Raw genomic sequence first — 114,442 nt, 5'->3', positions numbered from 1 at the left:
TTGCGCGGCAAGGAGCAGCAACAGCATCGGAGCAAAGCTGCGCTGCAATCGTGGCGAATTTCAGGCGATCGGCGCGATCCCAAGGCGCGCGAGTTCAATCGCGGGGCAACGGTCCATGACGACCTTCAATCCCGCCGCCTCTGCCCGTGCGGCGGCGACGTCGTTGACCACGCCCAATTGCATCCAGACCGCTTTAGCGCCCGCTGCGATGGCGTCATCCACCGCCTCGCCCGCTGCCGCAGAATTGCGGAAGATGTCGACCAGATCGATCGGATCGCCAATTTGCGACAGGTCGCGAAACACGAATTCGCCGTGGAGATGCTCGCCGGTGATCTGCGGATTGATCGGGATCACGCGATAGCCATGCTCCTGCAACGTCCGCATCACCCGGTAGGATGGGCGATCGGGGCGATCCGATGCGCCCACCAGCGCAATCACGCGGGTTTCCTCCAGCAAGGTGCGAAGCTCGGCATCCTGGGTGAGTTGCATCAGCCTTGTCCTTTGATCCAATCGCCAACCTTGTCGGCCACGCCCATGAACGCAACGCCTTCGGGACCGTTCCCGGCCGCCGGGGGCTCGCCCGCATCCGAGGCGACGCGCACGCGGATATCGAGCGGGATGCGCCCCAGAAACGGCAGGCCCAGTTCCGCCGCAGCGGCCTCCGCCCCGCCTGTCCCAAACGGATCCGATACCTCGCCACATGACGGGCAGACATAGCCCGCCATATTCTCGATCAGCCCGATGATCGGCACGCCCGCCTTGACGAACAGGTCGATCGCGCGGCGCGCATCGATCAGCGCCAGATCCTGCGGGGTGGAGACGATCACCGCGCCGCTCGGGCGATATTTCTGGATCATCGTCAATTGCACGTCGCCCGTGCCCGGCGGCAAATCGAGCACCAGCGTGTCGGCCGGTCCCCAATTGGCGTCCATCATCTGCGTCAGCGCGCCTGCCGCCATCGGCCCCCGCCACGCGATCGCCTGGTCGGCGGCGACGAGCATCCCCATCGACAGCATCGGCACGCCATAAGGCGTCGGCACCGGCTGCAACACCTTGTCGCGCGCGGTTGGCTTGGCGTCGGCAACGCCCATCAGGCGCGGCTGCGAGGGGCCGTAGATATCGGCATCGACCAACCCGACGCGCCGCCCGGAGCGCGCCAGCGCGATCGCGAGATTGGCCGAGACGGTGGATTTGCCCACCCCGCCCTTGCCGCTCGCCACCGCCAGCACGATTCGGCGCGAACGCTGGCTGGTCAGCGCAACGCGCACGCTGGTAATGCCGGGAACATCGGTAGCGGCGGCGCGGACATCGGCCTCCAGCGCGTCGCGCGCGGCGTCATCAAGGCCACTGACATCGACGATGATGCTGGCGCGTCCCTCCTCGATCCTGGCGGTGGCGCGCCCCTGGGCAACGCGGAGAAGGGCGGCATCTAGCAAACTACTATCGGTCATCGTGCGCAGATAGGCGACGCGGATGCGCTTGCCACTGTTTTTCGCAAGAACGCACCCCTATAAAGGTTTCATGACGATCTTATCGGGCTGGTTTCAGCGCCTCTCCATCCTCGCCGCCGACAATAAGGGACCGTGGGGCAGCGGCTCCGGGTCCGACAATGGCGGGGGCGACAGTGGCGGCCCGCGCAACCCATGGGCACAGCCGCCCGGCGGCAAGCCGCGTGGCACTACGCCGGGGCCCAGCGCACTCGATGAATTCCTCAAGCGCGCGCGCGGCGGCGGAGGCGGCTCTGGTGGTGGCGGTGGACGCCCCCGTATTCCGGGCGCGCCTAGCGCAGGCCAATTGTGGGTGATCGCGGTCGGCATCCTGCTGGTCGCATGGATTGCCCTCACCAGTTTCCATTCGATCGGCCCGCAGGAGCGCGGTGTCGTCACCGTGCTCGGCCGCTATTCGGAGACGCTCGAGCCCGGCATCCGCTTCACCTTGCCTGCGCCCTTTGTCGAGGTCGCCAAGGTCGATGTCGCGGCGATCAACACCGATACCTTCCCCGATGACAGCAGCACCGTCACCACCGGCAATGACACCGACAAGCTGATGCTGACGAGCGACCAGAACATCGTTGATCTGGATTATTCGGTGCGCTGGCAGATCGCCAACCCACAGGACTTCGCCTTCCAGATCGCGCGCCCGCGCGAAACGCTGCGCGCCACTGCGCAAAGCGCGATGCGCGCTGTCGTCGCCACCGCCACGCTCGACGAAGCGATCGGTGCCGGCCGCACGGCGATGGAGGTGAAAGTCCAGCAGGCAATGCAGGAAATCCTCGATCGCTATAATTCGGGCATCCGCATCCAGGGCGTCGCCATCAAGGGCGCTCAGGCTCCCGCGCAGGTGGCGGACGCCTTCAAGGAAGTCTCCGCCGCGCAGCAACAGGCGCAAAGCGACATCAGCCGCGCGCGCGGCTATGCGCAGCAGGTGCTGGCCAAGGCGCAGGGTGAAGCCGCCGCATTCGACGTGATCTATGCGCAGTACAAGCTCGCCCCCGAGGTGACGCGCCGCCGCATGTATTACGACACGATGGAACAGGTCCTGTCCAAATCGGACAAGACGATCATCGAATCGCCCGGCGTCGTTCCCTATCTGCCACTGCCCGGCATGCGCCGCTTGCCGCCCGTCGCCCCCTCCGCCTCTGCCGCTCCTCAGACTCCGGGAGTCGCCCAGTGAACCGCGCCTTGTTCCGCAATCCGATCTTCATTGGCGTCGTCGCGCTGGTGCTGCTGATCCTCGCCGCGAGCACCTTCGCGATCGTGCCGGAAACGCGCCAAGCAGTGGTGCTGCGCTTTCAGCAGCCCGTGCGCACGATCAACGAATATCGCCCCAATGAAGTGTTCGGTCAGACCGGCGCCGGCCTGACGGCGCGCGTGCCGTTCATCGATCGGCTGGTATGGGTCGACAAACGCGTGCTCGATGTCGAACTCGACAACCAGCCCGTGCTCTCGACCGACCAGACCCGGCTGGAAGTCGATGCCTATGCCCGCTTCCGCATCGTCGATCCGTTGAAGGCGGTGATCTCGACCGGCAGCACGTCTGTCACCGAACAGCGCGTGCAGGATCAGTTGAAGCCGCTGTTCAGCTCGTCGCTGCGCAACGAGCTCGGCAAGCGCCCGTTCGCGGCCTTGCTCAGCCCCGAACGCACCCAGGTGATGGGCAATATCCGCGCCGGGCTGCAAAAGCTTGCGTCGCAATACGGCGTGCAGATCGTCGACGTGCGCATCAAACATGCCGATCTGCCGAGCGGCACGCCGTTCGACAGCGCGCTCAACCGCATGCGCACCGCGCGCCAGCAACAGGCGCTGACGATCAAAGCACAGGGCCAGCAGACCGCGCAGATCATCCAGGCGCAAGCCGATGCCAAGGCCGCGCAAATCTATGCAGACGCCTTCAACAAGGATCCTGACTTCTACGATTTCTATCGGGCGATGCAGTCCTATCGCTATACCTTCGCGCAGGATGCCAAGGGCCAGACCTCGTTGGTACTGTCGCCCGACAATGCCTATTTGAAGGAATTCCAGGGACGGCGCTGACGGATGGCCCCATAACCATCCACCAGCCGTTCATATTCAATCGCCGTTCAGCATCGCTTAGTATCTACAAAGGCGATGCTGCCAATTGGTAGACGAGAGGAAACGACCAAAGTGCGCTACGCCTACGCCATTACCGCCGCCCTGTTGCTGAGCGGCACCGCGACCGCCATTGCCTTGCCGTCCGCCGGGGGCGCGCAGACCGCGCAGAACGAACCCGCCGTGATGGCCGCCACCGCCCCCAAGCCGGGTGCGCCGATGAGCTTCGCCGATCTGGTCGCGAAGCTGCAGCCGGCCGTGGTCAATATTTCGACCAGCCAGCACATCACGCAACAGCAGCCCGCCAACCCGTTCGCCGGCACCCCGTTCGAGGGGCTGTTCGGTCAGCAGGGCCAAGGCGGGAATGGCGGCCCCGCGATCACCCGGGAGGCGACCTCGCTCGGTTCGGGCTTCATCATTTCGCCCGATGGCTATGTCGTCACCAACAATCACGTCGTGGCACCCGGTGCAAAGGGTGCAACCGTGGATTCGATCACGGTAACGCTGGTCGACCGCAAGGAATATGTCGCCAAGCTGATCGGACGCGATCCCACCTCGGATCTGGCGCTGCTCAAGATCGATGCGAAGAACTTGCCCTTCGTGAAGTTCGGCGATTCGGATGCTGCGCGCGTTGGCGACTGGGTCGTCGCGATCGGCAATCCGTTCGGCCTGGGCGGCACGGTGACGGCGGGCATCGTCTCGTCGCTGCACCGCGTGACCGGCGGCGGAGCCTATGATCGCTTCATCCAGACCGACGCGGCGATCAACCAGGGCAATTCCGGCGGCCCGATGTTCGACCTCAACGGCAACGTGATCGGCATCAATTCGCAGATTCTGGGCAGCACCGGCGGCGGCAATATCGGCATCGGCTTTGCCATTCCGGCCACCGACGCCAAGCCCGTCATCGAGAAGCTGATGAAAGGCACCAAGATCGCGCGCGGCTATCTCGGCGTTGGGCCGCAGCCGATCGACGACGATCTCGCCTCGTCCTTCGGGCTGGTTAAAAACCGTGGCGAACTGCTCCGCAGCATCGAGCCGGGCCAGCCTGCCGAAAAGGCTGGGCTGAAGGTCGGCGACGTCGTGCTGCGCGTCGGCGGCAAGGATGTCACGCCCGATCAGTCGCTCAGCTATCTCGTCGCGAACGTGACGCCGGGCAGCCGCGTGCCGCTCGACATCGTTCGTCAGGGCAAGCCGATGACGATCGTCGCCACCATCGGCACGCGTCCGCCCGAAGATCAGCTTGCGGCGAAGGCTGCGGGCGAAGAAGGCGATGACGGGGATGACAGCGACAACCCCACCGTCGGCCAGGCGGCAGCCAATGCGCTTGGCGTAACGGTGCAGACGCTGACCCCGCAAATCGCGCGCACCTTCAACATCGATTCGTCGGTGCAGGGCGTGGTCGTCGCAACCGTCGATCCGTCGAGCGATGCCGGGTCGAAGGGCCTGAAGCGCGGCGACGTGATCGTCTCGGCCAATGGCGTTCCGGTTACCACGCCCGCGTCGCTCGGTGCAGTGGTCGCCCAGGCCAAGGCTGCCGGTCGCACGCAAGTCGCGTTGTATCTGGTGCGCGGCCGTCAGCCCGCTTTGTTCATCGCGGTGAAGCTGAAGAAGTAAGCCGACACATCCCTCCCCCGCCGTTCGTGCGGGGGAGGGATTTTCCTTCCGCCGCCCCGGTTTTCGCGCGATAGCTTTTCGCCGAAATGGCGGGAGGCTTCATGAACGACACGACCAGCATCTTCATTGGCGCAGGCCCCGGCGGCGCAAACCCGCAAGCCCTCGAACTGAAGCGCGCCAACCGCCACGGCCTGATCGCGGGCGCGACCGGCACCGGCAAGACCGTCACCGTCCAGGGCATCATCGAAGGCTTTTCGCGCAACGGAGTCCCGTGCTTCGTCGCCGATGTGAAGGGCGATCTGTCGGGCCTCGCCATGGCCGGCTCCCCCACCGCCAAGAATCACGACATTTTCGCCGCGCGCGCCAAGGAAATTGGCGACGACGCCTGGGCTTATGCCGATACGCCCGTGCAATTTTGGGATCTCTATGGCGAACAGGGTCACCCGATCCGCACCACCATCACCGAAATGGGCCCGCTGCTGCTCTCGCGGCTGATGGACTTGAACGAGGTGCAGGAAGGCGTGCTGACGATCGCCTTCCACGTCGCCGACAAAGACGGGCTGCTGCTGCTCGATCTCGACGATCTGCAGGCGATGCTGGTCAGCTGCGGCGAACGCGCCGACGAGCTCACCACCACCTACGGCAATGTCTCGAAGCAATCGATCGGCACGATCCAGCGCGCCCTGCTCCAGCTTCGGTCGCAGGGTGGCGAGCATTTCTTCGGCGAGCCCGCGCTTGATCTCGACGATTTCATCGGCGTGGACGACAAGGGCCGCGGCATCGTCAACGTGCTCGCCGCCGACAAGTTGATGGCGAGCCCTAAGCTCTATTCGACCTTCCTGCTGTGGCTGATGAGCGAATTGTTCGAGCATCTCCCCGAGGTCGGCGATCCCGACAAGCCCAAGCTCTGCTTCTTCTTCGACGAAGCGCATTTGCTGTTCGATGCCGCGCCCAAGGCGTTGCTCGAAAAGATCGAACAGGTCGTGCGTCTGATCCGCTCAAAGGGCGTCGGCATCTATTTCATCACCCAGAACCCGATCGACATTCCCGATACGGTGGCGGGGCAGCTCGGCAATCGCGTACAGCACGCACTGCGCGCCTTCACCCCGCGCGATCAGGCCGCCGTAAAGTCCGCCGCGACCACCTTCCGCGCCAATCCCGGTGTCGATGTCGAAACCGCGATCACCGAATTGAAGGTCGGCGAGGCTTTGGTCTCGCTGCTGTTGCCCGACGGATCGCCCTCCCCGGTCCAGCGCACGCTGATCGCCCCGCCTGCCTCGCGCGTCGGCCCGGTGACCCCGGTGGAGCGCGGCGTGATGATCCAGACCGATCCGGTCGGCACCAAATACGACACCGCGATCGACCGCCAATCCGCCGAGGAAATCCTCGCCGGCAAGGCACAGGAAGCGAGCGCAGCCGCCGCCGAAGCCAAGGCGAAGACCGAGGCCGACAAAGCGGCGGCGGCACAGGCCAAGGCCGACGCCGTTGCCGCGCGCGAAGCCGAACGCCAGCGGGTCGCGGCGCAACGCGAGGCCGACCGCCAGGCCCGCCTCGCGGCGCAACAGGAAGCGGCGGCGGCAAAGGCGGCGGCCAACTCGCCGTGGAACCGGGCGATCACCTCGGCGACGCGATCGGCTTCGTCTGCGGTCGGGCGTCAGGTCGCCAATGAAGTATCGAAGGCCGTGTTCGGCTCCAGCCGCGGTGCCGGGGCCGGGATTATCGGCGGGCTGGTGCGCGGCGTCCTCGGCGGCCTGTTCAAAGGCCGCTAAGCCCGCTGCCGCCGCTCTTTGCGAGCGGCGGCAGGCCAGGCCGTATCAGAAGCTGATGCTTACCGTCCCGAACACCTGACGCGGGGCCAGCGGGAACACGCTGTAGGTGTTGGTCGCCGATCCGATGCTGAGCGACGATGCCGCCTTGCGATCGGTGATGTTGGTGACGTTCACGCTGACGTGCAGCGCCTTCGCTACCAACCGTTGGTCGAGCGGGATCGTCGCCCCGATCTGCCCTGCCAACGTGAAATAGCCCGCCACCGAGAGGTCGTTGGTGTAGGTTGCGTAGCGGCGACCGATATAATCGCCGATCAACTGCGCGTCGAAGATCCCGTGCCCAACCGACAGCACGGTCTTGTTGAGCCAGTCGGGCGAACCGGGCACGTTCTTGCCCTGCGTCGGCACCGTCGTCGTTCCGCTGATATAGTCGGCCTTATATTTCGAGGTGTTGTACGAAAGCGCATTGTACAACGACACTCGCGGCCCGGCGTGCAGCGTGAACGCGAAATCCACGCCATTGGTCTTCACGCCACCGACGTTCTGAATGATCGCAGCGCCGCTGGTGATCGAGTTGACGATCGGGTTGGGCGAAATGCCGAGCAGCCGGTTCGAGAAATCGACGTGATAGACGCTGAGCTGCCCCTCAATCGACAGGCCGCCCCCCAGTTGGTGATGCGAGCGCACGCCTCCTTCATAGGTCCAGCTCGTTTCGGGCTGGACGGTCGAGGAAAACAGGTCGAACGCCCCTTGGCTGCCCAGTGCAAAGGGCGACAGGCCAGCCGCAGCGCTCGTCTGGAACTGGCGGATGTTCTTCTGCGCGTTGACGAACAACTGATCGTTGGGGGTCACCTCCCACACCGCACCCACTTCGGGCAAAAACACCTTGGTCGTCTCAAGCGCGCCATTGGGAAGCGCGACGGTTCCAGCGAACGAACCCAGCAGCGGCTGGACTTTGATGCGCTGCGTGGCGAATTGATAGGTGGACTTGAAGCCGCCGAGGATCGTCAGCGTCGGCAGCACGTGCCACGCATCCTGCACATGGCTCTGCAACTGGTCGACGCGCACTTCGCTATAGTATTGGGTTATCAGCGGGTTGAGCGTGTCGCGCGGACGCTGGTACGGCGTCGACGGATTGTTGACGTCCAGCGCATACCAGCGGCGGAAGGCCGACGAGCTCTGCCGCTCAAACCAGCCGCCAAATTCGATGTCATGGTTGCCCAGCGACAGCTTCAGCGTCTGGACGATGCCGCCGCGATCGATGCGATATTCGGTCGTGCGCGTCGCAAAGCCCGATCCGCCAAACACGGTCGAAAGGTTCTGCCCCGGATAATAGACCGAAAAGAGCTGCGGCAGGCCAGCAACCGTGATCGGCCCGGCAACCACGCCGACGCCATCATCGTGGTGATAATAGACCTTGGCGTCGTAGGTCACCGCGCTGCTCAGTTTTGCCGTCATCGCGACATAGCCGAGATAATCGGTGCGTTGCGCGTCGCTGTAATAGTTACGGTAATTGTCCTTGGCCGCAGCATACTCTGCCGAGGTCAGATAGGCGACTGCGGTCTTGAAGTCGGGGTAGAGGAACGGGCGCGTGTACGGCACGCTGCCGGGCACCTCGCCCTTTGAAATATTGACGACGGTCGCGTCCTCATTGGGTTCGGTCTTGTCCGAATAGGCGAAATAGCCGGTCAGCTTGATCGATCCGCTATCGTGGACGAACTTGCCATTGGCTTGATAGCCGCCTTGATGGCCATTGAAATCCCACGCGCGCGCATCCTGTCGCACGCCCGAGACATAGAAAGCGTTGCCGCCGCCAAGATCGCCGCTGTCGAGCCGCACGTAGGTGCGAAACGCGCTGTAGCTGCCAACCGTCTGCGCGACCGTGCCGCCGAAGCTATGCTTGGGATCGCTCGAAAAGGTATCGATCGTGCCGCCGAGGTTGCTGGTGGAGGCGGTGCCGAGATCGCCCGCACCGCTCGCCAGCGTCACCTTGCCGACGTTTTCCGAAATGATCGCACGTTGTGGCGACAAGCCATTGTAATTACCGTAATTCTGGTCGCCGAGCGGAATGCCATCGAGGGTATAGCCGAGCTGCTGCTGGTTGAAGCCGTGGATGAACAGCGAGATGTTCTGCTCGTTATTGCCCCACGGATCGGCGGTCAGATAGGTCACGCCAGGCAATGTCTGGATCGCCTTGAGCGGGTTGATGCCGGGCAGGATCTTCTGGATCTCGGTGCTGTCGAGTTGGGTCACCGATCGCGTGCTGCGGCGCGCAGTGACCAGAATGTCGGTCTGTGCCGCGTCGTCGGGCTGTGCAGCAGGGGCTGCCACAGGTTCGCCGGGCGCGGGCGCGGGTGCGGCGTCCGGGGTCGCAGCATTGGCGACGTTGGACAGGCCAGCGATCAGCCCAAGCGCCAATGCGACGCGCGAAACAGTGTGAAACGACATCTAAACCGACCCCTTGTGCAATGCAACAATCGGGGGTTACGAGCCTTGTGCGACGCATCCGCTACGCGGCCACGTCGTTTCGATGACGCTTTGATTTCAGTTTTGCGGCGATGCGCAAAAGGCTCAGCGCGGGATCACGCCGGTCGTGGCGAGGCGATCGATCGCGTCGTCGGAAAGCCCCAGCGCCTCGCCCAGCACCGCGCGCGTATCCGCCCCGGCGCAGGGGGGCGCGCGGTCATAACGGGCGGGCGTCGCTGACAATTTCGCGGGGAAGGCGACGACCTTCAGCGGCGTGCCATCCTGCCGCGCCATCGGCTGCACCGTGGCCCGGTGTGCCACATGCACGTCGGCGAGGATTTCGGGCAGACCGTTGACCTTGCCCGCGGGAAGCTTGGCCGCCTCCATCGCCGCGATCAGATCGTCCGAGCGCCACCGCGCGACGGCAGGCGCGAGAGACGCGTGCAGCGCCACACGGTTCGCACTGCGCAGCGCGACGCTGGCGAAGCGCGGGTCCTCGCCCAGCGCCTTCAGCCCCAGCACGCGCAGGAAATCGCGAAACTGCCGGTCATTGCCGAGCGCGACGACGATCTCGCCATCCGCCGTCGCATAGTCGCGATAGGGCACGATGTTGGGATGATCATTGCCCATCCGCACCGGCACCGCGCCGCCATTGAGATAGTTGGACGCCTGGTTGGACATCATCGCCAATTGCGTGTCGAGCAAGGCACAGTCGATATGCTGCCCCTGCCCCGTCGCATCCCGGTGGCGCAAAGCGGCGAGAATCGCGACGGTGGCATAGGTGCCGGTGAACAGATCAACGATCGGCACGCCGACCTTCATCGGCCCGCCGCCGGGTTCATCATCGGGGTGGCCGGTTACGCTCATCAGCCCGCCCATCGCCTGGATCAGGAAGTCATAGCCGCCTTTGTCCTTATACGGCCCGTCCTGGCCGAAGCCGGTGATCGAGCAATAGACCAGCCGCGGATTGATCGCCGACAGCGCGGCATAATCTAGCCCATATTTGGCGAGCCCGCTCACGCGGAAATTCTCGACCACGACATCGCTCTCAGCGGCGAGGCGGCGGATCAGATCGGCGCCCTCCGGTTGGGCGAGATCGATCGCGAGCGAGCGCTTGTTGCGATTGGCGCAGAGATAATATGCCGAATCGCCCGAATCATCGGCAAGCGCAGGCGGACCCCAGCGGCGCGTATCGTCGCCCTGCCCCGGCTGCTCGATCTTGAGCACCTCCGCGCCCAGATCCCCCAGCATCTGCGTCGCCCACGGCCCGGCAAGCACGCGCGACAGATCGAGCACCTTGATCCCGGCCAGCGCGCCGGGTGTGGGCGCCTCGGTCATGCGCCGGTGTCGAGCCGCACGAGCACGACGCCCTCCTGCACTTGCCCGCCAATTTCCGCATTCACTTCGGCAATCGTGCCGTCGAACGGCGCGGTCAGGCTGTGCTCCATTTTCATCGCCTCAAGCGTGACGAGCTTCTGGCCCTTGGTGACGGTGTCGCCTGCGGCCACCTCAACCGCGATGATGCGGCCAGGCATCGGCGAGAGGATCGCGCCGTCGGCCGCGCTGGCACCAGTCGCAACGCGACGTTCTAACCGGTAATCGAACGGTGCGCCGCCCTCGACATACAGCACCTCTCGTGCGTCGATCTCATCGAAACTCCCACCTTTGCTGGGTTCCCAGTTCGTGCCCCCATCATAAAGTGCAATGTCGAAATCGACCGAAATTGGCTTGCCGTTTTCCAGCAGATTGACACGAAAGTTATGGTCTGCATTCAACCGGAAGCCGCTAAGCCCACGATCAGTTCGCAGCGATCGATGGTGGTATTCGGTTGGATTAGCCCACCGCGACTGGATGAATTGTTGAGCAGCTTCCTGCCTCAGCAAACTGCTGGCGACCGGCGTTGCAGTCAGTACTCGCGCATTTTGATCGATGAACGCTGTCGTGACTCTGCCCGCTGCGAAGTCTTCATCGTCGCAGATACGAACGATAAACCAAGCGTTCGTCTTGACAGGGTAGCAACTCACCCACTCGCAAGCATCCGCGAGCAATTCGAGTGCAGATATACGATCAGGCCCGCGGGTGATCAGTTTCGCGATCATCGGGTCGTAGAAGGACGAAATCTCGTCCTTCTCTTGAACCCCGGTCTCGACTCTGACCGAGCAACCACTGACATGATCTGGAAGGTTTAGCAGGTCTAACCGCCCCACGCTCGGTAAGAAACCATTAGCCGGATCCTCCGCATATAACCGCGCTTCCATCGCCCAACCATTGATCGACAGCTCATCCTGCCGCTTGGGAAGCGCCTCGCCGCTCGCCACGCGCAATTGCCATTCGACCAGATCGACCCCGGTAATCTCCTCGGTCACGGGATGCTCGACCTGCAACCGCGTGTTCATTTCCATGAACCAGATGCGGTCGGCGCGCAGGCCTTCGCTGGCATCGGCGATGAACTCGATCGTGCCCGCGCCAACATAGTCGACCGCGCGCGCCGCGCGCACCGCCGCCGCGCAGATCGCCTCGCGAGTCTCAGGGTCCATGCCGGGCGCGGGGGCTTCCTCGATCACCTTCTGGTGGCGGCGCTGGAGCGAGCAATCGCGCTCGAACAGATGGACGACAGTGCCGTGCGTGTCGCCAAACACCTGCACTTCGATATGGCGTGGGCTCAGGATGTATTTCTCGATCAACACCTGCGCGTTACCGAAGGACGACGCCGCCTCGCGCTGGCACGACAACAAGGCATCGGCGAAATCCGCAGGGTTATCGACCCGGCGCATGCCCTTGCCACCGCCGCCCGCCACCGCCTTGATCAGCACCGGATAGCCGACCTTGGCGGCTTCCTCTGCCAGCCGATCGGGCGATTGGTCCGCGCCGAGATAGCCCGGCGTCACCGGCACGCCCGCCGCGATCATGCGTTCCTTGGCGGCATCCTTCAGCCCCATCGCGCGGATGCTGTCGGGCTTGGGGCCGACCCACACCAACCCGGCGTCGATCACCGCCTGCGCAAAATCGGCATTTTCGGAGAGGAAGCCATAGCCGGGGTGGATCGCCGCCGCACCCGTCGCCTTGGCTGCGGCGATGATCTTCTCGCCCACCAGATAGCTTTCGCGCGCCGGGCTCGGGCCGATATGCACGGCTTCATCGGCCTGGCGGACATGCAGCGCGTGCGCATCGGCATCGGAATAGACCGCGACCGTGCGGATTCCCATCGCGCGCGCGGTGCGGATGATGCGGCAGGCGATCTCGCCGCGATTGGCGATGAGCAGCGACTGGATCACCTTAGCCCTCGCAACCGGTGGTGCGCGACGACCAGGTCAAATTCTGAATTTTCCAGCGGCCGCTTTCGCGCACCAAATCGAAATGGTCGTATCCGCAATGGTGCACCTTGCCGTCGATCAGGAAGGTGTAGGGCCCCCACACCATCGCGATGTCCCCGTCGATTTCGATCGCGGGGTCGCTAAGCCGCTCCTGAAAACGCTCGGGCCCTGGCGTGAAGCGCGCCAGCAACTCTGCGCGAGTCTTGTGCGTGATTGTCGAAGCGCCCGCTTGTTCGGTCGCGATCGTCGCCGTCGCATCGGGTCGCAGCGCTTCGCCGATCGCCGTCGCATCGCGCGCGGCGATGCCGTTGAGGAGCGCCGTGACTGGGGCCATCACTTGCGCTTCCTCGGTTGCGGGCGGCGGCAGGCCGGTGCCCTTGGGCAGCGGCTGCACCGGCGTCGTCATTGGCGACATTTGCGCGGCGAGGGCGAGGGCAAAGATCAGGGGCATGAAGAGTCCTTACATCCGGAACACGCCGAACGCCGGGCGCTCGGGGATGGGGGCGTTGAGCGTGGCGGCAAAGGCAAGGCCAAGTACGTCGCGCGTCTGCGCCGGGTCGATGATGCCATCGTCCCACAACCGCGCGGTCGCGTACCAGGGGTTGCCTTCGTCCTCATATTTCTGGCGGATCGGAGCCTTGAAAAACTCGGCCTCTTCCTCGCTCCAGCCGTCGGCGTCGCGGTGGACGGTGGCGAGGACGCTCGCGGCCTGCTCCCCGCCCATCACCGAGATCCGGCTGTTGGGCCAGGAGAACAGGAAGCGCGGGCTATAGGCGCGCCCGCACATGCCGTAATTGCCAGCCCCAAAGCTGCCGCCGATCAGCACGGTGATCTTGGGCACGGTGGCGGTGGCGACGGCGGTGACGAGCTTTGCGCCATGTTTGGCGATGCCCTCGGCCTCATATTTGCCGCCGACCATGAAGCCCGAAATGTTCTGCAGAAACAGCAACGGAATGCGCCGCTGGCAGGCGAGTTCGATGAAATGCGCGCCCTTCTGCGCGCTCTCGGAGAACAGCACGCCGTTATTGGCGAGGATCGCCACGGGGATGCCCCAGATATGCGCGAAACCGCAGACGAGCGACGTACCGTAGAGCGCCTTGAACTCGTGGAACTCGCTGCCATCGACCAGCCGCGCGATGATCTCATGCACGTCATAGGGCGCGCGGACGTCGGCGGGCACGATGCCGTACAGCTCCTCCGCGTCGAATTTCGGCGGGCGCGGGTCCTTGAGGTTCACCGCCGCCTGGACTTGCGGCTGAAGCGTGGAGACGATGTCGCGCACGATCGTCAGCGCATGCTCATCATTCTCGGCGACATGATCGACCACGCCCGAGCGGCGACCGTGGGTGTCGGCACCGCCCAGTTCCTCGGCCGAGATCACCTCGCCGGTGGCGGCCTTGACCAGCGGGGGGCCAGCGAGAAAGATCGTGCCCTGCCCGCGCACGATGATCGTCTCGTCGGACATGGCGGGCACATAGGCACCCCCGGCGGTGCAAGACCCCATCACGCAGGCGATCTGCGGGATGCCCTTGGCGCTCATGTTCGCCTGGTTGAAGAAGATCCGCCCGAAATGGTCGCGATCGGGAAAGACCTCGGCCTGATGCGGCAAGTTCGCGCCGCCCGAGTCGACGAGGTAGATGCACGGCAGATGGTTCGCCTCGGCGATTTCCTGTGCGCGCAGATGCTTCTTGACCGTCAGCGGGTAATAAGTGCCGCCCTTCACCGTGGCATCGTTGCAGACGATCATGCACTGGCGGCCCGAAACGCGCCCGATTCCGGCGATCATGCCCGCGCCGGGGACTTCATCGTCATACAGGCCATTGGCGGCGAGCTGGCCGATTTCGAGGAAGGGCGAGCCGGGGTCGAGCAAGCGCTCGACGCGGTCGCGAGGGAGGAGTTTGCCGCGCGCGGTGTGGCGCTCGCGGCTCTTCTCATTCCCGCCCAGCGCGGCCCGCGCAACGTCAGCGCGGAGGCGTTCGACCAGTGCGCGGTTATGCGCGGCGTTGGCGCGGAAGGTCTCGCTTTCCGGCGAGAGCGCGGAGGTGAGGACGGGCGCGGTCACAGACCCTCTCCCATCGGGAGAGGGAGGGAGCCGCGAAGCGGCGGAAGGGTGAGGGTGACCGACGCCATGTTCCGATCGCCCTCACCCTTCCCCCTCGGCTGTGCCGAGCGGGCCCCTTCCCTCTCCCAAAGAGAGAGGGAGTGTACGTCCGTGCGCATCGCACTCCCCATCACGCCGCCCCGATCAGTTCGCGGCCGATGAGCATCCGCCGGATCTCGTTGGTTCCCGCACCGATGTCGAGCAGCTTCGCATCACGATAATAGCGTTCGACCGGCCAATCCTTGGTATAGCCCGCGCCACCCAATGCCTGCACCGCCTCGTTCGCCACGCGCACGGCATTCTCGCTCGCCAGCAGGATCGCGCCTGCGGCATCGAAGCGCGTGGTCTTGCCCGCATCGCAGGCACGCGCAACGGCATAGACATAGGCGCGCGCCGAATTGAGCGCGACGTACATGTCGGCGATCTTGCCCTGCATCAGCTGGAACGCGCCGATCGGTTTGCCGAATTGCTGGCGCTCGCGGACATAGGGCACCACCACGTCGAGGCACGCCTGCATGATGCCGAGCTGGATCCCGGCGAGCACGGTGCGCTCATAATCGAGCCCGCTCATCAACACGCCGACCCCGCCATTGACCGGGCCCATCACATTTTCTTCGGGCACCTCGCAATCGGTGAAGACGAGCTCGGCGGTGGGGCTGCCGCGCATCCCCATCTTGTCGATCTTCTGGCCGATCGCGAAACCGGGCATGTCCTTTTCGATCAGGAAGGTGGTGATGCCGCGGCTGCCCTCGCCGGTCTTGGCATAGACGACCAGCGTGTCGGCATAAGCGGCATTGGTGATCCAGAATTTGGTGCCGTTCAGGACATAGCCGCCCTGCACCTTGTCCGCCTTCAGCTTCATGCCGACCACGTCCGACCCCGCGCCGCTTTCGGACATGGCGAGGCTGCCGACATGCTCGCCTGAGATCAGCTTGGGGAGATATTTCGCCTTCTGTTCGGCGCTTGCCCAGCGCGCGATCTGGTTGACGCACAAATTGGAATGCGCGCCATAGCTGAGGCCGACCGAGGCCGAGGCCCGGCTGACTTCCTCACACGCCACGACATGGTCGAGATAGCCGAGCCCCAGCCCGCCATCCGCTTCCGCCACAGTGATGCCGTGCAGGCCGAGCGCGCCCATTTCGGGCCACAGGCTTTGCGGGAACCAGTCCTCGGCATCGACCCTGGCCGCGATCGGCGCGATCCGGTCAGTCGCGAAGCGCTGGGTCGTGTCGCGGATCATGTCCGCAGTTTCGCCCAGCGCGAAATCCATCTGGCCTATCATGTGCCTCTCCTCATCCTCGCTTTGCGCCTCCGATAGCGCGTGTCGATTCAAATCGTAAGGCCTTGTGCCGACAGCGATTGAACGCGGGGAGCGATGGAGAAAATAACGCCTGCCCAGCAGGGCTCGGCGACTCGCACGACGATGTTTCAGCGAAGCGATGGAGCGGGTGAAGGGAATCGAACCCTCGTCGTAAGCTTGGGAAGCTTCTGCTCTACCATTGAGCTACACCCGCAAAGCCGACGCCTTGCGTGCAAATCGAAGGGGTTATCTCCCTCGCTGCCCGCCGCGTCGTCGATCCGGCGTCACTGGCACATTCGTGGGCGACAGGTCAACGCATTCTCGGTAATTTGCCGCCACTGCCGCTCGCCATTTCGGCACCGAATCCGGCGCAACCTCGCCCGGTATTATCCTCCACACCGCAAAACTGTATCGGCGTTCATCCCGGTCGCGATCCGCGCCACGCTGATCTCCAGCGGCAATGCGGTCCGCAGAACGAAGGGCGCAGCAACCCGGGTCATCTCGGAGGCTTTGCCGAAACATTTGAACGGAACGGCGATCGAGCGCCAGCTCCCCACCGGGAGCGCGGCGGCCGGAATGGCAACGGTGCCGCGACACGCCCCGGCGCACGCAACCCCCAATGTCACATCCGATCCGACCGGTCGATCGACCCGCAGCGTCGTGACGAGCATCACGTCCCCATTGTTTTGCCGCCCGAGATCAAGCGGCTCCGTCGCCTGCACTGCAATCGTCTGCGGCCCGCCGCCAGCGAGGGAGACGTGCCGCGCGCCCTCTTGCACGCCATAGTCGACTGCCGTCACCTTTACGCGCCCGCCAAGCGCCTGCGCGGGCACGGTGGCGATGCGGGTGCCGGAACCGCTACCATCGCCAATTTCCAGGAAAAAGCCCGGCGTTGCCCGCCCGGCTGTAAAATAGACGCCATCGGTCCCGGCGTCGGCGACACCGGGGTCCTCCGGCAAAGCCCTCCAAGGCATCGCGGCCTCTCGTCCGGTCAGGCCGTAACCGAAGGGAAACAACGGGGCATCGCCAGACTTTGCGGTCATCGGCCAGGCGGCGGGCAATTTGCCGGTGAACGGCGCGGCGGCGGTTTTGGCGGCAAACAACCGGTCGGCCACCCCCGCCCCTTCGGTGCCGGGCAACCATGCGACGACGAACGCGTCGGCGACGTTCAGTTCTGGGTTTACGAACAGCGGTCGCCCGGTCAGCATCACCGCCACGACCGGGATCCCCTGCGCCTTCAAACGGCGCATGGTCTCCAGTGGCCCGCGCAGGTCGGCGCGCAACTGCAGCGATTTGATGTCGCCCTGGAACTCGGCATAGGGCGTTTCGCCAAACACGACGATCGCGGCATCGGGCCGCGTCTTGAACGTGCCGTCGGGCGCGAATTCGGCATGGCCACCGCCTGCCTTGACCGCGTTTTCGATGCCGGCCCAAAGACTGGTCGCACCGGGGAATTTGCTATTGTCGAGCCCGGTGCCCTGCCAGGTGATGGTCCAGCCGCCCGATTGCCGCGCGATATCGTCGGCACCATCGCCTGCGACCAGGACGTTGGCCTGTGGCTTCAACGGCAGGACACCGTTGTTCTTGAGCAGCACCAGCGACTTGCCCACCGCCTCGCGCGCAATCGCGCGGTGCGCCGCCGCGCCAAGCACGCTCCAGTCGCCCGCAAGCGGACGCGTCGAGGGCTTGCCGACCTCGAACAGGCCGAGCCGGAACTTCACGCGCAGAATGCGCGCGACCGCATCGTCGAGCCGCGCCATCGGCACGGTGCCGTCCTTCACTTGCGCGAGCAACGAGGCGTAAAGCGGACGCCAGCTATCGGGGGCCATGTACATGTCGACGCCCGCGTTGATCGCCTGCGGGCAGCTTTCGTTGCTGCACCCGGCAATCTGGCCATGCGCGTTCCAGTCGGTGACGACGAACCCGCCGAAATGCATCCGGCCCTTCAACACGTCGGTGACCAGCCCCTTGCTGCCCGCGATCTTTTGTCCCTGCCAGCTTGAAAAGCTGGTCATCACGGTGGCGACCCCGGCCCCAATGGCGGGGAGATACGGCTTGCCGTGAATGTCGCGCAGATCGGTTTCACTGATCTTGGCATCGCCCTGGTCGCGTCCCTCGAAGGTGCCGCCATCGGCGAGGAAATGCTTGGTGCTCGCCAGAACGTGCGGGCCCGCCAGAATGCGGCTGCCGTCGGGCTTGCCCTGCAGGCCGACGATCATTCGTCCGACATAGCTGGCGACCAGATCGGGATTGGAGGAATAGCCCTCATAAGCCCGCCCCCAACGATAATCCTGCGGCACGGTGATGGTCGGCGCGAAGGTCCATTCCTGGCCGGTGGTGCGGATTTCGGCGGCGGTCGCGGCACCGATCCGCTCGATCAACGCAGGGTCGCGCGTCGCACCAAGCCCGATATTCTGTGGAAACAACGTCGCACCGATGATGTTGCTATGCCCGTGGACGGCATCGATGCCCCACAGGATCGGGATACCCGATCCTCCGGCAGACCGATCGACCGAGGCATCATAAAAGGCGTCGGCCAAGGCCAGCCATTTCGGCGCGAGCGCGAAATCGTCACCGCCAGGCCCGGAATTGCCGCCATTGAGGACCGAGCCCAGATGATAGCGACGCACGTCGTCAGGCGTGACGCTGGCAATGTCGGCCTGGATCACCTGACCGACCTTTTCCTCTACCGTCATATGCTCAAGCAGGGCCGCGATTCGCGCTTCGTCATCGCGCTTTGCCGCCACCGGCCACACGGCTTCGGGCCAGAGGGCGGGGTGCACGACGGGGGTCGCCACCTGCGCAGCGGCGGGCAGCGCAGCTGCACCGGCGACAACGGAAAATGCAGCGCAAACCGCAAGCTTCGGGATCATGCCCCCTCCTCCAGAAAACCGGTCATCACCTGAACGGCGGATCCGTGGCGCGTTGTTGACAACGTTGACAACGCGCTGTCAAGGCCCGGCCGTGATCGCACGCTCTTCGACAGGCGGGAAAAAGGTAACCACCAGAACCGTGAGAAAGGCGACTGCCGCAAGGATCATGAGGATCGACCCATGCGGCGCGAAGAGCGCGATCGCGATCAATTGCGGCGCGAGCGCCTGAGCCAGTTTGCGCGTGATCGTCGCCACCGCATAGACTCGCACCGCATATCCCGCAGCATGCGCCTCCTGTTCACACGCCGCTACCGCCCCGGGAACCAACGACCAGAACATGACCGACATCCCCTGGACCGCGATGATCGACAGCGTGATGCAAACGAGCATCGACGCCAGGCCCTGGCTGACAAAAGCCAACAAGATTGCCAGAAACAGCAGCACCGCGCCCAGTCGCAAGGTGCGCGCCTGCCCGATGCGCTCAGCCAGTCGACTCCAGAGCGGTGCCGTCAACAACAGCGACAATGAAGGGCTCAATGCAACGTAATAGCCGATATCAGCGGCCCCGACCTGGTCGAACAAGAACAGCAACGACTTGTTGAGCAGGGTAACAGCCAACCCGACCATCAAAATCGTGGCCATCAGCCGCCGCAACGCGGAGGATCGCAGCACCAGCGTGAACATTTCGGCGATGGTGCGACCAAGATGCAGGCGAGCGGTCGCAGGGGGGGCCACGCGCTCCCGCGTGCCCCAGCTCGTCGCCAGAAAAGCCGGCATCGCCAATCCCGCGAGAATCAGCGCGCCCAACCGAAAATCCGCGCCCCCAACCCGCCCGGTCGGAAGCAACGCGTAGGTCAGGGCCGCGATCAAGCCTCCAAGCGCTGCCCCCTGCATGCGCGCGCTGGTCAATATCATATGATCGTTCGCGTCGGGCGATATCCGTGCGGTCAGCGCGCCATAAGGAATATTTCCGACGCCATAAAAGAAGCGCAACCCCAAATAGGTCAACAGCGCATAACCCGGCACCCATGCCGCAGGCACCGGCGGCGGTGCGAAAGCCAGGCACAATAGCAGCACCGAAAGCGGGCCTCCAACCGATACCCACGCGCGCAGCGGAACGCGCGGTGCCAACCGATCGGCCACCGCCCCGACCAGGGGATCGGTCACCCAATCGACCGCAGCGCCAGCAAGAAAAATCCCCGCAGCAACTCCCGGTGCCATGCCCAGGTCGCGAATATAGTAAAACAGAAGATACAGTTCGATCGACTGCCACACGAAATTGAAGCCAAGGTCGCCGGCAGCATAATACCAAGATTCCCAACGATTTAGCATTTGGCTAGGCGTGCGGCGGAGCAGCGGATTCGCGCACCAGGAGGGTATGGGAATGCAACACGCGGGCCAGCGGCTCGCGATCCTCGAGCTGCGCGATCACCATTTCCGTCGCCGCCACCGCCATTTCGAACACCGGCTGGCGCACCGTGGTCAGGCGCGGCCAGGTGATTCGCGACACCTCCGAATCATCGAAACCAACGACGGACAATCGCTCGGGAATCGACAGTCCAATCTCCCGTGCAGCCATCATCGCGCCCACCGCCATATCGTCGTTCTGCGCCAGGATCGCAGTCGGACGGTCAGCGCGTGCGAGGATGTTGCGCCCGGCGGCAAGCCCGCTGTCGAAGGTGAACATGCCGGGCTCGATCCGGTCGAAGCGCAATTCGAGACCCGCCTGATGGAAGGCCTGCATATAGCCAAGCATGCGCGCCTCGGTCGACGGATGTGTCGGGTCGCCGCGGATGATCGCGATTTCGCGATGCCCAAGCCCGATCACATAGGCCGCCATCTCGCGCGCAGCAGCGACGTCGTCGACCAGATTGCTGGGCGCAGCCTCAATCATGCGCGTCGGCGCGATCCGCGCGCAGCGAATACGGGCTTCCTTCAACTGACTGAGAATTAAGGGATGATCCGACGCAGGCGGAGCCAGCACCACCCCATCCAGCGCAGCCGAGCGCAACAGGCCGACCACCTCGGCAGCATTTTCCTGCACCGATCGGATCGGGATCACCACCAGCCGATAGCGTTCGTTGGTGAGCCGCTCCAACACGCCCTTCTGCAGTTCGACGACATAACTCGGGCTCGGATTTTCATAGACCAGCCCGATCATATGCGATTTGCGGCGGACCAGCGCCTGCGCAAACACATTGGGATGATAATCCAACGCATCGGCTGCGGCCCGAACCCGCTGCTTTACCGCTGCGCTGACATGCGGCTCGTCATTCAGAACCCGCGATACGGTCTTGGCCGAAACCCCTGCCAGCCGCCCCACATCAACAATCGTCGTTCGTTTCATGCCACTCAAACCCAGATCCGCCGACAATAGACCAGAACAAACCCCCGCGCGCTAGATGCCTCTGATAACGTTGACACCATCACAGCCGCACCGAGGAATGCCGAACCGGACTCCCACGGGCGGGCGGCACCTCCTCCCCTGCGCCCTGCCTTCGCCTCAGCACGCCGGGAAGTTGGCGAATTTCCTGTGATTTTGTGCGCCGCACCATATGATTTTCGTTTGCGAGGCTGCGCCGAGGCGATCGCCCGCAGGCCCGCAACGCGACAAAGCGCTGTTGACAACGTAAGACAATCTGGTAGCGCTCATCATGTCGAACTCGTTGGGGGCTCGGCATGGGGTTTCAGTGGCCAGATAAGGCCACGTCATTTTGGGAGGGGGGCTCAATGAAGGGCTTTGGTCAAGCGTCGGCTTATGTCTGGTCGGCTTCGGTAGTAGCGCTCGCCGCGGGGCTCGCGCTCCCGCAATCCGCCCATGCGCAGAGCGCGCCGGCTCCGCAGGACGCCAGCAAGCCCGCCGACTCGACGACGGGCGACGATATCGTCGTCACCGGTGTCCGCGCCAGCCTTGAGCGCTCGATCGCGATCAAGCGCAATTCGACCGGTATCGTCGACGCCATTTCGGCCGAAGATATTGGCAAGTTCCCCGACACCAACCTCGCGGAATCGCTGCAGCGCATCACCGGCGTGTCGATCGACCGCGTCAACGGCCAGGGCGCGCAGGTTACCGTGCGCGGCTTCGGGCCGAGCTTCAATCTCGTCACCCTTAACGGTCGCACCCTCGCCTCGTCTTACGTGCAGACGGTCGGCGGCGACGAAAGCGCCGACGGCACCGTCGGTGTGACGCGCTCGTTCGATTTCTCCAACCTTGCGTCGGAAGGCGTGAAGACGCTTGAAGTCTACAAGACCGGGCGCGCCGCCGTCCCCTCGGGCGGTATCGGTGCGACGATCAACGTGGTCACGCGGCGTCCACTCGATTCGCGCCAGTCGGGCTTTAACGGCACGCTTGGCGGCAAGCTCAACTACGACACCAGCGCGAATGACTGTGTCGATTGCGGCTCGAAAGTCACCCCGGAAATCACCGGGTTGGCGAGCTGGTCCAACCCCGACCAGACCTTCGGCGTGTCGCTGTTCGGCAGCTATCAGGAACGCCACTTTTCGACCGTGTCGGCGACGTCCAATGCCTGGAATATCCGCACGCTCGCCGATTTCCTCAACCCCAGCAACGGCTTCGTCAACGCAGCAACCAAGATCAACAACAAACCGAGCGACCCGAACCAGTTGGTCTCGGTCCCCAATGACAGCCGCTACCACTTTTCGGACGACAAATATCAGCGTCTGAACGGCCAGGCGATCGTCCAGTTCAAGCCGACCGACGCGCTGACCATCACCGCCGACGCGCTGTTTGCACGCACCCTGCAGGACGAGCAGCGCTCGGATGAATCGAACTGGTTCAACCGCCCATTCGATGTCGTCACCTTCGACAGCAACAAGGCGGTCGCCACCACCACCTACCTGCACGAGACCATTGCCGGCGTGAAGGACACCGGCTTCGAGCAGCAAGCGCGCGCGCAGAAGAACCAGCTTGAGGATTACGGCCTCAACGCCAAGTGGGACATCGCGCACAATTTCACGCTGACGATCGACGGCCATTACGGCAAATCGTCGGTGCTGCCGAACAACAGCAACGGCACCAGCTCGACGCTGGTCGGCCTGGGTGCGAACGTCATCACGGCGCACTCGGTCGATTATAGCGGGCAGATCCCGGTGCAGGACATCTCGATCAGCGACGCGTCAATCCCTGGCGGCAACCATAATGGCGTGCTCGACGTGAACGATGTCGGCTCCTCAATCGGGCGCACCTACACCACCAGCCAACGCCAGAAGGTGAAGGAAATCCGCGCCGATTTCGGCTGGGATCTGGGTGGCGGCAGCCGCTTCGATTTCGGCGGCCTCTATCGCGATACCGACACCAACCAGCAATTGACCTCGACCCAGCAGACGCTGGGCAATTGGAGCGTCGATTTCCCCGGCGACGTCCAAAAGATCGCGCCTGGCGTGCTGAAGGACTTCTGTCTGTTGTGCAAATTCAACAGCTACGATCCCAAGGGCACCGGCCCCAATCTGATCGCCTTCCGCGGCGACGCGCTGGCGCTCTACAATGCGCTGTCGTCATCTTATGCCGCGAAGGGCAACGCGGTATCGATCACCGCGAGCCAGAACAACACCGTCAAGGAAACGATCTACGCAGGCTATGGCCAGGTCACCTGGAAGGGTGAGATCGCAGGCCACAATGCGACGCTCGTCGCCGGTGCCCGCTATGAACACACCAAGGACGAAGCGATTTCGCTGCAGGCGGTGCCGAACCAGATTGCCTGGGTTGCCGATAACGACTTCACGATCAGCGTCGGGGCGACCCCGCAAACGCTGCGCGGCTATGGGTCGTACGACAATATCCTGCCGTCGTTCGATTTCCAGGTCGAACTCAAGCGCAATTTGATCGGCCGCTTCTCGGCCAGCCGGACGATCGCACGGCCGAATTACGACAATCTGTTCGCCTCGACGAGCGTGTTCGCCCCGTCGCGTCCAACCGCGATCGGCGGTGTCGCCACCGCGAACACCGGCAACACCAATCTCGCACCGCTGATCTCGGACAATTTCGATCTGTCGTTCGAATATTATTTCAAGCCCGACAGCTATTTCTCGGCGGGCTTCTTCGACAAGCGCGTGCACAATTTCATCGGCACGGGGCTTTCGAACGGCTCGCTGTTCGGCCTGCGCGATCCGAGCTCGGGGGCTGCGGGAACGCTGTCGGGAACGGCCAAGGCGGCGCTGAGTGCGCTGGGTGCCGATATCAGCGACGTCAACCTGTTCACCTATTCCGCGCTGATCCAGCGGGATGGCGCAGCGGCAGCAGCGACGCAGTTCAACGCGCATTACAGCTCGGTCACCAAGACGGTCGACCAGGCCTTCGTCAACCAGATCCTGTCAGCGGTCGACATCAACGGTTCGTCGTCCGATCCCCTGTACAACTTCACCATCTCGCGCCCGATCAACAACAAGGATGCGGAGATTTACGGCTTCGAAATCGCCGGCCAATATTTCTTCGGCCAGACCGGCATCGGTGTTTCGGGCAGCTTCACGTATGTGAAGGGTGACGTTGGCTTCAACAATGGCGGCGACCCCAATGTCGATCAGTTCGCGCTGACTGGCCTCAGCAACACCGCCAACGCCACGCTGATCTATGACAAGCACGGCATTTCGGCACGGCTCAGCTACAATTGGCGTGACAAGTTCCTGTCGCAGCTCAACCGCGACAGCTACAAGAACCCGGTCTACACCAAGGCGTTCGGCCAGCTCGACATGAACATCAGCTACGATCTCAACAAGAAGATCGCGCTGTCGGTCGAAGGCATCAACCTGACCAATGCGAGCCTGCGGACCTATGGCCGCTCGGAAAGCAACGTCTGGTTCGCCCAGGAATTGCAACGCCGCTTCCTGTTCGGCGCACGCTACCGCTTCTGATTTCCTCCACCTTGCCGGGTGCTTCGGAAGCGGAGCACCCGGTAATTTTTTGGAGGCTTTCGGTCGCACGCATCGCGTGCCGCTTGGCGCAATCCCGATCGGCGATTACCACAGCGTATGACCAACACGGTTCTTCTCGACACCATCGCCCATGCCGATTTGCGCGTCGCCATCGGCTATTCCGCTCTCTTTGGCGATGCGGTGAACGAATGCGTCCTCTTTCCCGGCGAAATCGATGAGGCGCAGCGCGATTATCCCATTCTGTTCCGCCGCGACGACGCGGGAACGTTTTACGCAGTCGCGCTGCTCGGGCTCGACCGCGACGAAAATCTGTTTCTCGATATCACCGGTTGGCAGGCGCGGCACATCCCGGTGATCCACCAGCGCGGGCCGTTCCTGATTGGCCTGGTCGATCGCACGGTCGACGGCCAGGCGCGGCGCGAGCCGATGCTGCATGTCGATCTCGACCATCCGCGCATCGCCGCTGCACCGCAAAGCCCCAATGCACAGGCCGTGTTCCTGCCTCATGGCGGTTCGTCGCCCTATCTCGACCATATCGTGCGCGTGTTGCAGGTCATCCATGATGGGCATCAGCAGCGCGACGCGATGTTCGCCGCCTTCGAACAGGCCGATCTGATCGAACCCGTCACGCTGGAAATCGCACTCGACGCGCATACCCGGTACGATGTGCCGGGTTGCTTCACGATCGGCACCGATCGTCTGGCTCGGCTCGACGCCACGGCGCTGCACGCGCTCAACCAGAGCGGCTATTTGCGGCACGCCTTTCAGATTGCCTCATCGCTCGGCAATGTCGCGCGATTGATCGAGCTCAAGAACCGCAAGCGCCGCGCCGAATTGGGTGAGCCGCAAGCGGGCGCACCGGTCCCGGTATGAGCACCCCCGCGCCGGAGCCGCTGCTCGACCCGGCGCGCTTGATCGCGCGGCAGCAGCCTGTTGTCCTGCGCGGCTTGGTGCGGGATTGGCCGCTGGTCGCCAAGGGCCTTGAGGGGCCCGAGACGGCGGTGGCCTATCTCAAGTCCTTCTACACCGGCACCGCGGTGGTCGGGTATAGCGGCCCGCCCGAGATTGCCGGTCGGTTCTTCTACAATGCCGACATGACCGCGATGAACTTCACCGCCACGCGCGTGAAGCTCGATGCCTTTCTCGACCGGATGCTCGCCACCCGCGACGATCCTCATGCAGAGGCCCTGTATGTCGGCTCGACCGACCTCGACACCTATCTCCCCGGCTTTCGTGCCGAAAACGATCTGGCCCTTCCACCCGAGGCGTTTGGCGGTGCCACCCCGCTGGCGAGCATCTGGATCGGCAACCGCACCACGGCGGCCACGCATTACGACATGTCGAACAACATCGCCTGTTGCCTGGTCGGGCGGCGGCGCTTCACGCTGTTTCCGCCCGATCAGGTCACCAACCTCTATCCGGGTCCGCTCGAGCCCACCCCGGGCGGACAGGTGGTCAGCATGGTCGATCTCCGTGCGCCCGATCTCGATCGCTACCCGCGCTTCGCCGCCGCGCTCGAGACCGCGCAGGTGTTCGATCTCGAACCCGGCGACGTGCTCGTCTATCCGGCCTTGTGGTGGCACAATGTCGAGGCGCTGGATGCCTTCAACGTGCTGGTCAATTACTGGTGGAATGCGGCCCCCCGCTTCCTCGACACGCCGATGACCACGCTGCTGCACGGCCTGCTCAGCTTGCGCGACCGCCCCTTGACCGAAAAACAGGCCTGGCGCGCGCTGTTCGACCATTATGTATTCGGTCCGGCCGATGCGGCGGCCGACCATCTTCCCGAAGCGGCGCGCGGGCCGCTCGCGCCGCTCGATGACCTCACCGCCCGCCGCTTGCGCGCGCATTTGCTGCAAAGGTTGAACCGATGACCGCCGCCCCTCCCCGCGCCGATACGCAGACGATCAAGCGTGTGGTCATCGCTGGCGGCGGCACGGCGGGCTGGGTTGCCGCCGCGGCCTTGTCCAAGCATCTGGGGCCATTGCTCGACATCGTGCTGATCGAATCCGACGAGATCGGCACCGTCGGCGTCGGCGAGGCGACGATCCCGACGATCCGCACCTTCCACCGCTTCCTCGAGATCGACGAGCGCGATTTTATGCGCGCGACGCAAGCGACCTTCAAACTCGGCATTGCCTTTGAAAACTGGGCGCGGCGGGGGGATCGCTACATCCACTCCTTCGGTCGCGTCGGCCAGTCGATCTGGATGGGCGATTTCCAGCATATGTGGCTGCGCGCGCGCGCCGAGGGCACCGGCGGCGCGCTGGGCGACTATTGTTTCGAGCTGACCGCAGCCGAAGCGGGCAAGTTCGCCACCGGCCCCGACGCCAAGATCAACTATGCCTATCATCTCGACGCATCGCGCTACGCCGTCTTCCTGCGCCAGTTCAGCGAGGCGCGCGGCGTAACCCGCGTCGAGGGCAAGATCGGCCAGGTTCATCAGCATCCCGAAACGGGATTTATCGAAGCGCTCGATCTGGCCGATGGCCGCCGGATCGAAGGCGATCTGTTCATTGATTGCACCGGCTTTCGCGGGCTGCTGATCGAACAGACGCTGAAGGCGGGCTATGAGGATTGGAGCCACTGGCTGCCCACCAACCGCGCGCTTGCGGTGCAGACCAAGGCCGTCCAGCCCGCTCTGCCCTATACCCGCGCGATCGCACATGAGGCTGGCTGGCAATGGCAGATCCCGCTGCAGCACCGCGTCGGCAATGGCCTGGTCTATTGCAGCGATTATCTGTCGGACGACGCCGCCCACGCCAAGCTGCTCGCGAACATCGACGGCGAGACGATCACCGATCCGCGCCTGATCCGCTATGTCACCGGTCGCCGCAAACGGGTGTGGGACAAGAATTGCGTGGCGCTGGGGCTCGCCAGCGGGTTCGTCGAGCCGCTGGAATCGACCAGCATTCACCTCATCATGATCGGCATCACCCGCCTGATCCAGTCCTTCCCGTTCAACGGCATCAAGCCCGCGCTTGTGCAGCACTACAATGCGCTGGCCGAAACCGAGCTGGAGCGCGTGCGCGACTTCATCATCCTGCATTATCATTTGACCGAGCGCAGCGACGATCCGTTCTGGGACCGCTGCCGCACGATGGACATCCCGGCGACGCTCGCGCAGCGCATCGCGCTGTTCCGCGAAGCCGCGCTCACCCCGCAAACCGCCGACGATCTGTTCCAGGCCGATTCCTGGTTGCAGGTGATGCTCGGGCAACGGCTGGAGCCCGCCAGCTATCACCATATGGGGCATATGCTCAGCATCGAGCATATGCAGCGCGCGCTCGGTGACCTGAAGGGCAACATCGCAAGCGCGGTTGCGCGGATGCCCACGCATCAGGCCTTTCTCGACCACTATTGCACGCCCTGACCTGCTCCACCGCTGCTTGGATCCCGACGCTGAAATGAGGAGGATCGTGCTGTAAAAGCAGCACAAGACCGACCGCCGCTACCAATCTCTATATCCTGCTATATATAGCGAGTCGCCAATGCGGAGCACCGCAGGTCAAAGCTGGGGATTTGTATGCGACCGTCGACCTTTGTTATCGCCACCGTCTCGGTGGCTGCCGTGATGGCGCTTATGCCCGGTGTCGCCAACGCCCGGCCAGACGCCGACGCACCCAAAGCCGACGCCGCCCTCGATACCAATAGCGACATCGTCGTCACCGCGCGCCAGCGGGCCGAGGATCTGGAAAAGGTGCCGCTCGCCGTGTCGGTGGTCGGCGGCGCGCTGCTCGACCGGTCCTACACCGTCAACACCAGCCAGTTGAGCTTGCTGGTCCCCGCGCTCAACTACAGTTCCGCCAACCCGCGCAACACCGCCTTCACCATCCGCGGCCTCGGCAGCAGCGTGGTCGCGGTCAGCCAGGCCAATGACGGGCTGGAACCCGGCGTCGGCTTCTATGTCGACCAAGTCTATCACGCCCGCCCCGCCACCGCCGCGTTCGATTTCTCGGATATTCAGCAGATCGAGGTACTACGCGGGCCGCAAGGGACGCTGTTCGGCAAGAACACCACCGCCGGTGCCATCACCATCACCACCGGCGCCCCAACCTTCACCCCGGAAGCGAGCGAGGAACTGTCGGTTGGCAGCTACAACTTCGTCCAGGCCAAGGCCTCTGCCTCGGGTCCGCTGATCGGCGATACCGTCGCCTTCCGCCTGTCGGGGCTGGTCACGCGGCGCGACGGCGTGATCGACAATGTCCGCACCGGTGCCAAGGAAAACGGCATCGGCAATCAGGCGGTGCGCGCGCAAATTCTGTTCAAGCCGACCGCCGATTTCCAGCTTCGCCTGACCGGCGATTTCACCAATTTCGAAAGCGAATGTTGCACCCAGGTCTATCTGCGCGTCGGCCAAAGCCTGCGGGCCCCTTCCCGGCAATATCCGGCGCTGGCGGGGCTGTTCAATTACACCCCGCCCAGCACCAACCCGTATGACCGCGTCACCGATATCGACGCAGCCTTGGGCGTCAACACCAATGAAGGCGGCGTCTCGGCGATTGCCGACTGGAATGTCGGTTTCGCAACCCTCACCTCGGTCAGCGCGTGGCGCTTCTGGAACTGGGATGCCGCCAATGACCGCGATTATACCGGCATCCCGGTCCAGCTCAGCCAGCACATCCCCTCGCGCCAGGATCAATATAGCCAGGAACTGCGGCTCGCCTCGAATGGCGAGCATCGGCTCGGCTATGTCGCTGGCCTGTATTTCTTCGACCAGAAAATCACGGGAGAGCCGATCAGCATCTACGGCCCGGCGGCGGCCTATTATCTGATCGGCCAGACCACCGGCACCCCCGCCGTCGCGGTGCCCGCCAATTTGCTCGACGGCTATGGCACGGACGGCCACACCCGGCTGAAGGAAGACAGCTATGCCGCCTTTGCCGAGCTCAACTACAAGATCCTGCCGCGCCTTACCCTGACCGGCGGCCTGCGCTACACCTATGAAGTGAAGGACGGTACGTACGACACCACCGTGTTCGGCGGCCCCGCCACGACCAATACGACGCTCCTCAACGCGCGGCTCGGCGTGCTGCGCCCGCAAAGCTATGTCGCGCACGACCGCGAGAGCAACGTGTCGGGCCGTGCCAATCTCGCCTGGCAGGCGACCGATACGGTGATGCTCTATGGCGGATATGCGCGTGGCTTCAAATCGGGCGGGATCAACCTGTCGGGCCTGCCGCTCAACACCGCCAACCAGCCGGTGCTCACCACCGCCGTAATCCGGCCCGAACTCAACACTACTTATGAAGGCGGGATCAAAGCGGCGCTGTTCGACCGTCGGCTGGTGGCGAATATCGCGGGCTATTACACCGATGTCCGGGATTTCCAGGCGACGATCGTCGACAGCTCGCAAACCGTGGCGCTGCGCGGTTACCTTTCCAACATTCCCAAGGTGACGGTGAAGGGCTTCGAGGCCGACGTCACCGCCAACGTCACCCGCGCGTTTCAACTGCGCGGCAACGTCGCTTATGCCCATGGCACCTATGCGAACTATCCGGCCGGCCCCTGCCCGCTTGAGGTGCAGACCGCCGCAACCACCGCGTGCAACCTGACCGGACGTCCGCTCGCCGGGCTGCCGAAATGGTCGACCACGATCGGCGGCGATTACACACTGCCGGTCGGCAGCGCCGCGCTGATCCTGCACGCCGATTCAAGCTGGCGCACCAGCTATTATGGCGACCCGAGCCTGTCGAAATATACGCTGATCGACGGCTACACCGTCACCAACGCCAGCCTTGGCCTGCGCAGCAAAAGCGGGCTCGAGGTCGCGCTGTTCGTGCGCAACCTGTTCAACGCCAACTATATTCAGAACCTGACGATCCAGGCGGGCAATTCCGGCCTGATCCTCGGCACTCCCAGCGACCCGCGCGTCATCGGTGTTACCCTGCGGGCGCGGCAATAACCGCTGCGCCTCCCCAACGGGGGAGGCGCAAGGCGCTCAATACACCACCACGCTGCGGATACTTTCGCCTGCGTGCATCAGATCGAAGCCCTTGTTGATCTCCTCAAGCGAGAGAACATGCGTGATCATCGGGTCGATCTCGATCTTGCCGTTCATGTACCAGTCGACGATCTTGGGCACATCGGTGCGCCCCTTCGCGCCCCCAAACGCCGTCCCGCGCCAGTTGCGCCCGGTGACAAGCTGGAACGGCCGCGTGCTGATTTCCTTGCCCGCCTCGGCCACGCCGATGATGATCGAGGTGCCCCACCCGCGATGGCACGCTTCCAGCGCCTGGCGCATCACGGTGGTGTTGCCGGTGCAATCGAAGGTATAGTCCGCGCCACCATCGGTCAGCGCGACGAGATGCGCGACCAGGTCGCCCACGTCCTTCGGGTTGACGAAATGCGTCATGCCGAACTTGCGGCCCCATTCCTCGCGGTCGGGGTTGATGTCGACGCCGACGATCATGTTCGCGCCCGCCATCCGCGCGCCCTGCAGCACGTTGAGCCCGATCCCGCCCAGACCGAACACGATGACAGTGTCGCCGACCTGCACCTTGGCGGTGTTGACCACCGCGCCAACACCCGTCGTCACGCCGCAGCCAACATAGCAACTGGTCTTGAACGGCGCGTCCTCGCGAATTTTGGCGACAGCAATCTCGGGCAGCACGGTGAAGTTCGAAAAGGTCGAGCAGCCCATATAATGGAAGATCGCCTGGCCCTTATAGCTGAAGCGCGTCGTGCCGTCGGGCATCAGCCCCTTGCCTTGCGTCGCGCGGATCGCGGTGCACAGGTTGGTCTTGCCGCTGAGGCACGATTTACACTGGCGGCATTCGGGGGTGTAGAGCGGGATGACATGGTCGCCAGGCTTGACCGAGGTGACCCCCGCACCGACTTCGCGCACGATGCCCGCACCTTCATGGCCCAGTACGCTGGGGAACAGCCCCTCGCTGTCGAGCCCGTCGAGCGTATAGGCATCGGTATGGCAAATGCCGGTCGCCATGATCTCGACCAGCACTTCGCCCGCCTTCGGCCCCTCCAGATCCAGTTCGACGATTTCGAGCGGCTTCTTGGCTTCAAAGGCGACGGCGGCGCGGGTCTTCATGGCGGACACTCCTGGAAACGTGCGTCCTCCCTTACGACCGCCGCCCCCCGCGTCAACCGCTCGCGCCGTTCAGCCGCCATGCCGCAAAAGCATGGTCGGTATCGCCCGTTAGAAGAACAGCTTGCGGATCGACACGCGCACCGTCCGGCCCAGCGGGTTGAGATAATCGGGCTGATACGCGACCGGCGTCGTGCCGTTCGAATCCGTCACGCGCTGGCGCGAATCGAAGATGTTGTCGAAGGCGACCGCGACGCGCATTCCCCGCATCCAGGGGTGCTTCTTGACCAGCTCAAGCCGCTGCCCGAGATCGCCGAACAGACGCAGGCTGACGGTCGCCAGATCCGAAAAATGCAAGTCCTGCGGATTGGCGGCGGTGCCGCCATTGACGTTGGTGGCACTCTGCCAATTCGCCGACAGACGCACGCCGATGCCGTTATTGCTGTAACCGGCCTGCCCTTCCAGTTCGTGGCGAGGCTGACCGCCGCTGCCGCCGATCGCATCGCCGCGCAACAAATCGAGCGACGGGCCACCCTGCTGCGCCAGCACGCGATCGGTGAAATGCCACGTATGGTAGAGCGCGAATTGCAGACGGCCGCCCGGCGCACCACGGCCACCCCCGCCCCCGCCAAAGCCGCCGCGTCCCCCACCACCGCCACCGGGGCCACCGGGACCGCCGGGGCCACCCGCACCTGGACCGCCCGCGCCACCGCCGCGCTCCGCCCGTGCCTGCGCGATCTGCCGCGCGACGCTGTCGGGGACCTTGATCCCAGCAAACGGATTGGGCCCCTTGCCCGCGCGCCATGCCTCGATTTGCTTTTGCAGTTTCGATTTCAGCGGCACCGAGAAATTGATGCCCCAGCGCAGTTCCGACCGGCTGGTCTCGGCGAAATTGATCGGCCGCGTGTCGATCCGCTGCAGGTTGCCATCGGCATCGCGGGTGAAGCGCGATGGAAATGCCGTCTCGATCGCCGAACTCGCGCTCGGAAAGCTGGCGACCGGGTTCTCGGTACGCACATCGACATAATTGGCCGACAGCGACAGGTCCTTGGTGCTCCATGGCTTTAGCGTGACACCCAGCTTGCGCGTATGGCTGTTGCTCGCGATCAGATTGGGGTTGCCACCCGAAACCGTCGTCACGACGGCATTCACGCCGCGCACATAATCGAAGACCGGCACGTTGGGCGTCACCACTTGCGGGTTGCCGAGTTGCTGCGCGGTTGGTGCGGTGTCGCGATCGGTGACCGACGCGATGATCCGCAGCGGCACCACCGGCGACCAATTGAGCCCATAACCAAGTGTCGTCAGCGTGCCGAAGTCCGACAGTTGATCGACCGCGACATTGCCGTTGACCGACAGGCTGCCAATCACCGGCAGCACATTCTTGGCGCGGCTGGTCAGTGGCACGTCGATATTGAGCTGGCCGTTGGCGGTATTGCGCGACACACTTCCGGGCGAAATCAGTCCTGCTCGATACGACGTGCTGCTGAAATCGCTGATATCGCCGCCGAGGTGCACGCTGGTCGAGACTTCGCCCGCCGGCAGCTTGAACAAAGCGCCGTTGACCAGAAGGTCCACTTGTCCCTCGTCCGAGGTCGAATAGCCGCGATTGACCGGTGCCAAAGCGGCGGCGGACCCGAGCCCGGTATCGGTAAAGGTCTTCGATTCATTGTGATCATAGGCACCGGTAACCGACCATTGCCACCCGCCCAGCGCCCCGTTGAACGCCGTGCCGAGATGCGCTCCAACGGTCGAGTTGCGCTGCTTGAGCGGGGTGACATTGCCGCTCGGCACGCCGTTGACGACCACCGCGTCGGCCGGAAGCCCAAGCAATCCCGTGGTATCGGTTGCCGACAGCGTCGCGTTCAGGGTGCCCGAAACGGCACCGAAGGTCCGCGCATAGGTAGTGTTGGCGTTGAACGTGCGGCCCGAGGGCAGCAACGTGCGAAACGGGCGTTGATCGACCGTACTGGTGGAGCTGCCGCCAGTGCCCGACGCTTTGGTGGTGGGCAGGATGTCGCGCTCGCTCTCGGTCAGCGCGTCGGATGCCAGATATTCCAGGTGCAGGTTGACCCGCCCCTTATTGGCAATGGCCAGCAGATCGAGTTCGGCTTGTGGTGTGTCGCGACCGCCCTCAGTCGCGCTTTTGTCCGACAGCTCGACCGTCGCCGCGCGGAAGCGCCGTCGCAGCACGAAATTGACCACCTTCTGATCGGCGCGATAGCCATATTTCAGCGCGACTTCCTCCGGAAGGATGTCGACGCGGGCGATTGCCTCGGTCGGCAAATCGCGAATCTCTGCGAATCCGGAAATGCGCTTGCCGTCGATAAGGACGACAGGCGCGCCGCCGCTGCCGCGATCGCTGCGGATCTGCGGTGCCAGTTCCGTCAGCAATTCGGAGACCGAGCTTACGCCGTAGGAACGAATATCGGCGGGGCCCAACTGTTGCTCGGGCGGGATGTCGCCAATCACCGCGCCCGGCTGCTTGGCCCCTTGGACGACGATGTCGGGGCCGTCCTCATTATCGTCCGACGCCGGAGGCTGGGTGGATTTGGCCGGTGCCTGCGGTGCCTGGCCCGGCTGCGGTGCCGCCTGCGCGCTGGCCAGCGCGGGGGTCGCCGCGAGTGCGAGCGTCAGCAAGGTCGTGGTGGCAGCCATAACAAATCCGTCGATGGAGGTTAGAGACAATATTGGCCGCCTAGCCGCCAAGTGTCGCAAGAGTGTGTCACGCATGCGATACGCTGGCGCAGGCCGCGCGATTGGGGTAGCGCGCCGCTATGAGCGAAGATCGATTCGAACGCCACCGGCAACCATGGACCACCGACGAGATCCAGAAGCTCCACACCCTCGCAAAGAAGGGGATGGCGCTCAAGGCCATTGCAAAGGCGCTCAAGCGCAGCGAGGAATCTACCAAGGACCGCGCGAAGGCCGATGGGTTGACCATCGCCAAGCTGCGGTGACATGTTGCGCCGCAATAGAGTCGGTTAGGGCCGAACCGAGACAGTTGATCCGGGCCCGGAACAATCCCTAACAGACAACGTTTGGCGACGATTGCGCAGGGTATCCACCGTGCGCCGACTTGGCCCGGAGCGGTGGACAGCAATGACGGTTCGGTTTTTCCCCCTGCAAACAATTGCGCTCCTTGGCGGTTCTGCCCTGCTGCTTTGCAGCTGCGGCGCTGCGTCGCAGAACAAGAAAAACACCGCCAAGGGGTCGCCCGAAGTCGGCTTCGTCGTCGTGCAGCCAACCAGTGTGCCGATCGTCACCGAACTTGCCGGGCGGACCGCCGCCTATCAAAGCTCGGAGGTGCGGCCGCAGGTCAGCGGCCTGATCCTGCATCGTTTTTTCACTGAAGGGGCTTTGGTACGCCAGGGCCAGCCGCTCTACCAGATCGACCCGAGCCTGTACCGCGCATCGGCAAATCAGGCGCAGGCCAACCTCGCCAGCGCTGCCGCCAATGCCGAGGCAACCAAGGCGAAGGCCGATCGGTATAAGCCGCTTGTCGAGATGGAAGCGGTCGCCAAACAGGATTATACCGACGCCACCGCAGTCGCGCGCCAAGCGGCGGCTGCCGTCCAACAAAATCGCGCCGCGCTCGATACGGCGAAGATCAACCTGCGCTTCACCACTGTCCCTGCCCCGATCACCGGGCGGATCGGCCGCTCGCTCTTCACCGAAGGGGCGTTGGTGACGGCAAGCCAGACGAGCCCGCTGACCACGATCCAGCGGCTCGATCCCATCTATGTCGACATCCAGCAAGCGAGCGCGGATCTGCTGCGCCTGCGCCGTGCGCTCGCGTCGGGCGGGGCTATTCCGACCCGCGCCGATGTGCAGCTGAAGCTTGAGGATGGCAGCAATTACGGCCCGACCGGCGATGTCGAATTTTCGGAAGTCGTGGTCGATCCCGCAACCGGCACCGTTACGCTGCGCGCGCGCTTCCCGAACCCCAAGGGGTTGTTGCTTCCCGGCATGTTCGTCCGCGCCAGCTTTGCGCAGTCGATCGATACCAAGGCCTTCCTCGTGCCGCAGCAAGCGGTGTCGCGCGACCCCAAGGGCAATGCGACGGTGTTCGTGGTCGGGCCCGGCAACAAGGCGATCCAGAAGACGGTCGTCGCGCCACGCACGCAGGGTACGTTTTGGGTCGTTACCGACGGCCTGAACGCAGGCGACAAAGTGATTACGCAGGGCGTCGGCAAGGTGAAACCCAATCAGCCGATCAAACCCGTCAATGCCGATACGCCGCAGACGATCAAGGCACCGACCTCTGACAAGTCGAAGGGCTGACCGCCCGTGATCTCGCGCATTTTCATCGACCGACCGATCTTCGCCTGGGTCATCGCCATCATCATCATGCTTGGCGGGATCGGCGCGATCTATACGCTTCCCGTCGAGCAATTCCCCGATATCGCCCCGCCCAACGTCAACATCCGCGCGACCTATCCCGGCGCATCGGCCGAGACGCTGGAAACGTCGGTCGCACAGGTGATCGAGCAACAGCTCACCGGCATCGATGGCTTGCTGTATTTCAGCACCAGTTCCTCCTCGCGCGGCCAGGTCAACATTTCCGCGACCTTCGCCAAGGGCACCGATCCCGACATCGCACAGGTGCAGGTGCAGAATAAGGTCCAGCAAGCCCTGCCGCGCCTGCCGCAGCAAGTGCAGCAGCAGGGCATTACCGTCACCAAGTCGAACCCCGACTTCCTGCTGATCGCCGCGATTTACGACACCAGCGATCGCACCACCAACCAGGACGTGTCGGACTATCTGGTTTCCAACCTGCAGGATTCGATCGGCCGGCTGAAGGGTGTCGGCGATATCAACGTGTTCGGCGCGCAATATGCGATGCGCGTGTGGCTCGATCCCAACAAGCTCGCCAGCTACAGCCTCATCCCGGGCGATGTCGTCAACGCGATTACCGCGCAAAACACCGAAGTCGCGGCCGGCGAAATCGGCGGCACGCCCAACGGACCCGAACAGGTGCTCAACGCCACGGTCACGGCGCAGTCGCGCCTGTCGACCCCCGACCAGTTCCGCGCGATCGTGCTCAAGACCCAGCCCGACGGATCGACGGTGCGGCTGTCCGACGTCGGCCGGATCGAGCTCGGCTCAGAGAATTACGGCATCACCAGCCGTGTCAACGGCCATCCCGGCGCAGGTCTCGCGGTCAGCCTGGCACCGGGCGCGGATGCGCTCAGCACCGCCGAACTGGTGAAGAGCGAGATCGAGCGCGCCTCGAAAAACTTCCCCAATGGCTATGCCTACAGCTTTCCGCAGGATTCGACCGCGTTCATCAAATTGTCGGTCGAGGAAGTCGAAAAGTCGCTGATGGAAGCGATCGCGCTGGTCGTCGTCGTCATGTTCGTGTTCCTGCAAAGCTGGCGCGCGACCTTGATTCCAACGATTGCGGTGCCCGTCGTGCTGCTCGGCACCTTCGGTATTTTCTCGCTGGCTGGGTTTTCGATCAACACGCTGACCCTGTTCGGGCTGGTGCTGGCGATCGGTTTGCTGGTCGATGACGCGATCGTCGTCGTCGAGAATGTCGAACGCCTGATGGACGAACATCCCGATATGTCGCCGCGCGACGCGACGATCAAGTCGATGGACGAAATCACCGTCGCGCTGATCGCGATCGCACTGGTGCTGTCGGCGGTGTTCCTGCCGATGGCGTTCTTCGGCGGTTCGACCGGTGTGATCTACCGGCAATTTTCGATCACCATCGTATCGGCGATGGGGCTGTCCGTGCTGGTCGCGCTCGTGCTGACCCCGGCGCTGACCGCCACGTTGCTGAAGCGTAAGGACAAAACGAAGCAAGAGAGCTGGCTCGACCGCAAGACGCGCGGCGCCTCGGAATGGTTCAACACCGGGTTTGACCGCATGGTGACGCGCTATGGCAATGCCGTGTCGCGCGTGGTCGACCGCAAATGGCTGTTCCTGCTGATCTACGCCGGGGTCGTTGCGATCCTCGCGATCATGTTCGTGCGCTTGCCGACCGGCTTTCTGCCGACCGAGGACCAGGGCATCGCGCAGATCCAGTTCAACCTCGCCCCCGGTGCGACGATCAACCAGACGCGCGCGGCGCAGATGCAGATCGAGAAATACTTCTCCGGCCCAGAGGCCAAGAATGTGGACGGATTTCTGACGGTTGCCGGCTCGGGCGGCGGCGGCGTGGCCGGCGGGCAGAATGCCGGCCGCGGCTTCATCGCGCTCAAGGATTGGGCCGATCGCAAGGGCGCGGTCAACGGGGCCGACGCGATCACCCAACGCGCGACCAAGGCCCTGAGCGGGCTGCGCGACGTCGAATTTTACGCGACCGTCCCGCCGATCGTGCGCGGACTTGGGCAATCCAACGGCTTTACGATGGAGTTGCAGAATACCGGCGGGCTGAGCCGCACCGATTTCAAGGCCGCGCGCGACAGCTTGCTTGCGGCGGCGCGCGCCGATCCGACATTGGCCGCCGTGCGCCCAACCGACCTTGACGATCAGCCGACGCTCAAGGTCGATCTCGACGCGCAGAAACTCAGCGCGCTCGGGCTCACCCAGTCGGACGTCAACACTACCTTGGCGACCGCCTGGGGCGGCCGCTACGTCAACGATTTCAACGATCGCGGTCGGGTGAAACGCGTCTATGTCCAGGGCGACGCGCAGTACCGCGCGGCCCCCGAGAATCTTGCGCAATGGTATGTCCGCGGATCGAGCGGGGAAATGGCCCCCTTCTCCGCTTTCTCCACCATTTCATGGAGCAAGACCCCGCCGACGCTCGCCCGTTTCTCGGGCATCTCGTCCTATGAGCTGTCCGGCCAGGCCGCCCCGGGCACCAGCTCGGGTACGGCGATGAACCGCATGAGCGAACTGGCCGCGCACTATCCCGGCATCAGCGTGGCGTGGAGCGGTCTGTCCTATCAGGAACGACTGTCCTCGGGACAGGCACCGTTCCTCTACGGCATTTCGCTGCTGGTCGTGTTCCTGTGCCTTGCCGCTTTGTATGAAAGCTGGTCGATCCCGATCGCGGTGCTGCTGGTCATCCCGCTCGGGCTGGTCGGTGCGATCTTCGCGGTCACGCTGCGCGGGCTGCAGAACGACGTCTATTTGCAAATCGGGCTGCTGACGACGATGGGCCTTGCCGCGAAGAACGCGATCCTGATGATCGAATTTGCGGAACAGGCCGAAAAATCGGGCAAGCGCGTGATCGAGGCTGCGCTGGAGGCCGCGCGCATTCGCTTGCGGCCGATTTTGATGACCAGCTTCGCCTTCATCTTCGGCGTGCTGCCGCTCGCCATTTCGACCGGCGCGGGCGCAAACAGCCGCATCGCCATCGGTACCGCGGTGATCGGCGGAATGCTGACCGCGACGATCCTCGCCATCTTCTACATTCCGCTGTTCTTCGTGCTGGTCCGCCGGGGCACACGCGACGTGTTGAAGCATCTGCACCACGAACACCCCACCCCGCCCGCTGCGGCCCCAGGCCAGCCGGAGACGACGGCATGATCCGCAAAACCATCCCGCTGATCGCGCTGACGTCACTCGCAGCGTGTTCGATGGCCCCCAAATATGTGCGGCCAGATCTGCCCGTGCCGCCGAGTTGGCCCGTCGGCGATGCGTATCTGAAACAGAGCGAAGCGGCGCTGCCGAGCGTCAGTTATCGCGACATTTTCCGCGATCCGCGCCTGCAAAAGATCGTCGAGCAGGCGCTGGTCAACAATCGCGATCTACGGATCGCGGCCGCCAATATCGCGACGGCGCGCGCGCAATATCGCATTCAGCGCGCGGCATTGTTGCCCGAAGTCGATGGCGGGCTCAGCTTCAGCCATCGCGACAACGGGACCAGTGGCGTCTCCTCGGGCAGCACCGGCGGATCGACGAGCGGCGGCACAACGACCGGCGGATCGGGGGTTCGCGACACATATTCGGCCAGCCTGGGCATTACGGCGTTCGAAATCGATCTGTTCGGTCGCGTTCGCTCGCTGACCACCGCCGCGCAGAACAGCTATTTCGCGACCGAATCCGCCGCGCGCGCAACCCGACTGACCTTGGTCGGTGACATCGCTTCCGCCTGGCTCAATTATGCCTCGGACCAGAGCCTGTTGAAGATCGCGCGCGATACCGCGGACAACGCGCAGCGCAGCGTCACGCTCACCAAGGCGCGGCTCGACGGCGGCGTCGCGCCGCGCACCGACCTCGACCAGGCGCAGATCGTTCAGCAAACCGCGCTGTCCGACCTCGCAACCCAAACCACCGCCGTCGCGCAGGACATCAACGCCCTGCAGTTGCTGGTTGGCGCGCCGGTCGACCCGACCTTGCTGCCGGCTTCTATCGACGAAGCCGCCCCGACGATCGCAGAGCTGCCTGCGGGGCTCGATTCGGGCATCTTGCTGCGCCGCCCCGACGTGGTGCAGGCCGAATATACGCTGCGCGCCGCCAATGCCCAGATCGGTGCCGCGCGGGCGGCGCTGTTCCCGCGCATCTCGCTGACCGCCCTCGCCGGGCTCGCCAGCACCTCGCTCAGCAGCCTGTTCACTGGCGGTGCCTTCAATTATTCGGTTGCGCCCAGCGCGAGCTATCCGATTTTCCGCGCGGGGGCTGGCCGTGCCGGTGTCGCGCAATCGCAGGCACAACGCGACGCGGCGCTCGCCAGCTATGAAAAATCGATACAGACCGCCTTTTCCGAAGTGGCCAATGCGCTTGCCCGCCGCGGCACGATCGGAAACCAACTGGCGGCGCAAGAGGCACTGACCAAATCCGCGGGTGACAATTACCGCCTGTCGGAGGCGCGCTATCGCGGTGGGATCGACACCTTCCTGCAGAGCCTGGTCGCGCAACGATCGCTCTATTCGGCGCAGCGGACGCTCGTAACGACGCAATTGACCGGGGCCACCAATCTGGTGACGCTGTACCGGGCACTTGGCGGGGATGCGGCGTTGGACGTTACTCCGGCAGGTCCGCAACCGGTCACACCGCGCCCGTGATCGCCGGACTGGACGCGGGACTGGGGATTGAGAAACATTTTACCCGCGCGAGAGGTGACAATCGCAGACGGGCATGCCAGCCTCGGTGCCGGAGCGGTCGATCGGATGGCATAGGCCAGGCTTGATCGCGGGGGCTTTGGGGAAACGATCAGCATGGGTCATCACATTCGCCGGTTCGCGGCAAAAGACGAAACGGCGATGCAAGCTTTTGCCGAACGCTTGCCCGAGCATGACCTGTTGTTCCTCGGACGGGATTTGCGGCATCCGCGCGTGATCGCCGCCTGGGTTGAGGCGATCGGCGAAGGTGCGATCGACAGCCTCATCGCCGAGGACGATCAGGGGAGGCTGGTCGGCGCGGCGGCGTTGGTGCGCGACCCGCTGGGCTGGAGCGGCCATGTCGGCGAAGTCCGTTTGCTCGTCTCGCCGGAGAAGCGGGGGGCCGGGCTGGGCCGCGATTTGCTGGAGGGCATTTACGCGATCGCGATGGACCGTGGCCTCACCAAATTGACCGCACAGATGACCCCGGATCAGATAGGATCGGTGATGCTGTTCGAGAGCCTGGGCTTCCGCGCCGAGGCGCTGCTCAAAGGCCAAGTCCGCGATCGCGCCGGGACGGCCTATGACCTCACCATTCTCAGCCATGATATGCCCGTTGCCGGGAAATCCCGGACTGCCGAGGACCCAGCCTGACCCTCCCCTTATTGTCCGCAGACAAGGGCACCCGGAGCGAGCGCCCTTGTCCGGTCACGCGTCCCCGCGCACTGCCCCCACTGCGTCGCGACCGAATTGCAGGATCACTTCACCGATTTCGCGCGCCTGGGTCATGCTGCGGCTGCCCTGTTCGCGCAGAAATTCGCCTTGAATCTTCATCACTTCCGAAAGATCCTTGGCTGAGGCGGCAGCGCGCATCGCGGCAAACGCCTCTCGCGTGTTGGTTTCGGCCTGGTCCAGCAACTTAAGCCCCACACTGGCGCTGTTCTCGGCGATCTTCGTGCCGGCGTCGCGAATCGATTCCGCCGCCTTTTTGGCCGGATCGGCGATTGTCTCCTTGAAAGCGTCGCTTGCTGTATCCGTCATGCGCTCGTTTCCTTCTGCTGATACGCCGTCTTCAAACGGTCAGTCGCGTCAACGCACGAGCAGACGAAGGGTGGCGGTCTCTCGCCGCTTGGCTGCAGCATCGTCACTCTCCGGCCGACGTCTTATGCGTCGCGGCACCGATGGTGAACCTCGCCGCGTCCCGGAGCAAGAGGCGTTGGCTTCTCTGCAAAGAACGGCTGCGACCTTAACGCGGCCTTAGCCCGACATTGGCAAGACAAACGGGTGAACGCCGCCTTCATCACGATGCCTGCGCGCCCGGAACGGCAGCGCTTGCCGCCAGTAGCCGTGTCGCTGCCGATTGCCGGGGCGTTCGTCATTGCCGCCACGCTTTGGGCGACGCCCTTTGCCGCATTTTGCGCTCTGCTTGGCATCGTTGTCGTGGCACTTGCCGGGCTGGCGGTACTGCGGCGGCTCGATACGGCCGAGCCCGGCCGACGTGCAGCGCTTTTCGCGCTTGGGCCGTGCGTCCTGTTCGGTGCGGGCCTGGCCGACCTGAACGATGCACTGTGGATGGCAGCCTGTCTGATGGCGCTCGCCGCAGCGCTCGATCGCCGCCATATCCTGATGCTGCTGTGCTGGGGGAGCGCTCTGGGCATCGATCCGCAGGCGATGTTCGTCGCGCCCTTTTTTCTGGCATTGCTCATCGATCGGCGCGTCCCGGTATACCGTTGGGCAGTCGCCCCGCTGGTCGCCGCAGCGACGCTGGCGGCGCGTTTCGCGGCAGGCTGGCCAATAGGCGGCTGGGCCTGCGCCTTTTTCGTGAAGGCCGACGGCGTTCAGCAGCTTTCGGTCAATGCCCCCAATATCTGGACGATCGTACAGGTGCTCCCCCTCGGGGGAGTTCCGCTGTCCGGACTCGCCTTAGCGGCGACTATCGGGGTCAGCGGTGCCTATGTCGCGCGTATTTCAACGCTGCGACTGAGCGGGCATTCGCTTGTGGCGGCGGCCTTGCTCGCTTCGCTGATCATGGCGGGGCTACTGCCGCACCTCCACCCAAGCGGCGTCTTTCTCGCCGACATGCTCGTGCTGATCCTCGCGCTGAGCAAGCGCGACCCTGCGAGCTGGCGCATCGCATTACTGGTACAAGCCGGATCGGCGCTTGGCGTTTTGGCGGACCTATCGGGGCTTGGCGGCCTCGCCATCCTTGGCGCGGGAGCGCTGGTGACGGCAACGCTGTGGCTCGCGCGCAGCGTCCTGAAGCCCGCAGCCAACGACAATCCCCTTATGGCACGCCAGCCCGCGAGAACTTAGTTCTGTAATTTCTGCAGGCTATGGTAGCAAAACTCCAGATTCGGGGTGTGTGGGGACAGGTAGATGGCGATTTTCACGAGCAATTCGCGCGGCGACCGGGATGCGGGTTCGGGGCTTCCCCCAGCGCCGCCGACGCTGTCGCAAAACGCCAATGGCAAGCGTGGCATGTTCTCGGTCCTTGGCCCAGACGTGGTGATCACCGGAAATGTCGCGGCCACCGCAGATTTGCACATCGACGGTCGGGTCGACGGGGACGTCCATTGCGCGACGCTCGTCCAGGGCAATGACAGCCGCATCAACGGTGCGGTAACCGCCGAAATCGCACGCCTTGCCGGTGCGATCGAGGGCTCGGTCTCGGTCCGTCAGCTTACGATCGAACGGGCTGCCCGCATCGTCGGCGATGTCGAATATGAATCGATCGCGATCGAAACCGGTGCCTCGATTGATGGGCGTCTGAAGCACATCGCGGCCGACTCCGGCACGCGCGCCTTCGACCGCACCCCACCCGTCACCGCGAAACGCGACGACGATGTGGTGCAATTTACGACGGCACCGACCGCCGCCTGATCGACTCCCCCCCGGCCCAAGCATTGCGATCCAAAGGGTTGGCGTGCTTGGCCGGGCGCGGTCATCAACCGCCGCGTTTCCTACCGCAGCAAATCGCGATAGCTGGTCGGCGGAGTCGGCAGGGTCAGCCGTGCCACGGTTCCAGCAACCAGCACCACGGCAAGGGCCAGTCCGCCGATCCGCCCAGCGCGCTTGCTTTGCCGCCAGTCCCCCCACAACAGCACCGTCGCCAGTGCCGTCGCAACCATCGGCCACAAATGGTAGCGCAGGTCCGAGGCAATGCTCAGCACGCCGAAACTCAGCTCCAGCGTGATCGCCGAAACCAACAGCGCCAGCGCCAGGTCACGCGGCGGTCCGCTCGCACGGGGAGCGGCCACCGCCAGCCCGACGATCGCAACCGTCAGCCACGCAAAGGGCCACCCGAGCGGCGTTTCCGCCATCCACCGCGCGGCCACCTGCCACCCGCGCGCCACCACGCCGGGATTGCCAAGGGCAAAATCGTTGGGCTCGCTCCGCGCGGGCGGAGCCGCCCCTGCCCAGCCAGCCGGCACCAGCCAGCGCTCGGTAGAATTGAAATGCGCCAGACGGTGCGCCGCATAGGCGACGGGATTGCGAAAGATCGCGGCGACCAGCATTCGATAGAGGGCTCCGGCAGGCAATCGCTGCAGGCGCGCCACGATGGGTGCGCAACGCGTTTCCTCGCCCAGCGGATCCCAGAAATAGGGTTTTACGCAATGCCCGGCCTGCAATGCCCGCGCTTCGAGCGGAGTAAAGCCAATCGCCGTATCGGGCGCGCGCACCGCAATTCCGGCCAGATCATAGAGCGCTTCGGTTCGCTCGACCCCGCTCGACGTCGCTCCCAACGGTCCGTGATTGAGGATCGGTGATACCATCAACACCGCCGCCACGCCCGCCAGACCGAGCGCGAGCCGCGTCCACCAGCGCCCCGTCCCGAACAGCATCACCGCCAGCGGCACGGTTGCGAACACCGCATTTGCGCGCACCAGCGTGGCATAAGCCAGCAACGCCGCCACCGCGATCAGCGCCCATACCGGGACGCGCGCACCCCGGAGCCGCCACCACGCGACCGCACCACACGCCGCCAGCACGGCACCCAGCATTTGCGTGTCCTTGAGCACCACCGCTTGCCAACCGAGGAACAGCGGCAGCGCGCCAATCGCCAGCACGGCCGCAGCCGCCCCGCCCCGCCCCAGCCGCGCCAACGCCGCTGCGATCAGGCCGAACCCGGCCCAATACAACACCATCTGTGCAACGAACATCGGCTCGCTTGTGCCACCGAAGGCGGCGTGGAGCAGGCTCCACATCCGTGCCATCGCGGGCGGGTGCCAGTCTTCATAGGCCCCGCTCAGCACCTGGGCGAACTGGCCGACGCTATCGTACATCGCGATGCCCGGCCAGAACAGCGCCAGCGCGCCCGCCAGCAATAGCAGCGTCACCCCGGCAACCGTCCAGATGCGGGGCGGCGACGGTATCATATAGGTCGCGGACGTCCCGCTACGGGCGCACGAGCATCCATCAGATGTGCAACGCGCGACCGTACGCGCCGAGCACGCTTTCGTGCATCATTTCGCTGAGCGTCGGGTGCGCGAACACCGTTTCCATCAGCTCGGCCTCGGTCGTCTCGAGCTGGCGCGCGATGACATAGCCCTGGATCAGTTCGGTCACTTCGGCACCGACCATGTGTGCGCCGAGCAATTCGCCGGTCTTGGCGTCGAACACCGTCTTCACGAAACCCTCGGCCTCGCCGAGCGCAATCGCCTTGCCATTGCCGATGAAGGGGAATTTGCCGACCTTCAGCTCGTAACCCGCTTCCTTGGCCTTGGCCTCGGTCAGCCCCACGCTCGCGACTTGCGGGCGCGAATAGGTGCAGCCGGGGATGTTCCACTTGTCGAACGGATGCGGCTTGAGGCCCGCCAGTGCCTCGACGCAGACGATGCCCTCATGGCTGGCCTTGTGCGCCAGCCACGGTGCGCCGGTCACGTCGCCGATCGCATAGATCCCCTCGACATTGGTGCGGGCATAGCCATCGACCTTGATGTGGCCGCGATCGGTTTCGATCCCCAGCGCTTCCAGCCCGATATTCTCGGTATTGGGCACGATGCCGATGGCGACGATGACATGGCTGAACTCCTCGGAGGTCACCTTGCCGTCCTTGCCCTTGATCTTTGCGGTAACGCCCTTGGCCGAGGTGGTCAGGCCCTCCAGACCGGTGCCGGTCAACAGCTTGATTCCCTGCTTGGTCAGCGCCTTGTCCATGAAAGCGGAGACTTCTTCGTCTTCCACCGGCAGAATGCGCGGAAGCATCTCGACGATCGTAACATCCGCGCCCATGTCATTGTAGAAGCTCGCAAACTCCACGCCGATCGCGCCCGAGCCGATGACCAGCAGCTTGGTCGGCATTTCGGTCGGCACCATCGCGTGGCGATAGGTCCAGATGCGCTCGCCATCGGCCTTGGCGAAAGGCAAATCGCGCGCGCGCGCGCCAGTGGCGATGATGATGTGCTTGGCTTCCAGCTCGGAGGTCTTGTCGCCCTGCTTGACGCTGAGTTTACCCTTGCCGGTCAGCGTGCCGACACCTTCATACACCGTGACCTTGTTCTTCTTCATCAGGCCTTTCACGCCTGCGTTCAGCTGGCCCGCGACCTTGCGGCTGCGCTCGACGATCTTGGGCAAGTCGAAACCGACCTTCTCGGCCTTCAGGCCATAGGATTCGGCGTGCTGCATGTAATGATAGATTTCCGAGGTACGCAGCAGCGCCTTGGTCGGGATGCAGCCCCAGTTGAGGCAAATGCCCCCCAGCCGCTCGCGCTCGACAATGGCCGTCTTGAGCCCGAGCTGCGCCGCGCGAATGGCGGCGACATAGCCGCCGGGGCCGGAGCCGAGGATGACGAGATCGAACGTATCAGCCAAGGGAGGATCCTTCTTGTAGCGGGAGCGGACGACCGTCCTCCCCCATCGAAACCAATGTAAAGCGCCCGGCCGCGGCGCGCGAGGTGCCCTCGCCGTGCCGGTCGCGTCGCCAGACCTGTACGGCGACATTCATCGAGGTCCGCCCGGTGCCAACGATCTCGGCATGAAAGCTCACCTCATCGCCAATCTCGACCGGAGCGGTGAAACTGAACCCATCGGCCGCCACCACCGGCGCGCGTGCGCCGCAAAAGCGCGAGGCGACCGATCCGGCGGCCAGCGCCATTTGCCCCATCAGCCAGCCGACGAAGATCTTGCCATAGGGATTGGCGTCGCACGCCATCGCGGTGGCGCGAATGGCAGGCGCGCTATCAGGCTGCAGGTCACTCATCGAGGGACCGACCGCCATGATCGCTGCGCCATGCATCCCGCAGCGGCCGAATGCCCATGGCGACCACCACGACCATCACGCCATAAGCAACCGCCCAGATCGTGTCGGACGCGTGCGGGAGCGCCCAAACCGCCCCCGCCGCCAGAACTGCGGTGGCGAGCACGCCAACCGCGATGTGAAACACCTCGATCAGAGTGCGCCGCATGACAGGCTTATGCCAGCATCGACAGCGGCGCTTCGACCAGCGTCTTGAACGCCTGCATCAGTTGCGCGCCGTCCGCGCCATCGATCGCACGATGATCGAAGCTGCCCGTCGCCGACATCACCGTCGCCACGCCGAGCGCGTCGTCGAGGATATAGGGGCGCTTCTCGCCCGCGCCGATCGCCATGATCATGCCCTGCGGCGGGTTGATCACCGCCTCGAACTGCTTGATCCCGTACATGCCCATGTTGCTGAGCGAGGCGGTACCGCCCTGATATTCCTCGGGCTTCAGCTTGCCATCGCGGGCGCGCGCGGCGAGATCCTTCATCTCGGTCGAGATCGCGGCCACACCCTTGGTGTCGGCCCCGGCGACGATCGGAGTGATCAGCCCGGTCGGCGTCGACACCGCGACCGAAATGTCGGCGCGGCTGAAGCTGATCAGCTGGTCCGGCGTGAACATCACGTTGCACTTGGGCACCTGGATCAGGCTGGCGGCGAGCGCCTTGATCAGCAGATCGTTGACCGACAGCTTCACGCCGCGGCCCTCGAGCCCCTTGTTGAGATCGCCGCGCAGCTTGAGCAGCGCGTCGAGCCGGATGTCGACCGTCAGGTAAATGTGCGGAACCGTCTGCTTCGATTCGGTCAAGCGACGCGCAATCGTCTTGCGCACGTTGCTGAGCTTTTCGGCGGTGTGCGGAATGTCGGGGATTGCGGCGGGCTTGGCCGGGGCGACCGCGACGGGAGCGGCAGAGGGAGCTGCGGCTTCAACGGCCTTGGGGGCCGGTGCGGCACCGGCCTTCGCGCCGTCGACGTCCGCCTTCACGATGCGCCCATTGGGGCCCGAACCCGTCAGGCTCGCCAGATCAATGCTCTTTTCCGTCGCGATCCGGCGCGCGAGCGGGCTCGCCTTCACGCGATCGCCGCTCTCGGCCTTCGGCGCAGGGGCGGCAGGGGTTGGTGCGGGGGCCGCCTTGGCCGCCACCGGCGCAGGTGCCGCGACCGGAGCCGCACCAACCGGCGCAGCCTTCGGCGCGGGGGCCGCATCGGCGCTCTCGCCCTCGGCGATCAGCGTGGCGATGACGGTGCCGACCTTCACATTGTCAGTCCCTTCCGCGACCAGGATCTTGCCGATCACCCCTTCATCGACCGCCTCGAATTCCATCGTGGCCTTGTCGGTTTCGATCTCGGCCATCAGGTCGCCGGATTTGACCGTATCGCCCTCTTTCACCAGCCATTTCGCCAGCGTGCCTTCCTCCATCGTGGGGGAGAGAGCTGGCATTTTGATTTCGACCGGCATCAACGCGTCCTCATCTAACCGAATCCGTAGCGCCCGTCTCTCGCGCCCGATGCGCGAACGGTCAAGACCACTGCTTGTCAGACGCATCGGTTCGCCCCACTTAAGCGCGACAATCGCTTCAGGGGGCGGGCGACAATGCGCATTTATCTGGTGGTGATCGACGAGACGCCCGAAAGCAGCATCGCCTTGCGCTTTGCCGCGCGGCGCGCGGTAAAGACCGGCGGCGGGGTGGAAATCCTGGCGCTCGTACCCCCCACCGAATTTACCGCCTTTGCCGGAGTGCAGGCGACGATCGAGGAAGAAGCGCGGCACCATGCCGAGGGACTGGTGGCGGCAGCGGCGGGGGCCCTGATCGAAGAATCGGGCCTGAAGCCGCAGATCACGGTGCGTCAGGGCGAAGGCCCCAAGGTCATTCGCGAGATGATCGCCGCCAACCCCGACATCGCCGCGCTGGTGCTGGCGGCAGCGGCGAGCGGCGCGCCCGGCCCGCTGGTCGCGCATTTCGCCGGAGCCGACACCGGTGCCCTGACCATCCCGCTGATGATCATCCCCGGCTCGCTCGACCGCGAGGCGATCGACCGGCTGAGCTGATCCGGCGCACCCGAAATCGCTAAACGGACGCGAACGAGCACGGTACAGGGATTTCGGAACGGTATAGGGATGTCGGAGATGACCCGTCGCGAGCATATCACCAAAGCGTTCCTGTGGCTGGCGGTGCTGGTCGGTGGCCCCTTGCTCGGCGCGAAGCTCTTCGATCTGATCGTGCTTGCCGGGGCGTGGAGTGCCCATCCGCCGCATTCGCTGGCGATGATGCCCTATGGCAAAGCGTGGCCAGTCGATACCGGTGTGTTCTTCATCCCCTTTTCGGCAGCGATGCTGATTGCCGCGTTCGGCGCGCTGGCGGCGGGCTGGACGACGCCGTGGCGCTATCGCTGGCTGCTATGCGTCCCGTCGCTCGGTATTCTGGCGCTGCTCGTGCTGACCGTCATCGCCTTTTGGCCGATGAATGCCGCGCTGTGGTATCACGGCATCGCCTCCCCGCGGGACACGATATCAGACGCCGAATCGGTCGCCATGGCCCGGCAATGGGTGGAACTGGACTGGGTGCGCGTCGCAGGTGCGGCGGCCGCGTTCGTTGCGGCGCTGCGCGCGCTCACCTTGCCGTGGCCAACCGAGGTGGCTCCACGCGATTCGCTGGTCGTCCGGTTGCTGCTTTGGGCTTTCCTGGCTGGCGTGGCCGCGTTCGTCATCTGGTTCGTCTCGAACATCTAGCCCGCCAATCCCGCCTTCTGGGGACGGCGGACAGCAACTTGCGTCGGTTCCGATATCCCGCCACCATATGCCCATGCGTTCCCTCCCCACCGCAGCCGCGCTCGCCATCGCGACGCTCACCACCCCCGCTTTCGCGCAGGATACCGCCCCGGACCCGGCACGGCTGAAGGCCACCGTCGAAAAACTCGTCAGCTTCGGCACGCGCCACACGCTCTCTTCCGCCGATGATCCGGTGCGCGGCATCGGTGCCGCGCGGGCGTGGGTTGCTGGCGAAATGACGCGGATTGCCGATGCGTGCGACGGCTGCATTACGGCCGCCAATATCGCGCGCACCTTCACCAACGCGCGCGCGCCGAACGGCGTCAACGTGGTCGACGTACTCGGCTTCCAGCAAGGGCTCGACCCCAAGCGCGTGATCATCGTCGGCGCGCATATCGACAGCCGCGTCAGCGACGCGATGGACGCCACGCACGACGCCCCCGGTGCGAATGACGATGGCTCGGGCGTCGCCCTGGTGCTGGAAGCGGCGCGGATCCTGTCCAAGGAAAAATTCCGCGCGACGATCGTCTATGCCGTGTTCTCGGGTGAGGAACAGGGGCTGTTCGGCGGCACGCTGCTGGCCGAAACCGCCAAGCAGCGCGGCTGGACCGTCTCCGCGATGCTCAACAACGATATCGTCGGCAACACGATGGGCCAGAATGGCGTGCGCGTCGCCGACCGCGTCCGCGTCTTTTCCGAAGGGATCCGCGCGGCCGAGGACGTGCCCGCGCAAATGGCACGGCGCGGCAATGGCGGCGAGGATGACGGCCCGTCGCGCGCCCTCGCCAAGGCGATCGATGGAGTGGCCGGCACGCTACCCGGCGGGCTCGGCGTGTTCGTCGATCGCCGCCCCGATCGCTTCGGGCGCGGCGGCGACCATGAGCCGTTCCTGAAACTCGGCTATCCTGCGGTCCGCTTCTCGGTCGGGGCCGAAAACTGGACGCAGCAGCACCAGGACGTCCGTGTGGAAAACGGCATCGCTTACGGCGACACCGTCGACAAGATGGATTTCCCCTATCTCGCCAAGGTCACCGCGATCAACGTCGCCACCATCCGCCGCCTCGCCGCCGCCCCCGCCGCGCCGGAGGGCGTGACGGTCGCGGGCGCGCTGAGCTTCGACACCACAGTGAAGTGGAAACCGGTCGCGGGTGCCGCCGCCTATCGTATCCACTGGCGTCGCAATGACGCGCAGGACTGGCAGAAATCCACCGATGTCCCCGCCTCCGCCACCAGCACGGTGCTGAAGGACATCAGCATCGACGACCATTTCGTCGGGGTCGGCGCGGTCGCGGCGAACGGGGCGGAAAGCCTGGTGACCTTTGCCGGCCCCGAACCGCGCGGCTAAGCGGCCGCGTTAGCTCCCCTGGACCGGCTGTTCGACCTTGCGGCAGCCACAGCTCGGCCGCCGCACGGGACGATAATGCCGCTTTGGCGCGGCGCGATAGACCCGGCGCGCCGCGACATAGCGCGTCCGAGATTCCTCGATATATTCGGTCGTGGTGGTGGTCGTCGTCACGATCGGCGGGCCCTGGATCACCACGGTCGTCGTCGGACCAGCATAAGCATAGCCGCTCGCTGCATAGCCGCCCTGGACATAACCACCGGTCGAATAGGTGGTCACGGTGCCGTTTTGCACGACCGGAGGCAGCGAAATGTAAGGCTGCGAACCGTAAGACGGGCCATAGGATTGGCTGTAGCCGCTGGCATAGCCGTCATATCCGCCCTGACCATAGCCCGCGCCGTCCCAATCGAGCCCGTTCACCGAATCCCACACGCGCCCGCGCCCATCGACCAGCACGGCGTCGTCATAATAGCGATGCCAGCTATAGCCCGCAGGCGGCGGGGCGAGGCCGTAGTTGCCGTAATCGGCGATATAGAAGCTCGGCGAGAACCAATATTGCGGCAACGCATAGCCGCGATGCGGGCGGCGATAGGCCTTCCAGCCTCCGGGTGCGTTGTTCCCACCCGACCAGTGCCCGCCATTGTTGCCACCCCAGCGCCGTGGCACGCTCGGCTGCGGCGGGCGACCCGGGTAAGAAGGTGCGGGATAGGACTGCGGCGGCGCGGCTTGGCCGGGATAGGCCACCGGCGGCATCTGCTGTGGCGGTGCCGGCATCGACGGTGCGGGATAGGATGGCACCGGATAAGGGGCCCCGGCGGCACCGCCACCCTGCCCGATTCGCTGCGCTTCCGCCCCGCCCGCGCCGAACGCGGTAACCATTGTGAGGGCAGCAAGAGCTAGGGTTCGCATGGTAAACTCTCCGGTTGCGGTGCCGCCCCCCAAAGGCACGTCACCAACTCATTAACGTCCGGATTACCATTTTCCGCAGTTTTCCGCCACATTCGGGTGTGTCCCGAAACGGATCACCCCGCGATACGTGGTCCCAGCACCGCCATCAGCGCTTCGCACCCCGCCGCATCCGCAGCGTCGAAGCGCGCGGGCGTGGGGCTGTCGAGATCGAGCACGCCGATCAAACGCCCGTCATGAACGATTGGCACGACCAGTTCCGACCGGCTCGCCGCATCGCAGGCGATGTGGCCGGGAAAGGCGTGGACATCCTCCACCAATTGCGTCTGGAGCGTCGCCGCCGCCGTGCCGCACACCCCGTCGCCGATGGCGATGCGAATGCAGGCGGGCTTGCCCAGAAACGGCCCCACCACGAGTTCCCCGCCAACCAGACGATAGAAACCCGCCCAGTTGAGATCGGGCAGATATTGCCAGATCAGCGCCGCGACATTGGCCATATTGGCAATCGCGTCCGGCTCCCCCGCGGTCAGCGCGTCGAGCGCGGCGAGCAGGTCCCGGTAAAGCTCGGCCTTGGACTCCGCCGAAATCGTAAAATCGTACATTGCTATCTCCGTCGCGCTCCATTTGGCGAAGCATGGGGGACGGAACAAGCCCGCAACCAATCGACCAAAGCGCGCGCATGTTTTAGGAGGACGCACATGGTCGCCATTCCCGTCACCCGATCGATCAGCATCGACAGCGACGAGCTGCAGGAATCCTTCACCCGCGCCGGGGGCCCCGGCGGACAGCACGTCAACACCACCGACAGCGCCGTGCTGTTGCGCTTCGATGTCGGCGCATCGCCATCGCTGCCCGATGCGGTGAAGAACCGGCTGGCGGTGCTGGCGGGCTCGCGCCTCACGCGCGACGGCGTGCTGGTGCTGCGCAGCGAAGGCGCACGTTCGCAATTGCTCAACCGCCAGGAGGTGCGCGAACGCCTGATCGAGCTGATACGCGAAGCGACCATCGTCCCCAAGCGCCGCCGCCCGACCAAGCCCTCCAAAGCCGCCAAGGCCAAGCGGATGGAGGGCAAAACCAAACGTTCGACGGTAAAGTCGCTGCGCGGCCGCGTTACCGACTAGGGGGCGCAAAGGCTCTGTCGCGCGCCTCGGACAATCACGACACTGGACCTTTGGCGACAGCGGCCTATATACCGCTCGGTATGAATAGCGTTTGTTCCCTCCCAGCCACGAAAGGCCGCCCGCGCGAATTCGACGTCGACGAAGCGTTGGCGGCGGCGTTGCTGGTGTTCTGGCGCAATGGCTATGAAGCCGCGTCGATGACCGAATTGACCAGCGCGATGGGCATCACCAAGCCCAGCCTCTATGCGGCGTTCGGCAATAAGGAAGCGTTGTTTCACAAGGCACTCGACCTCTACGAGCGCGAAAAGCTGGCCTATATGAAGTCGGCACTCGAAGCGCCGACCGCACGCGGCGTGGCCGAGCGCTTGCTGCGCGGGGCGCTCGAAATTCAGATGAGTACGTGCGACCCCAAGGGCTGCCTTGGAGTCATCAGTTCGGCCACCTGCGGTGCCGAAGCCGAACCGATCAAGGCCGAGGTCGTCAAGCGCCGTGCCTCTTCGGAAGCCGCCTTGATCGCGCGCTTCGAACAGGCCCAGGCGGCGGGCGAACTGCCCGACGGGATGACCCCGGCCGCGCTGACCCGCTATCTGTTCGCCATCCTCCAGGGTCTGGCGATTCAGGGCGGCTCTGGTGCCACCTGCGAAGAACTGTCGCAACTGGTCGAAACCAGCATGGCGGTCTGGCCGACACAGTAAGGACCGGAATAAATATTCCGACCGGTACAGAAAGCGGTTGACGCACTGCACAACCGCTTTATATACCAAATGGTATTCAAACCGGGGCCTGATGTGGAGCCGGTGTCGGAAAAAGGGTCTCCGCCAATGTCCGTCGCACTCATCTGATTGATCCGTCAGCGGTTCGACCGACTGGCGTTCCACTTTTCATAGCTGGTCGACAGGAGCGCCGCGCGCTTGCTGCCCAGGATTTGCACGCTTGAAGACAGTTTTGCCGGGACGACCGCTCGTTCCCGCTCGGGGCTGTTCGCCCACAGGATTGCCAAAGACCCAAAAGGGGGATTTTTCATGGCTTATCTGGATATCGATTCAATGTTCGCTGGCCCCGTCACGACGTCGACCGACGATGCCGCGACGACCCCGCAGGAGGGCTTCTCCGCACTCGAATGGAGCGTCATCGCGCTCGCCCAGCGCGACACGCTCGCCAGCCTGACCGAACCAGGCCGCATGTCGCGTGCGCTGGGTAGCCTGTTCGGGCGCGGCCCGTCCTCACGGCTGGCCGACCCCAAGCTGGAAGCGTTGCGCCGCGCGGCGGTGCTGGCCCGTCATCGCGGGTTCGCGCTGCCCATGTCTGAAATTCACCACTTCCATTCAGTCGGCTTCAGCGAAGCGCAGATGGAGACGCTCGTCACCAGCGTGACGGGCATGCGCGTCGGCCGGACCGACCAGAGGATCGCCGCATGAATATGATTGCCCCCATCGACACCACCCAAAATGTCGTTCCCGACGCGTCGCATCCGCCTGTAAAGCGGTGGACTCGCTGGCAGAAACGCACCGCCATCATCGTGCCGATCGCCATTGCCGGTGTGATCGGCGTGAAGCTGTTCGATCATTCCGATGCGGTCGCCGCCGCGCCGCCGCCCGCGCCCGTCACCATCGCCACCCCGCTGGTGCGCGAGATCAGCGAATGGGACGATTATGTCGGCCGCTTTGCCCCAAGCCGGACCGTCGAAGTGCGACCGCGCGTGGCGGGCGAAGTAACCGGCGTCCACTTCCGCGATGGCGAAGTCGTGAAGCAGGGCCAGTTGCTGTTCACGATCGACTCCCGCCCCTTTGCCGCCGCGTTGGCTGAGGCACGCGCCAATGAGGCTAGTGCACAGAGCGCGCTGGTGCTGGCGCGCAACGATCTTGGGCGTGCAACGCGGCTGATTGCCGATGATGCGGTTTCCGCCGGGGAAATCGATGCGCTGCGCGGCAAACTCCAGGCGGCGCAAGCGGCGCTGGCGGCGGCACAAGCCCGCGTCCGCGCCCGCGCGCTCGACATGTCCTTTACCCAGATCCGCGCGCCGATCGGCGGGCGCATCTCCGATCGCCGGGTTGACCCGGGCAACCAGGTCGCGGGCGGCGAAGGCACCGGAGGCACGGTGCTGACGACGATCAACGCGCTCGACCCGATCTACTTCACCTTCGACGGGTCGGAGGCGTTGTTCCTCAAGACGCAGCGCAACCGCCAACCAGGTGCCGCCGCGCCCGCAGTGGAAATCCAGTTGCAGGATGAGACCAGCCACCGCTGGAAGGGCAAGCTCGACTTTACCGATAACGGCCTCGACACGCATTCGGGCACGATCCGCGGCCGCGCGGTGCTGCCCAATCCGGGGTTGTTCCTGACGCCGGGCATGTTCGGCAACATGCGGCTCGCCAGTGCCGGGACCAAGCCTGCTTTGCTCGTCCCCGATGATGCGGTGCAGACCGACCAGGCGCGGAAAATCCTGCTGACGGTGGATGCCAACAATGTCGTCACGCCCAAGCCGGTGACGCTCGGCGCGGTGGTCGATGGGATGCGGGTGATCCGCTCCGGGGTTGGCCCGAACGACCGCATCATCATCAAGGGCACGCAGATGGCGATGCCCGGTGCCAAGGTCGCGCCCACCGTCGGCAAGATCGCGGCGTCTGCGAGTGCCGATGCGCCAGCCGCGCAGCCGATCGCGGGCGAGGCGACTTTGTCGAAATAAACTCCACCCCGGCGCACGCCGGGGCCCAGTCGGGATCGCCTCTCGGCTCCAATCACTGCCGTTCCACTCCTGGGCCCCGGCCTCCGCCGGGGAAGGATGGGGTGTGGCCGCCGTTTAGGAACATGCACCATGCGCTTCTCGCGCTTCTTCATCACCCGGCCGATCTTCGCCGGGGTCATCGCGGTGGTCATCACCATCGTCGGGCTGATCGCCTATCTCGGCCTGCCGGTGTCGCAATATCCCGACATCGTGCCGCCGACCGTCACCGTCAGCGCGGTCTATCCCGGTGCCTCGGCCGAGACGGTCGCGGAAACCGTCGCCGCGCCGATCGAGCAGGAAATCAACGGCGTCGACAACATGTTGTACCAGTCGTCGCAATCGACCGGTGATGGCAAATTGACGATCACCGTCACCTTCAAGATCGGCACCAACCTCGATGCCGCGCAGGTGCTGGTGCAGAACCGCGTCGCGGTTGCCGTGCCGCGTCTGCCCGAGGATGTGCAGCGCCTGGGCGTCGTCACGCGCAAGACCAGCCCGGACTTCCTGATGGTGGTCAACCTCGTCTCGCCCGACGGCTCGCTCGATCGCGGATACATTTCCAATTACGCACTGACGCAGGTGCGCGATCGCCTCAGCCGCATCGATGGCGTCGGCGACGTGCAATTGTTCGGCGCGCGCGATTATTCGATGCGCATCTGGATCGACCCCGGTCGCGCCGCCGCGCTCGATCTGACCGCAGGCGAAATCGTCGCCGCCTTGCGCGCGCAGAACGTCCAGGTCGCCGCCGGCACGCTCGGCCAGCCGCCTTATGCCACCGGCAACGCCTTCCAGCTCAACGTCGAGACGCAGGGCCGCCTGACCGACCCCAAGCAATTCGCCGATGTGGTGATCCGCACCGACAAGGACGGCCGCCAGGTCAAGGTATCGGACGTCGCCCGCGTCGAACTCGGCGCGCAGGATTATGGGGCCAACACCTATATCAGCGGCAAGCCAACCGTCATCGCCGCCGTGTTCCAGCGTCCCGGCTCCAACGCGCTCGCCGCCGCGCAAGCGGTGTCGGCCGAGATGGAAGCGATGTCGAAGAAATTCCCCAAGGGCCTCGCCTACCGCGTCATCTACAACCCGACCGAGTTCATCGCGCAGTCGATCGACGCGGTGAAGCACACGCTGATCGAGGCGATGGTGCTGGTCGTCCTCGTCATCCTCGTCTTCCTGCAGAAATGGCGCGCGGCGATCATCCCGATCGTGGCGATCCCGGTCTCGCTGATCGGCACCTTCGCGGTGCTGGCGGCGGTGGGATACTCGCTCAACAACCTCTCGCTGTTCGGGCTGGTGCTGGCGATCGGCATCGTCGTCGATGACGCGATCGTCGTGGTCGAGAATGTCGAGCGCAACCTCGAACACGGGCTTTCTCCATTGGAGGCAGCGCGCAAGTCGATGGACGAAGTGTCGGGCGCGCTCGTCGCGATCGTGCTGGTGCTGTGCGCGGTGTTCATCCCGACCGTGTTCCTCACCGGCCTGTCGGGCGCCTTCTACCGCCAGTTCGCGGTGACGATCTCGACCGCGACGATCATCTCGCTGCTGCTCTCGCTCACACTGTCGCCAGCACTCGCGGCGATGCTGCTCAAGCCGCACGCCCCGGCGGATTCGGGTGGCCGCCTAGCGCGCTTCGTGCGCAACGCGGGGGACCGCTTCAACCGCGGCTTCGAGCGGATGAGCGTCGCTTATGGCACCCTCACCCATCGTCTCGTCACCGCGCCGCGCAAGATGATGCTGGCATACGGCGCGCTGATCGCGCTCACCGCCTTTGTCTTCACCGTCACACCCTCGGGCTTCGTGCCCGCGCAGGATCAGGGCTACTTCCTCACCGTCATCCAGCTACCCCCCGGCTCCTCGGTCGAGCGCACCGATGCGGTGATGCAGAAGGTCGCCAAGCGCATCCTGCCGCTTGCAGGCGTCAAAGGCGCGGTCATGCTCGCCGGGTTTGACGGCCCGTCGCAAACGCTCGCCCCCAACAGCGCCGCCGCCTATATCCCGCTGAAAAGCTTCGAGGAGCGCCAGAAGCTCGGCGTCACCTTCGCCGGGATCATGGCCGAGGCGCAGAAAGCCACTGCCGACATCAACGAAGCGCGGCTGCTGATCGTCCCGCCCCCGCTGATCCAGGGGATCGGCTCGGCCGGTGGCTATCGCATGATGGTGCAGGACCTGCAGGGGCATGGCTATCCCGAAATGGGCAAGACCGCTTATGGCCTGATCGGACAGGCCAACCAGACCAAGGGCCTCGCCCAAGTCTATACCTTCTTCGATACCGCCACCCCGCGCATCTTCGCCGATGTCGATCGTACCAAGGCCAATCTGCTGGGCGTACCGCCCGAACGCGTGTTCGAGGCGTTGCAGGTCTATCTCGGCTCGGCCTTCGTCAATGATTTCAACCTGCTCGGGCGCACTTATCGCGTCACTGCGCAGGCCGATGCACCGTTCCGCAACACCACCGCCGACATTGCCAATCTGAAGACGCGCTCGAACACCGGGCAGATGGTGCCGATCGGATCGGTCTCGACCTTCCGTGACAAGACCGGGCCGTATCGCGTCGTGCGCTACAATCTGTTCCCGGCAGTCGAGGTCGATGGCGACACCGCCAGGGGCTATTCCTCGGGCCAGTCGCTGGTTGCGATGGAGAAGCTGGCCGATAGCACCTTGCCGACCGGCTATGCGCATGAATGGACCGGCATCGCTTTCCAGCAGAAATCGGCGGGCAGCACGGCTGGCCTCGTCTTCGGCATGGCGGTGCTGTTCGTCTTCCTGGTGCTCGCCGCGCAATATGAGAGCCTGACGCTGCCGCTTGCGATCATCCTGATCGTGCCGATGTGCCTGTTGGCGGCGATGACCGGGGTGAACCTGCGCGGCATGGACAATAACGTCCTCACGCAGATCGGGCTCGTCGTGCTGATCGCGCTTGCCGCCAAGAATGCGATCCTCGTGGTCGAATTCGCCAAGCAGGCCGAGGAGCAGGATGGCCTGTCGCCAGTTGAGGCGGCGGTGCGGGCGGCGCGGGACCGGTTGCGCCCGATCCTGATGACCAGCTTCGCCTTCATCCTCGGCGCCGTGCCGCTGGTGATTGCCGAAGGTGCCGGTGCCGAACTCCGTCAGGCGCTCGGCACGGCGGTGTTCTTCGGGATGATCGGCGTCACCGGCTTCGGCTTGCTCTTCACCCCTACCTTCTACGTCGTCGCGCGGGCGCTGGCGAAGCGGCTCGAGCGCCGCCGCCCCGCCCCCGTCGAGCCATATGGCCCCGTCGCGCCCCACGCGCTGCAGCCAGCCGAATAGGAACGATCATGAAAGCCGCCCTCCTCACCAGCCTCTCCGCGCTCGCGCTCTCCGCTTGCGCCGTCGGGCCCAACTATGTCGCACCGATCGCGCCACCAAGCGCCACCGCGCCGTTCGTCACCGCCAATACGGCGACCGTCACCACGCCCGCAGACCAGAATTGGTGGCGGATGTACCGCGATCCGGCGCTCGATGCGCTGGTCGCCGATGCGCTTGCCGCCAATACCGATCTGCGCGTCGCGGTGGCGCGGCTCGATGCGGCCAAGGCGTCGCTGCGCGGCACGCGGGCCGACCGCTTGCCGCAGGTAACCGCAGGCGCGAGCGGCACCTATGGCCGTTTGCCGCAATCGCAGCGCCTGCCCGGCAGCAACCGCGAAGCGGCGGTGTTCGATACGGGGTTGGACGTCTCCTATGAAGTCGATCTCGCCGGTCGTGTCCGCCGCAATATCGAGGCGGCACGCGGCGATGTCGCGGCTTCTGCCGCCGATGCCGATGCGGTGCGCGTGGCAATCGTCGCGGCCACCACCCGCGCCTATGTCGACGCCGCCGCTGCTGCCGAACGGCAGGCGGTGGCCGAACGCATCGTTGCCTTGCTGAGCAAATCCGCCGAACTGACCGGCAAGCGTGTCGACGCCGGGCGCGCGACCAAGTTCGATTATGTCCGCATCGCGACGCTGCGCGACCAGCGCGCCGCGCTCGTCCCCGCGATCATTGCCGAGCGTCAGGCGGCGTTGTTCCGCCTAGCGACGCTCACGGGCCGCACCCCCCAGGAGTTGCCCGCTGCGGCAAGTGCCCGCACCACCACACCGCGGCTCGACCAGCCGATCCCGGTCGGTGACGGGGCCGGGCTCCTCGCGCGCCGCCCCGACGTGCGCGCCGCCGAACGCCGCCTGGCCGCCGCGACCGCGCGGATCGGGGTGGCGACCGCCGACCTGTACCCGCATATCACGCTCGGCGGATCGGGCGGGGTGACGGGGCCTTCGCTGGACGACCTGTTCACCGGCGGCCCGGTGCGCTGGCTGGTCGGGCCCTTGCTTAACTGGTCGCTCAACCAATCCGCCGCCCGCGCAAAGATCGCAGGTGCGCAGGCCGACACGCGCGGCGCGCTCGCGAGCTTCGATGGCAGCGTGCTCACTGCGCTGGAGGAAACCGAAACCGCGCTGTCGACTTATGCCCGCGAACTCGACCGGCGCGAGCAACTGCAATCCGCGCGCGACAATGCCGAGACGGCGGCCCGCATCACCCGCGCCCGTCAGCGCGAAGGGACGATCGATTTTCTGGACGTACTCGATGCGGAACGCACCTTCGCCGATGCCGATGCCGACGTGGCCGCCGCCGACGCGCGCATCGCCGACGCGCAAATCGACCTGTTCCGGGCACTGGGCGGCGGCTGGCAGACCCGGGTCAGCTAGTCCCCCTTTCCCAAAGCGTGCGAAATCCCTAACCGGGGTCGGTGATCGTTCCTAACGACCCCGGTTTTGGCACCGCGACCTGCCGCTGCAGACGGCGGTCGCGTGTGGCCGCTCGGTCCCGCGCGAGCGCGCGATGATCAAGGTCGTCAGCTACAATATGCACAAGGGCATCGGGCTGGATCGCCGCCGCGATCCGCGCCGCATCCTGGATGTGCTGCGCGAGATCGATGGCGACGTGATCGCTCTGCAAGAGGCCGACCGTCGCTTCGGCACCAAAGCGCAAGTCATCCCGCACGCGCTGATCGAGGACCATTCGCCGTGGCACGCCGTCTCCTTCGGGCATGACGGGGCCAGCATGGGATGGCACGGCAATGCGATGCTAGTGCGCAAAGGGAGCGCAGTGCGCGCGGCCACGTCGCTGCATTTGCCCGCGCTCGAACCGCGCGGCGCGATCCGTGCGGATGTTGCGATCGACACCGGCACGATCCGCGTGCTCGGGATGCACCTCGATCTGTCAGGCCTGTGGCGCAGGCGGCAGGCGCGCGCGATCCTCGCGCATATCGACGCCTGCCCCGCCCCGCTGCCGACGGTGCTGATGGGCGACCTCAATGAATGGACCGCACGCGGCGGCTGCCTGCACGATTTCGGGCGGGAGTATCCCAGCGTGCCGACCGGCCCTAGCTTCCACGCGCGTCGCCCGGTCGGGCGGCTCGACCGGATCATGACGCGCGGCTTTCGCGTGCTCGGCTGCGGCGTGCATGACAGCGCGCTGGCGCGGCGCGCGTCGGACCATCTGCCCATCTGGGCGATGCTGGAGCCGCTGTGATGCGCGAAAAAGAACTCCGCCTCGCGCTCGTCTGCTATGGCGGGATCAGCCTGGCGGTGTACATGCACGGCATCACCAAGGAGATCTGGCGGCTGGCGCGCGCCAGTCACGGTTTCCACGCCGCAACCGCGCCCGTCGGCGGCAGCGAGGGCGTGTATCGCACGCTGCTGGAGGAAATCGAGACCGAGACCGGGCTGCGGCTGCGCGTGCTGATCGACATCATCGCCGGGGCAAGCGCGGGCGGCATCAACGGCGTGTTCCTGGCGCAAGCGATCAGCGCCGGGCAAAGCCTGGAACCGCTGACCGATTTGTGGCTCGATTCCGCCGATATCGAGGCTTTGGTCGATGAAAAGCAGGCCCCGGCCCACCCGATGACCAAGATCTGGGCGCTACCGCTGGCCTGGATGGCGGCACGGCGCAGCACCGATGGCATCGACGCCACGGTCGAGCCCGCTGCCCGCGACGAAGTCCGCGCGAAGCTGTCGCATTTCGTGCGCTCGCGCTGGTTCGAGCCGCCCTTTGGGGGCGAGCGCTTCACCGGGCTGATCCTCGATGCGCTCGACGCGATGGCCGCCGCACCACGCGAACCGCGCCTGCTACCCGATGGCCAGCCGCTCGACCTGTTCGTCACCGTCACCGATTTTCGCGGCCATCCCGAGCGGCTGCGGCTCAACTCGCCGCCCGAAGTGGTCGAGACCGAGCACCGCGTGATTGTGCCTTTCACCGATCACGGGCTCGCTTCGGAAACGCTGGCGCACCCCGCCGAACTCGCCTTCGCGGCGCGCGCCACTTCCAGCTTCCCGGGAGCCTTCCCGCCCTTCATGGTCGGCGAACTCGATCGCGTGCTGGAGGCGCGCAAAGTGCCGTGGATCAACCGCGCCGCTTTCCTGCAACGCATCCTGCCGCGCCAGGCCGCCGCCAATGCCGCCGACAATGCGGTGCTGATCGATGGCTCGGTGCTCAACAATGCGCCGTTCCGTCCCGCGATCGAGGCACTGCGCGAACGCCCGGCGCGGCGGCAGGTCGACCGGCGCTTCGTCTATATCGACCCACACCCGCGCGGCGGCTTCGGTTTTGGGTCGACCAAGGCGGGGGCACCGGGCTTTTTCCAGACGATCATCGGCGCGATTTCGGAGCTGCCGCGCCAACAGCCGATTCGCGACAATCTCGAGGAAATCGCCGAACGCTCAGGCCGGATCGAGCGGATGCGCGCGATCATCTCCGCAATCCGGCCCGAGGTGGAAAAGCAGGTCGAGGCGCTGTTCGGCTACACGCTGTTCCTCGATTCGCCGACGCCTGCCCGGCTTGCGGCATGGCGCCAGCGCGCGCAGACCGCCGCCGCCAAGAGCGCGGGCTATGGCTATGCCGCTTATGGCCACCTCAAGATCAACGGCGTGGTCGAGACGATTACCGATCTGCTGCATCACGCGGGCGGCGAGCCCGGCCCGCAGCGCTGGCGCGGCATTCGTCGCCACATCGCCGATGCGGTCAGCGCGCGCGGTTTCGACGACATGCAGCCGAGTTTTTCGGGCGGAGCGAGCGCGACCACGATCGCCTTCCTGCGCACCTTCGATCTTGGTTTTCGCTTGCGCCGCCTGCGTTTGCTCGCGCGGCGCATCACCGATCTCGAAGGCGACCAGCCCAATGCCGAACTCGATTCGATCCGCGAGGCAATCTATATGAGCCTTGCCGACTATCTCGAATGCAAGCGCACCGATCGCTATCTCGCCTTGGGCAAGGACGTGCGGTTGCTGCGCGGCAATGCCGGGCCGTTGCTCGACAAGCTGGGCGCAGCGATGGACCTGCGGGCGCTCGACCTGCGCACCGAGGAACGCCTCGCCACTGCCTTTGCCGGGCTGGCGCGCGAGATCAAGCGGCCGATCCTGCTCAGCTATCTCGGTTTCCCCTATTTCGACGTCGCCACGCTGCCGCTGTTGCAAGGCGAAGGGCTCGACGAGTTCGACCCGATCAAGGTCGATCGCATTTGCCCCGACGATGCCACCGGCATTCGCAGCGGTGGCGCGGAGGCGACGTTGAAGGGCATTCAGCTCAACAGTTTCGGCGCCTTCTTCAGCCGCGCTTACCGCGAGAATGATTATCTGTGGGGGCGGCTCCACGGCGCGGAACGCCTGATCGACATCGTGCTGTCCGCGCTCGACCCCGCCCGCACGCTCAAGCCCGGCCGCACCGCCGCGATCAAGCGCGCGCTGTTCCTCGCCATCCTCGACGAGGAGGAGCCCAAACTGACCGCCGTGCCCGGCCTGTTTGAAACGCTGCGCCGCGAAATCGGGTAGTGCCCCTTCTTTCTCCCCTCCCTGGAAGGGAGGGGTTGGGGGTGGGTTGGCCCGTAATTCGGGCGTCCCCCCCGCCATGAGCCGACCCACCCCCTGCCCCCTCCCTTCCAGGGGGGGAGGAAGCGATGAGGAAGCAGGCTGGCAATCGTGACGCGTTCGCACTAACCTTCGCCCATGCAATTTCTGAAAATCCTCTTCTGGTGCCTCATTGCCTTCATCGCGGCGATCTTCACGCTGGAAAACTGGACCAGCGTTACCGTACAATTGTGGGGCGGGGTGGAGGCGCTGATCAATTTGCCGCTGCTGCTGCTGCTGACCTTCCTTGCCGGGCTGCTGCCAACGCTCGCCTGGCATTCGACGCTGCGCTGGCGCTTGCGCAACCGGCTCGCCACCGCCGAACGCACGCTCGCCGATCTGCGAGCGGCCATGGCCCCGCCGCCCGCACCCGCGCAATTGCCCGATCTGGTCGAGGCCCCCGCCTCGGAGCACGCCGCATGAGCAACCGTCTGTTTGTCGCGCTCGATACGCCCGAGTTGGACAAAGCGCGCGCGCTGGCGAGCAAGGTCCGCCACCATGTCGGGGGCATCAAGCTCGGCCTCGAATTCTTCATGGCCAATGGCCGCGCTGGTGTGCGCGACATGGCCGAACTCGGCCTCCCGATCTTCCTCGACTTGAAACTGCACGACATTCCCAACACCGTCGCCAAGGCGATCATGGCTTTGCGCGGGCTCGACCCGGCGATCCTGACCGTCCACGCCGCCGGGGGCCGCGCGATGCTGGAGGATGCCAAGGCGGCCGCCCCGCTCGGCACCAAGGTGGTGGCGGTGACGACGCTAACCAGCCTCGACGGGGCCGACCTCAAATCGATCGGCTGTTCGGGCGACCCGCACGAACAAGTGCTGCGGCTGACCGAATTGGCGCGCGATGCCGGCGTCGATGGCGTGGTCTGCTCGGGTGAGGAAGTCGCCGCCGCGCATAAGCTGTGGCCCAAGGGCTTCTTCGTCGTCCCCGGCGTGCGCCCGGCGGGCGGTGTCGTCGGCGACCAGAAGCGCGTCGTCACGCCGCGCGCGGCGGTGAATGCCGGTGCGTCGATCCTGGTGATCGGTCGCCCGATCACCCAGGCCGAAGACCCCGACCTTGCCGCACGCGAGATTGCCGGGACGCTATAAGCCGATGGCGCTGATCCGCCCCTTCATTCCGGCACGCGATTTCGAGGTGTCGAAGGCGTTCTATAGCGCGATCGGCTTCACGCTCGGCTATCATGACGAGAGCGTCGCAATCTTCGAGTATGAGGGCGCGGGGCTGTTGCTGCAGAATTTCTATGTCGAGGAATTCGCTGGCAACAGCATGCATCAGTTGTTCGTCGCCGATCTCGATGCGTGGTGGCCGCGCACCGCGGACCTCGCCCAACGCTTCGGGGTGCGCGAGCCGACCCCGCCCAAGCTGCAGCCCTGGGGGATTCGTGTCGGCTTCCTGGTCGATCCGGCCGGGGTATTGTGGCACGTCGCGGAGGATGCGCCGCACTGACGCTTCGTCATGCCGGGCTTGTTCCGGCATCCACAGTGCGGCAAGACCCGCGCCGCCAGCAGGAGCGGCACGGTGGACCCCGGAACAGGTCCGGGGTGACGAAGGACATGACCACCACTGCCAAGATTTGCGGGCTATCGACGCCCGAGACGCTCGACGCGGCGATTGCCGGCGGGGCGAGCCATGTCGGCTTCGTGTTCTTCGCGCCCTCCCCGCGCAACCTCTCGCGCGATCGTGCGGCGCAACTGGCGGCGCGCGTGCCGGGCCATGTCGCGCGCGTCGGCGTGATGGTGAACCCCGACGATACGCTGGTCGATCAGGCGATCGCAGCCGGACAGCTCGACGTGCTGCAATTGCACGATACGCCCCCGGCCCGCGCCGCCGCGATCAAGGCACGCAGCGGCCTGCCGATCTGGGCGGCGGTGGCTGTGCGGACCCGCGCCGATCTCGCGCTGGCCGAGACCTTTGGCGGTGTCGCCGATCGCATTTTGTACGACGCCAAGACCCCGCCCGGCGCGGCGCTGCCCGGGGGCATGGGCGTGCGCTTCGACTGGCATTTGCTCGACGGTTTCCGCCATCCGCTACCCTGGGCGCTATCGGGCGGGCTCGATCCGCTGAACGTCGCCGAGGCGGTGGCGGTGACCAAGGCGACCTTGGTCGATGTCTCCTCGGGCGTGGAAAGCGCGGCCGGAATCAAGGACGCGACCAAGATCCGCGCGTTTCTGGAGGTCGTGCGCGACCTCTGATTCCGTTCGTGCTGAGCCTGTCGAAGCACCGCGTCGCCGCCCAGCCCGCCAGATTTCGTGCGGCCCTTCGACACGCTCAGGGCGAACGGGGTTGGCTGGCGCTCTACACCTGCTAAACGGCACCGCTATGAACGCCCCCAACTCCTTCCGCACCCAGCCCGACGAGCGTGGGCATTTTGGCGACTTTGGCGGCCGCTATGTCGCCGAGACGCTGATGCCGCTCGTGCTGGAACTCGACACCGCCTATCGCGCCGCCAAGGCCGACCCGGCCTTCAAGGCGCAGTTCGACGATCTGCTCGAACATTATGTCGGCCGCCCGAGCCCGCTTTATTATGCCGAGCGGCTGACCGAGGCCCTGCGCGAAGGCGCACCCGAGGGCAAAGGTGCGCAAGTGTGGTTCAAGCGCGACGAACTCAACCATACCGGCGCGCACAAGATCAACAATTGCATCGGGCAGATCCTGCTCGCGATGCGCATGGGCAAGACGCGCATCATCGCCGAGACGGGCGCGGGCCAGCACGGCGTCGCCACCGCGACCGTGTGCGCGCGCTTCGGTCTTCCTTGCGTGATCTATATGGGCGCCAAGGATATTGAGCGGCAGGCCCCCAACGTGTTCCGCATGAAGCTGCTGGGGGCCGAAGTGCGCCCGGTGACGAGCGGATCGCATTCGCTGAAGGATGCGATGAACGAGGGCATGCGCGACTGGGTCGCCAACGTCCACGACACCTTCTACATCATCGGCACCGCGGCGGGCCCGCATCCCTACCCCGAAATGGTGCGCGATTTCCAAAGCGTGATCGGCATCGAAGCGCGCGCGCAGATGCTCAGCCGCATCAACCGCCTACCCGATTTGCTGGTCGCGGCGATCGGTGGCGGGTCGAACGCGATCGGGCTGTTCCACCCCTTCCTCGACGATGGCGACGTGATGATGCTCGGCGTCGAAGCCGCCGGGCGCGGGCTCGACAAGGAACATGCCGCCAGCCTCGCTGGTGGCGCGCCGGGCATCCTCCACGGCAACAAGACCTATTTGCTGCAGGACGAGGACGGCCAGATCACCGAAGCGCATTCGATCTCGGCCGGGCTCGATTATCCGGGGATTGGCCCCGAACATAGCTGGCTGCACTCGATCGGCCGGGTGGAATATACCTCGATCACCGATAGCGAGGCGCTGGACGCGTTCCAGTTGCTGTGCCGGACCGAGGGCATCATCCCCGCTTTGGAGCCATCCCACGCCATCGCCGCCGTCGCCAAGCGCGCACGCGAAATGGACAGCGACCAGATCATCCTGGCGAATTTGTGCGGACGTGGGGACAAGGATATTTTCACCGTCGCCGAGGCGCTGGGGGTGAAGATATGACGGTTACCAACATATCGTTCGACCAAAGCCGTCAGATTGCGATGGTCGGGCTGATCGTGTTGGTTTTTGGACTTTGGATGCTGGGCTCGATCAACGCGTTTGGCTCGGACATCGTGAAGCTCCTGTACATTCTGGCGTTTTCAGTGGCACTGCGCTTTGTCTTACCAAGACATGCGTCCGCGAAACTCCGGTTCGTGCGCTCCCTACCGTGGACAGCGCTCATTTGCGCGTGCCTGACCGCAGGCTCGACGTTGCTGCTCCCCGAGCCTAGCGTAGGGCCTGTCGCAGGCCTCGTTGTGTTCGGTTTTTACCTGGGACTCCCGATCTTGCTTCTTACTTCGCTACTCACCTTCGTCCGCTTCCCGACAGACAATCTCGCATGACCCGCCCCACCGCCGACATCCCTATCCTCGCCCAAACGCTGGAGATGCAGCGATGAAAGCCTTTTCCGCAAAGGCCTTCACCGCCGATCGCGCCTGGGGCAGCAGCCTGCTGGGCGATTTCGGAGACGTGGCAGTGCGCCTGCATTGGACCGACCAGCCCTATCGCTGGCACCGCAATACGGGCCGTGAAGTGTTCGCCGTGCTCGAAGGCGTGGTCGACATGCATTATCGCGAAGACGGCGTGGAGCAGGTCGTTCGGCTTCACGCCGGGGACGGCGTCTCGGTCGAGGATGGGGACGAACATGTCGCGCACCCGGTCGGGGCCGCGCGAATTCTGGTAGTAGAGCGCAAGGACTCCGAATGACCCGCCTCGCCGACGCCTTCACCAAAGGCCATCCCGCGCTCGTCGCCTTCGTCACCGCGGGCGATCCCACCCCGGACGCCACCCCGGCCATTCTCGACGCGCTCGTCGAAGGCGGCGCGGACGTGATCGAGCTGGGCATGCCGTTCACCGATCCGATGGCCGATGGCCCCGCGATCCAGGCCGCCAATATCCGCAGCCTGGCGGCGGGCACGCGCACTGCCGACATCCTCGCCATCGCCAAGAGCTTCCGCGCGCGGCACCCGCAAGTGCCGCTGGTGCTGATGGGCTATGCCAACCCTATGACAATCCGCGGCGGTAAATGGTTCGCCAAGGCCGCGTGCGATGCCGGGGTCGATGGCGTAATCTGCGTCGACATCCCGCCCGAGGAAGACCCCGAACTCGGCCCGGCGCTGCGCGCGGTTGGCATCGACCAGATCCGCCTCGCCACGCCGACCACCGATGCCACGCGCCTGCCGACCGTGCTGGAGGGGGCGAGCGGCTTCCTCTATTACGTGTCGGTCGCCGGCATCACCGGGCTGCAACAGGCCGCGCAAACCTCGATCGATGCGGCGGTCACGCGACTGAAGGCGCATACCGATCTGCCGGTTGCGGTCGGCTTCGGCGTGCGCACCCCCGAACAGGCCGCCGCGATCGCGCGCGTGGCGGACGGCGTGGTGGTCGGCTCGGCGATCGTCGATCTGGTCGGCCAACACGGTGCCGCTGCACCGGCCGCTGTCAAAACCTATATTCAATCCCTGTCGCAGGCGATTCACGCCGCCCGGAAGGAACTCGCATGAGCTGGCTTACCAGCGTGCGCAACGCGCTCGCTTACGTCGTCCCCGCCAAGATGGAGACGCCCGACAACCTGTGGCACAAGTGCAAGGGCTGCGGGACGATGACCTTCGTCAAGGAGCTGGAGGACAATCTCTATGTCTGCCCGCATTGCGACCATCATGATCGCATCGGGCCGCTGCTGCGCTTCAAATATGTGTTCGACGCGGGCAGCTACAGCATCGTGCCGCTGGCCAAGGTGCCCGACGATCCGCTGAAATTCCGCGATACCAAGCGCTATGTCGATCGCATCAAGGCGGCGCGCGTCGCGACCTCGGAAGGCGACGCGCTGATCACCGCGCGTGGCACGATCGAGGGGCATAAGGCCGTGATCGGCGTGCAGGACTTCGCGTTCATGGGCGGGTCGATGGGCCTGGCGGTCGGTGAGGCGTTCGTGCGCGGGGTCGAGACCGCGATTGCCGACAACTGCCCGTACATCATCTTCACCGCCGCCGGGGGTGCGCGCATGCAGGAGGGCATTCTCAGCCTGATGCAGATGCCGCGCGCGACCGTGGCGATCGCGATGCTGCACGATGCCGACCTGCCCTATATCGTGGTGCTGACCGACCCGACCACGGGCGGCGTGACGGCGAGCTATGCGATGCTCGGCGACGTGCAGATTGCCGAGCCGGGCGCGTTGATCGGCTTCGCCGGACAGCGCGTGATCGAGCAGACGATCCGCGAAAAGCTGCCCGACGGCTTCCAGCGCGCCGAATATCTGCTGGAACACGGCATGATCGACATGGTGAAGCACCGCCGCGACCTGCGCGCGACGCTGGCAAGCCTGATCGATTACCTCTGCAGCGCGAAGCAGGCGGCCTGATTAATCTCCCTCTCCCCGCTCGCGGGGAGAGGGCAAGCGAGGCGAAGCCGAAGCGCGGGAGAGGGGCCATAAAACTCCCCTCCCGCTTGCGGGAGGGGTTGGGGGAGGGAATGGAGCAACGGACCAAAGCCCGAGCGCTACGCAGCACGCCAACCGCAGCCGAGGTCCGCTTGTGGCGCGCGATCAGTGCGCGCAAGGTCGCGGGGTTCCGCTTCAACCGCCAAGTGCCGATTGGCCCGTTCATCTGCGACTTCGTCGCGCGCAGCCTCAAGCTCATCATCGAAGTCGATGGCGACACCCATGGCGACAGGCGCGAGCAGGACGAAGAGCGTACACGCTATCTCCAATCCGAAGGGTATCAGGTCATTCGCTTCTGGAACAACGACGTGCTGGGGAACCTTGATGGGGTCGTCGCAGAGATCGCGCGGGTGGTGAGCGTGCTGGGTGCTCGCAGCCCCTCCCCCAACCCCTCCCGCGAGCGGGAGGGGAGTTTATAATGGACCACGCCACCTCGACCAATGCCGCCGTGCAGACGCAGCTCGACCGGTTATGGTCGCTCTCGCCCGGTGCCGATATTCTGGGGCTGGAGCGGATCACCGCCCTGCTCGACCGGCTCGGCAACCCGCAGGACCGGTTGCCGCCGACGATCCATGTCGCGGGCACCAACGGCAAAGGCTCGACCTGCGCCTTCCTGCGCTCGGCGATCGAGGCGGCAGGGCTCACCGCGCACGTCTACACCAGCCCGCACCTCGTGCGCTTCAACGAGCGCATCCGCCTTGCCGGGCGGTTGATCGAGGACGAAGCGCTGGCCGCGCTCCTGGCAGACGTCCTGGATCATGCCGAGGGCATCGGCGCGAGCTTCTTCGAAGTGACCACGGCCGCCGCGTTCCTCGCCTTCAGCCGCACGCCAGCAGATGCGTGCATCATCGAGGTCGGGCTCGGCGGGCGGCTCGATGCCACCAACGTGCTGTCCCGCCCGATCGCCACCGGCATCGCGCAGCTCGGCATCGATCATCAGAGCTTTCTGGGCGATACCGCCGAAGCGATTGCGGGGGAGAAGGCCGGGATCGCCAAGGCCGGGGTTCCGCTGGTCACGATGCGCTATCCCGCATCGATCACGCAGCGCGTCGCTGAGGTGGCGCAGGCGGCAGGCGCGACCGTGCTGCCGACCGGCACCGACTGGCGTTTCACCGTCGAGGCCGATCGTCTGATCTACACCGATGCGGCGGGCCAGATCGAAACCCCGCTGCCGACGCTCGCCGGGCCGCACCAGCCCGAGAACCTCGCGCTCGCCATCGCCTTGCTGCGTCACCAGAGCGCACTCGCCATCCCGCCCGAAGCCTATACCGCCGCCGCGCTGGACACGCGCTGGCCCGCGCGGATGCAGCGGCTGCACGCCGGGCCGCTGACCGCGCTGCTCCCGCCCGGCAGCCAGCTTTGGCTCGATGGCGGGCACAACCCCGCCGCCGCTGCCGCCATCTCCGCCACGCTCGATGCGATCGCGCATCCCGGCATCGGGCGCAGCGAGGTGCATCTGGTGCTGGGGATGCTCGCCAATAAGGATCCGCTCGGCCTGCTCGCGCCCTTTGCGCGCGTCGCCACCACACTCCATGCGGTGCCAGTGCCGCAGCATGAGCATCACGCACCCGCCATGCTCGCGGCGATCGCCCACGATCTTGGTATCGCCGCGCATACCGCGCCCGACATCGCGGCCGCATTGCGCGACATCACCGAGATTGCCGACCCGGCCGAGCCGCCGATCGTACTGATTCTGGGCTCGCTCTACCTCGCCGGTGAAGTGCTCTCGGCGAACGACGAAGCGCCCGACTGACTCTTTCTTTATTGCGATTGACTTGCAATAGCGAATCTTGGAAGATGCTCCCCTGCAACGGAGCATCGCCATGACCACTGCCCCCAACCCGCCATCCGCGCCCACGTCACCGTCTCGTTATTCGCCCAGCCTGCCCAACCCGATGCCGGACAATCCCAACACGCGCCTGCTGCTGTTCGCCTTCCGCCGGATGGGGGCGCACGGCCTAAAGGACGCGCATGCCGCGAGCGCGCTGTTCCAGGCGTTCGGCCAGGATTTCCGCCGCCCCTTGCTGCTGATGCGCACGATGATGGCCGATCTGGCGCACAATGCGACCTGCCCGATCACGATCGCGCCCTGCTGCTGCATGCGGATGACGGCGTCGGAAGCGACGATCCTCACGATCGTCGGCCGGGCGGAAACCGCGCCCGACACCGCGCGGCTGCTGCTGGGGGATTTGATCGGCCTGCGTCGCCCCGACGGCGTGCTCGCCAGCATCACCGCCGTGGCGCAGGCGTTCGCCGATGCCGGGCGGCCGCTTACGCCTTGACCGCGCGCAGTTCGCCCAGCCGCGCCATCGCCCAGCGGTACATTTCCGCCTCGGCAGCGCGCTGCTGGCGGTCGAGCAGTTTCATCCGCGCTTCCACTTCCTCCAGCACGTCGCGCGCCTTCTTGTCCCAGCCCTGGTCGAGCAGCAGCGCGGCATAGCGGCAGCGCCCCTCCTCCCCCGGCAAGCGCGTCACCAGATCGGCATAGAGCGCCAGCGCCTCGTCCTTGCGCCCCAGCGCATCGAGAATGCGCGCGCGCAGCAGGCCGATCCGGTCGCGGTCGCTTTGCGCCGAGGCGGGCGGCGCGGCGTCGAGCGTCGCCAGCGCGGCGGCGGGATCGTGCGTCTCGAACTCGGCACGCGCGCGCTTCTCGGCGCTGCGCGTATCGACCGGGCCGCGCTCAGCCGCCTCGCGGTAGAGCGGCAGTGCCTCGGCATAATTGCCCTGCGCCGCCAACGCATCGGCCAGCCGCATGCGGTTGGCGACGGTATCGGCCATCGCCAGCGCCCCACGCGCCGCGCGCACATCCTTGTCGGGATCGAGCTTCGCCGCCACCGTCGCCCGCGCGGTGCGGACGTGGCGGTTGCCCTGGAAGCGCGGATACACCTCCAACACGACATAAGCGATCGTGCTGGCGAGCGGCAGGAACACGAGCGCCATGATCCACAGCTGATTGCGCCCGTTGCGGATCACATCGATCACGCACAGCACCTGAATGGCGATGGTGAGGAGGTAGAACATCGGTATCGCGCTCCGCCCAGTTAGTCCCGCACGCGCGGGGTGATCGAAACACCCAGCATCAGCCTTGCCCAATCGCCGCCACGGCGCTGCTGCGGGTCGAACGCCACCATTCGAGCAACACGAAGACAATCGCCAGCAGCCCCAGCACCGCAACGTCGCGGAACACCGCCGCATAGCCGATCTTGTCGATCAACTCGCCCGCAAAGCCCTTACCCAGCGACCCGATAAGAAACGTCAAGGAGGACAGCAAGGCATATTGCACCGCCGAATATTTCTTGCTGACGATGCCCGAAACATAGGCGACAAACGCCGCCCCCGCGATGCCGGTCGAGACGTTCTCATACGCGATCGTCAGCAGCAGCCGTGCGATGCGCAGATCTCCGCCAAGCGCCTGCGCCAGCACATCGAGCCGCAGCGTCTGCAATACGACGTCGATATAGGGCGCACCGTCGGCGAGATCGGCATAGAGGAAATTGCCGAAGATCGGCAGCGCCGCCCCGATGAGCACCGTTGGAAACCGCCCGATCCGCAGGAACAGATAGCCGCCGACGCTCACCCCGACAATCGACATGACGATGCCGAAAATCTTGGACGCGAACGCCACCTCGTCCTTCGTATAGTGCATGTAATCGAGGTAGAACGGGTAAGCGAACGAGGCCCAGACATTGTAGCACAAGGCGTAAGTGAGGATCAGCCCGATCACCACCAGCACCCCCCAGCGCATCCGCTCGGTCAAATCGGCGAGCGGCGCGATCAGCGCGCGATAAAGGTGGTTGGCGATCGTCCGCGCAGGCGACACCCGCGTATCGGCGACGGCCTGCACCTGATGCCCGCGCAGCTTCAGCCAGTTGAGCACCGCCGCCACGATCAGCGGGACGATCACCGTCGCAAGCACGATCAGCGGCCCGTTATATTTCAGGAAATCCCCCGCCGACGGCCGTTTGCCGCCCGGCGGCACCTCGGCCAGCATGCTCGTCATGAACACGACGATGCGGACGATGGCCCACACCCAGCTCGACCCGACAATGAGGAGCGCGATGGCGCGCGCGCGCGGCGCGATCTCGCCCGGCTGGTCGAGCAAATCGGCTGCGACATCGGGGCTGCGTTCGGTATCGGGCGCGACTAAGGCGATCAGCAGCATCACTCCGATCAGACACGCCATCAGCAGATAGACCGTCGGCCACGACATGCGCGCCGCTAGAAACAGCGCAAACGCCCCGCCGACGATGCTCGCGGTGCGATAGCCGAGCTGGTAGATTGCGGACAGCAGTTCAACCGGCGTGCGTTCGTCGGCCACATCGATCCGCCACGCATCGATCGCCACGTCCTGCGTCGCCGAACCGATCGACGCGACGAACGCAAACAAGGCGAAGCGCGCAATGTGGACGGTGGGGTCGGTCACCACCAGCCCGATCAAGCCCAGGATGATGAGCCCCTGGCAGAGCACGATCCAGCTTTTGCGCCGCCCGATCCGCCCGAGCAGCGGCGGACGCGTGCGATCGACCAGCGGCGACCACAGGAATTTGAACGCATAGGTCAGCCCGACCCACGACAGCACGCCGATCGTCGCGAGGTTGACCTTCACTTCGCCGAGCCACGCCGTCAGCGTCCCGATCAGCAACGCGAACGGCAAGCCCGAGGAGAAACTGAAGGCGAGCATCGACGCCGCCTTGCGCGTCTGCAGCGCCGCCTTGAGCAGCCGCCAGCCTTTTGGCTTGATCGGCGGGGCGGTATCCTCGCGCATTTCCGTAACAGTCACAGATTCCCCTTCGAACCGCCAGCGGGCGTGTCGGCCCGTACGCGCCGGAGACTAGCGCCAAAAATCGCGAGCGGAAGGGCGATGAGCCCCGAGTTCGTCGTCACCGGGCCCCGCCCCCGATAATGCCCGGCTGACCGATGGCGACCTACGCTTCCGTCACACCCGCAAACAAGCTCAGCCCGCCCGGCACCCGCCGCGGCTTGCGCCCGTCGAGCACCGCCTCGATCGCGGCAATCGCGGCGAGCAAGTCGCGCTGCGCATAGGGCTTGGACAGACAGCCCGCCGCCACGGCGCGCCCGCCTTCGGGGCACGATCCGGTCACGAACAGCACCGGCACCCCGGCCTGGTGCGCCGCGCGGGCGACATCGATGCCGCTGCCATCGGCCAGGCTGATATCGACCAGCACCAAATCGATGTCACGCGCGTCGGCGATCACGGCGAGCGCGTCGCTGACACGGTCGACCGTCGCGACGATTTCGAATTCGGCGTCGCGCAGGAAATGTTCGGTGTCGAAGGCGACCAGTGGTTCGTCCTCGACGAGCAACAATCTGGAGATCCGCCGCTTCTTTTTGGCGAACAACATCGCTTCACCACCCACCTTGTGCCCGCGCTCAACAGGCTGCGCGTCTCGCCCTCGTTACGCACCCGTGCCTGAACGTTTGGCTACGAGATAGGACGCAATGTATTTTGTACGGGCACTTTTGAACAAATTGTCTATCAAGGCGCGGTGTCAAGACCAATGCCCCCCAAAGATCGCCCCAAAGAGCAACAGCGGATCGCCAAGCTCCTCGCCCGTGCGGGCGTCGCCTCGCGTCGTGAAGTCGAGCGCATGATCGCCGAAGGGCGCGTCGCGCTCAACGGCGTGGTGCTCGATACGCCCGCGACGATCCTCACCTCACTCGCCGGGGTTACCGTCGATGGCGAACCCGTCGAAGCGCCCGCCGCCGCGCGGCTGTTCCTCTATCACAAGCCGCCCGGCCTGCTCGTCACCGAGCGCGACCCCGCCGGCCGCCCGACCATCTATGATCGCCTGCCCGAGGGGCTGCCGCGCCTGGTTCCGGTCGGCCGCCTCGATCTCGCGACCGAGGGGCTGCTGCTGCTCACCACCGATGGCGAACTGAAACGCCAGCTCGAATTGCCGGCAACCGGCGTCGAACGCGCGTACCGCGCCCGCGCTTATGGCCCGATCACGCAGGAGCAGCTCGAAGAGCTGATCCACGGCGTCGAGATCGAAGGCGTTCGCTATGGCGCGATCGACGCCAATCTCGAACGCCGCACCGGCGCCAATGTCTGGATCGAACTGATCCTGACCGAGGGCAAGAATCGCGAAGTGCGCCGCGTGCTCGAATATCTCGGGCTCAAGGTCTCGCGCCTGATCCGCACCCGCTACGGTCCGTTCGTACTGGGCGACCTGCCCGTAGGCGAAATCGGCGAAATCAAGCAGCATGACGTCGTCGCCTTCCGCAAGGACCCGACGCGCAAGGGCGGCGGCGAAGCGCCCAAGCTGGTCGAGAAGCCCCGCCCTGCCGGGCGCGGGCGCATCAACCCCAATGAGTCCACCGCCCCCACCTCGCTGCCCAAGCCACGCCCGGTGCGCCGCATCACCAAGGCGACCGCCAACCGTGCCGACAAGGAGGCCTTTGCCGAGCCGGTGCGCCAGGCGCAGCCCGGCCGCGATCCGGTGGTGCTGACCAAGGCGACCAAGGTGAAGCGTTTCTACGACGCCAAGCCCAAGGCCGGCACTGCCGCGCCCGTCGCCGACACCCGCCCCAAGCGCGTGTTCAACCCCGAACTCGGCCGCAACGTGCGCGCCAAGCCGCCGCGCGATGCCAAGTCGGCCGAGCGGACCGAACGCCCGGAACGCGCCGAACGCGCCCCCAACAAATCCACCCCGCGCACGCCGGGCAAGGCGCTGGCCCGCCCGTCCAAGCCGCGCACCGTCAAGACCCATAAGAGCCGGACCAGGAAGTAATGCGAATCATCGCTGGAAAGTGGCGCGGTCGTCCGATCGTCGCGCCGAAGGGTGATGCCACCCGTCCCACCGCAGACCGTGTGCGCGAGGCGTTGTTCTCGATGCTCGCCAGCCGCCTCGGCAGTTTCGAGGATCTGGCGGTGGCCGATCTCTTTGCCGGATCGGGCGCGCTGGGGCTGGAGGCGCTGTCGCGCGGTGCCGCCTCGTGCATCTTCGTCGAACAGGACAAGGCCGCGCTCGACGCGCTGCGCACCAACATCACCAAGCTCGGCGGCGCCAAGGAAATCGGTGCCGATGTCCGCGCGCAATCGGTGCTGGCGCTGGGCCATGCAGTCGCCCCGCTCGACCTGATCGTGATGGACCCGCCTTATGCCAGCGGCGCGGGCGCGGTCGCGCTCGACAAGCTCGCCCGGCTCGGCTGGATCGGCGATGCGACCTGGATCAGCATCGAAACCGCCAAGCCCGAACTGGTCGAAGTGGCAGGCTTTGTGGAAGACGTCAGCCGCGTCCACGGCAAGGCCAGAATCACGCTGCTGCGCCGGGTCTAATCCCCCAATCCCTCTCCCACCGGGAAAGGGAGGGAGGCGCGCAAAGCGCCGGAAGGGTGAGGGTGACGCGCGGATGGCGCATGCCCGATCGCCCTCACCCGTCCGAGCTACGCTCGGCCACCCTCTCCCGCCGGGAGAGGGGCTAAGCTCACATCTTGGTCAGCCCCAGGAACACCCAATACAGCCCGCCAGCCAGCGCCATCGCGGCGGGCAACGTCAACACCCATGCCAGCGCCATCGAACCGATCGTGCGCGGCTGCAAGCCAGCGCCACTCGCAACCGAGGCACCGGCGACGCCCGACGACAGGATGTGCGTGGTCGACACCGGCAAGCCGTAAACTTCGGCCGCCAGGATCGTTCCCGCCGCAACCAGCTCGGCCGATGCGCCCATGCCATAGGTCAGGTGCGACTTGCCGATCTTCTCGCCAACGGTAATGACGATCCGCCGCCAGCCGACCATCGTCCCAAGGCCCAGCGCAAGCGCGACGATCACCTTGACCCACACCGGAATGTAGCGCGTGCCCTTTTCGAGATTGGTCTGATACGCCTTGATCGCCGCCAGCTCTGACGCGCTGAAGATCTTGGCGGAGGCTTCCTTGTCCTTGGTCGCGAGCCGCGCACTATCGAGCACCAGATACATGTCGTTGCGCAGATTGGGCGTCGCGGCAGCGGGGACCTTGTCGAGCGACCCGTAAGCGCCGATCCGATGCCCCAAATCACGCGACAACGCGTCGGCAGCGGCAAAGACTTGCGGCGTATCGGCATGGCGCGCCTGCAATGCCCGCGTCAGAACCGTGCGCGCTGTGTCAAGGTCGGTCGGCGCATCATGCGACCCGGCGTGGGTGGCGAAAGCGGCGGCTGCCGCATTGGCACTCGCCACGAAAGCAGGCGTCTCGCTCTGCGGCATGGTACGGTTGAGCGCATACGCCGTCGGCGCGCAGCCGATCAGGATCAGCATGATCAGCCCCATGCCCTTCTGCCCGTCATTGCCGCCATGCGCGAAGCTGACGGCCGTGCAAGTGAAGATGAGCAGCGCACGAATGCCCTTGGGCGGCGGCGCGGTGCCCTCGGGCTCGCTGTACAGCTTGGGGTTGCGCAGCACGAGTTTCATCACGTGCAGCAAGAGGAAGGCTGCACCGAAACCGATCAGCGGTGCCATCCACAGCCCGGTCAGAACCTTGGTCGCCTGGCTCCAGTCGACGCCCGAAGTGCCGCCGGTCCCGGCCGTCATAAGCTGGTTGGCAAGGCCGACGCCGAGGATCGATCCGATCAGCGCGTGGCTCGATGAATTGGGCAAGCCGACATACCAGGTGCCCAGATTCCACAGTACCGCCGCCAGCAGCAGCGCGAAAATCATCGCAAAGCCGGCATTGCTGCCGACATGGAGGATGAGGTCGACCGGCAGCAGCGTGATGATCGAATAAGCGACTGCTCCGCTCGACAGCATCACGCCCAGGAAGTTGAAAAAACCAGACCATACCACCGCCAGCGCAGCGGGCATCGAATGGGTGTAAATAACCGTTGCCACTGCATTGGCGGTGTCATGGAAGCCGTTCACGAACTCGAAGCCAAGCGCGATCAAGAGCGCCAGCCCAAGGAAAGCAAAGGTGCCGAGCGCCAGCCCCTCGCCCACCTGAGCGGTGTCGACGATGATGCTGTAGCCGGCATAGCCGACCCCCACCGCCAGCAGCGCCAGGAAAATCCAGCGCCCGGCAGGGTGCAAACGATGATCGAGCCGCGGCCCGTGCGAAGCGTCCGTCGCCGATTCGGGGGACGCTGGGAAAGTGGTAGCCATGCCGTTGAAGGCCTTCGCTCGGTTGTGTTACGGGTTGATGACGTGCGGTGCGGTTGGTGGCCCGATACCCGCCTGAAGTGCCAAAAGCCAGCCCTCAAAGGCAGTTCCTCGGTCCAGGCCGCCGCTCGCTGCAGCGGCCCGATTTGCGAAACGGGTGCTGTCGGACGCTGCGTCCGGCGAACGATTTGCACAGTGCGGCCCGCTCGCTTATGCAACGCCCTGGGCGGAAGGCGACCTGGAGGGGCTATCATCATGTTTGACGTCGCCTCGGCACCGGGGGACATCGGCCAGCGCGCGCAACTGCATCTTGCCCGTGGCTCCAGCCGCACAGCGCGAACCCGCGCGCCGTTACGTGTGCTGACCTTTCTGAACAGCTTTGCCCCCGGCGGGGTCGAACGGATCGCCGCGCGGCTGCATGCCGCGTGGACGGCAGCCGGGGTCGATGCGCACATGGTCGTGGCCGATGCCAGCATCGCGCCACCAATCGCCTTGCAGGCCTTATCGCAAATCCATCACCGGCCGCGTGCGCGGGGCATTACGCGCTTCGCGGCGCTGCTGCGCGGCATGCCCGCGATCATCGCGCGCCAGCGCCCTGACGTGCTGTTCTGCGCGGGCAACACCTATACCAGCCTGGCGGTCGCGCTGAAACTGACGCTTGGCAGCGCCTGTCCGCCGATCGTGGTGAAGATCAGCAACGATCTGGTCCGCGCCGACATGTCACCCCCGCTGCGCTATTTCTATCGTCGCTGGCTGCGCATCCAGGGCCGCCATCTCGACCATTTCGTCGGTATGGCCCCGGCGATGCGCGGCGAAATCGCGCGGTTGATCGGCGTGCCGCAAAACCGCATCAGCGTGATCGCCGACCCCGCCCTGGCCGATGCCGACCTCCGCCGTCTGGCGGCCGCGCGCGACGCCGTGGTGCGTGCGCGACCGGGCCGCCATTATCTCGCGGTCGGCCGCCTTGCCCCGCAGAAGAATTTCGCGCTGCTGCTCGAGGCGTTCGCGCGCATCGCCAAGCCCGACGATACGCTGCGCATCCTTGGGGAAGGCCCGGAACGTCGCGCGCTTGAGGCGCAGGCGGCGCGACTGGGCATTGCCGGGTCCGTCTATATGCCGGGACATGTCGATCCGCTCGACGGCTGGCTGGCCGAGGCCGACGCCTTTGTGCTGTCCTCGGATTATGAAGGCGTCCCCGCCGTGGTGATCGAGGCGCTGGCGGCGGGGCTGCCGATCATCGCGACCGATTGCTGCTGCAGCATGGCCGATCTGCTCGGCCACGGCACGCTCGGCCATCTGGTCCCGACCGGCGATGCTGTAGCGCTGGCCGAGGCGATGATGACGATCCCGCCCGATTCGGCCACCACCGCCGCCGCGCGCCGCACCGCCGCTGCCACCTTCACGATCGAATCGGCCACCGACAAATATCTCGGCCTGATGCGCATGCTCGCCGCCGCTCGCGCCGCCGAAACCGCGATCGATACGCCGCGCAGCGACCCCGTCCCAAGCCGGGCCACGTAAACCCCTTATACGACGCGCTTGCCCGATCCGCGCGCGTTCCCTACCTGTTCACCGATGACTCTGCCTGCCCCCACCCCGCACGATCCGCCGTATCTCGCGGGCCTCAACCCGCAGCAGCGCGAAGCCGTGCTGACCACCGAAGGCCCCATATTGGTGCTGGCGGGGGCCGGCACCGGCAAGACCGCCGCGCTCACCGCCCGGCTCGCGCATCTGCTCGCCACGCGCAAGGCCTGGCCGAGCGAAATCCTCAGCGTCACCTTCACCAACAAGGCCGCGCGCGAGATGCGCCACCGCGTCGGGCGGCTGGTCGGCGATGTGGTCGAGGGCATGCCCTGGCTCGGCACCTTCCACGCGATCGGCGCCAAGATGCTGCGCCGCCATGCCGAGCTCGTCGGCCTGCAAAGCAACTTCACCATCCTCGACACCGACGACCAGTTGCGCCTGCTGAAGCAGCTCATCCAGGCCGCCGATCTCGACGAGAAACGCTGGCCCGCGCGCCAACTTGCCGGGCTGATCGACGGCTGGAAGAACAAGGGCCTCACCCCCGCCCAAATCGACGCGGGCGAGAGCGAACTCTACGCCAATGGCCGCGGGCAGGAACTCTACGCCGCCTATCAAACCCGCCTGATCGCGCTCAACGCCTGCGATTTCGGCGATTTGCTGCTGCACATGCTCGTCATCCTGCAGCGCGACCGCGACGTGCTGGCCGATTACCAGCGCCGCTTCAAATATATCATGGTCGACGAATATCAGGACACCAACAGCGTCCAATATCTGTGGCTGCGCCTGCTCGCGCAGGAGCGCAAGAACATCGCCTGTGTCGGCGATGACGACCAGTCGATCTATTCGTGGCGCGGCGCGCAGGTCGAGAATATCCTGAAGTTCGAGAAGGATTTCCCCGGTGCCAAGATCATCCGGCTCGAGCAGAATTACCGCTCCACCCCGCACATCCTCGGTGCCGCCTCTGGCGTGATCGCCAACAATAGCGGCCGCCTCGGCAAGCAACTCTGGACCGAGCTCGACGCGGGTGAGAAGGTCAAGGTCTTGGGCGTATGGGACGGCCCAGAGGAAGCCCGCCGCGTCGGCGAGGAAATCGAAAGCGCGCAAAGGGCCGGCAAGAGCCTCGACGACATCGCCATCCTCGTGCGTGCGCAGCACCAGACGCGCGAGTTCGAAGACCGCTTCATCGCCACCGGCATCCCCTATCGCATCATAGGCGGCTTCCGCTTCTACGAACGCGCCGAAATTCGCGACGCGCTCGCGTATCTGCGCGTGGTGGCGCAGCCCGCCGACGACCTCGCCTTCGATCGCATCGTCAACGTCCCCAAACGCGGCCTGGGCGACAAGGCCGTCGCCAAGGTCCACCAGCTCGCCCGCGCGCAGCAGGTGCCGCTGGTCACCGCCGCCGCGCGACTGCTCGACACCGATGAACTGACCGGGGCTGCACGCAAATCGCTCGGCAATCTCGTCATCGATATGGCGCGGTGGCGCGCGCAAATGACCGAGCTGCCGCATGGCGATCTCGCGCGCATCATCCTTGATGAAAGCGGCTATACCGCCGCACTCCAGGCCGAGAAATCGGTCGAGGCGGCGGGTCGGCTCGAAAACCTCACCGAACTCGTCCGCGCGATGGAGGAATATGAGACGCTCGGCGCGTTCCTCGAACATGTCAGCCTCGTCATGGACAATGAGGCGTCGGCCGAGGACCCCAAGGTCACGATCATGACGATCCACGCCGCCAAGGGGCTGGAATATGACACGGTGTTCCTGGTCGGCTGGGAGGAAGGGCTGTTCCCGTCGCAGCGCGCGCTCGACGAAGGCGGCACCAAGAGCCTGGAGGAAGAACGCCGCCTCGCCTACGTCGCCATCACCCGTGCGCGCCGCCGCGCGATCATCCTCCACGCCGCGAACCGCCGCATTTACGGCCAATGGACGAGCAGCATCCCCAGCCGCTTCGTCGGCGAATTGCCGCCCGAACATATCGAGGCGGAATCGAGTCTGGCGGGCGGCGAGAGCCTGTGGCGCGCCAATTGGTCCGAACGCGCCGACCCCTTCGCCAATGTCGCCCGCAGCACCGGCCGCGGCCCCGGCTGGCAGCGCGCGGCGGGGATCGGCGGCACCAAGCCCGGCGGCGATTTCACCAGCCGCACCTTCTCGCGCGAACCGTCCCGCGTGCAGGAATCGCGCGCCTCGGCGATCAGCCTCGGCAATAAGGGCCGCTCGGACGTGGCGGTCGGGCTACGCGTGTTCCACCAGAAATTCGGCTACGGCCTGATCGCCGAAATCGAAGGCAATAAGCTGGAGATCGATTTCGAGAGCGCCGGGCGGAAACGGGTGATGGATAGTTTCGTGACGGTGGGGTGAGAACTCCCTCTCCCCTCCGGGGAGTTTCGGGTCGGATCGTCCCCCGGACGATCCTCAGCCGTGCGGGGCACGGTTGACCCGAAACTGGCAAGCGAGCGAAGCGAAGCGCGGGAGAGGGGCAGTAAGGGGCCCAGCACTTGGCCAAACACGCAAAATGGTCTATGTACTTGGTCCAAGAAGGACCCGCCCGATGCACATCTCCGTATCCGACGCCAAAGCCCAACTCACCGACCTCGTCCGCCGTGCGGAAGCAGGCGAGGAGATCACCCTCACCCGCCGCGGCCACCCGACCGTGCGGCTGACGCGCGTTACCGAGGAAGTCGATATGGCAGCGGTGCGCCAACGGCGGCTCGATGCCATCGATCGCGCCATAGCGGCGGCGCGCGAACGCGGCCCCGATGGCAAGCCCAGCGCCGCTCGCAGCGCGGATTATTTGTACGATGACAACGGCCTGCCTGCATGATCATCGTCGATACGTCGGCGCTGATGGCGATCCTGCTGGGTGAACCCGAAGCCGCCGCGTGTCGCACCGTCGTCGCCCGCGAGCTGGACATCCGCATCGCGGCACCGACCCTGACCGAAGCCCTGATCGTCGCGGCCGGTCGCGCATTGCACGGCGAAATGGCGCGCTTGATCGACGACCTCGCGCTGACCGTCGAGCCGCTGACCGGGGAGCTCGGCTACGCCGCCGTGCGCGCCTATCTCCGCTGGGGCAAACGTCACCATCCCGCCGCCCTCAACATCTGCGACGCCTTCGCCTATGCGCTGGCGACGGCGCATAACTGCCCGTTGCTGTTTGTCGGAAACGATTTCGCGCAGACGGATGTCATCGCGGCGCTGGCGGGGTGACGCGCTCACCCTAACAAACGCTCTCTCGCGACGCGCCCTCACCTCAGCAACGGCTCAGCGGTGCCCCGGTAGCTGAGACATGGAGTCGCGCCGCCTGATATCTTCACACCCACGGCGCTGCCGGAAAATTCCACCCAAAATCCCGCTGTCCTACAAACCTGCCACTATGACATACAATCGGCGATGCGCCCCTATCCCGCCTTGCCGCCCGCCGAGCCAGACGCGGCCGCGGACATCCCCTTCACCCCCGTGCCAAGCGGCTCGACCCGGCATGACGGCTGTACGCCCGAGCGGCAGCGCGCCTTTCTCGAGCAACTCGCCCGCATCGGCGTGGTGTCGGCGGCGGCGGGCGCGGTCGGGATGTCGGCGAAATCGGCTTACGCGTTGCGCAAGCGCGCCGGTGCGGAGAGCTTCGCGGCGGCATGGGAGGCGGCGCTCGGCGAAGGGCGGGACCGCGTAGTCGATCTGGCGATCGAACGCGCGCTCATCGGCACCGCGACGCCCATCTTCTATCGCGGGCGACAGATCGGGGTGCGGCAGGCGTTCGACAATCGGCTGGTGCTCGCCGTGCTGCGCGCGATGCCGCCGGTCGAGCCGGATGCCATGAGCTTGCACGCGGCGCTGGCTGCGCTGGGCGACACGCCCGCCCCCGATGAGCACGCCGAATGACCGCGCCCAGGCACACGGCTCGTCGTCGCTCGCCACCGCTTCGACGCGCCCGCGCGGAGACATGGGCTTACCTTCGTTACCTTCGCCCAATGCGCAATGCCGCTGGCCTCCGCCCGCGCCCGGCCGCATATAGGGGCCATGCTGTTCCTCGCGCTGAAGGCCCTGATCTCTGGCATCCTGATTGCCATCGCCTCGACGCTGGCCAAGCGCTATCCGGGGTTCGGCGCGCTGGTGGCGTCGCTGCCGCTGGTGTCGGTGCTCGGCATGATCTGGCTGTGGGGCGAGAAGCCCGACTCCGCCAATATGGCGGCGCACGTCCAGGCGACCTTCTGGTATGTGCTGCCGTCGCTGCCGATGTTCCTCGTCATTCCCGCCTTGCTGCGTGCAGGCATCGGTTTCTGGCCCGCGCTCGGGCTGGGCTGCGCGCTGACGGTATTGCTGTATCTCGGCATGGTCGCGCTCGCGCCGCGGATCGGCATCGCGCTGTAACGCGCCAAGCTGTACGCAGCCCTACAAACGCGTTCAGCAACCATCGCGACAGTAAAGCGTAAAGAAGACCCACGCCCGATCGTCGGGCCGAAAGGACAGGACATGAAGCTGACCCACCTTATCGCCGCCGGGCTCATGGTTGCCGGGCTTGGTGTTTCCACTGCAGCCTCCGCGCAGGACTATCGCGGCGATCGCCCTCGTTATGACCATCGCTACGATCATCGTGGCGACCGTCGCGACTGGCGCGACCATGGCCGTTATTATGGCGGCGATCGCCACCGTCCGCGCTGCCACACCGAATGGCGTCATCACCGTCGTGTGACGGTCTGCTACCGCTGACCCTGGCGCGAGGAGGGGGCACCCCTCCTCGCCCAAAATGTCATCTGGACGTCACAAAAAGTTCACGGCATGAAGGGTAGCCGTTCGCGGCATCGCATACCCCTTCCCAGTCGGCGATTGCGAACATCGTCTGCTCATCAGGCGCCCCGTGAACCGTCCCACCACCTTCTTCCCGCTGTCAGCACCGCTCTATCCCGGCAGCACGGCGCAGCCTGGCCTGATCCCCGGCCGCTGGCTCGTGCTCGGCTTCGCCTTCAGCGCCCTATGCGTCGGATCGCTGCTGTGGGATGCGGGGATGACCATCCGTCCGCGCACGCCCAGCACGCTGATCTTTTCGATGTTCGCCGCGCTGGCGATCGGGCTGCGCTATGCCATGCGAACACCCGCCAGCCCGGCGCAGCGCGTCGCCCGCGATTTATCGGAATCGGTCGGCCTGTTCACGGGGATCGCCTTGCTCGGCGCGGTCGCCACCTATCCGCTGGCGGCCGATACGCGCGGCAGCATCGATCCGCTGCTCCAGCAAATCGACGTCGCGCTGCGGTTCGACTGGCTTGCCTGGTATCGCGCGGTCGCCGCCCATCGGTCGCTGCAATTGCTCGGGACCGCCGCCTATCAGAGCATCTTCGTCACCCCTGCTTTGATCCTCGGCTATTGCGCCTGGGCCGACAAACGCACCGAGGCGCGTGCCTTCATCGCCAGCTTCTGGGTGGCGGCCGTGTTATGCCTGTTGCTGTTCCGCTATCTTCCGGCGGTGGGGCCACTCGCCACGCTGTGGCACGGCCCGGTCCCCTATCTGCCGGAAAGTGCGCTGTACGAGGCAGAACTGATTCCCCAATTGCGGGCCCACGCGTTACTGGAGATCGATCTGGGATCGCTGCGCGGGCTCGTCTCTGCCCCCAGCTTCCACACCGCAAGCGCGGTGCTGTACATCGCGGCAGGCTGGCCGTTGCTCCGGCTGCGCGGGCCGGTCGTGGTCCTCAGCACGGCGATGTTGCTCGCCACACCGGTCGAGGGCACGCATTATCTGGCGGACATGGTGGCCGGTGCCGCCGTCGCCGGGGTTGCGTTGACGCTGGTGGCGATGGTGCGCCGCCATTTGGCGGCGCGCGGGCGTTAAGCCTCCACCGCCATCAAAGCGGCTTCGCCATATTTCGGATCGTTGGCGGCGAACAGCGGGTTGGCATCGAAGTCGCGCTCGGTCAGGCCGACGCCATTGAGCCCGGCCAGCTTGAACGTCCCAAGCTTCAGTTCGCGCGGCGGCTTGCCATCGCGCTCGAGCACGACACCATCCACGAACAGGTCATCGTGGCGCGTATAGATGATGTGCGGTGCGAGCGTAATATCGGTGCGATTGTAGGTAGCGCGCAAGCACCGCTTCCGGACAATAGCTTCGAAGACAGTCGGAACGGGGCCGGTCGGCCCGGAGGGATTTTGCACGGCGTAGCCCTGATACTCGGGAGTCTTGATGACGATGCTGTACCGAAAATGGTGCGATGCAGCAAGAACCAACTCCGCCCCGATCGTGGGAGCGCGCTGAGAGCGGAGAGCCTCATGTTCAATTCCTGTCGCCTCCAAGGGGCGTCTGCCCTAACAGCATGTGCGATGTCGCATACCTTGATCGCCTCGCTGGACCTGTCCCCCCACCCCGAAGGCGGCTGGTATCGCGAAACGATGCGCCAGCCTTCGCCGGATGGCGGCCGCGGGCTGGCGACGGCCATTATGTTCCTGTTGGAAGATGGGCAGCGGTCGCACTGGCATCGTGTAGACGCGACCGAACTGTGGTTGTGGCATGCGGGCGCGCCGCTCACCTTGTTGATCGACCAAACCGAGCACCAGCTCACCGGAACCGCGCCCCAGGTGATCGTCCCCGCCAACGCCTGGCAATCGGCGGAGGCGCGCGAAGGCTGGGCGCTGGTCAGTTGCGTCGTCACCCCAGCCTTTGATTTCGCGGGGTTCGAGCTGGCGCCGCCCGGCTGGTCCCCCGAGTGAGGGAACCGCATCGTCCTCTGCCCGTTCGGAACGGGCAAGGAGACGATGCCATGTTCAACACCAGCACCGCAAATGACGCTGAAATCGAAGCCAAATTCTGGAAGGCGCTGCGCTCCGACCGGACGATGATGCTCGGCCTGGCCGGCGTGGACGAGGGCCATACGCGCCCGATGACGGGCCAGCTTGACGGCGACGACGATCGCGGCCCGATCTATTTCTTCACCTCGAAGGACACCGAACTGGTCGCCGACCTGAAGCATGACAGCCGCGCTGTCGCCACCTTTGCGTCCAAGGGCAATGACGTGTTCGCGACGATCCACGGCACATTGGTCGCCGAGAATGATCGTGCGGTCATCGACCGGCTGTGGAACAGCTTCGTCGCGGCCTGGTATGAAGGCGGCAAGGACGACCCCAAGCTGCAATTGCTGCGGCTGGATACCGAGCGCGCGCAAATCTGGGTCGATGCGTCGAGCATGCTTGCCGGGGTGAAGGTGCTGCTCGGGATCGATCCCAAGCAGGATTACAAGGACAAGGTCGCCGAAGTTTCGCTTGGCTGACTATAAATGGGGGAAGGTTGCTTGCACTGTGCGGGCCGAGGATTAGCACGCTCGCATGACTGATGGCCTTCCCCTACCCCGCCGCTATGCGGCCATCGCCGCGCTCTGTCTCGGCACCGCGCTCATCATCATCGACGGCGGCGTCGCCAACATCGCGCTGCCGACGATCGCGCGCGATCTGAAGATCGATCAGTCGTCGGCGGTCACGGTGGTAACCGTCTATCAATTGATGCTGGTGATGCTGCTGCTGCCCTTTGCCGGGCTGGGCGAGCGCATTGGCCTGAAGCGCATGTACCAGATCGGGCAGATGGTGTTCACCGTCGCCACGCTGCTGTGCTTCTTCGCGAAGAGCCTGCCCTTCCTGCTGATCGTCCGCGCAGCGCAGGCGATGGGCGCGGCTGCGGCGCTCAGCGTATCGTCGGCGCTGATCCGCTCCACTTACCCTGCCAAGCAACTCGGCAGCGGCCTTGGCATCAATTCCGCGATCGTCTCGGCTGGTGCCGCACTTGCCCCGTCGCTCGGCGGGTTCATCCTCGGCGTGGCACCTTGGCCGTGGGTCTTTGCCAGCGCCGTGCCCTTTGCCATCGGATCGCTGATCCTCGGTCGCGCTCTGCCCGATACTCCGCCTGGGGACACGCCGTTCGACGTGCTGGGCGGCGTGATGTGCGCCGCGACGTTTGGGCTGATCATCGGAGGCCTGGAGACGGCGGTCCATGGCGACAGCCGGGTCGTGTCCGCGGCGATCGTGCTGACCGGGGTCCTGGTCGGCTACTATTTCGTGCGGCGCGAGCGCGGCGAAACAGATCCGATCCTGCCGATCGATTTGCTGGAACGCCCCGTGCTGCGCTTGTCGGTGATCGGTGCCTATACCGCCTTCATCGCTTCGATGACGTTGATCATCTCGATGCCGTTCCGCCTGACCAGCGAGTTCGGCTTCACCGCGCCCGAAATGGGGCTGTTGATGGCCCCCTGGCCGCTCACCAACATCATCGTCGCGCCCCTATCAGGCTGGCTGTCGAGCCGCATCCCGGCGGGCGCGCTCGGCGGGATCGGCATGGCGATCTCGATCGTGGCGTTGCTGCTGATCGCCGACATGCCAGCCCACCCGACGCATTTCGACGTGATCTGGCGGATGGCGCTGTGCGGCGGCGGGTTCGGCACCTTTTTGCCACCCAATGCGCGCCTGATTATCGGTAGCGCGCCGCGCGAGCGCGCAGCGGCAGCGGGCGGCCTAGTCTCGACCACGCGCTTGCTGGGCCAGACCACCGGCGCAACGCTGGTTGCCGCGCTGCTTGCGCTGGGGATCGGCGGTGGGGCCACGCCGCCGCTGGTGGCGGCGGGCCTCGCTTTCATCGCCGGGCTGTGCAGCCTGGCGCGGCTGCGCCCCTCGATCCGCATGCCCAAGACCGAGGAAGCGGCGGACGTTCAGCCGGCAAGCCAGGTGCGCTGAACGCCCGCGCGGGGGTTCAGAACACCGCCTTGCCGTCGCCGCCCAACATCGCCTTGCGCACCAGCGGGATCGGCGGCCCGCCATAGCGCAGGAACTGGTCGTGGAACGCCTTCCATCCCGCGCGCCCGCCATGCGTCGCGGTCCAGTCGGCACGCAGCTTACGGATCATCAACTTGCCCATCGTGTAATTGAGATAGGCCGGGTCATAGGTGCCGCGCGCCGACTGCTGCTTGGCATTGCCCTCGTCCTGATAGCATTGCTCGACGAACATCTTGCGCGATTGCTCTTGCGTCATGCCCTGCGTGTGCATCCCGATCGCCGACAGATAGCGGCAATCGCGCAGCAGCGCGTTCGACAATTGCCCGATATGTGTCTCGGCATCGCCCTTGTGGAGCCCTGCTTCCCACATCATCTCCTCGGCATAATGCGCCCAGCCCTCGGCAAAGGCATAGCCGACGAAAAGCCGCCCGAAGATCGACGGCGAGGCATTGGCATGGCGGAATTGCAGGAAATGCCCCGGCATCACTTCATGGACCGAGGTGAACAGCAGATCCATCTTGCCGGGGATGAAGCCCTCCTGCTCGGCCTTGCTCCACGCCGGGTCTGGCGGGGAGATGTAATAGACCGAGGGGATACCTTTCTCGAACGGCCCGGGCGGATCGATATAGGCGCTGTTCTGCCGGTTATAGGGCGGGCTCTCCTCGACTAGCGCCTGTTCGTTGTCGGGGATGGTCACGATGTCATTGGCCAGCACGAACGCGCGCAATTCGGGGATCTGCTTGCGCGCCTCTGCGACGGGATCGTTATTGGCGGGCTTGTTGGCGTTCATCTTGGCCATGCAGGCCGGGATCGTGGCACCCGGTGCGAATTGCGCGCACGCCTCGGCCAGCGCCTTCTGGTTGCGCAGCAGATCGGCCTTGCCCGCCGCCTCCAGCGTCGCCAGCGGCACGTCGACGCCTTCGGTCATCTTAATCATGCGCGAGAAGCGGTCGGCCCCCAGCGCAAAGTCCTGCGTCGCCGATCCGCGCTGGCCCTCCACCCATTTGCCGAGATCGTGCATCGCCTTGGACGCGGCCGTCGCCGCCTTGTCGAACTCTTCCTGCAGCGCCGGGCTCTTCACATCGGCAAACGCCTTCTTCGCGTCCCCGGTGTAATAATCGCCAAAGCCGTTGAATGCCGCGACGCCGAAATTGACGTAGCTGAGCGGCATCGGCGCCTTGAGGTTGGCTTTGATCTGCGCGGCCGCGTCGGGGATCTTGCGCAGGAAAGTGATCATCGCCCGCATCCGCGTCGGCGCATCGGCATAATGGCGCGCGATATAGACGTTGGGGTCGAGCCCGGCATTCACATACCAGGCCGGGTTGCGGTGCGGCGAATCCGCATCTTCGAGCCAGAACAATTTACCCTGTGCCACCGTCACCAGATAATCGCGTTCGAACGCTTCATCCTGGCTCAGCTTGGCGGTGTCGAAGGCCCTGGCCTTGGTGATTGCCTCGCGGAAAAAGTCGCCCTGTCGTTTCAGGCCACCCGGCGTCCAGTCACCCAGCCCGCCATCGAAATCATGCCGCCCCTGATACACCGCGTCCGCCGGGGAAATCTTGAACCAATCCTCGATGAAGGTGTCGCGGAAGCTCTTCCAGTCGGCTGTGGGCAATGCTGTGAGCGGAGCCATCGTGCCCGTCGGTTCAGCCGACCGCGCAGTACACGACACCAGCGCGAGCCCCGCAATGCCCGCCAGTAACACCTTGCGCATGTTGATCCTTTTGATTCGTGTACGTGCGGAAGCTGACAGCTTGCAGCAACCCGCGCCAGCCCTCCAAGAGGACCCCAGAGAGCATTTTCGTATCAGATTATCCACAGAGTGGAGACCGTTCCGCGCACGCGCCAGCGCGGTGAGCGATCGGTCTCCCGAGATGACGAACCTATTTACAGGTTACAGCAACAGTCCGATCGACCAGAAAGACCCAATCAGCGTCACGACCGCTATCGTTGCCTGGAATATGCCCCAAGCATCCGATCTGCAAAAACCTCCAGGTGCTTTGATTGCCACGCGAATAGCCATCATCCCTCTCCTCGACCGGCGACGTTATGCGTCGCTCGTATCGAAGAGGAGGCTGATCCTGATAATGGAGCCGGTCAAGAGAAATGTACCGGTGGCGCAGGCACCCGATGAAAAGACGACTAGAGAGCATCGCGGCGATATCATTGTGGGCCTTTGCCGCCGTCAACCTGCCACCCGCTCAGTCCCGCAACGGATCACCAAAGGACGGGACTGGTCATTTCTCCAGCGGGACGATCACTTCATCCTGATGTGCTACCCCCAGATCCTTGCGCGCCAATTCATCGACCAGATCCGGATCGGCATGTTTCGGGTCGAGCAGATCGACCCGGTTCTTCAGCTCGGCGCGCGTCTTGTCGAGCATCGCCAGCTGCTGCTGCTTCACAGCAAGCTGGCGCTCGATATCACCATAGGCCAGCGCCCCATTCGGCCCGAAGATCGCATACCCCCCGAAGAACACGCCGACGATCATCAACGCCGCCGGCGCGATGGCGCGGCGGAGCATGGTGCGGAGGAGAGATGGCTTCTTGATCACGGTCGCGATTCTCGCGCATCGCGACTCGTGGATCAAGCCCGTATTTACTACATTTTTACGCGCGGATGACGGAGCGACCGGCATACACGCCAGCCCCCTCCAATTCCTCTTCGATACGGATCAGTTGGTTGTATTTGGCAAGCCGGTCGGAGCGTGCGAGGCTGCCGGTCTTGATCTGTCCGCAATTGGTCGCGACAGCCAGATCGGCTATCGTCGTGTCCTCCGTCTCGCCCGAGCGATGCGACATCACGGCGGTATAGCCCGCTCGGTTCGCCAGCGAAACGGCTTCGAGCGTTTCGGTCAGCGTACCGATCTGGTTCACCTTGACCAGCAGCGAATTGGCATAGCCGCCTTCGATGCCACGCTTCAGGCGCTTGGGATTGGTGACGAAGAGATCGTCGCCAACCAGCTGAACCTTATTGCCGACCATGTCGGTCAGCGCCTTCCAGCCCTCCCAATCGTCTTCGGCCATGCCGTCTTCGATCGAGAAGATCGGATAGCGGCGCGTCAGATCGGCAAGATATTCGGCCATCTCATGGCTCGACAGGCTCTTGCCCTCGCCCGAAATCTCATACTTGCCGTTCTTGTAGAATTCGGTCGCGGCGCAATCGAGCGCCAGCATCACGTCGTCACCCGGCGTGTAGCCCGCCGTCTCGATCGAGCGCAGGATGAATTCGATCGCTTCGTTGGTGGACGCAATGTTGGGCGCAAAGCCGCCCTCGTCGCCGACCGACGTTGCCAGGCCCTTTTCGTGCAGCGCCTTCTTGAGCGTGTGAAAAATTTCCGAACCGCAGCGCACCGCCTCGATCATCGAGCTCGCGCCGACCGGCACGATCATGAATTCCTGAAAGTCGATCGGGTTGTCAGCATGTTCGCCACCGTTGATGATGTTCATCATCGGCACCGGTAGCACATGCGCCGAAACCCCACCGACATAACGATACAGCGGCAGCGTGCGCGCATCGGCCGCTGCCTTGGCCACCGCGAGGCTGACGCCGAGGATGGCGTTGGCACCCAGGCGGCTTTTGTTTTCGGTGCCGTCGAGCTCGATCATCGTGTGGTCGATCTCGCGTTGGTCCTCGGCTTCGAAACCGAGCACGGCATCGGCAATCTCGCCGTTCACGGCCTGAACGGCGGCATCGACGCCCTTGCCGCCCCAGCGGCTCTTGTCGCCGTCGCGCTTTTCGACCGCTTCATGCGCGCCGGTCGAGGCCCCCGAAGGCACCGCCGCGCGGCCGAAACTGCCGTCTTCAAGCATTACATCGACCTCCACCGTGGGGTTGCCGCGGCTGTCCAGGATCGTGCGGGCGTGAATGTCGATGATTGCGGTCATGGAACGATCCTTCTAACGGGTCTGAGAGGGTTCGCGCGTGCCTCTATCGGCTAAGTCGAACGCCCGCAATTCGCATGGGGCAACCCTTGCGCATTTGCGGCCGCCGATGGAACCGGGATACGGGCTTGCCGGTTACGTGTTTCAGACACTTCAACGAAGGGCGCTTGTCATGGCTACCACTCCCAACGATACGTCCACCACCATCCACGAGGCGCAAGCCGCCGCAACCGAAACCGCGCAGGAAGCTGCCAAGGCCACGCTCAGCGCGGCGCAATTGTTCAAGGACAGCGCGGCCAAACTCGGCAAGGAAGCCGTCGATCGCGCGAAGACCTATGCCGAGGACGGCAAGGCGCGTGCGGGCGGTGCGCTCGATGAGATCGTCAAGATGATCAACGATGCCGCAGGGACCGTCGATGAAAAGTTGGGCGAGCAATATGGTCAATATGCCCGCACTGCTGCCGACAAGGTCGCTGGTTTTTCGGAAGGGCTGAAGGCCAAGGAACTCGACGACATGATCGAGGACGCCCGCGGATTCGTGCAGAAAAGCCCGGCGATCGCCATTGGCACTGCGGCCGCGCTCGGCTTCGTGCTGGTGCGGCTGATCCAGTCGGGCCTCGCGGCCGATCACGACGACAAGGCCTGATCCGGCTACACCGGGGGGCAATGATGGACAGGCGTGAAGACCCGATCGAACAGGAGAGCCTTGCCGCTCTCCTGTCGCGTGTCGTCGGCGATGCGGAGCAAGTCGCGCGCGCCGAAATCGAACTGCAGAAGGCAAAAATCGTCGCGAAGATCGACGATGCCCGCAACGCTATCCTGCTCTTGGTCGCGGCGATTGCGATTGGATCGGTCGCGTTGACTGCTTTCGTCGTTGGCGCGTTGCTGGTCCTGGCGCAGATTATCGGCCCGTTGGGCGCGACCGGGGCGGTGGTTGGCGCGCTGGTCGTGCTGTCGGCTCTGTTGGGATGGTTTTCGATGCGGCAGTTCAAGCGTCTGTTCGGCGCGACCGAGGAGCAGGCATGACCGGGCGCGCCATTGGCACTCGGCTGGCATTGGCCCAGGCCCGCGCCGAGCAAGCCCGCGCGCGCCTGTCCGAGACGATCGGAACGTTGCAGCATCGTGCCAGCCCGCAAGCGCTCGCACAGGACATGGCCGAGTCGCTCAAGGCGCGTGGAGTGGAGGCAGTGCTTGGCGCGGTCGACAGCGCCCGGCGTCGCCCGGCGCGCTTCGGTATTGCCGTCGCTGCCATTGGCCTTTTGTTGGCGCGCGGTCCCATCGCACGCACCCTTCGTCGTCGCGCTGCGACTCCCCTTCCCAAGACAGGATCCCGCCCATGACCGATGCCAAACCCGCCAAGCGCGCATCGAAGGCCGTTGCCACCGTTCGCGATGCCGCATCCAAAGCGGTTGCCACCACCACCAGCACAACGCGCGCAGCGACCGAGAAAGCGATTGCCGGGATTGAAGCCAATCCCATCGCCATCCTGAGCGGTGGGATAGCGCTTGGGGCGCTGATTGGCGCTTTCGCACCGCGCAGCGCCGCGGAACGCAAAATTTTAAGGCCGGTCGGCAAGCGTCTGAACGAAACCGCGCGCGGTGCCGTCGATGCCGCCCGCGACACCGCCAGGGCAGAGTTCGACGTGCTGGGCCTGTCGCGCGACGCGGCGCGAGATCAGGTCGGCAAGCTGCTGGGTGGCGTTATCAAGGCGCTGGCCACTGCCGGCACTGCGGCGCTCGCGGCACGGGATGTCGCCAGCCAGGCGCAGCCGGAGCAGGCTCCCCCGCCCGCCCCGACCCGGCGTAAGCCGAAAAAGGCAGTTTCGGGCGAATAAACCTGCTGCGAACGGTTCCCGAACGCGCGTCTCGCTCCTAAGACGAGCGAGAAACCCACGCTTTTTCGGGAATGTGATTTATGAGCAAACTCCACCTCGTCTTCGGCGGCCGCGTCAGCGATCCGCGCGGGCTCGATTTCGATGATCTCGGCTCGATCGATATCGTGGGCGTGTTCCCGGATTATGCCAGCGCCGAAAAGGCCTGGCGCGCCGCGGCACAGCGCACGGTCGATGATGCCGAGATGAAATATGTGGTGGTGCATCTGCACCGCCTGCTGCAGCCAGATTTGCTCGCGCCGGGCGCGTGAAGGCTACGCCCCTCTCCCGCAATGGGAGAGGGGCGTCACGCAGCGTTTTTAGATGAACTCGATTTTCGAGACGACATAGTAGCGATCGCCCGAGGGGACGGTCACTTCCACCTCGTCCTCAAGCTTGCGCCCGATCAGCGCGCGGCCGAGCGGTGAGTTGTACGAAATGCGACCGCCCTTGGCGTCGGCCTCGGTCTGGCCAACAATCTGATATTTGACAGGCTTGTCGTCTTCGTCGAGCAGCGTAACGGTTGCCCCGAACACGACCTTGTCACCCGACAGGTCGCGCGGGTCGATGACCTGCGCGCGCGAAAGCTTGTCCTCTATGTCGCTGATCGAGGCTTCGATCTGGCCCTGACGCTCCTTGGCGGCATGGTATTCGGCGTTTTCCGACAAATCGCCATGCGCGCGCGCTTCCTCGATCGCGTCGACGATCGTCGGACGCTCCGCCTTAAGCCGTTTCAGGTCCGCAGTGAGCCGCTCATAGCCCTCTTGCAGCATCGGCATCTTTTCGACGGTAGCCATCCCTCTTCGTCCTTCGTCTTCAAAATTCCCCGGTTGGCCGACCCTGCTGGGCCTGCCCGCACGTTGTTCTCATGTGGGGAATTAGGTGTGCGAGTGCGAATAATAGGATTGCAAAGGCCTGACTTCAAGGCTGCGCGTCGAAAGGGCGACAATCGCCAGTGCTGCCTCGACACTGGCGGGGGCTGTCGTGAAGTACGGGATCTTCAACGCCAAGGCCGATCCGCGGATCGGCGAGCTGTCCTTCAGGCTCTGCCAGCCCTCGGTGGTGTTGAAGATCAGATCGATCCCGCCATCCTTGATCCGGTCGACGATATGCGGCCGACCCTGCGCGACCTTGTTGACGCGTTCGACCGCGACACCGTGTGCGGCCAGGTAATCCGCCGTACCACCCGTCGCGACGATGGTGAAGCCATGCGCGGCAAGCGCGCGCACGCCCGGCAGGATCACCGGCTTGTCGCCATCTTTCACGCTGACGAACAAGGCTCCGCTCTTGGGCAGGACAGTGCCCGCGCCCAATTGCGACTTGGCGAAGGCGAGCGTGAAATCGGGATCGATCCCCATCACCTCGCCCGTGCTCTTCATTTCCGGCGACAAGACCGGATCGACGCCGGGGAAGCGGTTGAACGGGAACACCGCTTCCTTGACTGCAAAATAGTCGATGTGGCGATCGACCTTGGGCAAGTCCGCCAGCTTCTCGCCCGCCATCACCCGCGCGGCGATCTTGGCGATCGGCGCACCGATCGCCTTGGCCACAAACGGCACCGTGCGCGAGGCGCGCGGATTGACCTCGATGAGATAGACGAGGCCGTCCTTCACCGCGAACTGGATGTTCATCAATCCGACGACCGACAGCGCCTTGGCCAGCGCGACTGTCTGGCGCTCGATCTCGGCGATGATCGCGTCGGACAGCGAATAAGGCGGGATCGAGCAGGCGCTATCACCGGAGTGCACCCCCGCCTCCTCGATGTGCTGGAGCACGCCGGCCACCGTCACATCGGTGCCGTCGGAAATCGCGTCGACATCGACCTCGATCGCGTCGCGCAGATACTGATCGATCAAAACGGGTGATTCGCCAGAGACTTGCACCGCCGTCTGGATATATTCCTCGAGCTGCGGCCGCCCATCGACGATCTCCATTGCGCGGCCACCGAGCACATAGCTCGGGCGCATCAGCACGGGGTAACCGATGCGCTCGGCCGCAACGATCGCCTCTTCGCGGCTCCGCGCCAAGCCGTTGGCGGGCTGCAACAGGCCGAGCTTGTTGACAAGCGCGGCGAAGCGCTCGCGGTCTTCGGCCAGGTCGATCGCATCGGGGCTGGTGCCAAGGATCGGGATTCCAGCATCCTGCAGCGCCTGCGCGAGGTTGAGCGGGGTTTGGCCACCAAACTGCACGATCACGCCCGCCAGCGTGCCGTTCTGCTGCTCGACATGCAGGATCTCGAGCACGTCTTCGGCGGTCAGCGGTTCGAAATACAACCGGTCGCTGGTGTCGTAGTCGGTCGACACCGTCTCCGGGTTGCAATTGACCATGATCGTTTCGAAGCCGACATCCGCCAGCGCGAAACAGGCGTGGCAGCAGCAATAGTCGAACTCGATCCCCTGCCCGATCCGGTTGGGACCACCGCCAAGGATGACGACCTTCTTCCGATCGGTCGGCTGGCTCTCGCATTCGGGCTCGCCGAAGCTGGGCGCTTCGTAGGTCGAATACATATAGGGCGTCTTGGCGTTGAATTCGGCGGCGCAAGTGTCGATCCGCTTGAACACAGGACGCACGCCGAGCCGGTGGCGTAACGCGCGTACTTCCTGCTCGGTCACGCCACCCGTCATCGCGACGACGGCGTCATGCACCAGGCCCGACCCGCGCGCGACGCCGCGATCCATGCCTTCGCGCAGATTGGCGGATTTGAGCGCGAGATAGGCAAGCCGTTTGTCGCTGAAGCCCATCGCCTTCAGGCGGCGCATCCCCGCCGCCTCGATCGGCAGGCCATTCCGGCACACGTCTTCCTCGGCCGCGACGATTTCGGCGATCCGTTCCAGGAACCACGGATCGTATTTGGCAAGCGCATGAACCTCAGCGACGGTAAAGCCCTCGCGCAAAGCCTGTGCCGCGACCAGCAGCCGGTCGGGCGTGGCCACCGCCAACGCGGCCTCGATTTCCGCCCGTGGTGCGCCGACGAGCCGGTCGACCATGTTGAAGCCGGACAGCCCCGTCTCCAGCCCGCGCAGCGCCTTCTGCATCGATTCATGGATGTTGCGGCCGATCGCCATCACTTCGCCGACCGACTTCATCGCGGTCGACAGCACGGCCTCGGCCCCCTTGAACTTTTCAAAGGCGAAACGCGGAATCTTGGTGACGACATAATCGATCGTCGGTTCGAACGACGCCGGCGTCGCGCCGGTGATGTCGTTCATGATCTCATCGAGCGTATAGCCGACCGCCAGCTTGGCGGCGACCTTAGCGATCGGAAAGCCGGTCGCCTTGGAGGCGAGCGCCGAGGAACGCGACACGCGCGGGTTCATCTCGATCACGATCAGACGGCCGTCCTTGGGGTTGACCGCGAACTGCACGTTCGAGCCGCCCGTCTCGACGCCGATCTCGCGCAGGCACGCGATGCTCGCGTTGCGCATGATCTGATATTCCTTGTCGGTCAGCGTCAGCGCGGGCGCGACGGTGATCGAGTCGCCGGTATGGACGCCCATCGGATCGATATTCTCGATCGAGCAGATGATGATGGCATTGTCGGCGCGGTCGCGCACGACTTCCATCTCATATTCCTTCCAGCCGATCAGCGATTCCTCGATCAGCACCTCGGTGGTCGGCGACAGATCGAGCCCGCGCCGCACGATCTCCAGAAATTCCTCGCGATTATAGGCGATGCCACCGCCCGACCCGCCCATCGTAAAGCTCGGGCGGATGATCGCGGGCAGCCCGGTGCGTTCGAGCCCGGCGAGCGCCTCTTCAACGGTGTGGGCGATTGCCGAACGCGCGCTTTCCAGCCCGATCTTGGTCATCGCGTCGCGGAATTTCAGCCGGTCCTCGGCCTTGTCGATGGCTTCCGCATCGGCACCGATCATCTCGACGCCATATTTCGCCAGCGTGCCGTCGTTGAACAGCGCCAGCGCGGTGTTAAGCGCGGTCTGCCCGCCCATTGTCGGCAGAATCGCGTCGGGGCGCTCCTTTTCGATGATCTTGGCGACGATCTCTGGCGTGATCGGCTCGACATAGGTCGCATCGGCCAGCTCGGGATCGGTCATGATCGTCGCCGGATTCGAATTGACCAGGACGATGCGATAGCCATCCTCCTTCAGCGCCTTAATCGCCTGCGTGCCCGAATAATCGAACTCGCACGCCTGGCCGATGACGATAGGCCCCGCGCCGATGACGAGGATGGACGAGATATCGGTGCGTTTAGGCATTTGACAGCATTGCTTTCATTGCATACATTGATAGCGAAGGAGACGAAAGGTGGCGACGCTTACGGTCCGTAACATTCCCGAAGACGCGAAGCATCGCTTCCGGCAAGTCGCGGCAGCCCATGGGCGCTCGATGGAGGAGCATCTGCGCAACCTCGTAATCGAAGCCGGTTCCGGCGATGCAGGCGGCAGTCATGTCGCCGACGCCCCAACCGCCTTTCGTCACCGACGATCGGGCGAAGAGGTCGTGCGACAGTTGATCGAAGCGGCCGACGGGGTGGGCGACGACCTGCCCGACGCCCGCAAATATGCCGACATCCGCTTCATGACCGCAAAGGATGCGATGGCCGAATTGCGACGGCTGGCCAATGGCGCAAGCCTCGACCTGCCGCCGCCGCTCAACCCCACAATCGAGGCTCCCGAGCTTTGATTCTGGTCGACACCAATGTGTGGAGCGAACTGACCAAGCCGCACGGCGACCCCGCCGTGCTGGCTTGGCTGGAGGCGCATGACGAGGATCTTGCGCTGTCGGTGATGGTGGTGGCGGAAATCCAATATGGCATTGCGCTGCCGGGCGCGGCGCACAAGCGACCGTTCCTCCAGCCGTGGCTGGAAGGGCTGCGGGCGCGCTATTACCACCACACGCTGCGCTTTGAAGACGCGGATGCGGATCATTACGGTCGGATCGCGTCGCTTCCCGAAGTGAAGGCGCGCGAACCGCAAGTGTTCGACATGCTGATCGCCGCGCAGGCGCAATCGCGCGCGATTCCGGTTGCCACGCGAAACACCAAGGATTTCGCGTGGACCGGAGTCGCGCTGATCGATCCGTGGCGGGCGTGACGCCTGTCATTCCGCGCCATCCTCCGCGGTGCAGCCCCAGCCGTCATATTCCACGTCGTAGATCAGTTCGATCTGCAGGCATTTGAGCGTGAGCGCGCGGATCGCATCGTCGTCCGACGTCTGTTCGCGGCCGAGGAACAGGCTGACCTCGCCTTCCTCATCCTCTTCGCGCTCGATCACTTCAAAGCCCAGTTCCTCGGCATCCTCTTCCAGCCGGTCGAGCGCAGGCTCGGTACCGCGGAAGCTGACATCGACCGCACGGACGATCTCGGGCCGATCGCCATTCTCGCGCAGGCTCGCGAGCACATCCTTGTCGGCGGCCCATTCTTCTTCGAGGCGAGCGGGGGAGATTTCTGGGAGGGTCATGCCTTATCCTCGCACTTTGTTTCAATCACTGTGGTCTCACCATATTCAAACTCGAAAACCGGAGATTTCGACATTATTCGAGCACCACGACAACCGGTTGCGGCGTGTCAGAAAACCTCAAAGTCAGCTCTCCGGCATTCTCTCGCAAGCAATTGAGGACATCCAATCGACTGTTTGCGAGATCAACGGCGATCCCATTCCGATCACCGGCAGATTCGGCGACCGCGTTGGCTTTGCATCTTATCATTAGGCCAACTGGACTTTTTGGATCAGGAGGATGTGTTGGTGCGAATGGCTGCGCCATTTGCTCTTGGACGGTGACTCGCTGAGGCTCAATAATCATGTAGCGATGAGCAGGCTCCCGCCAACGAATTGCTTCCACGATAAGCGTCGATACGCAGACCGCTCCCGCCCCAATGGCAGCCCCAACTAGCCTTTCTTTGTTCACTCCAACATCCCCACGAACTTCTCGAACAGATACAGGCTGTCCTGCGGGCCGGGGCTCGCTTCGGGGTGATATTGCACGCTGAAGGCGGGGCGGTCGGTGAGTTCGATGCCGGCGTTGGAGCCGTCGAACAGCGAGACGTGGGTTTCGCGCGCCGTGGCGGGCAGGCTGGTGCGTTCGACCGCGAAGCCGTGGTTCATCGAGGTGATCTCGACTGCACCGTCGCTGAGGCGCTGCACCGGATGGTTGGCGCCGCGGTGCCCCTGGAACATCTTGGTGGTGCTGGCGCCGACCGCGAGCGCGAGCAATTGATGGCCAAGGCAAATGCCGAACAGCGGCTTGCCCGTGTCGAGCAATTGCCGGATCACCGGCACGGCATAGACGCCGGTCGCGGCGGGATCGCCCGGGCCGTTCGACAGGAAGAGGCCATCGGGGGCGAGCGCCATCACGTCTTCAAAGCTCGCGGTGGCGGGCACGACCGAGACATCGGCGCCGGCGGCGACGAGGTTGCGGAAGATGTTGCGCTTGGAGCCGTAATCGATCGCGACGACGTGGGGGCGCTTGGCACTCCCCTCCCGCTCGCGGGAGGGGTTGGGGGAGGGAACGCCATCGGGGGAAAGCGCGTCATCTGCGGTCAGGCCCTCCCCTAGCCCCTCCCGCGAGCGGGAGGGGAACGAGGTGTCATAGCCTTCGCCCAGCCGCCACACGCCGCCCGCCCAGCCATAATGCGTCTGCGTCGTCACCGCGATCGCCAGGTCCATGCCTTCGAGGCCCGGCCACGCTTGCGCCATGGCGAGCAAGGCGGGAATGTCGAACACGCCGTCGGCGGAGTGCGCGATCACCGCATTGGGCGCGCCGCCGCTACGGATGCGGCGGGTGAGCGCGCGCGTGTCGACGCCCGACAGGCCGATTCGCTTGTGCTTGGCCATCCACGCGTCGAGTCGCTCGACGCTGCGGAAGTTGCTGGGGCCGGTCACATCCTCGCGCACGATCATGCCGAGCGCGTGGGGATCGTCCGCCTCGACGTCATCGGCATTGGCACCGACATTGCCGATATGCGGGAAGGTGAAGGTGATCATTTGCCCGGCAAAGCTCGGGTCGGTCATGATTTCCTGATAACCGGTCATCGCGGTGTGGAAGCAGACTTCGCCGACCGCGACGCCTTCCGCGCCGAAGCCGCGGCCCCACACCACCTCCCCGGTTGACAGCACCAGCACGCCGGTGGCGCCTTGGGGAGCGATGCTGTTGGACGCAGGCAGAGGTTTGGCGTCGGCCATTGCGGCGGGCACTCCGTTTAAAAAATTGTCGATGTCGCTAAGCGGCGGGGACTAGGAGCGCGGGGGCGATGCGTCAATCCGATAAAGCCGCTATACCCGCCGACCACCGAAAAGGACGTTCAATGATTCGTGACGACATCAAGGCCGCGCTCATCACCGCGATGAAGGGCGGCGACAAAGCGGGCACCGCGACGCTGCGCCTCGTGCAATCCGCGATCAAGAACCGCGACATCGAAGCGCGCACCGGCAAAGCGCCCGAGGATGACGATGCGCTGGTGGTGGAAGTGCTGCAGAAAATGGTCAAGCAGCGCCGCGAATCGATCGAGATGTTCGTAAAGGGCGGCCGCCAGGAACTGGCCGACGCAGAAGCCGCCGAAGTCGCGGTGATCGAGACCTTCCTGCCGACGCAGATGGACGAAGCGGCGACCGCTGCCGCGATCGAAGCGATCAAAACCGAGCTGGGTGCCACGGGCATGAAGGACATGGGCCGCGTGATGGCCGAGCTGAAGGCGCGCCACGCGACCACGCTCGACATGAGCAAGGCGAGTGCTGCGGTGAAGGCGGCGCTGGCATAATGCACGAGGGCGCGGCCTTTCTGCCTCCCCTCCCGCTTGCGGGAGGGGCTGGGGGAGAGAAAGCCCCTTCCCCCCAACCGTTCGTTTCGAGCGAAGTCGAGAAACCTGGCACCCGCCCCCACATGTGACCGCTCGACTCGACCGGAGTCGCTGATGCACACTGCCCCATGGCATTTTGGACCTACATGCTACGATGCTCCGACGGTGCTTATTACACCGGCCATACCGATAACCTCGATCGCCGAATCGGCGAGCACCAGACCGGCGGGCATTGCGATTTCACCTCGCGGCGAATGCCGGTGACGCTTGTGTGGAGCGAGAATTTTCCGAGCCGGATCGAAGCGCTGGAAGCCGAGCGCATCGTGGGCGGCTGGTCGCGGGCGAAGAAGGAAGCGTTGATCGCCGGAGATTGGTCGATGGTGTCGCACTTTGCGCGCCCACCAATGGAGCGTTCGGCCCGCCCGCTCGCGGTCAAACCTTGCCTTGCCCCCTCCCCGTTGGTTTCGAGCGCAGTCGAGAAACCTGCGGTGGTGCCGGGTTTCTCGACTGCGCTCGAAACGAACGGTGGGGGGAATTGCCCCCTCCCGCAAGCGGGAGGGGAAGAAAAGATCGTATGACCCTCTCCCCGCAATTCCTCGACGAACTGCGCGCACGCACGTTGCTGTCGGGGCTGATCGGCAAGACGACCAAGCTGCAAAAGGCCGGGCGCGAGTGGCGCGCGTGCTGCCCGTTCCACAATGAGAAGACACCCAGCTTTTACGTCAATGACGACAAGGGCTTCTACCATTGCTTCGGCTGCTCGGCGCATGGCGATGCGATCCGCTGGATGACCGATCAGCGCGGCCTGCCCTTCATGGATGCGGTGAAGGAGCTGGCGCAGGCGGCGGGGATGGAGATGCCCGCGATGGACCCGCGCGCGGCGGAGAAGGCTGAGGCAGCCAAGGGGCTGCATGAAGCCTGCGCCGATGCCGCTACCTGGTTCACCGAGCAACTGAACGGCCTGCCCGGCGCGACCGCGCGCGAGGTGCTGGCCAAGCGCGGGATCAAGGCGGAGACCGCGCGCGCCTTTGGCCTGGGCTTTGCGCCCGATTCGCGCGGTGGGTTGAAGGCGGCGCTGAAGGGCTATGGCGAGCCGTTGCTGGTCGAGGCGGGGCTGTTGATCCAGGTCGAGGACAAGGCACCCTATGACCGCTTTCGCGGGCGGCTGATGATCCCGATTCGCGATCCGCGCGGGCGTACCGTGGCGTTTGGCGGGCGCATCATTGGGGATGGCGAGCCCAAATATCTGAACTCTCCCGAGACGCCGTTGTTCGACAAGGGGCGCACGCTCTACAATCTCGACAAGGCCGCGCCTGCCACGCGCAAGACCGGGCGCGTGCTGGTAGTCGAGGGCTATATGGACGTGATCGCGCTGGCGCAGGCGGGGTTTGGCGAGGCGGTCGCGCCGCTCGGCACCGCGCTGACCGAGGCGCAGCTCGAACGGCTGTGGCGGCTGGCCGAAGTGCCGATCCTGTGTTTCGATGGCGATGACGCGGGGCAAAAGGCCGCCTTGCGCGCCGCGCACCGCGCGCTGCCGCTGCTCGCCCCGGGCCGCAGCCTCGCCTTTGTCACGCTGCCGCAGGGTCAGGACCCAGACGATATGGTCCGCCAGAAGGGCCCCGCCGCGTTCGAGGCACTGCTCAAGACCGCCGAACCGCTGGTCGACCGATTATGGTCGAGCGAACTCGCCGCCGAACCCCTCACCACGCCCGAGCAGAAAGCGGGGCTGAAGCAGCGCCTGAAGGAGCGCGCGGAGAGCATCGCCGATCCCGGCGTGCGCACCGAATATCTGGCGGAATTCCGTCGCCGCTTCGACGCGCTCTATGCGCAGCAGCGCGCGGCGTTCGTGCCGCTCGCGCCGTTTACGCCGCGTCGCGGTGGCGCACGCAAGCCCGGACAGCCATGGAAGGCCCCGCCCGGCCCGGTCGGTGCCGGGGCCAAGCGCCTGCAACAGCATGGCATTGACGGTGTGTTGACCAAACCCGTGCTGGCGGGGCTATTACTGCATCCGAGCGAAATCTGTCGGCATATGGGGGAGTTGGGTCGGCTGCATTTGACCGATCCCGCCCTCGCCCATCTGCTCGATGCGATGATTGATTCGGCCGTCGAACATCAGGCGCTTGATAGTGAGCACCTTCTTACCATATTGGCTGCATCTGGATTTGATATAATCGCGCAAGATTTGCTGCGGGCCGACCAACTCTCGTGTTCGTTTACGCAAAAGGACGCCGACCCCGCCAGGGCACGCGAGGACCTCGACGAGGCGATCGCGATCCTGGTGACTCGGCCGGAAGTGGATGCGGCTTTGGCCGAGGCGACGGCGACGATGCAGGCGAAGTATTCGGATGAAGCATATGAGCGGCAAGTGTCGCTTGTGAATGAACAACAGGCTTTGAACGCGCGACTTGCCAATCTGGTGCAGTCGAACGAAGACGCCAGAGCTTTTAGTACTGAGGGCAATTGATGGCGAAGACGGATATGGCGGACGTGGCGGACACCACCGAGGGTAGCGACGCACCGCTGATCGATTTGAACGACGCGTCGATCAAGAAGGTGATCGCCCGCGCGAAAAAGCGTGGCTACATCACCTACGAGCAACTCAACGAAGCTCTGCCCCAGGGCGAGATGTCGTCGGATCAGATCGAGGACATCAGCGCCGCGCTCAGCGAAATGGGCATCAACATCGTCGAGAATGACGAGCAGGGCGAAGAAGGCGACGAAGCCACCAAGTCCGAGGACGATGACGACGCCGAACCCGTCGACGCTTCCGAAGACCTTGGGCCTGCGCTCGACGTCAAGAAAAAGGAGGTCATCGATCGCACCGATGACCCGGTGCGGATGTACCTGCGCGAAATGGGCGCGGTCGAGCTGCTCAGCCGCGAGGGCGAAATCGCCATCGCCAAGCGGATCGAGGCCGGTCGCGACACGATGATCCTCGGCCTGTGCGAATCACCCATCACCTTCAACGCGATCATCGCCTGGTCGACCGCGCTTAACGAAGGCACGATGCAGCTGCGCGAGATCATGGATCTCGACGCGATGCTGTCGAAGGACCCCGCCCCGGAAGCGCTGGCCGAAGCCGAAGAGGGCGATGGCGAGATTTCCGAAAAGAATGCAGGCCCGTCGTTCAAGGAAGAGGCCGAGCCCGAAGAGCCGTCAGTTGACGAGGATGAGGATGGCGAGCGCCGCACGCCGCGCGCCTCCGACGATGAGGAAGAGGACAACACCCTTAGCCTCGCGCAGATGGAAGAGCAGCTCAAGCCGATCGCGCTGGAACGCTTTGCCAACATCACTGCGCTGTACAAGAAATTCTCCAAGATCCAGCAGGCCCGGCTCGACGCGATGGCGGGCGGCGGCGAACTGTCGAGCAGCGACGAGAAGAAATATCACAAGCTGCGCGAGGAACTGACCGCCGAGGTCGAGAGCGTCCAGTTCCACAATGCCAAGATCGAATATCTGGTCGACCAGCTTTATGCCTTCAACCGGCGCCTGACCGCGCTGGGCGGGCAGATGCTGCGCCTCGCCGAGCGCCACAAGGTGTCGCGCAAGGACTTCCTCGATCGCTATATCGGCCATGAGCTGGACGAGCAGTTCCTGCCCTCGGTCGCCAAGCTCGACAAGAAATGGACCGCCTTCGTCACCAACGAAAGCGAAGCCGCCGATCGCATCCGCATGGAAATTTCGGACATCAGCCAGGCCACGGGCATGGCGCTGACCGAGTTCCGCCGCATCGTCAACATGGTGCAGAAGGGTGAACGCGAGGCGCGCATCGCGAAGAAAGAGATGGTCGAGGCCAATCTCCGCCTCGTGATCTCGATCGCCAAGAAATACACCAATCGCGGCCTGCAATTCCTGGATCTCATCCAGGAGGGCAATATCGGCCTGATGAAGGCGGTGGATAAGTTCGAATATCGCCGCGGCTACAAGTTCAGCACCTATGCGACCTGGTGGATCCGCCAGGCAATCACCCGCTCGATTGCCGATCAGGCGCGCACCATCCGTATCCCGGTGCACATGATCGAGACGATCAACAAGCTGGTGCGCACCAGCCGCCAGTTCCTCCACGAGCAGGGCCGCGAGCCCACGCCCGAGGAAATGGCCGAGCGCCTCTCCATGCCACTGGAGAAGGTGCGCAAGGTGATGAAGATCGCCAAGGAGCCGATCAGCCTCGAGACGCCGATCGGCGACGAGGAAGACAGCCATCTCGGCGACTTCATCGAGGACAAGAACGCGATCATCCCGGTCGACGCGGCGATCCAGGCGAACCTGAAGGAAACGGTCACCCGGGTCCTGGCGAGCCTCACCCCGCGTGAGGAGCGCGTGCTGCGCATGCGCTTCGGCATCGGCATGAATACCGATCACACGCTGGAAGAAGTCGGCCAGCAATTCTCGGTGACGCGCGAACGTATCCGCCAGATCGAGGCCAAGGCGCTCCGCAAGCTGAAGCACCCGAGCCGCAGCCGCAAGATGCGCAGCTTCCTCGATCAGTAAGCCAAGGGCCCGGCGGCGCAGGTACGTCGCCGGGCTTTGCTATCGCACGCCGTCCAAATTGCTCCGTTTCGGAGGCGAGCTGTGACGTAGCGGCGAGCGTTGCGTACATTGGGGCGTATGTCGTCCCTCACCGCACCCGCTGCCGAACACATGGTTACTGCATCCGATTTGGTGCGACATTTCGGCTTGTGGCAGGAACGCGCGTCACGCGCGCCGATCTATATTCTGCACCGCGGTCGGCCGCGTCTCGTTCTCGTTTCGGTCGAGACAATGAACGCCTTATGCGCGATCCCGTCGGATCCACCGGACCGCGCCTTTCTCTCCGCCGAAGCGATCACCGCAACACAACTGCTCGACAATGTCCGCGATATCGTCTTGCTTGCAGACCGCGAGACCACGATTTTGGCATCCAGCCGGACTGCGCGCGCACATTTCGGCCAAATCGTGACGCCCGGCGCGTCCGTCGACACGATCACCCCGCCGCCATCCCGCGCGCTTCTTGCCGGGGCAATGCGGCGGGTTGGCAATTCGGGCATTGGAGAAAGCCTGACACTCCCGTCCGCCGCCCGCGCTGGCCGTATGCTGGCGCTCAGGATCGAACCGATCGGCGACGGCACCGGCATCTTTGCCGAAGATGTCACGCCCTAGCCGGTGCCGGACCTGCCGCGTCGCCCTCTCGCCGCGATGGTCGGAGCGCAGGGCGCTGCAAAAGCTGGTTGAGACACCCTTAATCGCAACTACACCAGGTCTTTACGCCCTTCGGTATAACCCTTGCCGCACTGCTTGCCCGACGGGCGCAATCCGGCGGCACTGCCGGCAGATATAGGGACGATTCGAAGATCATGGTGATCGCATCGATACAGGTGAAGACAGGGGGCTATGCGGGCAGCATTGCGGCTCTGGCGACAAGCGACGGATGTGCTGGCCACGCGATCGTCCGCCGTTTGACACAGGCCGCAGTCGTCGGCCGCGATCTCGCCGATGCTGTCCATGCCCTATGCGCCGTTCACGGACGCCTGACCAATCTGTTCGAGGAGGCGAATCGTCGCCCCGTACCCGATCTCGACAATCGCTGGCTTGCGGAAGCGACGGAGGCCTTTGGCGTTGAACGGGCTAATCTTGCGCGCCTAACCGCTGCCGTCGGCCCCCTACCCTCCACGCCGGGCCAGGCGGAAAGCGATGCTGCGTTTGCAGCCCAGCGCCATGCCTTCGATATGCTGGCGCGCTCTGACCGCTCGGGATGTTCCGTAGGAGCGGCCATGGCGTTGGTAATCGACTGGCACGCCTTTCGCGCTGTTCTCGACGCGGCCGCGCTCCGCACCGGCGGCACCATCGTGCCCTGTGTCCTGCCCAGTGCCTCGACAATTACGATGCTCGCAACCGATACCCTCCCCGCACCCGTCCGCCGCGCGATCGCCTTCGGCGCTCAGCAGACCTTCGCCCAGCATCGCGGACTGTGCGATTTGATCGAGGCCCGCGCAAGCGCGCGCGACAAGCTATAGCCACCGCTTGCGCGTGAGGGGCGTTTCCCTCTATCGCCGTACCCGGTATTCAAATGAAACGGGATGCAAGCGATGAAGCGCTTCGACGGTACGCAAGGCTATGTCGCAACCGATGACCTGAAAGTCGCGGTCAACGCGGCCGTTACGCTCCGCCGTCCCTTGCTGGTAAAGGGCGAACCCGGCACCGGCAAAACCGTCCTCGCATATGAAATCGCAAAGGCACTCGATGCCGAATTGATCGAGTGGAACATCAAGTCCACCACCAAGGCGCAGCAGGGCCTGTACGAATATGACGCGGTGGCGCGCCTGCGCGACGGGCAATTGGGCGACGAGCGCGTCCACGATATCGGCAATTACATCCGCCGTGGCAAATTGTGGGAGGCGTTCACCCGGCCCAAGCCGCCGGTGCTGCTGATCGACGAGATCGACAAGGCCGACATCGAATTCCCCAACGACCTGTTGCAGGAACTCGATCGCATGGAATTCCATGTCTACGAAACGCGGGAAACCATCCGCGCGGTCGAGCGCCCGATCGTCATCATCACCAGCAATAACGAAAAAGAGCTGCCCGACGCCTTCCTGCGCCGTTGCTTCTTTCACTACATCAAATTCCCCGATCGCGAGACGATGCAAGCGATCGTCGATGTCCACTTCCCCGGCATCCAGAAAATTCTGGTCAACCGGGCGATGGACATTTTCTACGATGTGCGCGACGTGCCCGGCCTGAAGAAGAAGCCGAGCACCAGCGAATTGCTCGACTGGCTGAAATTGCTGCTGCACGAGGACATGCCGCTCGACGTGTTGCAAAACCGCGATCCGACCAAGGCGATCCCGCCGCTGCACGGTGCCCTGCTCAAGAACGAGCAGGATGTGATGCTGTTCGAACGCCTCGCCTTCATGGCCAAGCGGCAGCAGAATAAGGGATAGCGCGCGCCCCCCGTTTCCGCCAAAACAGCTCAATTTCAACGTGGTAAACGCGGCATAAAGCCTGTAACGATACGCTCTTGCGGGGGTGCAGCCAGTATTGGGTGCATGTATGCGTTGCGTCGTTGTTTCTCTTGCGTTGGTATTCGCCCCACCGGCGATGGCCGCTGCCGCGCCATCCTTGCTCGATTATGTAGGCGAGTGCGTTCCCTTTGCGCGTGCCGCTTCCGGCATCCAGATTTATGGCGACGCCTGGACATGGTGGGGTCAAGCCGCCGGGCGCTATCGGCGCGGCGATACGCCGCGCCCCGGCGCGGTCATCGTTTTCGCGCGCAGCGCGCGACTCCCGCTCGGCCATGTCGCGGTGATCAGCCGAGTCGTCGACCATCGCGTCGTCATGATCACCCACGCCAATTGGTCTCGCCAAAATGGCGAACGCGGCCATGCCGAGCAGGACGTGACGCTGACCGACGCATCGCCTTACAATGACTGGAGCGCGGTGAAGGTCTGGTATCGCGACCGCGACGGGCTCGGCAGCACGATCTACCCGACCTACGGCTTTATTTACGGGACGCCGGAAGCGCACGGCCCGCGCGCGCGGACGGCGGCGGAATTGACCGGGCGCAGCCCGGATTATGTCGGCGCGCTGATCGACGCCTATCGGTAACGCTGCCCGTGCTTGCAGGAGCGCACCGCACCGGGCATGTTGCGGGCAACGGGGCATCTGGGCCCTGCCCTGGCCTCCCCGGATGCGGGAGGGGGAAGAGATGTGCCATGTTTCTCGATTTCCTCGACGCCCTGCGCGCCGCTGGCATCCCGGCCAGCCTCAAGGAGCATTTGCTGCTGTTGGAGGCGCTCGACGCCGAAGTGATCGACCGCACGCCCGAGGATTTCTATTACCTGTCGCGCGCGGTGTATGTGAAGGATGAAGGCCTGCTCGACCGCTTCGATCAGGTTTTTGCCAAGGTGTTCCGGGGCGTTGCCACGACCTTCGGCCAAAGCCCGGCGGAAATCCCGGCTGACTGGCTGAAAGCGGTCGCCGAGAAATATCTGACGCCCGAAGAGATGGCCAAGATCGAGTCGCTCGGATCGTGGGACGAGATCATGGAAACGCTGAAAAAGCGGCTGGACGAACAGCACGAGCGCCACCAGGGCGGCAGGAAGTGGATCGGCACCGGCGGCACCTCGCCTTATGGCAATTCCGGCTACAATCCGGAGGGCGTCCGCATCGGTGGTGAATCGACGCACAAGCGCGCGCTGAAAGTGTGGGACCAGCGCGACTTCAAGAACCTCGACAACACGCGCGAACTGGGCACGCGCAACATCAAGATCGCGCTGCGCCGCCTGCGCAAATTCGCGCGCGAGGGGGCCGCCGACGAACTCGACATTGATGCGACGATCGCGGGAACGGCGCGGCAGGGCTGGCTCGATGTCGTGATGCGCGCCGAACGTCGCAATGCCGTGAAACTGCTGCTGTTCCTCGATGTCGGCGGGTCGATGGACCCATGGGTGAAGCTCTGTGAGGAATTGTTCTCGGCCGCGACCAGCGAGTTCAAGAATCTGGAATTCTTCTACTTCCACAATTGCCCGTATGAAGGCGTGTGGAAGGACAACAAACGCCGCTTTTCCGAGCGCACCCCGATGTGGGACGTGCTCCACAAATTCGGCCATGATTACAAACTGGTATTCGTCGGCGATGCCTCGATGAGCCCGTATGAGATCACCCATCCAGGCGGCTCGGTCGAGCATTTCAACGAGGAATCGGGCGCGGTGTGGATGCAGCGGCTGACCAACACCTATCCGGCGGCGGTGTGGCTCAACCCGATCCCCGAACAGCAATGGGGCTATTCGCAAAGCCTGCGCATTATCCGCGAATTGATGACCGAGCGCATGTACCCGCTGACGCTGGCTGGCCTTGACGAGGCGATGCGGGAATTGACGCGGAAGCGGTAAGCCGGGGTTTTACGCCGGCATCGCCTGCAGCTTTTGCAGATAGGTTTCGATCAGAACGAGGCGACGTTTCCGTGCTTCCTCGGTAACCGCCCGGGCGACCGCGAGTCGCTCCGCCGTAACGCGACGCATGTAGAAGTGGCGATCGGATTCCACGACGTCCCATCCTTCCGGAGATAAGCGATCCGACAAGGCCCCCGCCTGCCGCGAATCGTATAAAAGCGTCATGACGGGATTGGCGATGTTGCACCACAGCAACAGGTTGGTGGAATCCCTGAGTCGTTGCGCGAGCGCGACGAAATGAGTGACCGTGTCGCGAAGGCGGTCTCAGTAGCGCAGATATGGCTGCCGAATCTGCTCCCAGGCCTCCTCATCCGCCGCCGCCAACACGTTGAGATCGGCCGGAGTCGCGGTCGCGTCATCTGTCCACAAGCGCAAGCCCGGTCCCCCGTTGATGACGTCGATCGGCAATTTGCCGAAAGCGTATTCGTAGGGGAAATCGCGCCACAGATCATAGTCCGGGTACAAGGCTCGGATCGCCTTGAACGCCAGCGCCTGTACCCGCCAGGGGCGGAATGCCGCGTGATCGTAAGACGGCCCCTCGGCATGGATCTGCACGCCATTGCACAGCGTCTTCACATGCTTGTGAAAGGTCGGTTCGAACCAGATGTCGCGCAAACGCGCGCCGGCGAGCCAATCGGGTGCCAGGCGGCGCATTTCGGCGACGACCGCGCGCGCATCAATGTCAGGCGCGCCGAACAGTTCGAGCGGGCGTGTGGTGCCGCGCCCCTCGGACAAAGTGGTGCCCTCCAGCATCACCGTGCCGGGATACGCGCGCGCCATCATGACATTGGGGGCATTGGGACTGGGGTTGATCCACACGCGATCGGTCGGCCAGCCGAAGCCGGGGGCGGCGTCGGGCTGCCAGCCTTCCATTTCGATCACGCGATACTCGACATCGAGTTTCAGCAGATCGATGAACCAATGGCCGAGTTCGCCCATCGTCAGCCCGTGGCGCATCGGCATCGGCCCCGCGCCGACGAAGCTCTCCCAGCCCGGCAGCAATGTCAGCCCCTCGACCGGACGGCCGACAGGATTGGGGCGATCGAGCACCCACACCGCCTTGCCATGTTCGGCAGCGGCTTCGAGCACATAGCGGAGCGTGGTGATGAAGGTGTAGATGCGCGTGCCGAGATCCTGCAGATCGACCAGCATCACGTCGAACGTGCCCATCGATTGCCCGGTGGGCCTGCGAACTTCGCCGTAGAGGCTGAACACGGGGATGCAGTAGGTCGGATCAGTGAAGTCGGGCGATTCCTCCATATTGTCCTGCAAATCGCCGCGCACGCCATGCTGCGGGCCGAACATCGCGGTGACGTTCAGCCCGGCGGCGATCAGCGCATCGACCGAATGCGTCAGGTCGCGCGTGACGGAGGCCGGGTGGGCGAGCAAGGCGACGCGCTTGCCCTCCAGCGGCTTGCGCAAGGCGGGGTCGGCGAGGAGGCGATCGATACCGAAGGTCATGGACGCTCAGGTGCCGGGAGGGTCGCGATAAAGCAATCCCGGTTGTGGAAATCGGGCGGGCCGGGCGCATGGGCGAGCGCCCAATAGGATTTGGTGCCGTCGGTTTCCTCGATGACGGCCGTCAGGCCGAGATCAAACGGTTCGCCTGGGAGATCGGAAAGAGGCTGCTCGACCTCGACCAGATAATCGGAGGTGTCGTCGCCGCGATCGACGAGCGGCGGGGTGGACAAAGGCAGATCACGCCCGCCCGCGCGGTGCGCATCGAAGCGGTACGCCGCCCATTGGGTCGAGGGCGAATAGTTGAACTCGACATAGACCTCCGACCCCGGCAACCCCAGAAACATCTCGCCACACGTCGTTTTCCATAAGTCATCCCTACGCGTGGAGGTCGCCCAATCAGGGAGCGCGACATGGTCATTGCCGTGGACGATGAAGGTGAGCAGCAGCGCACCCTCGCGCACGACGATCCGAACGCGCACTGCCTCGACCTTGGCCGGCGGCGTGTCGGGGTGCGGTACCAGCTCATATTCCTGCATCAGCGCGTCCTTGGTGATGGCGGAAGACCGCAAGTCGCGTTCTTTGCGGTTGCATGATCTGGTCTTGCCCGTCGCCCCATCAACATTGCCGCTCTTTCTTGTTCCATGCCGGGATCACCCGCAGCCGACGCTTGCCCCAATAGCTCAAATCCATCGAGATCCTGACTGGTATGCCTGTGTGCGTGTAGATGATCTGGTCGCCACGATCACCGCTGCCTGTGTTGCAGCTTCGCCAGCCCTGCTTTTCCAGCACATCGGTGATCTTATAGACGGCATATTGGTCCTGATCGTGCCACACCGTCACCTGGTCGAAGCCGCCGCTGCCGTCGTTGCCGGTCAGGTCCACCGCAGCCTCATAGGGGCCCGTACCATCGATCATCACGCCGTGGCGGCGGCAGCGCAGGCTGCCCCAATCGGGTGTGACGCAATCGGTGAAGCCCGCGCGGCGGGCGTCTGTCACGCTGCCGCTGACGGGCAGCCCAGCGAACATCACGCGCGGCGGTGGCGGTTTGGAGCTTTGCGCGCCGCATCCCGCGAGCAGCAGGAACGCCAGGCAGGGTGCGGATCGTGCCATGAACGGGAACCTTGGCGGTAGCGTGTACCGGTTAAACGAGAGGCGAAACCATGACGATAAAAGCGACCGTCGCGATGGCATAGCCATGAATTGCGCCGTAGCGGAAC

At 64.8% G+C, this 114,442-nt stretch carries 106 protein-coding genes and 1 tRNA gene (1 of these 107 only partly in view); 68 read left to right on the top strand and 39 right to left on the bottom strand.

The genetic code is table 11. The annotated features are described in order from the left end of the window. The 3 genes in view from EJC47_RS02670 to EJC47_RS02660 are tightly spaced (at most 33 nt apart) and all read right to left on the bottom strand, a layout consistent with a single transcriptional unit that may run on beyond the window. On the bottom strand, positions 1-27 hold the beginning of the coding sequence (locus EJC47_RS02670) for a hypothetical protein (protein WP_126845373.1). The gene continues 504 nt to the left of window position 1, outside the view; the window shows 27 of its 531 coding nt (coding positions 1-27); it begins with the start codon at positions 25-27; the stop codon falls past the left edge of the window. Between the two features lie 33 nt (positions 28-60). Then, positions 61-489 carry a CoA-binding protein gene (locus tag EJC47_RS02665; RefSeq protein ID WP_126845372.1) on the bottom strand — a complete coding sequence of 143 codons (429 nt, stop codon included), beginning with the start codon at positions 487-489 and terminating at the stop codon, positions 61-63. Continuing rightward, positions 489-1,451, bottom strand: a complete 963-nt coding sequence (locus EJC47_RS02660; protein ID WP_126845371.1) for an Mrp/NBP35 family ATP-binding protein — start codon at positions 1,449-1,451, stop codon at positions 489-491. Before EJC47_RS02660 ends, EJC47_RS02665 begins: the two co-directional genes overlap by 1 nt. A 70-nt stretch (positions 1,452-1,521) precedes the next feature. Between EJC47_RS02660 and hflK the strand changes: the two genes are divergently transcribed. From hflK to EJC47_RS02640, 4 genes are all read left to right on the top strand, one after another. Next, on the top strand, positions 1,522-2,673 hold the full coding sequence (hflK, locus tag EJC47_RS02655) for a protease modulator HflK (RefSeq protein ID WP_126845370.1): 1,152 nt from the start codon (positions 1,522-1,524) through the stop codon (positions 2,671-2,673). After that, on the top strand, positions 2,670-3,533 hold the full coding sequence (hflC, locus tag EJC47_RS02650) for a protease modulator HflC (RefSeq protein ID WP_126845369.1): 864 nt from the start codon (positions 2,670-2,672) through the stop codon (positions 3,531-3,533). The genes hflK and hflC overlap by 4 nt, the downstream gene beginning before the upstream one ends. A gap of 111 nt (positions 3,534-3,644) precedes the next feature. Beyond that, positions 3,645-5,183: a Do family serine endopeptidase gene (locus tag EJC47_RS02645; protein WP_126845368.1), complete on the top strand. Its 1,539-nt coding sequence runs from the start codon at positions 3,645-3,647 to the stop codon at positions 5,181-5,183. A gap of 101 nt (positions 5,184-5,284) precedes the next feature. Then, positions 5,285-6,952, top strand: a complete 1,668-nt coding sequence (locus EJC47_RS02640) for a helicase HerA-like domain-containing protein (RefSeq protein ID WP_126845367.1) — start codon at positions 5,285-5,287, stop codon at positions 6,950-6,952. Between the two features lie 45 nt (positions 6,953-6,997). On the opposite strand, the gene EJC47_RS02635 is transcribed toward EJC47_RS02640, so the two are convergent. The 10 genes from EJC47_RS02635 to EJC47_RS02590 form a co-directional block, all read right to left on the bottom strand. Further along, a complete protein-coding gene (locus tag EJC47_RS02635; protein WP_126845366.1) occupies positions 6,998-9,397 on the bottom strand; it encodes a TonB-dependent receptor in 2,400 nt (799 codons plus the stop codon). A 123-nt stretch (positions 9,398-9,520) separates the two neighbouring features. Next, a complete protein-coding gene (locus EJC47_RS02630; RefSeq protein ID WP_126845365.1) occupies positions 9,521-10,753 on the bottom strand; it encodes a CaiB/BaiF CoA transferase family protein in 1,233 nt (410 codons plus the stop codon). Then, on the bottom strand, positions 10,750-12,690 hold the full coding sequence (locus EJC47_RS02625) for an acetyl/propionyl/methylcrotonyl-CoA carboxylase subunit alpha (RefSeq protein ID WP_126845364.1): 1,941 nt from the start codon (positions 12,688-12,690) through the stop codon (positions 10,750-10,752). The genes EJC47_RS02630 and EJC47_RS02625 overlap by 4 nt, the downstream gene beginning before the upstream one ends. A 1-nt stretch (position 12,691) precedes the next feature. Further along, entirely contained in the window at positions 12,692-13,180 is a 489-nt protein-coding gene (locus EJC47_RS02620) for a nuclear transport factor 2 family protein (protein ID WP_126845363.1), read from the bottom strand. Positions 13,181-13,189: 9 nt separating this feature from the next. After that, positions 13,190-14,791 (bottom strand): carboxyl transferase domain-containing protein, encoded by a 1,602-nt coding sequence (locus tag EJC47_RS02615; protein ID WP_126845362.1) that lies wholly within the window; start codon positions 14,789-14,791, stop codon positions 13,190-13,192. Between the two features lie 169 nt (positions 14,792-14,960). Continuing rightward, positions 14,961-16,112 carry an acyl-CoA dehydrogenase family protein gene (locus tag EJC47_RS02610; protein ID WP_185867540.1) on the bottom strand — a complete coding sequence of 384 codons (1,152 nt, stop codon included), beginning with the start codon at positions 16,110-16,112 and terminating at the stop codon, positions 14,961-14,963. Between the two features lie 158 nt (positions 16,113-16,270). Further along, a tRNA-Gly gene (locus EJC47_RS02605) sits at positions 16,271-16,344 on the bottom strand. A 172-nt stretch (positions 16,345-16,516) separates the two neighbouring features. Continuing rightward, entirely contained in the window at positions 16,517-19,003 is a 2,487-nt protein-coding gene (locus EJC47_RS02600; protein ID WP_126845361.1) for a glycoside hydrolase family 3 protein, read from the bottom strand. A 78-nt stretch (positions 19,004-19,081) separates the two neighbouring features. Continuing rightward, positions 19,082-20,335 carry an MFS transporter gene (locus EJC47_RS02595; protein WP_033964014.1) on the bottom strand — a complete coding sequence of 418 codons (1,254 nt, stop codon included), beginning with the start codon at positions 20,333-20,335 and terminating at the stop codon, positions 19,082-19,084. 4 nt (positions 20,336-20,339) lie between these two features. After that, positions 20,340-21,350, bottom strand: a complete 1,011-nt coding sequence (locus EJC47_RS02590) for a LacI family DNA-binding transcriptional regulator (protein WP_081988630.1) — start codon at positions 21,348-21,350, stop codon at positions 20,340-20,342. A gap of 383 nt (positions 21,351-21,733) precedes the next feature. Between EJC47_RS02590 and EJC47_RS02585 the strand changes: the two genes are divergently transcribed. From EJC47_RS02585 to EJC47_RS02565, 5 genes are all read left to right on the top strand, one after another. Next, positions 21,734-24,871 carry a TonB-dependent receptor gene (locus EJC47_RS02585; RefSeq protein ID WP_126845360.1) on the top strand — a complete coding sequence of 1,046 codons (3,138 nt, stop codon included), beginning with the start codon at positions 21,734-21,736 and terminating at the stop codon, positions 24,869-24,871. A 117-nt stretch (positions 24,872-24,988) separates the two neighbouring features. Beyond that, positions 24,989-25,765: a SapC family protein gene (locus EJC47_RS02580; protein WP_126845359.1), complete on the top strand. Its 777-nt coding sequence runs from the start codon at positions 24,989-24,991 to the stop codon at positions 25,763-25,765. Then, positions 25,762-26,766, top strand: a complete 1,005-nt coding sequence (locus EJC47_RS02575; protein WP_126845358.1) for a cupin-like domain-containing protein — start codon at positions 25,762-25,764, stop codon at positions 26,764-26,766. Before EJC47_RS02580 ends, EJC47_RS02575 begins: the two co-directional genes overlap by 4 nt. Next, positions 26,763-28,265 carry a tryptophan halogenase family protein gene (locus tag EJC47_RS02570; RefSeq protein WP_126845357.1) on the top strand — a complete coding sequence of 501 codons (1,503 nt, stop codon included), beginning with the start codon at positions 26,763-26,765 and terminating at the stop codon, positions 28,263-28,265. Before EJC47_RS02575 ends, EJC47_RS02570 begins: the two co-directional genes overlap by 4 nt. A 153-nt stretch (positions 28,266-28,418) precedes the next feature. Then, on the top strand, positions 28,419-30,797 hold the full coding sequence (locus EJC47_RS02565) for a TonB-dependent receptor (RefSeq protein ID WP_126845356.1): 2,379 nt from the start codon (positions 28,419-28,421) through the stop codon (positions 30,795-30,797). Positions 30,798-30,833: 36 nt separating this feature from the next. Here EJC47_RS02565 and EJC47_RS02560 read toward each other — a convergent pair whose 3' ends face one another. Together EJC47_RS02560 and EJC47_RS02555 are read right to left on the bottom strand one after the other, a co-directional pair. Next, entirely contained in the window at positions 30,834-31,940 is a 1,107-nt protein-coding gene (locus EJC47_RS02560; RefSeq protein ID WP_126845355.1) for an S-(hydroxymethyl)glutathione dehydrogenase/class III alcohol dehydrogenase, read from the bottom strand. A 108-nt stretch (positions 31,941-32,048) separates the two neighbouring features. Beyond that, entirely contained in the window at positions 32,049-34,595 is a 2,547-nt protein-coding gene (locus tag EJC47_RS02555; RefSeq protein WP_126845354.1) for a TonB-dependent receptor, read from the bottom strand. Between the two features lie 119 nt (positions 34,596-34,714). On the opposite strand from EJC47_RS02555, the gene EJC47_RS02550 reads away from it, so the two are divergent. The 5 genes from EJC47_RS02550 (at position 34,715) to EJC47_RS02530 (ending at position 41,590) form a co-directional block, all read left to right on the top strand. Continuing rightward, positions 34,715-34,897, top strand: a complete 183-nt coding sequence (locus EJC47_RS02550) for a hypothetical protein (RefSeq protein WP_033967126.1) — start codon at positions 34,715-34,717, stop codon at positions 34,895-34,897. A gap of 142 nt (positions 34,898-35,039) precedes the next feature. Continuing rightward, entirely contained in the window at positions 35,040-36,221 is a 1,182-nt protein-coding gene (locus EJC47_RS02545; RefSeq protein ID WP_126845353.1) for an efflux RND transporter periplasmic adaptor subunit, read from the top strand. A 6-nt stretch (positions 36,222-36,227) separates the two neighbouring features. Continuing rightward, positions 36,228-39,422, top strand: a complete 3,195-nt coding sequence (locus tag EJC47_RS02540; protein ID WP_126845352.1) for an efflux RND transporter permease subunit — start codon at positions 36,228-36,230, stop codon at positions 39,420-39,422. Beyond that, the gene (locus tag EJC47_RS02535; protein ID WP_126845351.1) at positions 39,419-40,900 is read left to right on the top strand and encodes an efflux transporter outer membrane subunit; all 1,482 of its coding nucleotides are present in this window, start codon (positions 39,419-39,421) and stop codon (positions 40,898-40,900) included. Before EJC47_RS02540 ends, EJC47_RS02535 begins: the two co-directional genes overlap by 4 nt. Before the next feature lie 198 nt (positions 40,901-41,098). Then, positions 41,099-41,590 (top strand): GNAT family N-acetyltransferase, encoded by a 492-nt coding sequence (locus tag EJC47_RS02530; RefSeq protein WP_260591451.1) that lies wholly within the window; start codon positions 41,099-41,101, stop codon positions 41,588-41,590. Positions 41,591-41,644: 54 nt separating this feature from the next. Here the strand turns inward: EJC47_RS02530 and EJC47_RS02525 are convergent, their stop codons facing one another. Next, the gene (locus EJC47_RS02525) at positions 41,645-41,977 is read right to left on the bottom strand and encodes a phasin family protein (RefSeq protein ID WP_052192537.1); all 333 of its coding nucleotides are present in this window, start codon (positions 41,975-41,977) and stop codon (positions 41,645-41,647) included. Positions 41,978-42,220: 243 nt separating this feature from the next. Here EJC47_RS02525 and EJC47_RS02520 point away from each other — a divergent pair, with 243 nt between their 5' ends. Further along, positions 42,221-43,249: a hypothetical protein gene (locus EJC47_RS02520; RefSeq protein WP_033967119.1), complete on the top strand. Its 1,029-nt coding sequence runs from the start codon at positions 42,221-42,223 to the stop codon at positions 43,247-43,249. A 63-nt stretch (positions 43,250-43,312) separates the two neighbouring features. After that, complete coding sequence (locus EJC47_RS02515) at positions 43,313-43,816, top strand: bactofilin family protein (protein ID WP_052192536.1); 504 nt, start codon at positions 43,313-43,315, stop codon at positions 43,814-43,816. 80 nt (positions 43,817-43,896) lie between these two features. On the opposite strand, the gene EJC47_RS02510 is transcribed toward EJC47_RS02515, so the two are convergent. Genes EJC47_RS02510 through EJC47_RS02490 form a run of 5 tightly spaced genes read right to left on the bottom strand, consistent with a single transcriptional unit; the run spans position 43,897 to position 48,634 of the window. Continuing rightward, positions 43,897-45,312, bottom strand: coding sequence for a hypothetical protein (locus tag EJC47_RS02510; RefSeq protein WP_033967111.1), 1,416 nt, complete (start codon positions 45,310-45,312; stop codon positions 43,897-43,899). A 40-nt stretch (positions 45,313-45,352) separates the two neighbouring features. After that, entirely contained in the window at positions 45,353-46,747 is a 1,395-nt protein-coding gene (gene lpdA, locus EJC47_RS02505) for a dihydrolipoyl dehydrogenase (RefSeq protein WP_126845350.1), read from the bottom strand. Further along, complete coding sequence (locus EJC47_RS02500; RefSeq protein WP_409574466.1) at positions 46,740-47,153, bottom strand: acyl-CoA thioesterase; 414 nt, start codon at positions 47,151-47,153, stop codon at positions 46,740-46,742. The genes lpdA and EJC47_RS02500 overlap by 8 nt, the downstream gene beginning before the upstream one ends. Continuing rightward, the gene (locus EJC47_RS02495; RefSeq protein ID WP_126845349.1) at positions 47,128-47,340 is read right to left on the bottom strand and encodes a hypothetical protein; all 213 of its coding nucleotides are present in this window, start codon (positions 47,338-47,340) and stop codon (positions 47,128-47,130) included. The genes EJC47_RS02500 and EJC47_RS02495 overlap by 26 nt, the downstream gene beginning before the upstream one ends. Positions 47,341-47,347: 7 nt before the next feature. Further along, the gene (locus tag EJC47_RS02490) at positions 47,348-48,634 is read right to left on the bottom strand and encodes a pyruvate dehydrogenase complex dihydrolipoamide acetyltransferase (protein WP_126845348.1); all 1,287 of its coding nucleotides are present in this window, start codon (positions 48,632-48,634) and stop codon (positions 47,348-47,350) included. Between the two features lie 135 nt (positions 48,635-48,769). Between EJC47_RS02490 and EJC47_RS02485 the strand changes: the two genes are divergently transcribed. The 3 genes from EJC47_RS02485 to EJC47_RS02475 all read left to right on the top strand — a co-directional run bounded on the left by EJC47_RS02485 (position 48,770) and on the right by EJC47_RS02475 (position 51,290). Beyond that, positions 48,770-49,225, top strand: a complete 456-nt coding sequence (locus tag EJC47_RS02485; RefSeq protein WP_126845347.1) for a universal stress protein — start codon at positions 48,770-48,772, stop codon at positions 49,223-49,225. Positions 49,226-49,303: 78 nt separating this feature from the next. After that, positions 49,304-49,906, top strand: a complete 603-nt coding sequence (locus tag EJC47_RS02480) for an anthrone oxygenase family protein (protein WP_260591450.1) — start codon at positions 49,304-49,306, stop codon at positions 49,904-49,906. Between the two features lie 73 nt (positions 49,907-49,979). Beyond that, positions 49,980-51,290: a M28 family metallopeptidase gene (locus tag EJC47_RS02475; protein ID WP_126845345.1), complete on the top strand. Its 1,311-nt coding sequence runs from the start codon at positions 49,980-49,982 to the stop codon at positions 51,288-51,290. 9 nt (positions 51,291-51,299) lie between these two features. Here EJC47_RS02475 and EJC47_RS02470 read toward each other — a convergent pair whose 3' ends face one another. Then, complete coding sequence (locus EJC47_RS02470) at positions 51,300-52,196, bottom strand: RcnB family protein (protein WP_260591449.1); 897 nt, start codon at positions 52,194-52,196, stop codon at positions 51,300-51,302. A 113-nt stretch (positions 52,197-52,309) separates the two neighbouring features. After that, the gene (locus tag EJC47_RS02465; protein WP_126845344.1) at positions 52,310-52,795 is read right to left on the bottom strand and encodes a GAF domain-containing protein; all 486 of its coding nucleotides are present in this window, start codon (positions 52,793-52,795) and stop codon (positions 52,310-52,312) included. Positions 52,796-52,891: 96 nt separating this feature from the next. Between EJC47_RS02465 and arfB the strand changes: the two genes are divergently transcribed. The 20 genes from arfB to EJC47_RS02365 all read left to right on the top strand — a co-directional run bounded on the left by arfB (position 52,892) and on the right by EJC47_RS02365 (position 72,250). Beyond that, positions 52,892-53,314 carry an alternative ribosome rescue aminoacyl-tRNA hydrolase ArfB gene (arfB, locus tag EJC47_RS02460; RefSeq protein WP_033967061.1) on the top strand — a complete coding sequence of 141 codons (423 nt, stop codon included), beginning with the start codon at positions 52,892-52,894 and terminating at the stop codon, positions 53,312-53,314. 80 nt (positions 53,315-53,394) lie between these two features. Further along, positions 53,395-54,009, top strand: coding sequence for a TetR/AcrR family transcriptional regulator (locus EJC47_RS02455; RefSeq protein WP_126845343.1), 615 nt, complete (start codon positions 53,395-53,397; stop codon positions 54,007-54,009). Between the two features lie 327 nt (positions 54,010-54,336). Then, positions 54,337-54,732: a hypothetical protein gene (locus tag EJC47_RS02450; RefSeq protein WP_033967064.1), complete on the top strand. Its 396-nt coding sequence runs from the start codon at positions 54,337-54,339 to the stop codon at positions 54,730-54,732. Further along, positions 54,729-56,000 (top strand): efflux RND transporter periplasmic adaptor subunit, encoded by a 1,272-nt coding sequence (locus EJC47_RS02445; RefSeq protein WP_126845342.1) that lies wholly within the window; start codon positions 54,729-54,731, stop codon positions 55,998-56,000. Before EJC47_RS02450 ends, EJC47_RS02445 begins: the two co-directional genes overlap by 4 nt. A 129-nt stretch (positions 56,001-56,129) precedes the next feature. After that, positions 56,130-59,327, top strand: a complete 3,198-nt coding sequence (locus tag EJC47_RS02440) for an efflux RND transporter permease subunit (protein ID WP_126845341.1) — start codon at positions 56,130-56,132, stop codon at positions 59,325-59,327. A gap of 8 nt (positions 59,328-59,335) precedes the next feature. After that, the gene (locus EJC47_RS02435) at positions 59,336-60,739 is read left to right on the top strand and encodes an efflux transporter outer membrane subunit (protein ID WP_126845340.1); all 1,404 of its coding nucleotides are present in this window, start codon (positions 59,336-59,338) and stop codon (positions 60,737-60,739) included. Positions 60,740-60,872: 133 nt separating this feature from the next. Next, positions 60,873-61,565, top strand: coding sequence for an endonuclease/exonuclease/phosphatase family protein (locus tag EJC47_RS02430; RefSeq protein WP_126845339.1), 693 nt, complete (start codon positions 60,873-60,875; stop codon positions 61,563-61,565). Continuing rightward, positions 61,565-63,859, top strand: a complete 2,295-nt coding sequence (locus EJC47_RS02425; RefSeq protein WP_185867539.1) for a patatin-like protein — start codon at positions 61,565-61,567, stop codon at positions 63,857-63,859. The genes EJC47_RS02430 and EJC47_RS02425 overlap by 1 nt, the downstream gene beginning before the upstream one ends. Positions 63,860-64,033: 174 nt before the next feature. After that, a complete protein-coding gene (locus tag EJC47_RS02420) occupies positions 64,034-64,357 on the top strand; it encodes a DUF1049 domain-containing protein (protein WP_126845337.1) in 324 nt (107 codons plus the stop codon). Next, on the top strand, positions 64,354-65,028 hold the full coding sequence (pyrF, locus tag EJC47_RS02415) for an orotidine-5'-phosphate decarboxylase (protein ID WP_033966940.1): 675 nt from the start codon (positions 64,354-64,356) through the stop codon (positions 65,026-65,028). The genes EJC47_RS02420 and pyrF overlap by 4 nt, the downstream gene beginning before the upstream one ends. A gap of 4 nt (positions 65,029-65,032) precedes the next feature. Beyond that, on the top strand, positions 65,033-65,386 hold the full coding sequence (locus EJC47_RS02410; protein WP_126845336.1) for a VOC family protein: 354 nt from the start codon (positions 65,033-65,035) through the stop codon (positions 65,384-65,386). A gap of 107 nt (positions 65,387-65,493) precedes the next feature. Further along, entirely contained in the window at positions 65,494-66,132 is a 639-nt protein-coding gene (locus EJC47_RS02405; RefSeq protein ID WP_126845335.1) for a phosphoribosylanthranilate isomerase, read from the top strand. 127 nt (positions 66,133-66,259) lie between these two features. Beyond that, positions 66,260-67,489, top strand: coding sequence for a tryptophan synthase subunit beta (trpB, locus tag EJC47_RS02400; protein WP_126845334.1), 1,230 nt, complete (start codon positions 66,260-66,262; stop codon positions 67,487-67,489). Next, positions 67,486-67,872, top strand: a complete 387-nt coding sequence (locus EJC47_RS02395; RefSeq protein ID WP_126845333.1) for a hypothetical protein — start codon at positions 67,486-67,488, stop codon at positions 67,870-67,872. The genes trpB and EJC47_RS02395 overlap by 4 nt, the downstream gene beginning before the upstream one ends. 52 nt (positions 67,873-67,924) lie before the next feature. Beyond that, complete coding sequence (locus tag EJC47_RS02390; protein ID WP_126845332.1) at positions 67,925-68,236, top strand: cupin; 312 nt, start codon at positions 67,925-67,927, stop codon at positions 68,234-68,236. Beyond that, positions 68,233-69,033, top strand: a complete 801-nt coding sequence (trpA, locus tag EJC47_RS02385) for a tryptophan synthase subunit alpha (RefSeq protein WP_126845331.1) — start codon at positions 68,233-68,235, stop codon at positions 69,031-69,033. The genes EJC47_RS02390 and trpA overlap by 4 nt, the downstream gene beginning before the upstream one ends. Then, positions 69,030-69,890: an acetyl-CoA carboxylase, carboxyltransferase subunit beta gene (gene accD / locus EJC47_RS02380; protein ID WP_126845330.1), complete on the top strand. Its 861-nt coding sequence runs from the start codon at positions 69,030-69,032 to the stop codon at positions 69,888-69,890. The genes trpA and accD overlap by 4 nt, the downstream gene beginning before the upstream one ends. A 110-nt stretch (positions 69,891-70,000) precedes the next feature. Next, positions 70,001-70,387, top strand: coding sequence for an endonuclease domain-containing protein (locus tag EJC47_RS02375; RefSeq protein WP_126845329.1), 387 nt, complete (start codon positions 70,001-70,003; stop codon positions 70,385-70,387). Continuing rightward, on the top strand, positions 70,387-71,721 hold the full coding sequence (locus EJC47_RS02370) for a bifunctional folylpolyglutamate synthase/dihydrofolate synthase (RefSeq protein ID WP_126845328.1): 1,335 nt from the start codon (positions 70,387-70,389) through the stop codon (positions 71,719-71,721). Before EJC47_RS02375 ends, EJC47_RS02370 begins: the two co-directional genes overlap by 1 nt. 70 nt (positions 71,722-71,791) lie before the next feature. Continuing rightward, complete coding sequence (locus tag EJC47_RS02365) at positions 71,792-72,250, top strand: DUF6628 family protein (RefSeq protein WP_126845327.1); 459 nt, start codon at positions 71,792-71,794, stop codon at positions 72,248-72,250. Here EJC47_RS02365 and EJC47_RS02360 read toward each other — a convergent pair. The 3 genes from EJC47_RS02360 to EJC47_RS02350 all read right to left on the bottom strand — a co-directional run bounded on the left by EJC47_RS02360 (position 72,240) and on the right by EJC47_RS02350 (position 75,331). Next, positions 72,240-72,989, bottom strand: coding sequence for a tetratricopeptide repeat protein (locus EJC47_RS02360; protein WP_185867538.1), 750 nt, complete (start codon positions 72,987-72,989; stop codon positions 72,240-72,242). The genes EJC47_RS02365 and EJC47_RS02360 overlap by 11 nt on opposite strands. 58 nt (positions 72,990-73,047) lie before the next feature. Then, a complete protein-coding gene (locus EJC47_RS02355) occupies positions 73,048-74,748 on the bottom strand; it encodes an AmpG family muropeptide MFS transporter (RefSeq protein WP_260591448.1) in 1,701 nt (566 codons plus the stop codon). Positions 74,749-74,893: 145 nt separating this feature from the next. After that, positions 74,894-75,331: a response regulator gene (locus EJC47_RS02350; protein ID WP_126845325.1), complete on the bottom strand. Its 438-nt coding sequence runs from the start codon at positions 75,329-75,331 to the stop codon at positions 74,894-74,896. Positions 75,332-75,577: 246 nt separating this feature from the next. On the opposite strand from EJC47_RS02350, the gene EJC47_RS02345 reads away from it, so the two are divergent. Next, entirely contained in the window at positions 75,578-76,720 is a 1,143-nt protein-coding gene (locus EJC47_RS02345) for a pseudouridine synthase (protein WP_409574467.1), read from the top strand. After that, a complete protein-coding gene (rsmD, locus tag EJC47_RS02340; protein WP_126845323.1) occupies positions 76,720-77,268 on the top strand; it encodes a 16S rRNA (guanine(966)-N(2))-methyltransferase RsmD in 549 nt (182 codons plus the stop codon). Before EJC47_RS02345 ends, rsmD begins: the two co-directional genes overlap by 1 nt. A gap of 148 nt (positions 77,269-77,416) precedes the next feature. Here rsmD and EJC47_RS02335 read toward each other — a convergent pair whose 3' ends face one another. Next, positions 77,417-79,063: an inorganic phosphate transporter gene (locus EJC47_RS02335; RefSeq protein ID WP_033966839.1), complete on the bottom strand. Its 1,647-nt coding sequence runs from the start codon at positions 79,061-79,063 to the stop codon at positions 77,417-77,419. Positions 79,064-79,315: 252 nt separating this feature from the next. Between EJC47_RS02335 and EJC47_RS02330 the strand changes: the two genes are divergently transcribed. From EJC47_RS02330 to EJC47_RS02295, 8 genes are all read left to right on the top strand, one after another. Then, entirely contained in the window at positions 79,316-80,581 is a 1,266-nt protein-coding gene (locus EJC47_RS02330) for a glycosyltransferase (RefSeq protein ID WP_126845322.1), read from the top strand. 54 nt (positions 80,582-80,635) lie between these two features. Beyond that, positions 80,636-82,945, top strand: a complete 2,310-nt coding sequence (locus EJC47_RS02325) for an ATP-dependent helicase (protein ID WP_126845321.1) — start codon at positions 80,636-80,638, stop codon at positions 82,943-82,945. A gap of 190 nt (positions 82,946-83,135) precedes the next feature. Then, entirely contained in the window at positions 83,136-83,408 is a 273-nt protein-coding gene (locus EJC47_RS02320; protein WP_126845320.1) for a type II toxin-antitoxin system Phd/YefM family antitoxin, read from the top strand. Continuing rightward, complete coding sequence (locus EJC47_RS02315; protein WP_126845319.1) at positions 83,405-83,794, top strand: type II toxin-antitoxin system VapC family toxin; 390 nt, start codon at positions 83,405-83,407, stop codon at positions 83,792-83,794. The genes EJC47_RS02320 and EJC47_RS02315 overlap by 4 nt, the downstream gene beginning before the upstream one ends. Positions 83,795-83,977: 183 nt before the next feature. Then, entirely contained in the window at positions 83,978-84,463 is a 486-nt protein-coding gene (locus EJC47_RS02310) for a hypothetical protein (protein ID WP_126845318.1), read from the top strand. A gap of 138 nt (positions 84,464-84,601) precedes the next feature. Further along, entirely contained in the window at positions 84,602-84,952 is a 351-nt protein-coding gene (locus EJC47_RS02305; RefSeq protein ID WP_126845317.1) for a DUF3147 family protein, read from the top strand. Positions 84,953-85,054: 102 nt separating this feature from the next. Next, on the top strand, positions 85,055-85,291 hold the full coding sequence (locus tag EJC47_RS02300; RefSeq protein ID WP_033965773.1) for a hypothetical protein: 237 nt from the start codon (positions 85,055-85,057) through the stop codon (positions 85,289-85,291). Between the two features lie 148 nt (positions 85,292-85,439). Continuing rightward, positions 85,440-86,408 carry a phosphatase PAP2 family protein gene (locus EJC47_RS02295; protein ID WP_033965775.1) on the top strand — a complete coding sequence of 323 codons (969 nt, stop codon included), beginning with the start codon at positions 85,440-85,442 and terminating at the stop codon, positions 86,406-86,408. Here the strand turns inward: EJC47_RS02295 and EJC47_RS02290 are convergent. Continuing rightward, the gene (locus EJC47_RS02290; protein WP_171010487.1) at positions 86,405-86,659 is read right to left on the bottom strand and encodes a hypothetical protein; all 255 of its coding nucleotides are present in this window, start codon (positions 86,657-86,659) and stop codon (positions 86,405-86,407) included. The genes EJC47_RS02295 and EJC47_RS02290 overlap by 4 nt on opposite strands. A gap of 234 nt (positions 86,660-86,893) precedes the next feature. Here EJC47_RS02290 and EJC47_RS02285 point away from each other — a divergent pair, with 234 nt between their 5' ends. Genes EJC47_RS02285 through EJC47_RS02275 form a run of 3 tightly spaced genes read left to right on the top strand, consistent with a single transcriptional unit; the run spans position 86,894 to position 89,287 of the window. Next, positions 86,894-87,280, top strand: coding sequence for a cupin domain-containing protein (locus EJC47_RS02285; RefSeq protein WP_126845316.1), 387 nt, complete (start codon positions 86,894-86,896; stop codon positions 87,278-87,280). A gap of 50 nt (positions 87,281-87,330) precedes the next feature. After that, positions 87,331-87,837: a pyridoxamine 5'-phosphate oxidase family protein gene (locus EJC47_RS02280; protein ID WP_126845315.1), complete on the top strand. Its 507-nt coding sequence runs from the start codon at positions 87,331-87,333 to the stop codon at positions 87,835-87,837. Between the two features lie 55 nt (positions 87,838-87,892). Next, positions 87,893-89,287 carry an MFS transporter gene (locus EJC47_RS02275; protein WP_126845314.1) on the top strand — a complete coding sequence of 465 codons (1,395 nt, stop codon included), beginning with the start codon at positions 87,893-87,895 and terminating at the stop codon, positions 89,285-89,287. 16 nt (positions 89,288-89,303) lie between these two features. Here EJC47_RS02275 and EJC47_RS02270 read toward each other — a convergent pair whose 3' ends face one another. The 3 genes from EJC47_RS02270 to eno all read right to left on the bottom strand — a co-directional run bounded on the left by EJC47_RS02270 (position 89,304) and on the right by eno (position 93,214). After that, entirely contained in the window at positions 89,304-91,040 is a 1,737-nt protein-coding gene (locus EJC47_RS02270; protein ID WP_126845313.1) for a DUF885 domain-containing protein, read from the bottom strand. 523 nt (positions 91,041-91,563) lie between these two features. Then, positions 91,564-91,851 (bottom strand): FtsB family cell division protein, encoded by a 288-nt coding sequence (locus EJC47_RS02265; RefSeq protein ID WP_052192411.1) that lies wholly within the window; start codon positions 91,849-91,851, stop codon positions 91,564-91,566. An 85-nt stretch (positions 91,852-91,936) separates the two neighbouring features. Further along, the gene (gene eno, locus EJC47_RS02260; protein WP_126845312.1) at positions 91,937-93,214 is read right to left on the bottom strand and encodes a phosphopyruvate hydratase; all 1,278 of its coding nucleotides are present in this window, start codon (positions 93,212-93,214) and stop codon (positions 91,937-91,939) included. Positions 93,215-93,383: 169 nt separating this feature from the next. On the opposite strand from eno, the gene EJC47_RS02255 reads away from it, so the two are divergent. From EJC47_RS02255 to EJC47_RS02235, 5 genes are all read left to right on the top strand, one after another. Continuing rightward, a complete protein-coding gene (locus EJC47_RS02255; protein WP_126845311.1) occupies positions 93,384-93,857 on the top strand; it encodes a hypothetical protein in 474 nt (157 codons plus the stop codon). A gap of 23 nt (positions 93,858-93,880) precedes the next feature. Continuing rightward, entirely contained in the window at positions 93,881-94,237 is a 357-nt protein-coding gene (locus tag EJC47_RS02250; protein WP_126845310.1) for a phage holin family protein, read from the top strand. Continuing rightward, complete coding sequence (locus tag EJC47_RS02245) at positions 94,234-94,551, top strand: DUF3618 domain-containing protein (RefSeq protein ID WP_033965781.1); 318 nt, start codon at positions 94,234-94,236, stop codon at positions 94,549-94,551. The genes EJC47_RS02250 and EJC47_RS02245 overlap by 4 nt, the downstream gene beginning before the upstream one ends. After that, the gene (locus tag EJC47_RS02240; protein ID WP_185867537.1) at positions 94,548-95,045 is read left to right on the top strand and encodes a hypothetical protein; all 498 of its coding nucleotides are present in this window, start codon (positions 94,548-94,550) and stop codon (positions 95,043-95,045) included. Before EJC47_RS02245 ends, EJC47_RS02240 begins: the two co-directional genes overlap by 4 nt. A gap of 80 nt (positions 95,046-95,125) precedes the next feature. Beyond that, positions 95,126-95,353 carry a DUF4170 domain-containing protein gene (locus EJC47_RS02235; RefSeq protein ID WP_010408192.1) on the top strand — a complete coding sequence of 76 codons (228 nt, stop codon included), beginning with the start codon at positions 95,126-95,128 and terminating at the stop codon, positions 95,351-95,353. 48 nt (positions 95,354-95,401) lie between these two features. Here EJC47_RS02235 and greA read toward each other — a convergent pair whose 3' ends face one another. Further along, a complete protein-coding gene (gene greA, locus EJC47_RS02230; RefSeq protein WP_126845309.1) occupies positions 95,402-95,878 on the bottom strand; it encodes a transcription elongation factor GreA in 477 nt (158 codons plus the stop codon). Positions 95,879-95,959: 81 nt separating this feature from the next. After that, entirely contained in the window at positions 95,960-99,295 is a 3,336-nt protein-coding gene (gene carB / locus EJC47_RS02225; RefSeq protein ID WP_126845308.1) for a carbamoyl-phosphate synthase large subunit, read from the bottom strand. Positions 99,296-99,344: 49 nt separating this feature from the next. On the opposite strand from carB, the gene EJC47_RS20945 reads away from it, so the two are divergent. Beyond that, positions 99,345-99,722, top strand: coding sequence for a FitA-like ribbon-helix-helix domain-containing protein (locus tag EJC47_RS20945; RefSeq protein WP_185867536.1), 378 nt, complete (start codon positions 99,345-99,347; stop codon positions 99,720-99,722). Next, positions 99,719-100,132 carry a PIN domain-containing protein gene (locus EJC47_RS02220; protein ID WP_185867535.1) on the top strand — a complete coding sequence of 138 codons (414 nt, stop codon included), beginning with the start codon at positions 99,719-99,721 and terminating at the stop codon, positions 100,130-100,132. The genes EJC47_RS20945 and EJC47_RS02220 overlap by 4 nt, the downstream gene beginning before the upstream one ends. 6 nt (positions 100,133-100,138) lie before the next feature. Here the strand turns inward: EJC47_RS02220 and EJC47_RS02215 are convergent, their stop codons facing one another. Together EJC47_RS02215 and carA are read right to left on the bottom strand one after the other, a co-directional pair. Then, positions 100,139-100,498, bottom strand: a complete 360-nt coding sequence (locus tag EJC47_RS02215; protein ID WP_126845306.1) for a ribonuclease E inhibitor RraB — start codon at positions 100,496-100,498, stop codon at positions 100,139-100,141. A 444-nt stretch (positions 100,499-100,942) separates the two neighbouring features. After that, on the bottom strand, positions 100,943-102,220 hold the full coding sequence (carA, locus tag EJC47_RS02210; protein WP_126845305.1) for a glutamine-hydrolyzing carbamoyl-phosphate synthase small subunit: 1,278 nt from the start codon (positions 102,218-102,220) through the stop codon (positions 100,943-100,945). Between the two features lie 122 nt (positions 102,221-102,342). On the opposite strand from carA, the gene EJC47_RS02205 reads away from it, so the two are divergent. From EJC47_RS02205 to EJC47_RS02165, 9 genes are all read left to right on the top strand, one after another. Further along, the gene (locus tag EJC47_RS02205) at positions 102,343-102,795 is read left to right on the top strand and encodes a GatB/YqeY domain-containing protein (RefSeq protein ID WP_126845304.1); all 453 of its coding nucleotides are present in this window, start codon (positions 102,343-102,345) and stop codon (positions 102,793-102,795) included. 167 nt (positions 102,796-102,962) lie between these two features. Then, the gene (locus EJC47_RS02200) at positions 102,963-103,412 is read left to right on the top strand and encodes a GIY-YIG nuclease family protein (protein WP_126845303.1); all 450 of its coding nucleotides are present in this window, start codon (positions 102,963-102,965) and stop codon (positions 103,410-103,412) included. Then, on the top strand, positions 103,409-105,298 hold the full coding sequence (gene dnaG, locus EJC47_RS02195; protein WP_126845302.1) for a DNA primase: 1,890 nt from the start codon (positions 103,409-103,411) through the stop codon (positions 105,296-105,298). Before EJC47_RS02200 ends, dnaG begins: the two co-directional genes overlap by 4 nt. Then, positions 105,298-107,325 (top strand): RNA polymerase sigma factor RpoD, encoded by a 2,028-nt coding sequence (gene rpoD / locus EJC47_RS02190; RefSeq protein WP_033966085.1) that lies wholly within the window; start codon positions 105,298-105,300, stop codon positions 107,323-107,325. Before dnaG ends, rpoD begins: the two co-directional genes overlap by 1 nt. 117 nt (positions 107,326-107,442) lie before the next feature. Then, a complete protein-coding gene (locus EJC47_RS02185) occupies positions 107,443-107,973 on the top strand; it encodes a type II toxin-antitoxin system Phd/YefM family antitoxin (RefSeq protein ID WP_126845301.1) in 531 nt (176 codons plus the stop codon). A 194-nt stretch (positions 107,974-108,167) separates the two neighbouring features. Then, positions 108,168-108,827 (top strand): DUF6975 family protein, encoded by a 660-nt coding sequence (locus tag EJC47_RS02180; RefSeq protein ID WP_126845300.1) that lies wholly within the window; start codon positions 108,168-108,170, stop codon positions 108,825-108,827. Between the two features lie 72 nt (positions 108,828-108,899). Then, on the top strand, positions 108,900-109,754 hold the full coding sequence (locus tag EJC47_RS02175) for an AAA family ATPase (RefSeq protein WP_126845299.1): 855 nt from the start codon (positions 108,900-108,902) through the stop codon (positions 109,752-109,754). Positions 109,755-109,863: 109 nt separating this feature from the next. Further along, positions 109,864-110,418 (top strand): CHAP domain-containing protein, encoded by a 555-nt coding sequence (locus tag EJC47_RS02170; RefSeq protein ID WP_126845298.1) that lies wholly within the window; start codon positions 109,864-109,866, stop codon positions 110,416-110,418. A 107-nt stretch (positions 110,419-110,525) separates the two neighbouring features. Continuing rightward, a complete protein-coding gene (locus EJC47_RS02165) occupies positions 110,526-111,704 on the top strand; it encodes a vWA domain-containing protein (protein ID WP_126845297.1) in 1,179 nt (392 codons plus the stop codon). 9 nt (positions 111,705-111,713) lie between these two features. Here the strand turns inward: EJC47_RS02165 and EJC47_RS20940 are convergent, their stop codons facing one another. The 4 genes from EJC47_RS20940 to EJC47_RS02150 form a co-directional block, all read right to left on the bottom strand. Continuing rightward, a complete protein-coding gene (locus EJC47_RS20940) occupies positions 111,714-111,857 on the bottom strand; it encodes a hypothetical protein (RefSeq protein ID WP_185867534.1) in 144 nt (47 codons plus the stop codon). A 171-nt stretch (positions 111,858-112,028) separates the two neighbouring features. Further along, a complete protein-coding gene (locus tag EJC47_RS02160) occupies positions 112,029-113,225 on the bottom strand; it encodes an exo-beta-N-acetylmuramidase NamZ family protein (protein WP_126845296.1) in 1,197 nt (398 codons plus the stop codon). Further along, a complete protein-coding gene (locus EJC47_RS02155) occupies positions 113,222-113,794 on the bottom strand; it encodes a DOMON-like domain-containing protein (RefSeq protein WP_126845295.1) in 573 nt (190 codons plus the stop codon). The genes EJC47_RS02160 and EJC47_RS02155 overlap by 4 nt, the downstream gene beginning before the upstream one ends. 46 nt (positions 113,795-113,840) lie before the next feature. Further along, positions 113,841-114,335, bottom strand: a complete 495-nt coding sequence (locus tag EJC47_RS02150) for a hypothetical protein (protein WP_126845294.1) — start codon at positions 114,333-114,335, stop codon at positions 113,841-113,843. Positions 114,336-114,442 lie beyond the last annotated feature (107 nt).

This window comes from Sphingomonas sp. TF3, assembly GCF_003985085.1.
In the GTDB taxonomy this organism is placed as follows: Bacteria; Pseudomonadota; Alphaproteobacteria; order Sphingomonadales; family Sphingomonadaceae; genus Sphingomonas.
This window is presented reverse-complemented; position numbering and strand designations above follow the sequence as displayed.

Excerpts from the sequence above, each read along its gene's own strand:
- EJC47_RS02350 (WP_126845325.1), bottom strand. The coding sequence starts at position 75,331 with ATGTTGTTCGCCAAAAAGAAGCGGCGGATCTCCAGATTGTTGCTCGTC.
- EJC47_RS02365 (WP_126845327.1), top strand. The coding sequence starts at position 71,792 with ATGACCACTGCCCCCAACCCGCCATCCGCGCCCACGTCACCGTCTCGT.
- EJC47_RS02300 (WP_033965773.1), top strand. The coding sequence starts at position 85,055 with ATGAAGCTGACCCACCTTATCGCCGCCGGGCTCATGGTTGCCGGGCTT.
- EJC47_RS02585 (WP_126845360.1), top strand. The coding sequence starts at position 21,734 with ATGAAGGGCTTTGGTCAAGCGTCGGCTTATGTCTGGTCGGCTTCGGTA.
- EJC47_RS02465 (WP_126845344.1), bottom strand. The coding sequence starts at position 52,795 with ATGTACGATTTTACGATTTCGGCGGAGTCCAAGGCCGAGCTTTACCGG.
- EJC47_RS02515 (WP_052192536.1), top strand. The coding sequence starts at position 43,313 with ATGGCGATTTTCACGAGCAATTCGCGCGGCGACCGGGATGCGGGTTCG.
- EJC47_RS02370 (WP_126845328.1), top strand. The coding sequence starts at position 70,387 with ATGGACCACGCCACCTCGACCAATGCCGCCGTGCAGACGCAGCTCGAC.
- EJC47_RS02200 (WP_126845303.1), top strand. The coding sequence starts at position 102,963 with ATGGCATTTTGGACCTACATGCTACGATGCTCCGACGGTGCTTATTAC.
- EJC47_RS02345 (WP_409574467.1), top strand. The coding sequence starts at position 75,578 with ATGATCGCCGAAGGGCGCGTCGCGCTCAACGGCGTGGTGCTCGATACG.
- EJC47_RS02510 (WP_033967111.1), bottom strand. The coding sequence starts at position 45,312 with ATGATACCGTCGCCGCCCCGCATCTGGACGGTTGCCGGGGTGACGCTG.
- EJC47_RS02235 (WP_010408192.1), top strand. The coding sequence starts at position 95,126 with ATGAGCAAACTCCACCTCGTCTTCGGCGGCCGCGTCAGCGATCCGCGC.
- EJC47_RS02600 (WP_126845361.1), bottom strand. The coding sequence starts at position 19,003 with ATGATCCCGAAGCTTGCGGTTTGCGCTGCATTTTCCGTTGTCGCCGGT.
- accD (WP_126845330.1), top strand. The coding sequence starts at position 69,030 with ATGAGCTGGCTTACCAGCGTGCGCAACGCGCTCGCTTACGTCGTCCCC.
- trpB (WP_126845334.1), top strand. The coding sequence starts at position 66,260 with ATGAACGCCCCCAACTCCTTCCGCACCCAGCCCGACGAGCGTGGGCAT.
- EJC47_RS02410 (WP_126845336.1), top strand. The coding sequence starts at position 65,033 with ATGGCGCTGATCCGCCCCTTCATTCCGGCACGCGATTTCGAGGTGTCG.
- arfB (WP_033967061.1), top strand. The coding sequence starts at position 52,892 with ATGGTCGCCATTCCCGTCACCCGATCGATCAGCATCGACAGCGACGAG.
- pyrF (WP_033966940.1), top strand. The coding sequence starts at position 64,354 with ATGAGCAACCGTCTGTTTGTCGCGCTCGATACGCCCGAGTTGGACAAA.
- EJC47_RS02325 (WP_126845321.1), top strand. The coding sequence starts at position 80,636 with ATGACTCTGCCTGCCCCCACCCCGCACGATCCGCCGTATCTCGCGGGC.
- EJC47_RS02405 (WP_126845335.1), top strand. The coding sequence starts at position 65,494 with ATGACCACCACTGCCAAGATTTGCGGGCTATCGACGCCCGAGACGCTC.
- EJC47_RS02490 (WP_126845348.1), bottom strand. The coding sequence starts at position 48,634 with ATGCCGGTCGAAATCAAAATGCCAGCTCTCTCCCCCACGATGGAGGAA.
- EJC47_RS02270 (WP_126845313.1), bottom strand. The coding sequence starts at position 91,040 with ATGCGCAAGGTGTTACTGGCGGGCATTGCGGGGCTCGCGCTGGTGTCG.
- EJC47_RS02245 (WP_033965781.1), top strand. The coding sequence starts at position 94,234 with ATGACCGGGCGCGCCATTGGCACTCGGCTGGCATTGGCCCAGGCCCGC.
- EJC47_RS02205 (WP_126845304.1), top strand. The coding sequence starts at position 102,343 with ATGATTCGTGACGACATCAAGGCCGCGCTCATCACCGCGATGAAGGGC.
- EJC47_RS02395 (WP_126845333.1), top strand. The coding sequence starts at position 67,486 with ATGACGGTTACCAACATATCGTTCGACCAAAGCCGTCAGATTGCGATG.
- EJC47_RS02150 (WP_126845294.1), bottom strand. The coding sequence starts at position 114,335 with ATGGCACGATCCGCACCCTGCCTGGCGTTCCTGCTGCTCGCGGGATGC.
- EJC47_RS02360 (WP_185867538.1), bottom strand. The coding sequence starts at position 72,989 with ATGTTCTACCTCCTCACCATCGCCATTCAGGTGCTGTGCGTGATCGAT.
- EJC47_RS02575 (WP_126845358.1), top strand. The coding sequence starts at position 25,762 with ATGAGCACCCCCGCGCCGGAGCCGCTGCTCGACCCGGCGCGCTTGATC.
- carB (WP_126845308.1), bottom strand. The coding sequence starts at position 99,295 with ATGCCTAAACGCACCGATATCTCGTCCATCCTCGTCATCGGCGCGGGG.
- EJC47_RS02310 (WP_126845318.1), top strand. The coding sequence starts at position 83,978 with ATGCGCCCCTATCCCGCCTTGCCGCCCGCCGAGCCAGACGCGGCCGCG.
- EJC47_RS02265 (WP_052192411.1), bottom strand. The coding sequence starts at position 91,851 with ATGCTCCGCCGCGCCATCGCGCCGGCGGCGTTGATGATCGTCGGCGTG.
- EJC47_RS02440 (WP_126845341.1), top strand. The coding sequence starts at position 56,130 with ATGCGCTTCTCGCGCTTCTTCATCACCCGGCCGATCTTCGCCGGGGTC.
- EJC47_RS02445 (WP_126845342.1), top strand. The coding sequence starts at position 54,729 with ATGAATATGATTGCCCCCATCGACACCACCCAAAATGTCGTTCCCGAC.
- EJC47_RS02545 (WP_126845353.1), top strand. The coding sequence starts at position 35,040 with ATGACGGTTCGGTTTTTCCCCCTGCAAACAATTGCGCTCCTTGGCGGT.
- dnaG (WP_126845302.1), top strand. The coding sequence starts at position 103,409 with ATGACCCTCTCCCCGCAATTCCTCGACGAACTGCGCGCACGCACGTTG.
- EJC47_RS02420 (WP_126845337.1), top strand. The coding sequence starts at position 64,034 with ATGCAATTTCTGAAAATCCTCTTCTGGTGCCTCATTGCCTTCATCGCG.
- EJC47_RS02620 (WP_126845363.1), bottom strand. The coding sequence starts at position 13,180 with ATGCCCCTGATCTTTGCCCTCGCCCTCGCCGCGCAAATGTCGCCAATG.
- EJC47_RS02160 (WP_126845296.1), bottom strand. The coding sequence starts at position 113,225 with ATGACCTTCGGTATCGATCGCCTCCTCGCCGACCCCGCCTTGCGCAAG.
- EJC47_RS02255 (WP_126845311.1), top strand. The coding sequence starts at position 93,384 with ATGGCTACCACTCCCAACGATACGTCCACCACCATCCACGAGGCGCAA.
- EJC47_RS02570 (WP_126845357.1), top strand. The coding sequence starts at position 26,763 with ATGACCGCCGCCCCTCCCCGCGCCGATACGCAGACGATCAAGCGTGTG.
- EJC47_RS02450 (WP_033967064.1), top strand. The coding sequence starts at position 54,337 with ATGGCTTATCTGGATATCGATTCAATGTTCGCTGGCCCCGTCACGACG.
- EJC47_RS02590 (WP_081988630.1), bottom strand. The coding sequence starts at position 21,350 with ATGAAACGAACGACGATTGTTGATGTGGGGCGGCTGGCAGGGGTTTCG.
- EJC47_RS02285 (WP_126845316.1), top strand. The coding sequence starts at position 86,894 with ATGTCGCATACCTTGATCGCCTCGCTGGACCTGTCCCCCCACCCCGAA.
- EJC47_RS02180 (WP_126845300.1), top strand. The coding sequence starts at position 108,168 with ATGGTGATCGCATCGATACAGGTGAAGACAGGGGGCTATGCGGGCAGC.
- EJC47_RS02630 (WP_126845365.1), bottom strand. The coding sequence starts at position 10,753 with ATGACCGAGGCGCCCACACCCGGCGCGCTGGCCGGGATCAAGGTGCTC.
- EJC47_RS02660 (WP_126845371.1), bottom strand. The coding sequence starts at position 1,451 with ATGACCGATAGTAGTTTGCTAGATGCCGCCCTTCTCCGCGTTGCCCAG.
- EJC47_RS02435 (WP_126845340.1), top strand. The coding sequence starts at position 59,336 with ATGAAAGCCGCCCTCCTCACCAGCCTCTCCGCGCTCGCGCTCTCCGCT.
- EJC47_RS02430 (WP_126845339.1), top strand. The coding sequence starts at position 60,873 with ATGATCAAGGTCGTCAGCTACAATATGCACAAGGGCATCGGGCTGGAT.
- EJC47_RS02250 (WP_126845310.1), top strand. The coding sequence starts at position 93,881 with ATGGACAGGCGTGAAGACCCGATCGAACAGGAGAGCCTTGCCGCTCTC.
- EJC47_RS02535 (WP_126845351.1), top strand. The coding sequence starts at position 39,419 with ATGATCCGCAAAACCATCCCGCTGATCGCGCTGACGTCACTCGCAGCG.
- hflK (WP_126845370.1), top strand. The coding sequence starts at position 1,522 with ATGACGATCTTATCGGGCTGGTTTCAGCGCCTCTCCATCCTCGCCGCC.
- carA (WP_126845305.1), bottom strand. The coding sequence starts at position 102,220 with ATGGCCGACGCCAAACCTCTGCCTGCGTCCAACAGCATCGCTCCCCAA.
- EJC47_RS02550 (WP_033967126.1), top strand. The coding sequence starts at position 34,715 with ATGAGCGAAGATCGATTCGAACGCCACCGGCAACCATGGACCACCGAC.
- EJC47_RS02280 (WP_126845315.1), top strand. The coding sequence starts at position 87,331 with ATGTTCAACACCAGCACCGCAAATGACGCTGAAATCGAAGCCAAATTC.
- EJC47_RS02425 (WP_185867539.1), top strand. The coding sequence starts at position 61,565 with ATGCGCGAAAAAGAACTCCGCCTCGCGCTCGTCTGCTATGGCGGGATC.
- EJC47_RS02330 (WP_126845322.1), top strand. The coding sequence starts at position 79,316 with ATGTTTGACGTCGCCTCGGCACCGGGGGACATCGGCCAGCGCGCGCAA.
- EJC47_RS02390 (WP_126845332.1), top strand. The coding sequence starts at position 67,925 with ATGAAAGCCTTTTCCGCAAAGGCCTTCACCGCCGATCGCGCCTGGGGC.
- EJC47_RS02595 (WP_033964014.1), bottom strand. The coding sequence starts at position 20,335 with ATGCTAAATCGTTGGGAATCTTGGTATTATGCTGCCGGCGACCTTGGC.
- EJC47_RS02170 (WP_126845298.1), top strand. The coding sequence starts at position 109,864 with ATGCGTTGCGTCGTTGTTTCTCTTGCGTTGGTATTCGCCCCACCGGCG.
- EJC47_RS02455 (WP_126845343.1), top strand. The coding sequence starts at position 53,395 with ATGAATAGCGTTTGTTCCCTCCCAGCCACGAAAGGCCGCCCGCGCGAA.
- EJC47_RS02640 (WP_126845367.1), top strand. The coding sequence starts at position 5,285 with ATGAACGACACGACCAGCATCTTCATTGGCGCAGGCCCCGGCGGCGCA.
- EJC47_RS02555 (WP_126845354.1), bottom strand. The coding sequence starts at position 34,595 with ATGGCTGCCACCACGACCTTGCTGACGCTCGCACTCGCGGCGACCCCC.
- EJC47_RS02240 (WP_185867537.1), top strand. The coding sequence starts at position 94,548 with ATGACCGATGCCAAACCCGCCAAGCGCGCATCGAAGGCCGTTGCCACC.
- EJC47_RS02335 (WP_033966839.1), bottom strand. The coding sequence starts at position 79,063 with ATGGCTACCACTTTCCCAGCGTCCCCCGAATCGGCGACGGACGCTTCG.
- EJC47_RS02530 (WP_260591451.1), top strand. The coding sequence starts at position 41,099 with ATGCAAGCTTTTGCCGAACGCTTGCCCGAGCATGACCTGTTGTTCCTC.
- EJC47_RS02275 (WP_126845314.1), top strand. The coding sequence starts at position 87,893 with ATGACTGATGGCCTTCCCCTACCCCGCCGCTATGCGGCCATCGCCGCG.
- EJC47_RS02165 (WP_126845297.1), top strand. The coding sequence starts at position 110,526 with ATGTTTCTCGATTTCCTCGACGCCCTGCGCGCCGCTGGCATCCCGGCC.
- EJC47_RS02215 (WP_126845306.1), bottom strand. The coding sequence starts at position 100,498 with ATGACCCTCCCAGAAATCTCCCCCGCTCGCCTCGAAGAAGAATGGGCC.
- EJC47_RS02485 (WP_126845347.1), top strand. The coding sequence starts at position 48,770 with ATGCGCATTTATCTGGTGGTGATCGACGAGACGCCCGAAAGCAGCATC.
- EJC47_RS02635 (WP_126845366.1), bottom strand. The coding sequence starts at position 9,397 with ATGTCGTTTCACACTGTTTCGCGCGTCGCATTGGCGCTTGGGCTGATC.
- EJC47_RS02175 (WP_126845299.1), top strand. The coding sequence starts at position 108,900 with ATGAAGCGCTTCGACGGTACGCAAGGCTATGTCGCAACCGATGACCTG.
- EJC47_RS02610 (WP_185867540.1), bottom strand. The coding sequence starts at position 16,112 with ATGATAGGCCAGATGGATTTCGCGCTGGGCGAAACTGCGGACATGATC.
- EJC47_RS02565 (WP_126845356.1), top strand. The coding sequence starts at position 28,419 with ATGCGACCGTCGACCTTTGTTATCGCCACCGTCTCGGTGGCTGCCGTG.
- EJC47_RS02560 (WP_126845355.1), bottom strand. The coding sequence starts at position 31,940 with ATGAAGACCCGCGCCGCCGTCGCCTTTGAAGCCAAGAAGCCGCTCGAA.
- EJC47_RS02305 (WP_126845317.1), top strand. The coding sequence starts at position 84,602 with ATGCTGTTCCTCGCGCTGAAGGCCCTGATCTCTGGCATCCTGATTGCC.
- EJC47_RS02525 (WP_052192537.1), bottom strand. The coding sequence starts at position 41,977 with ATGACGGATACAGCAAGCGACGCTTTCAAGGAGACAATCGCCGATCCG.
- EJC47_RS02320 (WP_126845320.1), top strand. The coding sequence starts at position 83,136 with ATGCACATCTCCGTATCCGACGCCAAAGCCCAACTCACCGACCTCGTC.
- eno (WP_126845312.1), bottom strand. The coding sequence starts at position 93,214 with ATGACCGCAATCATCGACATTCACGCCCGCACGATCCTGGACAGCCGC.
- EJC47_RS02480 (WP_260591450.1), top strand. The coding sequence starts at position 49,304 with ATGACCCGTCGCGAGCATATCACCAAAGCGTTCCTGTGGCTGGCGGTG.
- EJC47_RS02475 (WP_126845345.1), top strand. The coding sequence starts at position 49,980 with ATGCGTTCCCTCCCCACCGCAGCCGCGCTCGCCATCGCGACGCTCACC.
- EJC47_RS02375 (WP_126845329.1), top strand. The coding sequence starts at position 70,001 with ATGGAGCAACGGACCAAAGCCCGAGCGCTACGCAGCACGCCAACCGCA.
- rpoD (WP_033966085.1), top strand. The coding sequence starts at position 105,298 with ATGGCGAAGACGGATATGGCGGACGTGGCGGACACCACCGAGGGTAGC.
- EJC47_RS02495 (WP_126845349.1), bottom strand. The coding sequence starts at position 47,340 with ATGCGGCGCACTCTGATCGAGGTGTTTCACATCGCGGTTGGCGTGCTC.
- greA (WP_126845309.1), bottom strand. The coding sequence starts at position 95,878 with ATGGCTACCGTCGAAAAGATGCCGATGCTGCAAGAGGGCTATGAGCGG.
- EJC47_RS02665 (WP_126845372.1), bottom strand. The coding sequence starts at position 489 with ATGCAACTCACCCAGGATGCCGAGCTTCGCACCTTGCTGGAGGAAACC.
- trpA (WP_126845331.1), top strand. The coding sequence starts at position 68,233 with ATGACCCGCCTCGCCGACGCCTTCACCAAAGGCCATCCCGCGCTCGTC.
- EJC47_RS02500 (WP_409574466.1), bottom strand. The coding sequence starts at position 47,153 with ATGGCGGTCGGTCCCTCGATGAGTGACCTGCAGCCTGATAGCGCGCCT.
- EJC47_RS02315 (WP_126845319.1), top strand. The coding sequence starts at position 83,405 with ATGATCATCGTCGATACGTCGGCGCTGATGGCGATCCTGCTGGGTGAA.
- EJC47_RS02185 (WP_126845301.1), top strand. The coding sequence starts at position 107,443 with ATGTCGTCCCTCACCGCACCCGCTGCCGAACACATGGTTACTGCATCC.
- EJC47_RS02470 (WP_260591449.1), bottom strand. The coding sequence starts at position 52,196 with ATGCGAACCCTAGCTCTTGCTGCCCTCACAATGGTTACCGCGTTCGGC.
- EJC47_RS02580 (WP_126845359.1), top strand. The coding sequence starts at position 24,989 with ATGACCAACACGGTTCTTCTCGACACCATCGCCCATGCCGATTTGCGC.
- rsmD (WP_126845323.1), top strand. The coding sequence starts at position 76,720 with ATGCGAATCATCGCTGGAAAGTGGCGCGGTCGTCCGATCGTCGCGCCG.